The sequence below is a fragment of the Pseudomonas sp. ASL7 genome (assembly GCF_056680375.1).
Map to the genome: position 1 here is coordinate 4,700,182 of NZ_CM155279.1, position 114,938 is coordinate 4,815,119.

A 114,938-nucleotide genomic window follows, 5' to 3' on the forward strand; every position below is an offset into this window, starting at 1 on the left:
CCGCCTTCAGACAAGCAATACACCGATGCGCCTGACGCGGTGAGGCGCGGCGCCGCATCGGCATGCACCGAGATGAACATGTCGGCGTTGTGCTTGCGGGCAATCTCTACGCGCTTGCGCAGCGGGACGAAGAAGTCGTCATTGCGTACCAGTTTCACGTCGAAGCCTTTCTCGCGCTTTAGCCGTTTGGCCAACAACTGGGCGATGGACAGCACCACGTCTTTCTCACGCTCGCCTTTGGCACCAATCGCGCCAGGGTCTTTGCCGCCGTGACCAGGGTCGACCACCACAACGATGTCGCGCTTGGGATGAGCCTTGTCGATGGCCGCCTCAGGCGTCGCTGCGATGTGTAAAGGTGCAGCTGTCATCAAATCGAGTACCAACCGATGACCCTGCCCATCCTGTGGTGGCAACAGAAAACTGTTGAGCTGCACCGGGCCACTGAGGTCGAGGACGATCCGCGTATCGCCCTGACCAAAGTGCCCGGAGCGGATCGACCGAATCACGGTATCGCTCAGGGCCAACTGACTAAAGTCGCCACTGAGGCTGGCGCCGCTCAGATCAATGATCAACCGCTCGGGTGCACTCAAGGAAAAGGTTTTGTAGTGCACCGGCCCGCTCAGATCGAACACCAACCGTAGCTTGTCATCCGAGCGCCAGAGTCGCGCACTGCGAATTTGCGTGGCGCAAACGCCGAAGGGCAGTGCGAAGGCCGCACTGGCCAGAATCAGGTTGAGCAAGTGACGTCTGTGCATGGTGAAAGCTGCTCGTGAAAAAAACGTGGTTGATTTTAATGTAATAACATAACATGTTAAATCAACTCCCACGATGGACCTGCTCATGAATGCGCTGACTCTGCCGGATATCGCCGCGCAGGCCTCACGCCAAGCCCTACCACTCGAGTGGGTGGGCATGTGCGGCATTGCTCTTCCCGTTTTGTTCGATGGCCGACAATTGAACGCGAAGGCCGACGCCAGCGTGAGCCTGGACGATGGCGAAGCGCGCGGCATTCATATATCGCGTCTGTACCTGGCGCTGGAAATGCTCGAACAGGAGAACCTGTCACCCGCCCTATTGCGGCGTGTGTTGCAGCGTTTTCTCGACTCTCACAGCGGCCTGTCCAATAGCGCTCACTTAAAAATCCACACAGATTTGCTGCTCAAACGGCCGGCGCTCATCAGTCCATTGTCCGGTTGGAAAAGCTATCCAGTGAGCATCGAAGCGCGTTTGAAAAATGCGATGTTCCACGTGGAACTAAAAATCGACATACCCTATTCCTCAACCTGCCCATGTTCAGCAGCGCTATCCCGGCAGTTGATTCAGCAGCAATTTGTCGATGACTTTGCCAATCAGTCACTACAACACGCCGACGTCCTGGCTTGGCTCGGTTCCACCAAAGGCATCGTCGCGACGCCGCACAGTCAACGCAGTTATGCGCAATTGATGCTGCGTCTCGATGATTATCTGGATGACCTGCCACTGATTGCCGTGATCAACGACGCCGAAGCCGCCCTTGGTACCGCAGTACAAACCGCGGTAAAACGCGCCGATGAACAAGCCTTTGCCTTGGCTAACGGGCAAAATCTAATGTTCTGCGAAGACGCCGCTCGGCGATTGAATCTGGCCTTGAAACGCTCCCCCGGAATCAACGGCTTCCAGATACGAGTGGTCCACGCCGAAAGCCTGCACGCCCACGACGCCATCGCCGAAAGCCGATGGCATTGGGAGGCAGCATGATCCGCTGCCAGTCTTTGCGTTGGGGCGCCCCCGGACAACCGCTGACTCCGCCCGTGGATTTCCAATTGCCCAAGGGGAGTCTGACGGCAGTGGTTGGTGCCAACGGATCAGGCAAAAGCAGTCTGTTAAAAGTCATCGCCGGCCTGCAAAAACCACTGACCGGAAAAGTGATCCTTGATGTTCCACGCAAGGGTTCGCTCTCATTTCTCCCCCAACAACAACATTTGGACCGGCAATTTCCGATCAGTCTGCAAGAGGTGGTGGCCGCCGGGTTCTGGGGCAATAAGCAATCTGCAGAACTGCGCAGCGCGCGCCTCAAAGCCGTGCTGGAGGACTGGTGCCTGAGCGGCTTGGAACAGCGCCCATTAATGGCCCTATCCGGCGGCGAATTGCAGCGCGCACTGCTCGCTCGATTGAGTCTCGCTGAAGCGCCTTTGCTGTTACTCGACGAACCCCATGCCGCCCTCGATGAACTCGGTCAATTGCTGCTCTGGAAACACGTCCACGCCTGGCACGCCGAAGGCCGAACCCTGGTGGTCGTGTGTCACGATCTGGCCGCCGTTCGCCAACACATTCCCCAAACGCTGCTGATCAAAAGCAGCGGTTGCCTCCTAGGTCCGAGCACCGAGCTGATCCAACAACCACAAACGCAGGTAGCCTGATGCTCGCAGCCGCTCAACTTTGGCAACCGTTCCACGAATTCGTATTCATGCGCCGGGCGCTGCTCGGCGGACTGGTTTTGGCGTGCAGCACGGCACCCCTTGGCGTTTTTCTGATCCTGCGGCGCATGAGCCTGATAGGCGACGCGGTCGCTCACGGCATCCTGCCCGGTGCAGCGCTCGGCTTCTGGTTCGCCGGGCTGAGCCTGCCGGCATTAACCATTGGTGGCCTCGGCGCCGGCCTGAGCATGGCCGGACTTGCCGCGTGGATCACCCGCCGTACCGGCCTGCGAGAAGACGCTAGCCTCGCCGCGATCTACCCGATTTCTCTCGCCAGCGGCGTGCTGATCCTCGGCCTCGCCGGTAAACGACTGGACTTGCTTCACCTGTTGTTCGGCTCGGCGTTGGCGGTCGACGGCCCGACGTTGACCGGCATGTTGTGGGTCTCGGCATTCAGCCTGATCGCCATGGCACTGATCTACAAACCGCTGTTGCTGGATACCCTCGACCCACTTTTTTTGCAAACCGTCAGCCGCCTCGGCCCCTTGGCACATGGCGTATTTCTAACGCTGGTGGTGCTGAACCTGGTGATTGGTTTTCAAGCCATCGGTGCGCTGATGGTCGTCGGATTGATGATGTTGCCCGCCGCTGCATCGCGCTTCTGGAGTCGCCGTTTGCCAGTGCTGATGGTCGTCGCCGGGCTGCTCGGCTGCCTCTCGGTGTGGCTTGGCCTATTACTGTCGTTCTACTACTCGCTGCCCAGCGGCCCGGCAATCGTGCTGGTGGCTGGCGGTTTGTATCTTCTGTCCGTGGTGTTTGGACCGGTGCACGGCTTGCTGCGCCGCCCGCCTTTGCTCACATCCCAATGAGGTATTTCCCGATGCGCGCTTTGCTCGTACTGTTCAGTCTGATGCTGTCGATGTCGATGTCGATGTCGATGTCGATGTCGCTGTCTGCTGCGGAAAAACTTCAAGTGATCACCAGCTTCAGCATCCTCGCCGACATGACCCATCAAGTCGGCGGTGACCACATTCAAATCACCAACATGGTCGGCCCAGACGCCGATGCCCACACATACGAGCCGACCCCGGACGATGCCAAGGCGTTGCTCAAAGCCAAACTCATCATAAAAAACGGCTTGGGTTTTGAACCATGGCTGGACCGCCTGGTGACCAGCACCGAGACCAAAGCCCCGGTCATCAGCGCCAGCCACGGTGTTATCCCGCGCTCCCTCGATGAGGATGGTGAGACCGTTCCCGACCCTCACGCCTGGCACAACCTGGCGAACAGCGAGCTGTACATCAGCAACATCACCAAGGCGCTGATCGCCGCCGACCCGGCGAACAAAACCGACTACGAACGCAACAGCCAAGCCTACCTGAAACAGATCTACGCGCTGCTCGCTGATGCCAAAGCCAAGCTAGGTTCGCTACCACCGGGCAACCGCAAGATCGTGACGTCCCATGACGCGTTCGGGTATCTCGGCCAGGCTTATGCTATCGACTTCATTGCGCCTCAAGGTCTGTCCACCGAGCGCGAACCTTCCGCCGCTGAAGTCGCCGCGTTGATCACCCAGATTCGTCAGGCCAAGGTCAAAGCGGTGTTCATGGAAAACATCAAGGACGCTCGCTTGCTCAAGCAGATTGCCGATGAAAGCGGCGCGCACATTGGTGGCACGTTGTACTCCGATGCACTCGCGGCCAGCGGTCCTGCCAGCACCTTCACCGGGTTGTTCGAGTACAACCTGAATACGCTGTACGACGCGTTGAGCAAGCCATGATCCGCAAGCATCCTTCAGGTGATTTGCCGCTGATTACCGAATCAGCGTACGTGGACAAATCCGCGATCGCACCGCTCCGACGCCCTCGCCCAACACCGTTTTCGCCATAGCACTGATGTCTGGACAATCCGTCCAGCACGACAAATGTCTTAATGACAGTGCCAGTGTTTGCCACTACGGTTTATGCGTTAGCACTCGATCGAGACCACCGACATGATCCACATCAAGTTGAGCGACGGTTCATTGCGTGAATACGACCAGCCATTGTCGGTGTATGAGTTCGCAGCCAGTATTAGTCCAGAGCTTGCCAAAGCGACAGTCGCCGGCCGAGTGAACGGGGTGCTGGTGGACTGTGAGTTCATGATCGAGGCCGATGCCCGAGTCAACATCGTCACGCCTCAAGAGCCCGACGGCCTGGAGATCTTGCGTCGCTCCTGCGCATTGATGCTGGCCATGGCCGTGAAACAGCTCTATCCAAAAGCGCAATTGCAGAGCGGATCGGCGCTGGGTGATGGTTTCTATTATGAGTTTGCGTTTGAACGACCTTTAAACCTGGTCGACCTTGCGAGCATCGAAGCGCGCATGAAGACACTGACGGCGACCAATCACTCGATCCGCCGCCGCGAACCGCCCGACCGATCAAGCCTCACGCAAACGCCCTACCTTTTCGGGGAGTTCGAGTGCGTGTCGGTGGGTCCACATGTTCCCGCAACCAAAGTATTGCAGGCATTCGCGCTCGATCACATCAGCGGTACTTCGCCACAGCGCATTTACGGCACATGCTGGCCCTGCCAACGGGAGTTGGACAACTGGCGGGTGCCGCCACACGTGATCATCGTGAGCATGGATGAGTGTCAGGCGGATTATGCACAGTCTGTGACCGAGGCACTGCGCCGACACGGCGTACGCGCGCGAGCTGATCTGCGCAACGAGAAGGTTCACCACAAGATCCGCGAACACAGTCAGCGAGTGCCGTATCTGGTGGTGATCGGGGAGAAAGAAAAATCAGGCGGGTTCGTCAGCGTGCGCAGTCGCACTGGAGAAGACTTCGGCAGGATGACTGTTGATGCCGTATGTGAATGGCTGAAAAAAGCTTGCTCCCACACCAACGTGTAGGAGCAGCGTGTTCGCGATGCTTTTAAGCTCTCGGCTTAACAGTCCCGCAATCCTGACCCAACCACACAGCGCGGCTTTCAAGGCTGCCTTTCTGCTGGATGCCAGTGGCATTAAAAGTGCCGTTAACTTTGGTGGTGAACTCGCGGTCACTGAGGAATGTGGCGACACCGGCCCCCTGCGCCTTCGGACAGCTAAAGCGGAATTTCCACTGATTGCCGCTGCGATCAGTGATTTCCTGCTTGCAGCCCGATTGCGGGTCGGTGAGCGGAATATTGTCAGTCTTGACCTGCTCCGGAGTCAGGCATGCCCGGATCCCTTTACCCCCCATCGTGATGCCCTGCTTCTCCAGCTGCGCGCGCTGCTCAGGCGTCATCTGGCTCTGCAACTGGCCAAGGATCAGCTGCAAGTCCGGCAGATTCTGGTCATCGACTTTCATGTTACTGGTGGTCAATTCCCACAAACCCGGTTGCAGCATTTGTGCTTGAGCGGCCACAGGAAGTGCTATACCAAAAACCACGGCCAAACCCAGCAGACGAACGTTCATCGAGTAACTCCTGATCAATAGTGGCCGTTAGACGTCAGCCGTCAGCATCGGTTCATGGGCCAATTAAATAGCGACATTCTGCACGGAACATGGTCTGTTAAGCACTGAATCTTCAGGAGCAAGCCTGTCCCATGGATTACCTTGGACCACACATTTTCGGCTACACGATTGCACTGCTTCACTCGCTGGGCCTGATCGCTGCCATCCACGCCGTGCTCACCGTCCGCACCGCGCAGGGCTCGATCGCCTGGGCACTTTCGTTGCTGTTCATTCCCTACCTGACGCTCATTCCGTACCTGGTCTTCGGCCGCAGTACGTTTGATGGTTACATCAAGGCTCGACGGACCGCCAACGAAGAAATGCGCAAGGCCATTTCTGAGCTGAACTGGCGCCCGTGGGTAGAAGAGGCGCTGACTGCGCGCGCTTCCAACGCTTACGCGTCTTTAAGGGCCATGCCAAAGCTAGGACGCATGCCGTGTCTGGCGAACAACGAGGTGCGCCTGCTGATCAACGGCCAGGCCACCTTCGAGGCCATTTTCGAAGCGATCAGCGGCGCCAAGGAAGCCGTGCTGATTCAGTTCTTCATCGTCCACGACGACCGCCTCGGCCAACGATTACAGACCCTGCTGCTACAAAAAGCGGCCGAAGGCGTGGCCATTTACTTGCTGTACGACCGAATTGGCAGTCACACCCTGCCCCACAGCTATGTGCAAACGTTGCGAGAGGCTGGCGTCGAGGTCAAAGCCTTCGCAACGCGTAGCGGCTGGCTCAATCGGTTTCAGGTGAACTTCCGCAATCACCGCAAGATTGTGGTGGTAGACGGGATGCTGGGCTTCGTCGGCGGGCACAATGTGGGCGACGAATACATGGGCGAGAAACCGCCCCTGGCGCCGTGGCGCGATACTCATGTGCAAGTGCGTGGACCGGTGGTCGCCTGCATGCAGGAATCCTTCGCCGAAGACTGGTTCTGGGCCGCCCGCTCACTGCCGCCGTTGATCTTGCCGGACGTTTATCCGGATGACGGGGTCCTCTGCCAGTTGCTCGCCAGTGGGCCGGCAGACGCCTACGAAACCTGTTCGTTGTTCTTCGTCGAAGCCATCCACGCGGCGACAGAACGGGTATGGATCACCAGCCCTTATTTCATACCCGACGAAGCCGTATTCGCGGCCCTCAGGCTGGCAGTTCTGCGCGGTGTGGATGTGCGACTGCTGCTGCCATCTCGTCCGGATCATCGAATCGTCTACGCCGCTTCCAGCCTGTATGCCTTCGAAGCAGTACGCGCCGGTGTGCGGGTGTTCCGCTACAAGCCCGGGTTTCTGCATCAGAAGGTGGTGTTGGTCGACAGTGAAATCAGCGCCATCGGCAGTGCAAACCTGGACAACCGTTCGTTCCGCTTGAATTTCGAAGTGATGCTGCTGACGGTGGACAGTGTGTTCGCTGCCGAAGTGGAGCAGATGCTCAACGATGACTTCGCGCAGGCCCACGAAGTCGCCAAAGAAGAAGGCCGGGAAACCCATCGCCTGCAACAGGTCGGCATGCGGATCGCCCGGCTTATTTCTCCGATTCTCTAGGGGTTATAGATGTCGTCGCGCGTCCAGGGCAGCTCATGGCTACCGTCGGGGTGGGCTTTCACCGCAAGGATCTGGTGCAGATTGATCCAACCCCTGGCGAATGCATAAGCGCACCCCGCCAGGTACAACCGCCAGATCCGCAACGCCTGTTGCGGCACCTGCTTGGCGGCAGCTTCCAGATTGTCTTCCAGACGTTCACTCCAGTGGTCCAGGGTCCGCGCGTAATGCAGACGCAGACTCTCGACATCGACGATCTCCAGCCCTGCTTCGCTGATCTCGGCAGCGATCATCGACAGGTGCGGCAGCTCGCCATTGGGGAACACGTATTTCTCGATGAAATCACCGGCACCGCGCCCCACCGGACGGCCATCGATGTGCTTGGCAGTGATCCCGTGGTTCATCACCAGACCGCCCTCTTTCACCGCGCCGAACAGGGTTTTGCAGTACTCCGCCAGATTGGCGTGGCCGACGTGTTCGAACATGCCGACACTCACCACCTTGTCGAAACGTCCGTCCTGCGGCAGATCGCGGTAGTCGAGCAGTTGCAGTTCCACCAAATCGTCCAGGCCTTCCTCCGTCACCCGTTCGCGGGCCAGAGCCAGTTGCTCTTTACTGAGCGTGATCCCGAACACCTTCGCGCCGAACTCCCGAGCCGCATACCGAGCCAAACCGCCCCAACCGCAGCCGACATCCAGCAAGTACTCGCCCGGTTGCAGCCGCAACTTGCGGCACAGGTGACGGAATTTGGCCTGCTGAGCTTGCTCAAGCGTTTCGCTGCCGGTCTCGAAGTAAGCGCAGGAATACGCCATGTCGCTGTCGAGCCACAATTGATAGAAGGCGTTGGAAAGGTCGTAGTGGTAGGAAATCGCTTTTGCATCGGTTTCTTTGTCGTGCACAACACGCACCGGCTGATTGTCAGCGTCACCAAGCAGCGCCTGGCTCCATTCGTCACAGACGCGAATCACCTCGCTGATCGAGCCCTCAAGTTCAAGTTTGCCTTCGACAAACGCCGCACCTAACAAGTCGAGGCTAGGGTGGGTGAACTGGGAAACCATTTGTGGGTCCTTGACCACAATAGTGACGCTGGGCGTCGGCCCCAGATTGAATTCATGGCCGTCCCAGAGTCTCAGGCGAAGCGGTAACTGCAGATTCTGTAAGGCCGGTGGAAGGTGCGCGAGCATGGAGAGTCCCCCTTGTTTCAGACGTCTGATGTGAGGGTAGACCAACTTTGAAAAATAGCTGGCTATCGATTTAATAGCCGTTTTCTATAAGTCGCAGCGTTCAACAAAACCGCTGCGAACTCTCGAAAGTGACATGCCCTCACACTGATGACTACGAATTCAGCGCACAGTTCTGAAAAGTTGAAATCATTCAGATCTCGTCCTTCAACTTCAGCAAGGGCTCCTGAAACCGGAGTAAACGCCCGGCGTTGCCCAACACCAACAACGTGCTGAAGTTGTGCAACAACGCAGCAATCATCGCCCCTGCCGCGCCGAGCCAGCCGAACGCAGCGAAGGCGACGATTGCCAGCGTCCAACCCAGACCAATGATCACATTGACCTGCAGGGTCTGCCGGCATTGGCGGCTCAAACGCACACACGTCCCGAGCCGGCGCAAGTCACTGCCAATCAGCACGATGTCGGCCGAGGCCAATGCGATATCTGCTCCGCCCGCCCCCATCGCCACGCCGACCACACCAGCCTTAAGGGCCAGCGAATCGTTGATGCCATCGCCCACCACCATCGGCCGGAAGCCACTGCCAATTTCTTTCAGCACGCGATTGAGTTTGTCCTCGGGCAGCGCCTGGGCTTCAACATCGCTGATGCCGACATCCCGGGCCAAGGTGTGAGCGACACTTTGTCGGTCACCCGTCAGCAACAACTGACGTCCCAACCCCAGTTCGCGCAACTCGCTCAAGGCAAAGCGCGCTTCGGGTTTGACGCTGTCGGCCAGCAACAGCCACGCGAGGAATTCACCATTGAGTGCCAGCCCTGCAATCGGCCCATCGTGGTCCGGGACGCTCGACGTGGCGATACCCAACTGCGCGAACAACTCCGGTCGCCCGAGCGCCGCCTCGCCCTGTAGCGTCATTGCCACCACGCCCAAACCCTGACGCTCGTGAATGTCTGAGAGCAGCAGAAAATGTTCCTGACTCACCAACCCCGCGAGTGCGCGGCTAACCGGATGGCTGCTGGCAGAGCCGAGGCTGGCCGCCAGTTTCAGAACTTGACTACGATCCTCCAGCGGGCTGTCGATGGACTGCAATCGCAAGGTGCCGAAGGTCAGGGTTCCCGTCTTGTCGACCACCAGCGAAGTCAGGTCTGCCAACTCTTCGAGGAACGCGGAGCTACGAATCAGAATCCCGTGACGCGCCGCCACGGCCACACCGGCAATCGCCGTGGCCGGTGCCGATAACACCAGCGCACAAGGACAGGCCGCCACCAACACCGCGAGCATCGCCTGGGCATCGTTGGTGATAAACCAGGTCACCGCGGCCAGCAACAACACCAGCACCATGTAGCTGCCCGCATAGCGTTCCAACAAACGCGTGATCGGCGGCTTGGAGCGTTCGGCGCTTTGCATCAGCGCGATGACTTTACCGAGGGTCGATTCGTTACCGGTGCGTGTCACTTCAATGCGCAACAGACCGTCGAGATTGATCGCCCCGCCGAAGACTTGCAAACCGACGCTCGCCTCCATCGGCACCGATTCGCCGGTAATCGAAGCCGTGTCCAGGCTCGCCTGACCGGACAACACCCGACCATCCGCCGGCACCCGATCACCCGCGCGTACCTCAACCTGATCACCCTCCTTGAGTGTGCTGTTGTCGACTTCGACGATGGAGCCGTCTGCCTGAACCTTGCGCGCATTGCTGCGCGTCAGTATGCCCAGCGCGTGAATGGCTTCCTGGGAACCGATCACGCTGCGTTCTTCCAGTACGTGGCCGAAGATCATGATAATCGGCAACAAAGCCGCCGTGAGCAGATCGCCCGTGGCCCAAGCGCCCAGCATGGCGAGAGCGATCAACTGATCGGTGATCCCGTGCAAACTTGGAAAACGCAGGCTGTACCAGGCCGAACGCATGACCGGCACGGCCACCAACACGGAAGCAAACCCCAACAGCAATTGACTGACACCGGTCTGTTCCGGCGACAGCCAGCGCCATATCAGGCCGAGCGCGAGCAAGCCCAGTGCGAGCATCGCCAGCGTCAGTTGGCGGGCGGCGCTGCGTTGTTCAGCCGAGGACAACATGCTCGGTGAGGCGGCGGATTGGGTGGTCATTGTGCTGCTCCCTGAATGATCAGGCGGGAATCGTCTTTCGGATTGACCGTGGTTACCGAGCCGGCCTGGCCGAGGATTTTCGGCATTCGCTCGCGGTAAATGCGCAGCAGCATTTGCGGGTCAGTGCCCTGCTGTTGCGCCTTGGCCAGACTTAACACGGTGGCCGTGTCGGCCGAGGCTTTAGCCAATCGTTCACTCGCCTGTGCATGGGCGACTTGCAGCGCTCGGTCGGCTTGTTCGTTGGCGGTCTGAGTCAGCTTCTCGGCTTCCGTGCGCGCATTGGCCACGGCTTTGTCGGCTTGTTGACTGGCCGTCAGAACAGCGTTGAAAGCATTGACTGCTGGGCCTGGCAGACTCGACTGCACATCGACCCGCGCCACCTCAATGCCGAGCCCCTGCCCGGTCGCCGTCAATTCGGCCAGACGTTGATTGATGCCTTGCACCAAATCGCCACGCAGCCGTTCACGTCTTTCGGCGGCCTGGTTATCGGCACCGAGCAGCTCTGGGCGGGCAACCAAAATGGTGTCCAGGTCGCGCGCAGCGGTGAGCGCCACCGCGCTGCGGGTGACCAATCGATCCAGCGCTGGCAGTACGTGCTCGCCTTGAAGAACGAACGCATAGGGTTCAGTCACCTTGTAGAACACCCGCACATCCAGTTGCACCACACCTGCGTCGCCGGTCAGCAAGTAGCCGGAGCCGGCCAGCGCATCGCTGATCGGCGTAGCAAAACTCGACGCTCGATCGGCCTGCAACGCGGCATCCGAGCGCAGCAGATTTTCCACCCGACGCTCCATCACCCGATCCGCCGCAGGCAGCAAAATCACCTGCTCAAACGGTCGCGGCCACGCCAATAGCAACCCGGCATTCTGAATCCGATCCAGCGCGCCGAAGTGCAACACCACCGCACGATTCTGCGGGTCGATCTGCCGCACATTGGAGACCGCCCACGCCAAAGCTGCCAAAACAGTCACCGCGTACAACGCGAGAAAGGCCAAACGCCCGGCCTGAATCCAGGGGCTGCTTAACTCATTTGTTCCACGTGGAACCAAATTCATGGCCGCGACCCGGACTTACCATCGAGCGTCGGCGGACCGTCGACCAATACCCGAAACGGCGCAGCATCAGTGCGCAAAATCAGTTTTGTACCCGGCGTAACGATGGTGCCCAAGGTGTCGAGGGAGCGCAGCAAGTTGTAGAGCTGCGGCGAGCCGGCATAAGCGCGACCGTAGATCTGCGCGGCTTCGACGCGAGATTGTGCTTCGATGTCCGCCGCTTTTACCGTCGCATCGGCTTGTACGATTCGGGCGTCCCGCTCTGCGGCGGAACGGATTTGCGCCGCTTCACGCTTGCCGATGGCAGTGCGCTCGGTGGCGATTGTTTCACGCTCGGCGCGCATGCGATCGACGGTGGCCGTGAGAGTGACCGAGGGCAATGTCAGTCGCTCAATCCCCACTTGCAGCACGCGCACGCCATAAGTGGTCAACAGCTGCTGATCAATCTGCTGCCGCAACTGTGCTTCAAAATCGGCGATGTGCACCTGATTGGCATCGGTGTTCACCAGGTTGGCCAGATCAAAACTGCTGGCGGTGGTTTCCAGCGCCGAGCCTACAAAAGTGCGAATCTGCCGCGCCGCCTCGTCCGGCTGATTTTGCACCGCGCGCATGAAGCGCTGCACATTGTCCGGATCGCCCTGCACCTGCCAGGCGACATAGGCCTGAACGATGATGCGTAAACCGTCCCGCGTACCCACATCCTGCAAACCGCTGGAGGTAGTGCGCAACCTTAGATCGACGGGTATTGCCGCTTCAAACGGAGCTGGCCAGCGCCAGCCAAGACCTGGCTCCAGCAACACGCGGGATGGATTGCCGAAGCGCGTGATCACCGTGGCCTCCCCCGACCGAACTTGCACCAGGCTTGCCGCCGCGATGGCGAACGCCACCAGCAATGCCGCCCAACCCATGCGTCGCCACGGGAATGGGCCAGCCTCTTGTGGATCGCCGTGGTGATGATGGTGATGGCCGTGGTGATGCCCGCCATGGCTGTGATCGTGACCAGAGTGGTCATCGTGATCGTGAGTATGCGACTGGCTCAATTGGCAACTCCTGGCTGAGCTGTTTTACGCGCAGGCGCAGGGTCAGCCGGCAGCGTAAACGTACGGAGGTCGATGGTCGGCGCATTGCTGCTGCCGCCCAGACGATGGTCGAGAACCAGCAACCTGGCGTTGGCCAGGCCCTGGGAAAGCTGGCTGAAGTATTGCTCCAGCACAAAAGCCTGGCCGGCGCTGGCGTAGGCCTTTTGTTCGGCGCTGAAGCGCAGGTCTGCCGCTTGGGCCGTGGCGTTGATTTCCCGGGCGCTGGCCGTCGCTTGATCACGGGCGATGCTGGCTTGCAACTGCGCCTGATTGGTGGCCTCCGCCGCCGCCCCGCGCTCGCGGGAGATCAAGGCTTGGGCGCCAATCTGTGCCGCCTGCACGCCGTGATAAGCATTGGCCGCACCGGCGGGTGGGTGAATGGCCTCGACCACGGTGGCGAGAATTTCTACGCCGCTGTCGAGTTTGTTCAGGTCCGTCTGCACCGCGCGGCCGATCTCCTCAGCCAGCCCTACCCTGTCCTCGCCGAGCAAGCCGTCGAGGGTGCGCGAGGCAAAGTCGTGAACCAGAATCCGGCTGGCAGTGCTGCGAATCAGCGTTGGCACGTCGGCGCTGTTGTACGTTGCCGCCATCGCCGCCTGATCAGTCAGACCAATGCGGTAGACGAAACGCACGTCCATGTTGACGATCTGGAAGCTCTGCTTGTCGGCACGGCTACTGGCGATGACTTGGGATTTGTCGTTCACATGGCTCGCGTCCCACAAGCGATTGGCAATTTCCGGCGCCGGGCCTTCTGCCGGTTCGGCAATGGTCGGTACCGTCGCTTCGCCGACACTGGTGGCCAATTCGTGGACCACGCCATTCTCGACGCTCAGCACTCGGCCCAGCGGCCATGGCAAACCCGCGTGCAAACCGGGGCCGAACACTTCCACCGGTTTACCGAAACGCTCATAGATCCCCCGCCCTTGCAGCGGCACTTCGTGAATACCGGTGAGCGACCAGCCGACAATCGACACCACAGCCAGTACCGGCAGGAACGCTCGGCGCATGTAAGTGAAGGCCCAGATCTGCCGCAAGTCGATGCCGAAGCGATTGTGCAATTCGTGCTGCAATGCCAGAAGTGGCTGGGGCGGCCAGCGCAGCATGTCGGCGACGAAACTTCGCGCCAGCAACGTCGGCTCAAGTTGTTCTCGCCGGGGACTGAACAATGAAAGCACCGCGCGCAACAGCAATTCGACGGCGACCAAGCCTGGCAGCAAGCCGATCAACACGGCCAGACGCACCGGCCAAACCGAAGTTTCGCTACTGAACAACAGACACAAAGCGCTGAGCACCAGGCTAATGATCGCCACACGAGTCAGTTGTGACAACGGTCCTGCTTCCGGCCATTGCGCGAGGTTTTCCTGGGTCAGTTGACGCTCAAGCACCAGCAAACCGAAGGCCAGCAATAACGACAGAGCAGCACCGACACTGGCCGACACGCCCAGCGCGGCGGGCGGCAGCGTGAGGTTCCAGACCTGTTCGACGCCGAACAACGTCAACAGCGCCCAACCACCCAGCCACAACGTGGGGGCACCGATCTGACCCAGCAGGTTCAACCATCGTTGGTTGATCCCCTCCAATAGCCGTTGGTACCCACCCACGGGGACATTGGCTTCAGCAACAACGACTTCCTGCATGACGACAGGATTCATCGCCCTTGCGCGCCATTGGGTAATCCACCAGGCTGATTGCAGGCCGGCAACCAGCACCAGCAAACCGGCGCTCTGATTGACCAACAATGCCGGCCAGAGCGAATGCGGTGCAAATAGCCCGACAAAAAACGCCAGCACCCCGCCTGATACCACGAGAGCGCCCAGGCCAATGGCGAACCTGCGCAATCGCCGCCCTTGAAAAACCGCCTGCTGAAAACGCGGCAGCCCGGCTACTTGCGTCCCATCGACATCGAGATCGACTTGCATACCACCCCAGTGTTTATCGGCTTACATCACAATTCGTTACGATATAACGAAAAAAGTGAAATTTTTATACTAAAAACTTCCATTTAAATGCACTTAACCCCTCGCTTACCTGAACTTGACCGAAATGCTTCAGAATGCACTGATCATGTTCATGATTTTGGCTATGGACTGCGTTTTCCAGTCCAGATGTAGGACCCGCAGAGTCGAATCGATTGACCTATCGCCTTCGCGAGCAGGCTCGCTCCCACATTTGATCTGCGGCGTTAACAAAACCTATGTGGGAGCGAGCCTGCTCGCGAATGAGTCGACTCGGTCTAAAACGGTAAATGTTCGAGCGGCAAAGCCCCCGGCGTTTTCACCGTATGAATCGCAAAATTGCTACGGATGTCACTGACGCCCGGCAGCTTCAGCAATCGCCCGGTGAGAAATCGGTCATAGGCGCGCAAATCCGGCACCACTACTTGCAGCAAAAAATCCGACTCTCCTGACACCAGAAACGCCGAAATTACTTCGGGCAACGCCGTTACGGCCAGGCGGAAGGCTTCCGCCTGTTCATCGTTGTGGCGTTCAACCTTGACCCCGACAAACACGGTCAGACCCAGCCCGACTTCATCGCGATCCAGATTGGCCTGATAGCCGCGAATCACCCCAGCGTCTTCAAGCATCCGTACCCGGCGCAAACATGGCGAAGCCGACAGACCAATCTCCTCAGCCAATTGCACATTGCTGAGGCGACCGTCCCGTTGCAGCGCCGCGAGAATTTTGCGGTCGTAGGCGTCCAATTTCATGGTTTGGCAGATCCTGATGTTTGTGATGCAGATTTGTAGCAGATTATGCCAATCAAGGATGGTTTAGAAGCGAACTACGCAAGCACCTGCCCTGCCCATCAACCCTAGACTGACCGCACCGAATCGACAACGAATGGGGTGCGACATGGCAGGTTTCGGGCTGTTTTTCATGGCGTTGGCGGTGGTCTATCTGTTACCGGGCCCAGACATGATTCTGCTGTTGCAGACCGGTGCCCGCCAAGGCAAAGGCGCCGCGCTGGCGACTGCGGTGGGTCTGGGCATTGCGCGTGGGTGTCATGTAGCACTGGCGGCGTTGGGGCTCGCAGCGTTATTCAAAGCGGCGCCCTGGACCTTCGATGTGGTGCGTCTGGTGGGTGCCGCGTACCTGTTGTGGATCGGCATTCAATGCCTGCGAACCACGCTGCTGCCAACTCTGAACAACACCGAAGCTCCCCCCGGTAAACCGCACTGGCGCGAAGCGATCCAGCGCGGTTTGCTGACCAACCTGCTCAACCCGAAAGCGCTGCTGTTCTGCTCGGTGCTGCTGCCGCAATTCATCGATCCGCACGCGGGGCCGGTGCTCGCGCAATTCGCGACCTTGGGCGTGGTGCTGGTGGGCGTAGGATTGTTGTTCGACAGCGCGTATGCATTGGTGGGCGCCGCACTTGGCCGTTGGCTGCAACGCAGTCCCTCGGCCCAACGCTTGCAGCAGTGGTTGTTCGGTAGCCTGTTGATTGGTTTCGCGGTGCGGCTGACGTTTGTTCAACAGGCGTAAGCCTTACTGCACTTTTTTCCGGCGACGGTTGATCAGCAACAAAGCCGCTGCCGTGACTACGATCACTGCGCCGAATTGCAACGGCTGCTTGTAGGGCCGCAGTTGCGATCGCAGGGCGTCGGTGACTTGGGTCACATAGCGCTTGTCGGTGTTCCGAAAGTCCGGTTCCTGGCATTGATGACCGAAATCGCCAGCCCAGACCACGAAGGGGCCTTCCTCGACATAACGACGATAAAACGCGCTTTGTTCTTTCAGACTGGTCCCCCATGACGAAGCCTTGCACAGCACCGAGGCAAAAGCCTGACTGCTGTGGGGTAGATGATCGGCAGCCTTGCTCGCCAGGGCTGTGGCCACAAAACGGTAATGAAAACGCTCGTCAGGTTGCGCCACGGTGGCGTGCTGGCGCTGCACTTCATCCGCCGATATCAGCGGTCCGACCTGGAGTTCTGGAGTTTCAAAGCTGTAATTACCACCCAAGCTCGCGTAATCCGGCGCCATCTCATAACCCAACAGTTCCATCCCGTCGTAACGGGCTAATGTTGCGGCGTAGTAGTAAGCGAATGCTCGTTTGGTCGGCCACCATTTCGATTCGGCGTCGCGGCGCAACTCTCCGTACCACTTGGCCTTGGCCTGCAATTCGACACTATCGAAATACCCCGGCGCTTGATCGTAACGCGCTTCGCGCAGCAGACGCCGCCCGAGCAAATCGCGCAATTTCGCCGCCACCGGCAATGGCACGTAGTTATCTCGCTCCTGCTGGGTCAGCGGTGGCGGTGCCGGCACCTGGGTATCGACGTAGTGCTTGAGCTCATCGACGGTCAGCACCCGTTCGGCTACGGTGGCGGCGTCGAACCAGTAGATGCCGTTGCTGCGGTAAAGCTGATCGAACGCTTGCAGGTAATCACCGCGCTGCAGGGCGAGGATCGCGCTTTCGCCCTCGACCCGGCACTTGGGCTGCAACGTTTCGAAATCCCACTCTGGCGTCCGTCGCTCACCCCACGACTCATTCTGCGGGAAAGCCTGGGCAGCCTTGGCATACGCTGCTGCTGCGGCGATTTTATCGCCGTCGCGCATCGCCAGTTTTGCCCGTAGCCACCACGCAAGACCGCCATCGCCCGCGTGTTCAAGAAATGCTTTGGTGCTGGCGTAGTCCCCCTGTTGATAACTCACCGCCGCCAGACGATCCGCATTATCCAGGCTACCGCGTGTGCTGTTTTGCAGCTGTGTGATCAGTTTCAATTCGTTCGGTGGTTGTTCACCAAATGACCAGCCCAGTCGGCTGATCAATGACGCTGTCACAAGCTGCTGCACCGGTTTGCCCTTGAGCAACCCGGCCAGTTGATCCTCAGGCATCGCTGCCAGATCGGCCATCAATAGCTTCAGCGAGGTATAGCCCACCGCCGAACCGTGGAGGTTTTGCGTGGCGTAGAGGTCGATGGCGCTGTTCCAGTCGCCCGCGGTGCGTGCAACGCGAGCCTCTTCGCCGAGGCTGGCGACGCCCAGTTCCAAGGGGTCGCTGAAGCCTTCGATGCTCAGCTGGCGAGTCTGCTCAAAGGCTTTGCGAGACTGATCCAGCAAGTCGGGGCCAGCGTCCGCTTCAGAACTCATGGCAAACAGCGCCCGGCCCAATGAATAAGCGGCCCAAGTGCTGCGCAATGTGCGTTGATCTGCCGGCAACGCCAGCACTTTCTGGAAGTACTCGGCCGCAAGCCCATGATCACCGGCAGCAAACGCCACGGCACCCGCCAGATAAAGCTTGAGCTCCGCCGGCAGATTCGCAGCCTGAATCTCGACCTGATGGGCGTCAGTAAGGCTGCGCAGCTGTTTCACCAGCGCTTGCTGCTCAGCCGTCAAGCCGGCCTGCTCAGCGTTGCTGCGTTGTTCTGCGTAGTCGGGCGTTTCCATGCTGTAGGCGGCTGGGGTGATGTTTTTCAAGCCGGCGATGGCATGCCCGAGGCGATTGATCTCGACATTGAAGTTGCCCTCCGGCAGCTCCGCCAGTGACTGACCTCGATTGTCGAGCAGACGCATGGGGAAATCCGGCCCACAGGCCAACGCCGAACCCAGCGGCAAACTGAGGCTCAGGCAGAGCACATGACGGGGCCAGTTACGGGTGAACATTCGAACCTCCTTGATCAATATGTGCGCAGCGCGCCCAACCGATGGCGCGCTGCCCGCCGGCCGGCAGGCGTCCGTCGCGCAGGCGGGTGAAGGTAAGCAGATCCGGGGTTTGTTGCAACGCATAACCCGCCAGGGCATCGGCGCCATCACAGCTCTGGACCGCGAGGGTCAGACGCTCGGGCCATGCGGTGTCGAGATTGCCCTGGTTGCTGATGCTGATATCAAACAGTCCTTCCTTCTGCGAAAGCTTCAATGTCAGGCGACTGTCCAGCGCATCGCCCCGAGCGACCGCACGCAGCGTCGTCAGGCTCCAGGCCCGGCGATCATTGGCCAACGGTAGTCGAAACCAAATCAGGCCGGCCAGATGAGCCGGCGGATCATTGCGCAACTCGGCACCGAGCGTGCTCAATGGCTGCGGGTCAGCCATTAATTCCCGGCGCTGTCCGCCACGCTCAAGGGGCGCTTCGCTCTCCACAACAGGAGCGTCGCCGGCACCCGGTAACAGCGCCACGCCATAGGCCGGCAGCGCCAAATAAAAGGGTTTCGAAGTAATGCGGCTCCAGGCCTTCACCCACTTTCTGGCCTGATCCGCATCAAACAAGCCGCGACGCGGATCGCTCACCGCGTGCACTTGCAACACGCTGCTGTCGACTATGGATAACAGCGCCGGCAATTCGGGACTGTCGAGCCAGGCCGGCAATGCGGTAATGCTCAGCGGCAGAGATGCCGGCAGGACGGTGCGCAAATGTGTAAGAAATTGGTGGTAAGCCGGTAGCCGAGCGCTACCCGCATCGTGGTCAATTTCCACGCCTGAGAGGATGAGCCCCTGCCCTTGCCAATCATTGAGCACTTGCTGAATCTGCGCAGTGACATCGTCCTGATCCAGCGACTTGAGCTGGCCATCGAGGCGAATCACCGCAATCAGTGGTCGACCATCACGCTTGAGTAATGCCGGGTCGATCCGCGCCCGATGCCAACCGGCCTGAGGGAATGCCTGCAAGGCCAGCACTCGCAGGGTCGAAAAGTCGGCGTGGCTGTCCTTGAGTGCGGCTTCGTGAGCCGGCGTCCATTGACGTTGCCAGACGTAGAGCTGCTGATCGAGCGGCGGCGCGTCCTGTCGTTCGCATCCGTTGAGCAGTACTAACACCGCCAGCAATGCCGACAGACGAACCAAAAAACACATAAAAATCCTTAAGCCGAATCAGATCCTTGTAGCAGCTGCCGAGCCTGCGAGGCTGCGTCCGGCTGCGAAGCAGTCGTAAAAACATACGCCGCGATCTATCAGATAAACCGTGTACTAGGAGTTTACGACTGCTTCGCAGCCGGACGCAGCCTCGCAGGCTCGGCAGCTGCTACAGGTCGAGCACCAAAGGCTGCGACCCCTGTGCCGGAATCGCACAACAAATCAGGGCATATCCGTCGTCCGGCACGTCCGCTGGCGGCTGTGGATAATTCACCTGGCCGCTGATCAACCGCGTTTTGCAGGTTCCGCAGGAACCGCCGCGACAACTGAATTCCGGTCGCAATCCACGGCTTTCCGCCAACTCCAGCAAACTGCCGCCGTCGGGTTGCCAGCGAGCTTCTTTGCCCGAGCGCTCGAATACCACCGGCACTGGAATGGTAGCGGCCGGGGCTTGCTCGATGACTATCGCATCGGGATCAGGCTGGCGATGCAAGGTAGATGGACCGAAGGTTTCGGCGTGTATCCGTGAATCACGGATATCCAGTTCCCGAAGGCTGTCGTACAGCCCTTGGGTAAAACTTCCCGGGCCACAGAGGACAAAATCCAGCTGGTCGTAGTCCTCGACTTCAAGAATGGTCTTGAGCAATGCGGTGTCGATGCGTCCGGTCAGGTCGAAATCTTCGCCCTCCAGTGCCCCGGGCTCCGGCTGACTGAGTAAACGCAGCACTCTCACTGCGCCACCGGCGCCCTCGATCAGGCGATCCAGTTCAGGACGAAATACTTGATCGGCCAGCGTGCGCGAACTCTGGAAAAACCAGGTAGGCCGAATGTACCGGGTGCGCAAGCCTTGATACACCACCTCTCGCACCATCGACAGCAACGGCGTAATGCCTACACCCGCCGCCAACAATACCAACGGTCGACGTTCATGCGGTGCCACGGTGAAGTGCCCTTGAGGCGCGCGGGCTTCCAACAGATCACCCACGCGAACCTGTTGATGCAGGTGCGAAGACACAAGCCCTTCACGCTTCACACTGATACGGAAAAAATCATCCGAGGGTGCGCTCGATAAACTGTAAGTGCGGATATGCACATCGCCGCCAATGTTGAACCGCAGCGGCAAATGCTGCCCGGCCTGAAACACCGGCATCCCGGCACCGTCGGCAGGCTCCAGATAGATCGAGTGGATGTTGTGGCTTTCCGTTTCGATGCGCACGACCCGCAGCGGCCGCCATTGATCGCCCAATGCTTTAGCTTGCAGCCGAGCGTTGGCCTGTTGCCAGGTGCCGGTGAGCAAACTGGTCGGTGACATGCCGTCGAAGCGCCAACGCAAACCAAGGGCGGCGGGCCGACGCACCACGCGTTCTACCTCTAACGTCCACAAGCGCTCAGCCCCTTGAAACGCTTCGACCTGTGGGCCTTCAAGAATGACTTCGGTGCGACCGCTGAGGTGCAACAGGTCTCCCGAATTGAAATCGATAAACAGCAAACCGGCCCGAGGATTGAGCAGCAAGTTGCCTAAGGTGTTGAAGAACAGGTTGCCGGCAAAATCCGGAATGGTCAGGCGATTACCGTCTACCTGTACGAAACCGACTTGACCGCCACGGTGTGAAACGTCCACTGAACGCTGGCCATCGACGTCCACGTAGCTGGCGACAAACAAGGTGTCGGCTCCAGCGATCATCGACCGGGCGGCTTCATCCAGTTCGCTGAGGTGCTGCGCGAGGCGTGTCGCAGGGTCCGCCAGCGGCACCGAGCGAAACTGGCGTAACTGGATGTATTGCGGGCAATTGCCGAAAGACTGTTCCACCGTCACGCCGAAACCGCTTGCCGTCAGAGCGCCTATCCGCCCGTTGAGGCGGTTACGGCGGCGTGTGTGCAGCTCGATTCCCAACAGACCGATCGCCGCACCCTCCGTCAATTGCGCAGGGTCATCGGCGCCTGGCAGGATGTTGAATTGCAGCAGACCGGGTTCGGGCGATTGAGAGAAGCCTGGCGGCCCTTCAAGAATACTGGCCCATGGATTGCCGTCGGCATCCACCGCGCCGTACAGGATGAACGGCAATTGCTCATAGAACTGGCGATGCTGGTCCGGCATTTCACGGCGAATGGCCCTACGACCGAGCACCTCCATTCGCTCGGCAACACCTACGTGTGTCTGCAGTTGTTTTTCGCCAGCGTGCCAAGGTGAACGGTCCATAACGGCTTCTCCCCTGCGCCATTCGCGCAGTATGAACGGCCAGCATCAGGCAGTTGTTTGCAGGCCGGCGACGGTACGCGGCATGCCGACAAACCCTGGCAAGGCTTCGATGCGCGCCAGCCACGCCCTAATGTTGGCGTAGTCCTCAAGCGACACATTGCCTTCCGGCGCATGGGCGATGTAGCTGTAGGCCGCGACGTCGGCGATGGTCGGCTCGCTGCCGGCAAGATAAGCCGTATTGGCCAGTTCGTGATCGACCACTTTGAGCAAGGCGTGGGAATACGCAATCACTTCTTCAGCGTTGTAAGGCCCACCAAACACAGTGATCAGCCGAGCTCTGGCAGGGCCAAAGGCAATCGGACCCGCGGCGACCGACAACCAGCGTTGAACCTTGGCGGCGCCGACCGGATCGTCTGGTAGCCAGCGACCGTTGCCATACTTTTTCGCCAGATAAACCAGAATCGCGTTGGAATCCGCCAGCACTACGCCTTGATCATCAATAACCGGTACCTGACCGAAAGCATTGATTGCCAGGAAGTCCGGCTGTTTGTGCTCGCCCTTGACCAGATCGACGAAGATCAATTCGGTCGGCAGTTGCAGCAGCGACAACATAAGCTCCACACGGTGGGCATGACCGGAACGTGGGAAGTTGTAGAGTTTGATCGCTTGCATGGGGTCGACTCCGCTGGTTAGTGGCGCTGCTCAGGAGGGATCAGCGCCGATGGCAGCTATATTCCACCACGCCTGAAAACAACAGAATAACCAACAAATGCAATCCATTATTTCAGTTAGCGCAATAACCCTTCAGTGCTGCAAATCCGGATGTTCGCGCAGGGCTGTCACCGCAAAATCCACAAAACTGCGAATCCTCGCCGGCGCCTTGCGCCCACCCTGGTACACCACATGGATGGGCAATGGCGGCAGTTCAAAGTCAGCCAGGATGATCTCCAACTCGCCAGCCGCGACTTTGCTCGCCACCTGGTAAGACAGAACCCGAGTGAATCCCAGCCCGAGGCAAGCCGCAGTGATGGCCGCCTGATTCGCCGTCACCACCAAGCGCGGTTCTGGTCGAACGCTCAGTGGCTCCCCCGCCTCCAGAAATGGCCAGTTTCTCAACTGACCGATGGAAGAGGTCGCGATAACCGGAGCCTGCGCCAGATCCTGTGGATGTCGAGGCCGCCCATGAATGGCCAGAAACCCCGGTGACCCACAGACCACCCGTCGCACTTCACCGACATAAACCGCATGCTGATTGCTGTCAGGCAGCTCACCGATGCGTACCGCCACATCGATGCCCTCCTCGACCATGCTCACCACTCGGTCAACCAGCAAACCGTTGATGCTGACTTCAGGGAATTGAGTCAGGTAATTCACCATCAAGGGGGTGATAAACAGCTCACCAAACAACACAGGCGCGGTGATTGTCAGTTGCCCACGCGGATGAGCGTGGCTGCCGGCAGCCGAATCTTCTGCTTCCTGCACCTCAGCGAGAATCCGCCGACAGTCTTCGAGAAAACGCTGGCCCGCCTCGCTCAAATGCACGCTGCGGGTCGTGCGCGTCAGCAACAGTGTGCCGATGCGCTTCTCGAGCGCTGCCACTGCTCGGGTGACGCTGGCCGCCGACATGCCCAAACGCCGCGCCGCCGCCGAGAAGCCCTGCTCTTGGGCGACGGCAGCGAACACCTGCATTTCCTGGAAACGGTCCATGGGCATGCCCTCCCTTCAGATAAAAAAAATCGCAACCGTAGGCTGCGATTTTTTATGTTTCGATCACCTGTGGATAACTTATTCCACCGTCACCGACTTCGCCAGGTTCCGCGGCTGATCGACGTCGGTACCTTTCAATACGGCCACGTAGTACGAGAGCAACTGCAACGGAATGGTGTAGAGGATCGGCGACAGGATGTCGTGGATGTGCGGCATGTTCACCACGTGCGTGCCTTCGCCATTGGTCATGCCGGCCTGCTCGTCTGCGAAGACGATCAGCTCGCCGCCACGGGCGCGGACTTCCTGGAGGTTGGACTTCAACTTCTCCAGTAGCTCGTTGTTCGGCGCCACAGTCACCACGGGCATGTCGTTATCTACAAGTGCCAACGGGCCGTGTTTCAGCTCGCCGGCCGGATAGGCTTCGGCATGGATGTAGGAAATTTCCTTGAGCTTGAGTGCCCCTTCCATCGCCACCGGGAATTGCGCACCGCGACCGAGGAACAGGGTGTGGTTCTTCTCAGCGAACAGCTCGGCGATTTTCTCGACGGTGCCGTCCATCGCCAAGGCTTCACCCAGGCGGGTTGGCAGACGACGCAGTTCTTCGACCAGGGTGGCTTCGACGCCTTTGGCCAACGTACCGCGAACTTGACCCAGGGACAGGGTCAATAACAACAGGCCGACTAATTGGGTCGTGAAGGCTTTGGTCGAGGCCACGCCGATTTCGCGACCGGCCTGGGTTAACAGGGTCAGGTCGGATTCACGCACCAACGAGCTGATGCCGACGTTGCAGATTGCCAGGCTGGCGAGGAACCCCAATTCCTTGGCATTGCGCAGGGCTGCCAGGGTATCAGCGGTTTCACCGGACTGGGAAATGGTCACGAACAAGGTATCAGGTTGCACGACGACCTTGCGGTAGCGGAATTCGCTGGCGACTTCGACCTGGCAAGGAATGCCGGCCAGTTCTTCGAGCCAATAACGGGCAACCATGCCGGCGTGGTAACTGGTGCCACAGGCGACGATCTGCACGTTGCGCACCTTGGCGAACAGCTCGGCTGCCTGTGGACCGAAAGCCTGCACCAGCACGCCACTCGGACTCAGGCGACCTTCCAGGGTGCGCTGCACCACAGTAGGTTGCTCGTGGATTTCCTTGAGCATGAAGTGGCGGAATTCGCCCTTTTCCGCGGCTTCGGCACCGTCGCGGTACTGCACCGCCTCGCGCTCAACCTGTTGGCCATTGACGTCCCAGATTTTAACGCTGTCCCGGCGAATTTCGGCGATGTCACCTTCTTCAAGGTACATGAAACGGTCAGTAACCTGACGCAGGGCCAACTGGTCGGAAGCCAGGAAATTTTCCCCCAGTCCCAGACCAATCACCAGCGGGCTGCCACTGCGTGCGGCAACCAGACGATCCGGTTGCTGAGCGCTGATGACGGCCAAGCCGTAAGCACCGTGCAATTCTTTAACGGTAGCCTTGAGCGCCACGGTCAGATCACGCAGGTCCTTGAGTTTATGGTCCAGAAGGTGGGCGATGACTTCAGTGTCGGTGTCCGAGGTGAACTCGTAACCCAAGGCGGTCAATTGTTCGCGCAGGGCTTCGTGGTTCTCGATGATGCCGTTGTGTACGACCGCCAGATCACGGGAGAAATGCGGGTGCGCGTTGCGCTCTGACGGGGCGCCGTGAGTGGCCCAACGGGTATGGGCGATACCGAGGCGACCGACCAACGGCTGTGCGGCCAGCGCTTGTTCCAGCTCACTGACTTTGCCTGGGCGACGCATGCGTTCAAGCGTTGCGTCGTTGCTGAGGATCGCCACACCCGCGCTGTCATAACCTCGGTATTCGAGGCGCTTCAGACCTTCGAGCAGGATGGCGGTGATATTACGTTCTGCGACCGCGCCGACAATTCCACACATGCTAGTTCTCCTGACTGATAGCCGCGCAAATCAATGTGACACCGCGGGCCTGAATCTGATCCCGTGCCTCGAGCGGCAGGCGATCATCGGTAATAAGGGTATGGACGCTGCTCCACGGCAGCTCCAGGTTGGGAATCTTGCGGCCGATCTTGTCAGCCTCCACCATGACGATCACTTCACGGGCGACCTCCGCCATGACCCGGCTCAGCCCCAACAATTCATTGAAGGTGGTGGTACCGCGAACCAGGTCGATGCCATCGGCACCGATAAACAACTGATCAAAATCGTAAGAGCGTAATACCTGCTCGGCCACTTGCCCCTGGAACGACTCGGAATGCGGGTCCCAGGTACCGCCGGTCATCAAAAGTACGGGCTCATGTTCGAGTTCGCTCAAGGCGTTGGCGACATAGAGAGAGTTGGTCATCACCACCAGGCCCGGTTGTTGGCCGAGTTCCGGGATCATCGCTGCAGTGGTGCTGCCGCTGTCGATGATGATCCGCGCATGCTCGCGAATTCGCGTGACGGCGGCGCGAGCGATGGCCTGCTTATATTGGGAGACCGGTTGACCGAGGTCGGCTACCAATTCCTGAGGCATGGTGATTGCCCCACCGTAACGCCGCAGCAATAAGCCGTTGCTTTCCAACGCCGCAAGATCCTTGCGAATCGTAACTTCCGAGGTTTCGAAACGCTTGGCCAGCTCGTCCACACTGACTTCGCCCTGTTCATTGAGCAGGGCGAGGATATTGTGACGACGCTGAGGTGTGTTGCGTTTCGACATGATCACGTAAGTTTCGATTCGAAAGATAACGGAAGCAATCAAAACCTATTAGCGAAACTTCGTCAAGCACGAGGTGATAAAAAGAACTGTGGATAACTTTGTAGGTGTAGGAGCGAGCTCGCTCGCGATGAATTTGAACGATGACGCATTTTTCTAGACAGTACGCGTTATCGTTGAAATGTTTCGCGAGCAAGCTCGCTCCTACACGGGGCTGTGGATAACTCAGGTCTTCTTGACCTTCTCCGGTCGCTTCCAGCCGTCGATGTTCTTTTGACGTGCCCGGCCCACCGCCAACTGCGCTTTATCCACATTCTGCGTAATGGTCGAACCGGCTGCAGTGGTTGCACCACTAGAGATATCCACAGGCGCCACCAACGAGTTGTTGGAACCAATGAACACATCTTCACCCAGCACGGTTTTCCACTTGTTGGCGCCATCGTAGTTACACGTAATGGTGCCAGCACCGATGTTGGTGCGTGCGCCGATCTCGGCATCGCCCAGGTAAGACAGGTGGCCGGCTTTGGCCCCTTCGCCCAAATGAGCATTTTTCAGCTCTACGAAGTTACCCACATGGGCGCGTGCCTCCAGCACCGTACCTGGACGCAAACGAGCGAATGGACCGGCATCGCTGCCCTCGCCGAGAATAGCCCCTTCGATGTGACTGTTGGCCTTGATCACCACGCCTTTGCGCAGGGTACTGTCCTTGATCACGCAATTCGGGCCGATCACCACGTCATCTTCGATAACCACCTTGCCTTCGAGGATCACGTTGATATCGATCAGCACGTCGCGGCCGACGGTGACATCACCCCGTACATCGAAACGAGCCGGGTCGCGCAGGGTCACGCCCTGAGCCATCAAACGACGGCCGGCGCGCAGTTGATAATGACGCTCAAGCTCCGACAGTTGCCGGCGGTCGTTGGCGCCTTGCACTTCCATGGCGTCGTCGGGTTGCTCGGTCGCGACCACCAGACCATCGCTGACCGCCATGGCGATCACGTCGGTCAGGTAGTACTCGCCTTGGGCGTTGTTATTGGAGAGTCGACTCATCCAGCCGCCCAATCCTTCGAAAGGCAGCGCCAGGATGCCGGTATTGCCCTCGGTGATAGCGCGCTCGGTTTCGTTGGCGTCTTTCTGCTCAACAATAGCGGTCACCTTGCCGGAGGCATCACGGACGATGCGACCGTAGCCGGTCGGGTCGTCCAGTTCGACAGTGAGCAGTCCCAGTTGCTGTGGTGCCACTTTTTTCAGCAGACGGCGCAGCGTTTCAACTTCAATCAGTGGCACGTCACCGTAGAGAATCAGCACTGTATCGGACTTGATGAACGGTACGGCCTGAGCCACCGCATGACCGGTCCCAAGCTGTTTGTCCTGCAATACGAAATTCAGATCATCAGCCGCCAGACGCTCACGCACCGCCTCCGCACCATGACCGATCACCACGTGAATGCGCTGTGGATCAAGTTGGCGGGCACTGTGGATAACATGGCCGAGCATCGAGTTGCCGGCAATCGGATGCAGCACTTTCGGCAAGGCCGAGCGCATACGTGTGCCTTGACCGGCAGCGAGAATAACGATTTCAAGAGACATGACTGGCTACCAATCCTGGGTGGTCAACAACAGCGACCAGGTTATGAACATTGGAAAAGAAAAAAGGGTAGCCGAGGCTACCCTTTTTAATCAATCGCACAACAAGTCGATGACGGATTAACCGCCAAACTTTTTGCGGATCTGCTGGACGGTGCGCAGCTGAGCTGTCGCCTCGGCCAGACGTGCGGCAGCAGAACCGTAATCGAATTCTGCGCCACGTTCATGCAAGGCCTTCTCGGCAGCCTTAACGGCTTCCTGAGCGGAGGCTTCATCCAGGTCGGCGGCACGTTGCACAGTGTCGGCAAGAACCTTGACCATGTTCGGCTGAACCTCGAGGAAACCACCGGAGATGTAAAACACCTCGGTTTCCCCGCCCTGCTTGATCAGGCGGATAGGACCTGGCTTGAGATTAGTGATCAGCGGCGCGTGACCCAGGGCAATACCAAGATCACCCAGTGCACCGTGCGCAATCACCATCTCGACCAGGCCGGAAAAGATTTCCCCTTCCGCGCTGACGATATCGCAATGGACTGTCATAGCCATCTGATTGCCTCAACCTAAATTAGCGCCCGTTGCCGGGCGCCGGGATTACAGTTTCTTGGCTTTCTCGATCGCTTCTTCGATGCCGCCGACCATGTAGAACGCTTGTTCTGGCAGGTGGTCGTAGTCACCGTTGAGGATGCCTTTGAAGCCAGCAATGGTGTCTTTCAGGGAAACGTATTTACCCGAAGCACCGGTGAAGACTTCAGCCACGAAGAACGGTTGCGACAAGAAGCGCTGGATCTTACGAGCACGGTTTACCAACTGCTTGTCGGCTTCCGACAGCTCGTCCATACCCAGGATCGCAATGATGTCCTTCAGTTCTTTGTAACGCTGCAGAACATACTGTACGCCGCGAGCGGTGTCGTAGTGGTCCTGACCGATCACGTTCGGGTCCAGCTGGCGCGAAGTCGAGTCGAGTGGATCGACCGCTGGGTAGATACCCAGGGAGGCGATGTCACGGGACAGAACGACGGTAGCGTCCAAGTGGGCAAAGGTGGTCGCTGGCGACGGGTCAGTCAAGTCATCCGCAGGTACGTATACCGCTTGGATCGAGGTGATCGAACCGTTTTTGGTCGAAGTGATACGCTCTTGCAGAGTACCCATCTCTTCGGCCAGGGTCGGCTGATAACCTACTGCGGAAGGCATACGGCCCAGCAGTGCGGATACTTCAGTACCGGCCAGGGTGTAACGATAGATGTTGTCGACGAACAGCAGAACGTCGTTACCTTCGTCACGGAACTTCTCGGCCATGGTCAGGCCAGTCAGAGCTACGCGCAGACGGTTACCCGGCGGCTCGTTCATCTGACCGTAAACCAGTGCCACTTTGTCCAGAACGTTGGAGTCCTTCATCTCGTGGTAGAAGTCGTTACCCTCACGAGTACGCTCACCCACACCGGCGAACACGGAATAACCGCTGTGCTCGATGGCGATGTTACGGATCAGTTCCATCATGTTTACGGTTTTGCCTACACCGGCACCACCGAACAGACCGACTTTACCGCCCTTGGCGAACGGGCAAACCAGGTCGATAACCTTGATGCCGGTTTCCAGCAGGTCGTTGCCGCCCGCTTGTTCAGCGAAGGTTGGCGCAGGACGGTGAATGCCCCAGCGCTCTTCGGTGTCAATCGGGCCAGCTTCGTCGATCGGGTTACCCAGTACGTCCATGATCCGGCCCAGAGTCGCTTTACCGACCGGTACGGAGATGGCTGCGCCAGAGTCGGTGACTTCCAGACCGCGCTTCAAGCCTTCGGTGGAACCCATCGCAATGGTACGAACCACGCCGTCGCCCAGCTGCTGCTGAACTTCCAGAGTGGTTCCGGCCGCGCTTTGTACTTTCAGCGCGTTGTAGATGCTCGGTACGCTGTCGCGTGGAAATTCCACGTCGATAACGGCGCCGATGATTTGAACGATACGTCCGCTACTCATAGCTGGATCCTCTGAATATTTGAACCGTTAAACCGCGGCAGCGCCGCCGACGATTTCCGAGATCTCTTGGGTGATCGCAGCCTGACGCGCCTTGTTGTAGATCAGCTGCAAATCGCTGATCAAATCACCGGCGTTGTCGGTAGCGTTCTTCATCGCGATCATCCGCGCAGCTTGTTCGGCCGCGTTGTTCTCGACCACCGCCTGGTAGACCTGCGACTCCACGTAACGGACCATCAAGCCGTCAAGCAGCTCTTTGGCGTCCGGTTCATAGAGATAGTCCCAGTGGTGCTTGAGTTCTTGATCCGGGGTTGCCACCAGTGGAATCAATTGCTCCACAGTTGGCTGTTGCGTCATGGTGTTGATGAACTTGTTAGACACCACGGACAGGCGGTCAATACGGCCGTCCAGGTAGGCATCCAGCATCACTTTGACGCTGCCGATCAGGTCATTGATCGACGGCTCTTCACCCAGGTGGCTGATAGCTGCAACGACGTTACCGCCGAAGTTGCGGAAGAAAGCCGCACCCTTGCTACCAACAACACACAGATCGATCTCGACGCCGTTTTCACGGTTTTTCGCCATGTCCTTGACCAAGGCCTTGAACAGGTTGGTGTTCAAGCCACCACACAGACCACGGTCACTGCTCACCACAACGTAACCGACGCGCTTTATTTCACGCTCGATCATGAATGGGTGGCGATATTCCGGGTTAGCGTTGGCCAGATGGCCAATAACCTGGCGGATGCGCTCCGCATAAGGACGGCTAGCAGCCATGCGCATTTGTGCCTTGCGCATTTTACTGACCGCCACTTTTTCCATGGCGCTGGTAATCTTTTGCGTGCTTTTGATGCTCGCAATCTTACTGCGAATCTCTTTTGCGCCTGCCATGTAACACCTATCAGGTTAGCAAGCGGGAGCCTTGCGGCTCCCGCTGCGGCTTACCAGGTTTGGGTGGCCTTGAACTTCTCGATACCGGCTTTCATGCCAGCGTCGATTTCGTCATTGAAGTCACCCTTCACGTTGATCTTCGCCATCAAATCGGCGTGATCGCGGTTGAAGAAAGCAATCAGCGCTTGTTCGAAGCTGCCGATCTTGGCGATTTCAACGTCAGTCAGGAACCCACGCTCAGCGGCATACAGCGACAGCGCCATGTCAGCGATCGACATTGGTGCGTATTGCTTCTGCTTCATCAGCTCGGTAACGCGCTGACCATGCTCAAGTTGCTTACGGGTCGCTTCGTCCAGGTCAGAAGCGAACTGGGCGAATGCCGCCAGTTCACGGTACTGAGCCAGAGCGGTACGGATACCACCGGAGAGCTTCTTGATGATCTTGGTCTGAGCGGCACCACCCACACGGGATACCGAAACACCGGCGTTCACAGCAGGACGGATCCCGGAGTTGAACATGGCCGATTCCAGGAAGATCTGACCGTCGGTGATGGAAATCACGTTGGTCGGAACGAACGCGGAAACGTCGCCAGCCTGGGTTTCGATGATCGGCAATGCGGTCAGGGAACCGGTTTTGCCGGTCACTGCGCCGTTGGTGAACTTCTCTACGTACTCTTCCGAAACGCGGGATGCGCGCTCCAGCAGACGGGAGTGGAGATAGAACACGTCGCCTGGGTAAGCTTCACGGCCTGGTGGACGGCGCAGCAGCAGGGAAATCTGGCGGTAAGCCACTGCTTGCTTGGACAGATCGTCATAAACGATCAGCGCGTCTTCACCGCGGTCGCGGAAGTATTCACCCATGGTGCAACCGGAGTACGGTGCCAGGAATTGCAGTGCTGCAGATTCCGAAGCGCTCGCAGCCACGACGATGGTGTTAGCCAGTGCGCCGTTTTCTTCCAGCTTGCGAACAACGTTGGCGATGGTCGATTGTTTCTGACCGATCGCTACGTAGACGCAGAAAATGCCGCTGTCTTTCTGGTTGATGATCGCATCGATCGCCAGAGCGGTTTTACCGATCTGACGGTCACCGATGATCAGCTCACGCTGGCCACGGCCGACTGGGATCATGGCATCGACAGCCTTGTAGCCAGTCTGTACAGGCTGGTCTACCGACTTACGCCAGATCACGCCTGGAGCAACTTTCTCGACCGCATCGGTCTCGGTGTTGTTCAGCGGACCTTTGCCGTCAACCGGGTTACCCAGTGCGTCGACTACGCGACCCAGCAGTTCCTTACCAACCGGAACTTCGAGGATGCGGCCGGTGCACTTGGCGCTCATGCCTTCAGCCAGAGACTGGTAGACGCCCAATACAACGGCACCTACAGAGTCTTGCTCCAGGTTGAGAGCCATACCGAAGACGCCGCCCGGAAACTCGATCATCTCGCCGTACATGACGTCGGCCAGACCGTGAATCCGCACGATACCGTCAGATACGCTGACGACAGTGCCTTCGTTACGGGCTTGGGAGGTCACATCGAGCTTGTCGATGCGGCCCTTGATAATTTCACTTATTTCGGAAGGATTGAGTTGCTGCATTGCTCTGCTGCCCCTTCAAACTCAAGATTTCAATGCTTCGGCAAGATTCGCGAGTTTGCCGCGAATCGAACCATCGATTACCAGGTCGCCGGCGCGAATGATGACACCACCAATAAGGGCGGCATCCTCCGCAACTTGCAGGCGCACTTCCCGGTTGAGTCGTGCACTGAGAACCTTGGCGAGTTTGTCTTGCTGTTCTTGGTTCAATGCAAAAGCACTGGTGACTTCAACATCTACCGACTTCTCTTGTTCGGCCTTATACAGGTCAAACAGAGCGGCGATCTCCGGCAACAGCGGGAGACGGTCGTTTTCGGCAACGACGTTAATGAAGTTCTGTGCCTTGGCATCAAACTTGTCGCCGCACACGTCAATAAACGTGGCGGCCTTGTTTGCGCTCGTCAGTCGCGGGGCCTTGAGCACGCGCTGCATAGTGTCGTCTTGCGACACTGCTGCAGCCAGGCCGAGCATGGCTGACCAAGAGGCCAGTTGCTGGTGGGCCTGGGCGTGCTCGAAGGCTGCCTTAGCGTAAGGTCGGGCCAACGTGGTCAATTCTGCCATGATCGCCCTCGCTTAAATTTCAGCAGCCAGTTTGTTAACCAGCTCCGCGTGCGCGTTTTGATCGATTGTGGCACCCAGGATCTTCTCGGCGCCGCCAACGGCCAGAGCACCCAATTGGGCACGCAGCGCGTCTTTGACACTGTTCAGTTCCTGCTCGATCTCGGCCTGAGCCTGAACCTTCACACGGTCAGCGTCGATACGGGCTTTTTCAACAGCCTCTTCAACGATCTGGTTACCGCGTTTCTTGGCTTGCTCAATGATTTCAGCTGCCTGAGCCTTAGCTTCGCGCAGTTGTTGACCCGCTTTATCTTGGGCCAACTCCAGGTCGCGAGCTGCTCGGGCGGCAGCGTCCAGTCCATCCGCGATCTTCTTCTGACGTTCGTGCAAAGCCGCGATGACCGGAGGCCACACGAACTTCATGCAGAACAGCACAAAAATGAAGAACGCAACGGACTGGCCAATCAGGGTTGCATTAATGTTCACGCCAACACCTCGCTCGTTCGTTGTCCATCAGACTTGCTCAACTCGAAAATCCGAGTGATTAGTGAGCGAGTTGACCAACGAAAGGGTTCGCAAAGGTGAAGAACAGAGCGATACCAACGCCGATCATGGTTACGGCGTCGAGCAGACCGGCAACGATGAACATTTTAACTTGCAGCATTGGAACCATTTCTGGCTGACGCGCTGCGCCTTCCAGGAACTTGCCGCCCAACAGGCCGAAACCAATTGCGGTACCCAGTGCGCCCAGGCCGATCAACAGTGCAACAGCGATAGCGGTTAGACCAACTACAGTTTCCATCTTTCCTCCCGACTTTTACGTCGTATGGTTTAGGTTTTTTAGATTTTAAAGCGGTAAAACAAATCGTTTCATAGCCCTGTTCGGGCACCCACCCGTTTGACCGAGTGGGACATCAGACTAGTCGAGACTGGTCTTAATGGTTCTCTTCGTGCGCCATCGACAAGTAAACGATGGTCAGCATCATGAAGATAAACGCCTGCAGGGTGATGATCAGGATGTGGAACACAGCCCACGCCCACTGCAGAACTACGCCCAGGCCGCTAAGCCAGAGCAGACCGCTGCCGAACATCACAGCAATCAGAATGAAGACCAGCTCGCCGGCGTACATGTTGCCGAACAGACGCAGAGCCAGGGAGATCGGCTTGGCGATCAGTGTCACGAACTCCAGCAGGAAGTTCACCGGGATCAGCAAAGCCTGAAGGAAAATGTTCTTGCTGCCGAACGGGTGCAAGGTCAGTTCGCCGATGAAGCCGCCGATGCCCTTGATCTTGATGCTGTAGAAAATGATCAGCGCGAACACCGAGAAGGCCATGGCCAGAGTAGCGTTCGGGTCGGTGGTCGATACGGCACGGAACGGGATCTCGTGGTCACCGGAAATGGCCGCGGCCAGTTGCGGGATCCAATCGACCGGTACCAGGTCGACGGCGTTCATCATGAACACCCAGACGAAGATGGTCAGCGCCAGTGGTGCAACCACCGGGCTACGGCCATGGAAGCTGTCTTTCACGCTGCCATCGACGAATTCGACCAATACTTCAACGAAGTTCTGCAAAGCACCAGGTACGCCTGTAGTCGCTTTCTTCGCCGCCATGCGGAAAAGAAGAACGAAAATCAGACCCAACGCGACCGACCAGCCGAGGGTATCGACGTGGAAAGCCCAGAAGCCCATTGCTTTGGCCTCTGCTGCGGAGTGGGCGAAGCCCCAGCCGCCGTTAGGTAGCTGACCGAAGGTCAGGTTCATCAAGTGGTGCTGGATATAGCCCGAAGCGGTTTCTGCTGCCATGGTTGCCTCAAACGCCCTAAGGTCTCGAAAGTCTTGTTCTCATCAGCAGGGGCGCGAACCAGCTGACCAGTTGGGTCAACACGAAGACGCCGAATACAGCTAGCGGCGCCAATGGCTTCACACCTGCAAACGTCAATGCAAAGAGCACTGCCGTCAAAATCAGTTTGCCCGCCTCGCCGGCATAAAAAGACCGGACGATGGCTTGAGCTGCTCGGGCGCCGGAAAACCGAAATGCCCTATGAGCGAAATAAACATTGGGCAGCAAGGCTATCAGGCCTCCGCAAAGTCCTGAGTACCCGGCTACGACTCCATGCCATTGCCAGAGCGCCAAAGCGGCAATCAGCAACACGACAAATTGAGCCATTAACACCGGAAAAACTGCCAGGCGATGGAACGGCAAGCGGTTTGGCGTGCGGCTGTCCATCACTAATGCTCCCCAATGATCGGCTGCCATAATTCAATAACTTGGCATAATTTGTGCCGACAAAATGCGCGCAGAGTATAGGGGCGGATCTGCCCCTATTCAACTGTCAGGTAGTGATTTCCGCCTGCACGCTACATGAGGAAATGTTTCAACGAATATGTGCAAGCACACCCTGAAGCTCATCGAGGGAGTTGTACCCAATTACCAACTGCCCTTTCCCCTTCTTACCGTGGCGGATCTGCACCGCAGAGCCTAAACGCTCGGCCAGACGCTGCTCAAGTCGGGTGATATCCGGGTCCGGCTTTACCGGTTCAGCAGGTTCTTGTTTGCCACTCAACCACTGGCGAACCAGTGCTTCAGTCTGGCGCACAGTCAGCCCCCGTGCGACAACATGTCGCGCCCCTTCAACCTGTTGATTTTCCGGCAAACCAAGCAAAGCACGCGCATGACCCATTTCCAGGTCACCGTGGGACAACATGGTTTTGATGACTTCCGGTAACGCGATCAAGCGTAGCAGGTTGGCTACAGTCACGCGGGATTTGCCCACCGCTTCGGCCACTTGTTGCTGAGTCAGCTGGAATTCCTGCTGCAATCGCTGCAGTGCCACCGCTTCTTCAATCGGATTCAGGTCTTCGCGCTGGATGTTCTCGATCAGCGCCATGGCGATCGCGGTTTCATCCGGAACATCGCGAACCATTGCCGGTATGGTTTCCTGGCCAGCTTGCTGGCTGGCGCGCCAGCGACGTTCGCCAGCAATGATTTCGAAGCGACCGCTGCCGATCGGACGAACCACTATCGGCTGCATCACACCCTGAGCCTTGATCGACTGCGCCAGCTCTTCCAGCGCTTGAGGATCCATGTCCCGGCGTGGCTGGTACTTGCCGCGCTGGATCAGGTCCAGGGGCAGGTGTTGCAGTTCACGCTGATCGGCTTGTACGGCTTGTTCTTCCAGCGAGCTGACAGTCGGACCGCTCAGCAGTGCATCCAGTCCACGTCCGAGACCTCGTTTCTTGACGGCCATGGGGATTCCTTAAGTTGCCTGAGCAGCGGCGGTGCGTGAGTTTTTGCGTTGACGGCGAACCATCTCGCCGGCCAATGCCAAATAGGCAATGGCGCCCCGCGATGATTTGTCGTACGCCAGCGCTGGCATGCCATAGCTTGGCGCTTCGGCCAGGCGGATGTTGCGCGGAATCACGGTGTCGTAAAGCTGCTCGCCGAAGTGTTCCTTGAGCTGGGCCGACACATCGTTCATCAGGCTCAATCGCGGGTCGTACATCGTCCGCAACAGGCCTTCGACTTTCAGGTTCGGGTTCAGCAGTTCGGCGATGCGCTTGATGTTATCCACAAGGTCGCTCAAACCTTCGAGCGCGAAGTACTCGCACTGCATGGGGATAATCACCCCATCAGCGGCGACCAATGCGTTGAGTGTCAGCATCGACAGCGACGGCGGGCAGTCGATCAAAATGTAATCGTAGTTTTCACGGATCGGCGCCAACGCACTGCGCAGACGGCTTTCCTTCATCTGCATTTCCAGCAGAACCACTTCGGCCGCGGTCAGGTCACGGTTGGCCGGCAACAGCTGGTAACCACCGTGTTCGGAAAAGTGCATGGCCTGGGCCAGATCGCATTCGCCGATGAGCAAGTCGTAGACCGAATTTTCCAGGCCGTGTTTATCCACACCGCTACCCATGGTGGCGTTGCCCTGTGGATCGAGATCGATCAACAGCACCCGACGCTTGGTAGCGACCAGGGAAGCTGCGAGGTTGATGCAGGTGGTGGTTTTACCCACACCACCCTTTTGGTTCGCAATCGCGAATACCTTAGCCATTCTTGCTTGTGTTCCCAATCATGCCGTGCGGCGCAGTATCAGCAGATGGCGTTGGCCTTGGCAACCAGGTACGGCCAGGGCGTGTTCGCTATCGAGGTGGAAGTCTGTCGGCAATGCTACCAGCTCATCGGCGGGATGAACGCCCTTCATTGCCAGCCAGCGTGTATCGGCGTCGCCGAGGTGGCGAGTCCAGTTGCTGAAGTTCTCCATGCTGCTGAACGCCCGGGAAATAATTCCGTTGAAAGGCTGTGCAGGCTGGAAGGCTTCGACGCGGCTGTGGATAACTTGCAGGTTATCCAGTTTTAGTTCGAGTTTGACCTGGGTCAGGAAGCGGGTTTTCTTACCGTTGCTGTCCAGGCAGGTCACTTGGGATTCTGGAAACAGGATCGCCAATGGAATCCCCGGCATTCCGCCGCCACTGCCAACGTCCAGCCAACGGCCATTCTCGACGAACGACATCACGCTCAAACTATCGAGTAGATGACGGGACACCATTTCGTCTGGATCGCGCACGGCGGTGAGGTTGTAAGCCTTGTTCCATTTTATCAACAGGGCCAGATAACCCAGCAGCTGCGCGTGCTGGGCATCTGTCAGTGTGACACCCAGCTGGCGAGCACCTGTGGATAACTCTTCTGCGTGTTGCGAGGTGACCAACGAACTCAAGCGCTTTGCTCCAACTGACGGCCCGCGCCGCGTTTTTTCAAATGAATCATCAACAGCGAAATCGCTGCCGGCGTAACGCCCGGAATGCGTGACGCCTGGCCCAAAGTCTCTGGACGGGTCGCACCGAGCTTGCTCTGGATCTCTTTGGAGAGACCGGAAATGTTTGTGTAATCGATATCCACAGGCAGTTTTGTGTCTTCGCTGGCGCGCAGGCGGGCGATTTCATCCTGTTGGCGATCGATGTAACCGGCGTATTTGGTCTTGATTTCGACCTGCTCGGCGACTTGTGGATCTTCTGCGCCCCCACCGGTTACGGAGATCAGACCAGCGTAGTCGATTTCCGGACGGCTCAGCAGGTTGAGCAAGTTGTATTCGTGGGTCAGTGGCGTGCCGAATTTCTCGGAAATGGCATCGCCCTGCTCGGTGCCCGGACGAACCCAGGTACTTTTCAGGCGTTGCTCTTCCAGATCAATGCTTTCGCGTTTCTTGCAAAAGGCCGCCCAACGCGCGTCGTCGACCAGACCCAATTCGCGACCTTTTTCGGTCAAGCGCAGGTCGGCGTTGTCTTCACGCAAGATCAAACGGTACTCGGCACGGGAGGTGAACATGCGGTACGGCTCTTGTGTACCGAGTGTAATCAGGTCGTCGACCAACACACCGATATACGCTTCATCGCGGCGTGGACACCAGGCGTCTTTGCCCTGTGCACGCAGTGCCGCGTTGGCCCCGGCCAGCAAACCCTGGGCGCCAGCTTCTTCGTAACCGGTGGTGCCGTTGATTTGCCCGGCAAAAAACAGACCGCCAATCACTTTGGTTTCCAGGCTGTACTTCAGGTCACGGGGGTCGAAGTAGTCGTACTCGATGGCGTAGCCCGGCCGAACAATGTGCGCGTTTTCCATGCCGCGGATTGATTGCACGATCTGCAATTGCACGTCGAACGGCAAGGATGTGGATATCCCGTTCGGGTACAGCTCATGTGTGGTCAAGCCTTCCGGTTCGATGAAGACCTGATGGCTTTCCTTGTCGGCAAAGCGGTGGATCTTGTCTTCGATCGAAGGGCAATAACGCGGGCCGATGCCTTCGATCACGCCGGAATACATCGGCGAGCGATCAAGGTTGGAGGCAATGATCTCGTGGGTGCGGGCGTTTGTATGGGTAATCCAGCAGCTCACCTGTTTCGGATGCTGCTCTTTGGACCCCATGAACGACATTACCGGGATCGGTGTATCGCCTGCTTGCTCGGTCATCACCGAGAAATCCACAGATCGACCGTCAATACGCGGCGGTGTACCGGTTTTCAGGCGACCGACACGCAGTGGCAATTCACGCAGGCGGTGAGCCAGGGCTATGGATGGCGGATCACCGGCGCGACCACCGGAATAATTCTGCATGCCGATGTGGATAAGTCCACCGAGGAAAGTGCCAGTGGTCAACACCACGGAGTCGGCGAAGAAACGCAGGCCCATTTGGGTGACAACACCACGCACTTGTTCCTGCTCGACGATCAAGTCGTCAGCAGCCTGTTGAAATATCCACAGGTTCGGCTGGTTCTCCAACGCTTCGCGGACAGCGGCTTTGTACAAGACCCGGTCTGCCTGAGCGCGGGTTGCACGCACGGCCGGGCCTTTGCGGCTATTCAACACGCGAAATTGAATTCCGCCTTTGTCGGTAGCCATAGCCATCGCGCCACCCAGGGCGTCAATTTCCTTGACCAGGTGGCTTTTGCCGATCCCACCGATGGCGGGGTTGCAGCTCATGGCGCCGAGGGTTTCCACGTTATGCGTCAGCAACAGGGTTTTTGCCCCCATACGTGCTGACGCCAGTGCTGCCTCGGTACCGGCATGACCGCCGCCGATGACGATCACTTCAAAACGGGAAGGGAAATCCACCACGCACCTCGTGCCTGCTTAAGTAGGTAATTCAGGAATAGTTTGAGCCCGGGTTTCTGGACCTGGTCGGCAAGTATAGGGACTTCGCCCTTCCTAAAGAACCCTTTGCACAAAATTTAACCAGCTGTGGAGAAGTCGTGGTTATAGAAATTAAAAAGAGAGAAATTTATTAAATCTTTATTTTTATGTTTATTTCTACTGAGGCACATTTCTGTGGATAGATCTCTATAGGCCTTTATATTCAATATGTACAGAGATTCAAAACCCTGTGGTCATGTGCCAAGGAGGCCCTTGGATAACCGGTTTAAGCCTGTGGATGAAAGGGGTGGTTATCCACAGAGGCGGTTATCTTCAGTTTTGAGGCCCTGTTATCAACTGCCCTTAGTGGCAGTTATTCACAGGGCTTAATCCACAGAAAAGCAGTGGATGGGCAAATCCAGGGCACGAAAATTCCGCTCAAGCAGAAAGAATCTGCTCGGCACTGGTAGAAAATTTAAGAGAAAGGAAGAAACAGACAGGCTCGAACGCTGACCCTTGTAGGAGCGAGCTAGCTCGAGATGGACGTAAACGATAACGCGTGTTTGCTGGTTAAACGCGTCGCTCTCAGGTCCATCGTCGGAACGCCGCCCGGAGCAAGCTCGCTCCTACATGTGGACAACGGGAGGGTTATTTACCGATGCAGAAGCTGGAAAATATCCGTCCTAGCAGGTCATCGGAGCTGAATGCCCCGGTGATTTCACCCAAAGCGTGTTGAGCCTGACGCAAATCTTCGGCCAGCAGTTCGCCGGCACCGGCCAGTGTCAGCTGCGCACGGCCGTGCTCAAGGGAGGCACTGGCATGACGCAATGCCTCAAGGTGACGCCTGCGAGCACTGAAGCTGCTTTCCGACGTCTGTTCGTAGCCCATGCAGGCCTTGAGGTGGTCACGCAGCAGTTCCAGGCCACTGCCGGCAGATTTCGCACTGAGGCTGATGGTGACGTGGCCATCCTCGCTAACTTCCAGGGCAATCGGTTCTCCCGTCAGGTCAGCCTTGTTACGGATCAGGGTGACCTTGGCTGGATCCGGGCGAATTTCCAGAAATTCCGGCCATAACGCGAAAGGATCAAGTGCCTCCGGTGCAGTGGCATCGACCACCAACAACACTCGATCGGCCTCGCCGATGGCTTTCAACGCCCGTTCGACGCCGATTTTCTCCACATGGTCATCCGTATCCCGTAGGCCCGCAGTGTCTACTACGTGCAGTGGCATCCCATCAATGTGGATATGTTCGCGAAGAATGTCTCGGGTGGTGCCGGCAATTTCAGTCACGATTGCCGCTTCACGCCCAGCCAAGGCGTTCAGCAAGCTGGATTTACCGGCATTGGGCCGTCCGGCGATTACCACCGTCATGCCGTCACGCAACAAGGCGCCCTGCCCGGCTTCTCGAAGAACGGTGGATAACTCGTCACGCACTTTGTCGAGCATGCTCAGTACGTGGCCATCGGCAAGGAAGTCGATTTCCTCTTCGGGAAAGTCGATCGCCGCTTCGACATAGATCCGCAGGCCAATCAGTTGCTCGGTCAGGTTATGCACACGGGCAGAGAACGCTCCCTGCAAGGAACGCAGTGCATTTCGTGCAGCCTGCGCAGAACTCGCTTCAATCAGGTCGGCGATAGCTTCGGCCTGGGCCAGATCAAGCTTGTCGTTGAGGAAGGCGCGTTCGCTGAATTCCCCAGGCCGGGCCAGCCGACAGCCTAGTTCCAGACAACGTTTGAGTAGCATATCCAGAACAACCGGGCCGCCATGGCCCTGGAGTTCCAGGACATCTTCACCGGTGAACGAGTTGGGCCCTGGAAAATACAGCGCAATGCCTTGGTCCAATACCTCATCGTTTTCACTGAGGAACGGGCCGTAGTGGGCAAATCGTGGCTTGAGTTCGCGACCGCTGAAAGCCTTGGCTGCAACGCTCGCGAGGGGACCCGAAATACGGACAATGCCCACACCGCCGCGACCTTGAGCGGTGGCGACGGCAGCGATGGTTTCACGAGGAACGCTCATAAACCGGTATCCAGACAAAAGTGGCAGATAGCAAAACGCCCCACTAGGGGGCGTTTTGAGTGGTTATCCACAGTGTAAATCAAGCGGTTGCTTTAGTAGCTCGTTCGATTTTACGGGTGATGTACCACTGTTGGGTGATGGACAGGCAGTTGTTCACTACCCAGTACAGCACCAGACCAGCCGGGAACCACAGGAAGAAGAAGGTGAAGATGATCGGCATCAGCTTCATCACCTTGGCCTGCATCGGATCCGGAGGTGTCGGGTTCAACTGCTGCTGGATGAACATGGTGGCGCCCATGATGATCGGCAGAATGAAGAACGGATCCTTGATCGACAGGTCAGTAATCCACAGCATGAACGGCGCCTGGCGCATTTCAACGCTTTCCAGCAGAACCCAGTACAGCGAAAGGAAAACCGGCATCTGCACGACGATTGGCAAGCAGCCACCGAGCGGATTGATCTTCTCTTTCTTGTACAGCTCCATCATGGCTTGCGACATTTTCTGCCGGTCGTCGCCATGTTGCTCTTTCAGCGCGGCCAGTTTCGGTGCCACTGCGCGCATGCGCGCCATGGATTTGTAGCTGGCAGCCGACAGCGGGAAGAAGATCCCTTTGATCAGCATGGTCAGGAAGATGATCGACCAACCCCAGTTACCGACAATCGCGTGGATGTGTTGCAGCAACCAGAAGATTGGCTGGGCAATGAACCACAGAATGCCGTAGTCGACGGTCAGTTCCAGACCTGGGGACAACTGTTTCAGCACCGCCTGGCTTTTCGGGCCGGCGTACAGAACAGCGCTGACTTCAGCTTTTGCACCCGGCGCAACAGTCAATGCTGGCGCTGTGTAACCGATGATGTAGTTGCCTTTGCTGTCTTTACGGGTCTGGACGACGTTGTTTTCGCCCTTCGCCGGAATCCACGCGGTCACGAAGTAGTGTTGCAACCATGCAACCCAACCACCGTTTACGGTTTCTTTCAGCTGAGCCTTGTCCATGTCCTTCATCGACACTTTCTTGTACGGCTCGTTACTTGTCCACAGGGCGGCGCCCAGGTAAGTCGCGGTGCCGGTGGCAGTGCTGGAAGAAGGATCGGCGCTGGCGTCGCGCTTCAATTGCGCGAACATCGCACCGGACCAAGGCTTGGCGCTTTCGTTGTCGATCAAGTAGGAAACGGTTACGTCATACAGGCCACGTTTCAGCGTGAAACGCTTGATGTAATTGACGCCGTCCTTGCTGAACTTCAGGTCCACGACCAATTGGTCCTGACCGTCAGCCAGTTGGTAGATCTTCTTCTCCGCAGAGTAAACCGGACGACCGGTAGGACTTGCGTCCGGGCCGTCGGTGCCGATCAAGCCGCTTTGAGCCAGATAAGTCCGCTCGTTGCCGTTATCGAACAGCTGGAATGGAATTTCCGGATGGTCCTGGCGACGTGGATACAGCGGCAGCGTCAACTGGGCAACATCGCCACCTTGTGGATCGACAGCCAGGTTGAGCACATCCGTTTTGATCTGGATGAGATCTTTGCTTACAGCTACTGGTGTTTCAGCAGGTGCAGGGGCACTGGTATCGCTTGCGGCGCGTGGAATGTCGTCACTGACAGAAGCATTATTGCCAGTCGCCGTGTCCGGTAGGCCCGGTGCGGTAGTACTGGAAGCAACATTCTGAGTCGGCAAGGCAGCCTGGCCATAGTCCTGGTTCCATTTAAGAACCATAACGTAGGACACGATTGCCAGGGCGACGATCAGGATCGTGCGTTTGATATCCATGATTACTCGGCCATCGAAGAAGAACGGGAGGTAGGGATAGATGGAACCGGGTCATAACCACCGGGATTCCACGGATGACAGCGACCTAAACGACGAAAGGCCAGCCAGCCACCGCGCAGAAGGCCATGATTTTCTATGGCTTCATACGCGTAGCAGGAACAACTGGGGTAGAAACGACAGTGATTGGCCATCAGGGGACTAATGGCATAGCGATAAAACTGGATCGGAGCGAGTGCCAGTTTACGCATCGGGACTGTCTACCCCTACAGTTTCGGCTTTGACTGCTGGTACCGGCGAGCTACGTGCCAGACGCTTCCAGAGTTTGCCGAAATGCTGAATCAATTCGGGGTTTTCTACGTCACCCAAACCTTTGCGCGCGACGATAACGATGTCCCAACCGACCAGTGAATCCTGGTGCAGACGGAACGATTCGCGCATCAGACGTTTGAGGCGATTGCGCTCGACGGAGAGCTTTACGCTCTTTTTCCCGATAACCAGCCCGAGACGGGGGTGATCAAGATCGTTGTTGCGCGCAAGGAGCAGGAGATTTTTCCCCGGAACCTTGCCGGTAGGGGAGTCAAAGACTGCCTTGAAATGCCGGGGGGTAAGCAAACGCTTTTCCCGACTGAAGTCCTGACTCACCTCCAGTGCCGGATTATCAAACTGCCAGACGCGCACGACCTTTGGCGCGACGACGCGACAGGACGGCACGACCGTTCTTGGTAGCCATGCGAGCACGGAAACCGTGGGTACGAGCGCGTTTGATAGTGCTTGGTTGGAAAGTACGTTTCATTGTCGTGTTACCTGGTTCGTCCACAACGGGCCGGAATGGCCCCCGTTTTAAGAGACCGGGGATTCTAGAGAAAGCAAGCCTCTAGGTCAATTTCCAACCAACGTTTCCTTATAAATAGATCTCCAGACGTTTTGCCCGTTGGCAGGTCCTTCTCCAGATATAGAAATAAAGAAGGGAATTATTTAAAGCTTTTCTGTAAAGCTTATAAAAGCTAGGGAGGCCATCATCTGTGGATAACTGTATTGGGGCCTTATAGAACGTGATGTACAGAGAATGACAACTACGGTGGAAAACGGTGGTCAGCCTGTGCTGCGCTGTCGGATAAGCTGTGTGTGAAACAGGTAGTTATCCACAGGACAGTTATCCACTGAGTTTCCCCCCTACTTGTGCAACGACCTTAGGCCCGGTTATCCACAGAGCTTATACACAGACCATTGGTCGCCTTTTTTCTCCATAAATCGTTGATTCTTCTTAAAGGGTGACAAACCTACGTGTGGATAAGTCGGCGTCCGGTCGCTACAATGGCCGCTTGTTTTTGCCTCACCGGCTTTCAACTTAGGGGATATCCGTGTCAGTGGAACTTTGGCAGCAGTGCGTGGAGCTTTTGCGCGATGAGCTGCCTGCCCAACAATTCAACACTTGGATCCGTCCACTACAGGTCGAAGCCGAAGGCGATGAGTTGCGTGTCTACGCACCGAATCGTTTTGTTCTCGACTGGGTTAATGAAAAGTACCTGGGCCGCGTCCTGGAACTGCTGGATGAGCATGGCAATGGCATGGCGCCTGCGCTTTCCTTATTAATAGGCAGCAAACGCAGTTCGGCACCGCGCGCTGCGCCTAACGCACCATTGGCCGCTGCGGCCTCCCAGGCTCAGGCTGCTCAAGCGCCTGTCAGCTCTACGCCCGCCCCGGTAGCCACTCAGACCAAGCGTTCGACGCAAAAACTGGCCGAGGTCAGTGAAGAGCCGTCTCGCGACAGCTTCGACCCAATGGCCGGCGCCAGCTCGCAGCAAGCCCCGGTTCGTTCCGAACAACGCACCGTGCAGGTTGAAGGTGCGCTCAAGCACACCAGCTATCTGAACCGTACCTTCACCTTCGAGAACTTCGTTGAGGGTAAGTCCAACCAACTGGCCCGGGCCGCGGCCTGGCAAGTGGCGGACAACCCCAAGCACGGTTACAACCCGCTCTTCCTTTATGGCGGCGTCGGCTTGGGTAAGACCCACTTGATGCACGCTGTGGGTAACCACCTATTAAAGAAGAATCCGAATGCCAAGGTCGTGTACCTGCATTCCGAGCGTTTCGTGGCTGACATGGTCAAGGCGCTGCAACTGAACGCGATTAACGAGTTCAAGCGCTTCTACCGTTCAGTGGACGCCCTGCTGATCGATGACATTCAGTTCTTCGCCCGCAAGGAACGGTCCCAGGAAGAGTTTTTCCACACCTTCAACGCTTTGCTTGAAGGTGGCCAGCAGGTCATTCTCACGAGTGACCGCTACCCGAAAGAAATCGAAGGCCTTGAAGAGCGCCTCAAGTCCCGCTTTGGCTGGGGCCTGACAGTAGCTGTCGAGCCGCCGGAGTTGGAAACCCGTGTCGCGATCTTGATGAAGAAGGCTGATCAGGCCAAGGTCGATCTGCCCCACGACGCGGCGTTTTTCATTGCCCAACGTATTCGTTCCAACGTACGTGAGCTGGAAGGCGCGCTCAAACGCGTCATCGCTCACTCACACTTCATGGGTCGCGATATCACCATCGAGTTGATTCGCGAATCCCTGAAAGACTTGTTGGCACTGCAAGACAAACTGGTCTCTGTGGATAACATTCAGCGCACCGTCGCCGAGTACTACAAGATCAAGATCTCCGACCTGCTGTCCAAGCGTCGTTCGCGCTCGGTTGCCCGTCCGCGTCAGGTGGCCATGGCCTTGTCCAAAGAGCTGACTAACCACAGCCTGCCAGAAATCGGCGATGTGTTTGGTGGCCGCGATCACACGACTGTTTTGCACGCCTGCCGCAAGATCAACGAACTTAAGGAATCCGACGCGGACATCCGCGAGGACTACAAGAACCTGCTGCGTACACTGACCACTTGATGAACACCAGCGCAGCTTATTAAGGCAAGGGACTAGACCATGCATTTCACCATTCAACGCGAAGCCCTGTTGAAACCCCTGCAACTGGTCGCAGGCGTCGTCGAGCGCCGACAGACCTTGCCGGTGCTCTCCAACGTGCTGCTGGTTGTCGAAGGCCAGCAACTGTCGCTGACCGGTACCGACCTGGAAGTCGAGCTGGTCGGTCGTGTGCAACTCGAAGAACCGGCTGATCCAGGTTCCATCACCGTGCCTGCGCGCAAGCTGATGGACATCTGCAAGAGCTTGCCGAACGACGCGCTGATCGACATCAAGGTCGACGAGCAGAAGTTGGTTGTGAAGGCTGGCCGTAGCCGCTTCACCTTGTCGACACTGCCGGCGAACGATTTCCCGACTGTTGAAGAAGGTCCTGGTTCGCTGACCTGTAGCCTTCAGCAAAGCAAACTGCGTCGTTTGATCGAACGCACCAGCTTCGCCATGGCCCAACAGGACGTGCGTTATTACCTGAACGGTATGCTGCTGGAAGTCTCGGCGGGCATTATTCGCGCCGTGGCCACCGACGGTCACCGTTTGGCCATGTGCTCGATGCAGGCTGATATCGGTCAGCCGGATCGCCACCAGGTGATCGTGCCGCGCAAGGGTATCCTTGAGCTGGCGCGCCTGCTGACCGAACCGGACGGCCTCGTCAGCATCGTATTGGGTCAACACCACATCCGTGCGACCACCGGCGAGTTCACCTTTACGTCGAAACTGGTCGACGGCAAATTCCCTGATTACGAGCGCGTACTGCCCAAAGGTGGTGACAAGCTCGTGCTGGGGGATCGCCAGGCCCTGCGTGAAGCCTTCAGCCGTACCGCGATTCTGTCCAACGAGAAGTACCGCGGTATCCGTTTGCAACTGGCCAATGGTCAGCTGAAGATCCAGGCGAACAACCCGGAGCAGGAAGAAGCGGAAGAAGAAGTGGGCGTTGAGTACAACGGAGGCTCGCTGGAAATCGGCTTCAACGTGAGCTATTTGCTCGACGTGCTCGGCGTGATGACTACCGAGCAGGTTCGGCTGATTCTGTCCGACTCTAACAGCAGTGCGCTGGTGCAAGAGTCCGACAACGACGACTCGGCTTACGTTGTCATGCCGATGCGTCTGTAATCATGCTCAGCAGAAGCTAGATGTCCTTAAGTCGCGTCTCGGTCACCGCGGTGCGCAATCTGCACCCGGTGACCTTCTCCCCCTCCCCCCGCATCAACATTCTTTACGGCGCCAACGGCAGCGGCAAAACCAGTGTTCTGGAAGCCATTTACCTGCTGGGGCTTGCCCGTTCGTTTCGTAGCACCCGTTTGTTGCCGGTTATCCAGTATGAGCAACTTGCCTGTACGGTATTTGGTCAAGTGGAGTTGGCTGAGGGTGGGCAAAGCGCATTGGGCATTTCGCGCGACCGCCAAGGGGAATTCCAGATCCGTATCGACGGGCAGAACGCCCGCAGTGCTGCGCAGCTGGCAGAGATCCTGCCATTACAGTTGATCAACCCCGACAGTTTCCGCTTGCTGGAAGGCGCACCGAAGATTCGTCGGCAGTTTCTCGACTGGGGCGTGTTCCACGTGGAACCGCGATTCATGTCCACTTGGCAGCGCTTGCAGAAGGCCCTGCGCCAGAGAAACTCTTGGCTGCGACATGGTACACTTGACGCCGTTTCGCAAGCGGTTTGGGACAGAGAACTGTGCCAGGCCAGCGCTGAAATAGATGAATACCGCCGCGCTTATATCAAAGCCTTGAAACCAGTCTTTGAACAGACCCTGAGCGAATTGGTTGAGCTTGAGGGTTTGACGCTCAGCTATTACCGAGGCTGGGACAAGGACCGGGAATTGAGTGCAGTGCTCGCTGGGTCCGTTCAGCGGGATCAGCAAATGGGTCATACCCAGGCCGGACCACAACGCGCTGATTTGCGTCTTAGGTTGGGCGCACATAACGCCGCCGACATCTTGTCCCGCGGACAGCAGAAGTTGGTGGTCTGTGCATTGCGGATTGCCCAAGGGCATTTGGTTAGCCAGGCCCGACGCGGCCAGTGTATTTATCTGGTGGATGACCTGCCGTCCGAACTGGACGAGCAACACCGCCGCGCGCTTTGCCGCTTGCTGGAAGACTTACGCTGCCAGGTGTTTATCACCTGTGTAGATCACGAATTATTGAGGGAAGGCTGGCAGACGGAAACGCCAGTCGCTTTGTTCCACGTGGAACAGGGCCGTATCACCCAGACCCACGACCATCGGGAGTGAAGGCATTGAGCGAAGAAAATACGTACGACTCAACGAGCATTAAAGTGCTGAAAGGCCTGGATGCCGTACGCAAACGTCCCGGTATGTACATTGGTGACACCGACGATGGCAGCGGTCTGCACCACATGGTGTTCGAGGTGGTCGATAACTCGATCGACGAAGCGCTCGCCGGCCACTGTGACGACATCAGCATCATCATCCATCCGGACGAGTCCATCACCGTTCGCGACAACGGTCGTGGCATTCCGGTAGACGTGCACAAAGAAGAAGGCGTTTCGGCAGCCGAGGTCATCATGACCGTGCTGCACGCCGGCGGTAAGTTCGATGATAACTCCTACAAAGTATCCGGCGGCTTGCACGGTGTAGGTGTGTCGGTTGTGAACGCCCTGTCTGAAGAGCTGGTCCTGACCGTTCGCCGTAGCGGCAAGATCTGGGAACAGACTTATATCCACGGTGTTCCGAAAGAGCCGATGAAAATCGTCGGTGAAAGTGAATCCACCGGCACCCAGATTCATTTCAAACCGTCTGACCTGACCTTCAAGAATATCCATTTCAGCTGGGACATCCTGGCCAAGCGGATTCGTGAACTGTCCTTCCTCAACTCCGGTGTTGGCATCGTCCTCAAGGACGAGCGCAGCGGCAAGGAAGAGCTGTTCAAATACGAAGGCGGCCTGCGTGCATTCGTTGAGTACTTGAACACCAACAAGACGCCGGTCAACCAGGTATTCCACTTCAACATCCAGCGTGAAGACGGCATCGGCGTGGAAATCGCCCTGCAATGGAACGACAGCTTCAACGAGAACCTGTTGTGCTTCACCAACAACATTCCGCAGCGCGATGGCGGTACTCACCTGGTGGGTTTCCGTTCCGCTCTGACACGTAACCTGAACACCTACATCGAAGCCGAAGGTCTGGCGAAAAAGCACAAAGTCGCCACCACCGGTGACGACGCCCGTGAAGGCCTGACCGCGATCATCTCGGTGAAAGTGCCGGATCCGAAGTTCAGCTCCCAGACCAAAGACAAGCTGGTTTCTTCCGAAGTGAAGACGGCGGTCGAACAGGAAATGGGCAAGTACTTCTCCGACTTCCTGTTGGAAAACCCGAACGAAGCCAAACTGGTCGTTGGCAAGATGATCGATGCGGCGCGCGCTCGTGAAGCGGCGCGTAAAGCCCGTGAGATGACCCGTCGCAAAGGCGCGCTGGATATTGCCGGCCTGCCGGGCAAACTGGCTGACTGCCAGGAAAAAGACCCTGCCCTCTCCGAACTGTACCTCGTGGAAGGTGACTCTGCTGGCGGCTCCGCCAAGCAGGGACGTAACCGTAAGACCCAGGCCATCCTGCCCCTGAAAGGCAAGATCCTGAACGTCGAGAAGGCGCGTTTCGACAAGATGATCTCTTCGCAGGAAGTGGGCACCTTGATCACAGCGCTGGGCTGCGGCATTGGCCGTGACGAGTACAACATCGCGAAGCTGCGTTACCACAACATCATCATCATGACCGATGCTGACGTCGACGGTTCGCACATCCGTACCCTGCTGCTGACCTTCTTCTTCCGTCAGTTGCCGGAGTTGATTGAGCGCGGCTACATCTACATCGCTCAGCCACCGCTGTACAAGGTCAAGAAGGGCAAGCAAGAGCAATACATCAAAGACGACGACGCCATGGAAGAGTACATGACGCAGTCGGCCCTGGAAGATGCGAGCCTGCACCTGAACGAGGAAGCCCCGGGTATTTCCGGACCAGCCCTCGAGCGTCTGGTGAATGACTTCCGCCTGGTAATGAAGACTCTGAAGCGTCTGTCGCGCCTGTACCCACAGGAATTGACCGAGCACTTCATCTACCTGCCAGCAGTGAGCATGGAGCAACTGTCCGACCACGCAGCGATGCAGGATTGGATGGCCAAGTACGAAGTCCGTCTGCGTACCGTCGAGAAATCCGGTCTGGTCTACAAAGCCAGTCTGCGTGAAGACCGTGAACGTAACGTCTGGCTGCCAGAGGTCGAACTGATCTCCCACGGCTTGTCGAACTACATCACCTTCAACCGCGACTTCTTCGGCAGCAACGATTACAAGACTGTTGTGTCCCTGGGCGCTCAACTGAGCACCTTGCTGGACGAAGGCGCGTACATCCAGCGCGGCGAGCGCAAGAAGCCGGTCACCGAGTTCAAGGAAGCACTTGAATGGCTGATGGCTGAAAGCACCAAGCGTCACACCATCCAGCGATACAAAGGTCTGGGTGAAATGAACCCGGATCAGCTGTGGGAAACCACTATGGACCCAAGCCAGCGCCGGATGCTCAAAGTGACCATCGAAGACGCCATTGGCGCGGATCAGATCTTCAACACCCTGATGGGTGATGCGGTCGAACCTCGTCGCGACTTCATCGAAAGCAACGCCCTGGCGGTTTCTAACCTGGATTTCTGATCCAGGTGTAGGTTCACAGTATTTACACCAATAAATGAAGCCCGCCCACTCCTGTGGGTGGGCAGATATAAGGCCAGCGCTGCGCGCTGGCCTTTTTTTATGGGAAATTAATAGCTAGCTATTTGTTAATGAAAGTCTGAAGTATTCATTTGATCTTTCAGATTCTTTTGCGCTGTAGCCTATGCCTAACATCAGCTCCACAGCGAACCCGCCACGGCATCGTTCAGTGGGGCCCGATTACGCAGAGATCCAGCTAAAAATCCTCTGTGGATGCTGACCATTTGATTGCGACCGGCTTGGTACCCAGAGATTTTTGAGGATCATCGATGAAACTGGAAATTTTCCGCACGCTGTGGGGCTACACCGCCAGCAAAGCCCAAGCGCTCGAGGAGCTGCTGCAGGTGGGCTTTGATGGCATGGAAGCACGCTTGCCACTGGACGCCTGTGAACGGGCTGAGTTTGCCGCATTTCTAAAGGCCAATCGCCTGGGCTATATCAGCACAGTCTTCACCGCCTACGATGTGCTGCCGGACCAGTCGGCGACCCCCGCCGTTCACCTCAATGACCTCGACCAGAAACTCGCCTGGGCCGCCGAACTCGGCCCACGCTTCGTCAACGTACTGGCGGGCAATGATCGTTGGTCCTTGCCACAACAAGTTGAGTTTTTCGGTCAGGCACTGGAACTGGCACGCAAGCACGGCCAGGTCTGCAGTTTCGAAACTCACCGCTCGCGTTCGCTGTTCAACCCCTGGGTGACCCTGGAGTTGATCCGGCAACTGCCTGACCTGTTGTTCACCAGTGACATCAGCCATTGGGTTGTGACCTGCGAGCGCTTGTTGAATGACCCGGCCGATGACCTGAGCGCCTTCATCGAACGGGTTCACCATATCCAGGCGCGGGTTGGTTATGACCAGGGCCCACAGGTTCCGCACCCGGCGGCCCCCGAATATGCAAAAGAACTGGCCTTCCACCAGCAGCACTGGGAAAGTATCTGGCGCTCGCAGCAAGCCCGCGGCTATCAGGTCAGCACCCTGACCCCGGAGTTCGGTGCCGACGGCTACCTGCATCATTTGCCTTTCACTAATGTTCCAGTCGCCGACCTGTGGTCATTGAACGTGTGGATGGGCAAGACCGAGCGTGAACACTTCAATCGTTTCAGCCACTCGAGTAACCCTTAGGGAGCCGCTGCGTCATGCCTGACAATAAAAACAACAGCGCCAGCACTGACACACAGACAGCTAACTTCAAGAACATCCCGGTGGTAAACATCGCCGGTCTGTTCAGCTTTGAATTGGAACACCGCTTGGCCGTGGCCGAACAATTGGGTCGTGCCGCCAGTGAAGTCGGGTTCCTCTATATCACCGATCACGGTATCGACCCGCAACTGATCACCAACCTGCGTAAGGCTGCCAAGGACTTTTTCGACCAGTCCTTCGACATCAAGATGCAGCACTACATCGGCACCTCGCAAACCCACAAGGGCTTTGTACCGGAAGGCGAAGAGGTCTACTCAAAGGGCAAGCCGGATCACAAGGAAGCCTTCGACGTCGGCTTCGAAGTCCCGGCCGATGACCCGCTGGTGCTGGCCAAAACCCCATTACTGGGGCCCAACAATTGGCCGCAGCTGCCGGGATTCAAAGCGTCGGTTCAGGCCTACTATGAAGCGATCTTCGCCTTGGGCCAGCGCTTGTTTGGCGGCTTCGCCCTGGCCCTGGGCCTGGAAGAAAACTATTTTGACAGCATGGTCACTCGTCCGCCTTCCAAGTTGCGCCTGATCCACTATCCTTTTGACGGTGCAGCCCACGATGCACCGGGCATTGGCGCCCATACTGATTACGAGTGCTTCACCATCCTCCTGGCCGACAAACCTGGCCTTGAGGTGATGAACAACCTTGGCCACTGGATTGATGCATCACCGATTGCAGGTGCTTTTGTGGTCAATATCGGCGACATGCTTGAAGTGATGACGGCAGGTGCATTCGTTGCCACTACACACCGGGTACGGAGCGTGAGTGAGGAGCGTTATTCCTTTCCACTGTTTTATGCCTGTGACTACCACACCCAGATCAAGCCGCTGCCCGCGTTCGCCCAGGCCGGTAAGGACTACGAAGAAATCGCCATTGGCGAACACATGTATGGCCAAGCGCTGCAGACCTATCAGTATCTGCGCCAGCGGGTGGCCAATGGAGAAGTTCTACTGCCAGAGAAGGCACGTAAACCCGCCAGTTTCGGGCACTTGAAAAATCAGGCACAACCGTCTTGATTGACGTTTTCAGCTACACACTTACCTACACCGGAGTCAGTAAATAATGAAAAATAATAAGAACACACTTTTGTGCATGACCGTATTGGCAGCCGGTATGCTCGGTGCCTCGGTGAGCATGGCCGCAGACACGTTCAAGGTCGGCATGGAAATCACCTATCCTCCGTTCGAGTCCTATGACAAGGACAAAAACGTGGTGGGTTCGGACCCAGAGCTGGCAACGATCCTGGCCAAGCACATGAACGCCAAGGTGGAGTTTGTCGATACCAAATTCCCGAGCCTGATCCTCGGCCTGAACTCCGGTAAGTACGACGCGATTATTTCCGGCATGTACATCACACCGGAGCGCCAGACCCAGGCCCAGACCATCGCCTATGCCAATACCGGTGCAGCGGTCATGGTGCCCCAGGGCAGCCCGATCAACGCGAAAAAGCCTGAAGACCTGTGCGGTTTGAAACTGGGCCTGGAACAGGGCACCACCTGGGTCAAAGACTTCAAGAAACTCTCCGATGATTACTGCGTGCCGAACAATAAAGGCGCCATCACCGTCAGCGAGTACCCGTCTGCGCCTGAAGTGACCCAAGCCCTGTTGTCCAAGAACATCCAGGCCCAGGTTGAAATCGCTGGCGCGGCAAAAATGATCGCGGACAAGACCAACGGCCGGGTAGTGATCACCACCGACAGTCCGATCTATCAGCAAACCTTGGGTATTTTCGTCAAGAAAGGTAACGACGAAACCTTCAAGGCCGTGCAAAAAGCCTTCGAGGAAACCAAAAAGAGTGGTGAGTATGCCGCTATTCTCAAGAAATATGCCTTGGAAGAACCGACTGCTAACTAATAACGTGTCCTTGTAGTTTGGTCATCTGCCTCCCCCTCACCGGGGCGGCAGATTGAGGTGCCCTATGCAATTCGATTGGTCTTATTTTTTATCCCTATTCTCCCTGCCGGACTTCTGGAAAGCCTGCGTTACTGTGGTCCAGCTCAGTGCCCTGGCCTGGTTCCTCGGCATGCTGCTGGGCTTTGGCCTGGCCTCGGCCAAGCTGTCCCAGTCACCCTTACTGCGCATTCCCGCGGCGGTCTACATCTGGTTCTTCCGCAGCATCCCGTTGCTGGTGCTGGTGGTCTTCGTCTACAACTTGCCGCAATTGTTTCCCGGTAGCGGCCCGATTCTGTCCAACCCCTTCTACTCCGGCTTGCTGGCCCTGGTGGTCACGGAAGCGGCTTACATGGCGGAAATCCACCGTGGTGGTCTGATCTCCGTGGCCAAGGGCCAGAAGGAAGCCGGCCGCGCGCTGGGTGTTGGCCAGTTCGGCATGCAGCGCTTGATCGTGATTCCCCAGGCTTTCCGTATCTCGCTGCCTACGTTGATCAATGAATACATCACTGTGGTCAAGCTGACGTCGCTGGTCTCGGTCATCTCCCTGACCGAAATTCTCACGGTCGGCCAACGCCTCTATGCAACCAACTTTCTGGTCATGGAAACCCTGGCTGCGGTGGCGGTGTACTACGTGCTGATCGTCACTGTGTTCGGTTATTTCCTGCAGCGCCTGGAGCGCTACCTGGACCTGAATTACCGCAAGCCGCAAACACTCGACGCGGCCGCAATGGCCAAGCTCAAGGCCTGCGCCGAAGCCTTGCCCGACAATGCGCCCAAAACCGCGGGCAACAACCCGTTGCCAATCCTGCAACTGACGAACATCCAGAAGAGCTACGGCACGCACCAAGTGCTGATGGGGATTGACCTGAATGTCGAATTTGGCCAGGTGGTCTCTATCATTGGCCCATCCGGTTCCGGCAAAACTTCGCTAATCCGCACGGTCAACGGCCTGGAAAGCATTGATACAGGTGACATTCAGTTGTTCGGTGAAAAATTCATCGAGGCGACGGACAAACCCAACAGCGCCCGTCTGCGCAAAGGCGTGCGGCACATTGGCATGGTGTTCCAGAACTTCAACCTGTTCCCGCACCGCACCATTCTCGACAACGTCACGCTGGCGCCGCGCTACCATGGCCTTGCGGGTGAGCTGAGCGAACATCGTGCTTATGCGCTGCTGGACAAGGTCGGTCTGTTGGCCCATGCCCACAAGTACCCGCACCAGCTCTCTGGCGGGCAGCAACAGCGCGTCGCGATCGCTCGAGCCCTGGCGATGGAGCCGCAGATCATGCTCTTCGACGAGCCGACCTCTGCCCTCGACCCGGAACTGGTCAACGACGTGCTGAACGTCATCCGCGACCTGGCCAAGGAAGGCATGACCATGCTGATCGTGACCCACGAAATGGACTTTGCCATGTCGATTTCCGACCGGGTGATTTTCATGGAGAACGGCAATATTCAACTCGATGCCGCGCCAAGCACGATTCGCACTGCCGATTCTGCCGAACGCGTGCGCCGCTTCATGGGCATCGATACCTCAGTGGTTGAGCCGCAGCCCAATGAGCTGGGGGCCATCCTCGCGCAATAAATGATTTGACCCCACGCCCGGCCGCGATGGGGCCGCCCAAACGAAAAGGCCAACGCTCATGCGTTGGCCTTTTTTATTACCTGCCAAGTGTCGCGATTTACTCAGCCACCGCCGCCACACTTTCCAACCGATACCCATAGCCATAAATCGTCAGCAGCTGCCAGCCACGATCGGCCGTCAGCCCGAGCTTATTGCGCAAACGATAGATGTGCGTGTCCAGGGGGCGTGAGGAGTCCATCTCTTCGTGTGTCCAGAATCGCTGATAAAGGTACTCTCGGGACAGCGGTCGCCCAAGGTTGCTGAATAGACAGCGTGCCAGCCGATACTCTCGTTCCGTCAAGAGAATCGGGCTGCCGGCGCGTTTTACGGTGAGTTCGACATCGTCGAATACCAGATCACTGAAACTTAACACTTCTACCGCAGCATGCCGTTGCTGACTGTGGCGACGCAGAACAGCAGCGACACGAGCTTTCAATTCATTGGGACGGAATGGCTTGCTGACGTAATCATCGGCTCCGGCATTTAACGCCTGGACGATGTCACTCTCAGTGTCGCGACTGGTGAGCATGATGGCAGCTGGCGGCGCGTCTATATGTTCGCGAGTCCAGCTCAGCAGTGCGAGGCCGCTGAGGTCCGGCAGTTGCCAGTCGAGGATCAGCAGGTCATAGGTGTCCCGGCGCAGTTGGTGCAACAGGTCCTCTCCCCTCTCGAAACTGCTCAAGGACCAGGTTTCTTCACCCGGCTCGGCCATCTGGTGCAGGGCCTGTTCTACCCGGCGCAGTTCAGCCGGTTCATCGTCCAGTATCGCGACACGCATGGGCGGTAGTTCCTTGGGTTCAGGGAGCGGTGCGCTGTATTAAGACAATAGCCACTCGTTCGGGGGGCGTGAAAGGAAGCGGCCTGCCGTTGGTCCGCTATGATTTCAATCATCCATTCGGACCTGTGACTCATGAACGAAATTCCCTGTTCCTTCAGTGATACTCATGATGGATGAACGCCGCCTGGAAAGCCGCGAGCCGACTCAAGTGCAACGGCTGTTCCGGCAGTTGGTGCGTGAATGGTTGTGGATAAGTCTGGTGCTGCTGCCGATGACTGCGCTGCTGTCCTATCGCATTCAAGTTAACGTGCACGATGCAACTCCAACCTTGGGGGCTTTGCTCTCAGTGGCACTGGTGATGTGTGTACTGGGATTGCTGTTGTGGTTGCCGCGCCTGGCGCTTTGGTTGACCCTCGCGGGCATCGGTTCTGCATTACTGGCCAGTGCCGGTCTGGCAGAGCTACAACATTGGTGGTCACCGACCCCCAGCGTGCTGGGTATGCTGCTGGGTTATCTGATCTGGAACTGGCGGCGCCTAAGCGTGGTGTTGACCTATTTCGGATGGGAGTTGGCGCGCCTGGACAGCGAACCGAAAATCTTCCCTGAACGCCCTCGTACGCGCCTCCCCACCGGTGACCGCTTGCAAGCCCAGGTTATAGCGCTTGAGCAAGCCATGAGCCTGACCCGCGACACCCATCGCTTCATTGCGGACGGGTTGGAGTATCTGCCGGTCGCGACATTGATTAGCGACCCGAACGGGCGAGTCCTGTTGGGCAACCGTAAGTCTCGCGAATTATTTGCCAGTGATTTGGTGGGCGATGACGTGATTGATCGATTGGCACGATTGGGGTATCCGGCATTGACTCAAGGCGTGCCTGCTCTGTTATCCGAACTGCCGCTGCTGGAGTTTCGCGACGTTAAAGAGCGCAGCCTGCGCTTGGAGCGTGCGCCCTTGCTGCCGGTGGACGGGGAAACGCCGGTGGGTTGGTTATTGAGCCTGACCGACCTGAGTGTCGAGCGCGATGCAGAAGAGCAACGGGCAGTGCTATTACGATTCTTGTCCCACGACCTGCGGGCACCGCATTCGGCAATTCTGGCATTGCTTGATGTACATCGGCATCAGGTCGGCGGGGACCTGCAGCTGTTCGATCAGATCGAACTTCAGGTGCGCCGGGCCCTGGACCTGACGGACGGCTTCGTGCAATTGGCCAAGGCCGAGTCTGAGGCCTATCGGTTTCAGCCGAGCTTGTTGTCAATGCTCGTGCTGGACGTGTTCGATCAGGCGCTGAGCATCGCGCAGATGAAGCAGATTGAATTGGTCCATGATGTTGAAGAACAGGCGCAGGAAAGTTTGATCATGGCGGATCAGGCGCTGTTGACCCGGGCGTTGTTCAATTTGCTGGAAAACGCCATCAAGTACAGCGAATCCGGTACGCGTATCAGTTTGCAGGTTCGGTCCGGCGAAGGCTGGTTAACCTGTGACCTCACTGACCAGGGCAAAGGCATCGCCGCCGAAGAGCTACCTGAACTGTTTAGCCAGTATCGGCGCTTTTCTTCAGCACACGGCATTGATGGAGTGGGCTTGGGCCTGTCGATGGTGAAAGCGGTGGTGGATCGCCATGGTGGGCGAATTGAATGCCAGAGCGTCGTTGGCCAAGGTACGCGATTCAGTCTGCGCTTCCCGTTGTTCGAGGAATGAAACACATAAAAAAACCGGCTATATCAGCCGGTTTTTTTGCGCCCGAAAAAAACTTATGCACCTTTTTCGCTGTTTTATTGTTTTAAGAAATATGTATATAAATCAGTAACTTAAAAACAAAACGCGACGCTTTTCAATGAAACGGTGCACAGGTTATCCACAGAATCTCAGACAGCCACTTGATCATTGGCGGCCGGGGCTTGTGACGCCGGTGGAAGCGAACCCATTTCCCGCTGCATGTTCTCGTTCCAGGCTTGAACCCGGTCGTTCAATGCGGCAATGGCTCGAGGCCCACTGCCTTCTGGATACATGGGTTCCCCGATGATCACGGTGATCACACCCTGCTTCTTTGCCCAACCGGTTTTCGGCCAGAACTTGCCGGCATTGTGCGCAATCGGCAGCACCGGAAGCTCGGCGTTGACCGCTAAAGCGGTGCCTCCGCGAGAGAATTTTCCGACGGTGCCGTAGGGAACTCGCGTTCCTTCAGGGAAGATCAGTACCCAGACGCCATCCTTGAGCAGCTCATCGCCTTTCTTCGCCACATGCTTGAGCGCTGCCTTCGGATTGTCACGGTCGATGGCGATCGGTCGCAACATGGCCATGGCCCAGCCGAAGAACGGCACAAACAGCAACGAGCGCTTCAGTACCTGGCTCAATGGTTGGAAGTAGGCCGAGAGAAAGAACGTTTCCCAGGTGCTCTGGTGATTCGACTGAATCACGCAGGGCTGATCGGGCACATTCTCGGCGCCTTTAACTTCATAACTAATGCCCAGAAAGACCTTGCTGAGCCACAAGGCGCATCGGCACCAATACACATTGATGAAGCGATATCGCGCCTTGAAAGGCAAAAACGGTGCGATAAAAAAGCTCAGGCTGCACCAAAGCAAGGAGCTGGTGCCCAGCAACAGGTAAAAGAGGAAAGTTCTAATGGCCTGCAGTATCGACATGGCGACGTTTACCGTTGCGAGCAATGCCCGCCTATTCAAGCGCACCCCCGATCAATCCTTTGTCAGGAATCTTCAGAAGCACTCTAATTGTGGATAAGTTCTGCGGCAATCGCCGCCAGATCGTCAAAAATCAAGGTGCCCGCCGGTAGGGTCTTGCCCAGAGTCTTTTCGCCTTTCCCGGTCTTTACCAAAACTGGCTGAGAATCGACGGCTTTGGCGGCTTCCAGGTCACCGAGACTGTCGCCGACGAACCATAAATTAGTCAGTGATACGTTGTAATGCGCGGCGATGGTTTTCAACATCCCGGGTTTCGGCTTGCGGCAATCGCAGCCTTCGTCTGGCCCGTGCGGGCAATAGACGATCAGCCCGACCTCACCGCCCTGCTCCGCCACCAACGAGCGCAAGCGCTCGTGCATGGCGTCCAGGGTGGCGATGTCGTAATAGCCGCGAGCGATGCCCGACTGGTTGGTAGCAACCGCTACCGTCCAGCCGGCCTTGCTCAACTGCGCGATGGCTGCGATCGAACCCGGGAGCGGAATCCACTCATCCACCGACTTGATGTAAGCGTCGGAGTCGTAATTGATCACCCCGTCCCGATCGAGAATCAGCAGTTTCAACAGCAGCCCCTCAACCCAGCAGCGAGATGTCGGCGACGCCGAGGAACAGTCCACGCAGACGCGCGAGCAACGCATAACGGTTGGCGCGAACCTTGGCATCTTCCGCGTTGACCATCACCGCTTCGAAGAACGCATCCACCGGCTCACGCAAGGCAGCCAAGCGCGCCAGGGATTCGCTGTATTGACGCGCTGCGGCCATTGGCTGCACAGCCTGGTCCGCTTGCTGGATCGCCGAGTACAGGGAAAACTCGTTGGCGTTATCGAAGTACTTGGCCTCAACGACCGTAGGAACAGAACCTTCGACCTTGCTCAGCAAGTTCGATACGCGCTTGTTCACGGCGGCCAGCGCAGCGGCTTCCGGCAATTTGCGGAACGCCTCCACCGCTTGTACGCGCTGGTCGAAGTCCAGTGCCGAACCCGGTTTCAGGGCGCGGACCGACAAGTAAGTCCCGACGTCGACGCCTTCGTCTTCGTAACGGGCACGCAGACGGTCGAAGATGAACTCCAGCACCGAGTCGTTCAGACCGGCAGCCTTGACCTTGGCACCAAACGCATTCACGGCAAATGCCACGGCGTCGTTCAGGTCGAGGTCGAGTTTCTTGTCGATCAGGATCCGCAACACACCCAGCGCAGCGCGGCGCAGGGCATAAGGGTCTTTGCTACCGGTCGGCAGCATGCCGATGCCGAAGATGCCGACCAGCGTGTCGAGTTTGTCGGCGATGGCCACGGCCGCGCCGGTCAGGGTGGTCGGCAGTTCAGCGCCGGCACCGCGAGGCATGTACTGCTCGTTCAGCGCCAGGGCCACATCTTCCGGCTCGCCGTCGTTGAGGGCGTAGTAGTAACCGGCGACACCTTGCATCTCCGGGAACTCGCCGACCATCTCGGTCGCCAGGTCGCACTTGGACAGCAGGCCGGCACGGGAAGCCCAGGCGGCGTTGCCACCAATACGTTGAGCGATGAACGCGGCCAGTTTGGAGACGCGCTCGGCCTTGTCGTAGACGCTGCCGAGTTTTTCCTGGAACACCACGTTTTGCAGACGCTGGTTGAAGTCTTCGAGTTTCTGCTTCTTGTCTTGCTTGAAGAAGAACTCGGCGTCGGTCAGGCGTGGGCGAACCACTTTCTCGTTACCGGCGATGATCTGCTGCGGGTCTTTGCTTTCGATGTTGGCCACGGTAATGAAACGTGGCAGCAACTTGCCCTCGGCATCCAGCAGGCAGAAATACTTCTGGTTGTCCTGCATGGTGGTGATCAGCGCTTCTTGCGGCACGTCGAGGAACCGCTCCTCGAACGAGCACACCAACGGCACCGGCCATTCAACCAGCGCGGTCACTTCGTCAAGCAAGGCCGGAGGAACGATCGCCGTACCTTCCTGCATCGTTGCCAGCTCTTCGGTGCGCTTGCTGATCAGCTCGCGACGCTCGTTGGAGTCGGCCAGTACGTAAGCGGCACGCAGGTCGGCCAAGTAGTTGGCCGGCGAGGTGATGCGCACGCTTTGCGGGTGATGGAAGCGGTGACCACGGGAGTCGCGACCCGCCTTCTGGGCGAGGATCGTGCAGTCGATAACCTGATCACCGAGCAGCATCACCAGCCACTGGGTCGGGCGAACGAATTCTTCCTTGCGGGCACCCCAGCGCATGCGCTTGGGGATAGGCAGGTCGTTCAGGGAGTCTTCGACGATGGTCGGCAACAGGCTTGCGGTCGGCTTGCCGGCGATGCTTTGGCTGTAGCGCAGTTTCGCGCCGCTCTGGTCGATTTCACTCAGGTCAACGCCGCACTTCTTGGCGAAGCCCAGTGCCGCTTGCGTCGGGTTGCCTTCGGCATCGAACGCGGCCTGACGTGGCGGGCCATCGAGGTTGATGCTGCGATCCGGCTGCTGAGTCGACAGCGCGGTGATCAGCACGGCCAGACGACGCGGCGCGGCGTAGACGGTTTTGGTCTCGTAGTTCAGGCCAGCGGCTTGCAGGCCTTTGTCGATACCGGCCAGGAACGCCTCGGCCAAGGTGTTCAGGGCTTTGGGTGGCAGTTCTTCAGTGCCCAGTTCAACCAGAAAATCCAGAGCACTCATTGTGCAGCCTCCAGCTTAGCCAACACTTCATCACGCAGGTCCGGGGTCGCCATCGGGAAGCCCAGCTTGGCGCGAGCCAGCAGGTAGGCTTGCGCAACGGAACGCGCCAGGGTGCGTACTCGTAGAATGTATTGCTGACGCGCGGTCACCGAGATCGCCCGGCGCGCATCCAGCAGGTTGAAGGTGTGGGAGGCCTTCAACACCATTTCGTAGCTCGGCAACGGCAGCGGCTGGTCGAGTTCGATCAGGCGCTTGGCTTCGCTTTCGTAGAAGTCGAACAGTTCGAACAGCTTCTCGACGTTGGCGTGTTCGAAGTTGTAGGTCGACTGCTCTACTTCGTTCTGGTGGAACACGTCGCCGTAAGTGACTTTGCCGAACGGACCGTCAGCCCAGACCAGGTCGTAGACCGAGTCCACGCCTTGCAGGTACATGGCCAGTCGTTCCAGACCGTAAGTGATCTCGCCGGTCACCGGGTAGCACTCGATGCCGCCCGCTTGCTGGAAGTAAGTGAACTGTGTCACTTCCATGCCGTTGAGCCAGACTTCCCAGCCCAGACCCCAGGCGCCCAGTGTCGGCGATTCCCAGTTGTCTTCCACGAAGCGAATATCGTGGACCAACGGGTCCAGGCCGACGTGCTTGAGGGAGCCCAGGTACAGTTCCTGGAAGTTGTCCGGGTTCGGCTTCAGGACAACCTGAAACTGGTAGTAGTGCTGCAGACGGTTCGGGTTTTCGCCGTAGCGGCCGTCAGTCGGGCGACGACTGGGCTGCACATAAGCGGCGTTCCAGGTTTCCGGGCCAATGGCGCGCAGAAACGTGGCCGTGTGGAAAGTCCCGGCGCCTACTTCCATATCGTAGGGCTGAAGTACCACGCAACCTTGCTCGGCCCAGTATTGCTGGAGTGCGAGGATCAAGTCTTGGAAGGTACGCACGGCTGGCGTAGGCTGGCTCACGAAATTCACCTGTTTCTTGGGCTGCGATTTAAAGAGCGGGAGTATACCCGATTCATTGCTGCGCACGCCCCCTGGAGCCTTATGCCACGCTGCTTTTGGTGTTCCGAAGATCCGCTGTACATGGCTTATCACGATCAGGAGTGGGGCACGCCGCTACGCGATGCGCAGGGATTGTTCGAGTTGCTTTTGCTCGAAGGGTTCCAGGCCGGTCTTTCCTGGATCACTGTGCTGCGAAAACGCGAGCGTTATCGCGAGGCGCTGTTCGGCTTCGACGTACAACGCGTGGCGCAGATGAGCGACGCCGAAATCGATGAATTAATGCTCGATCCGGGCATCATCCGCAACCGCCTCAAACTCAACGCGGCCCGGCGCAATGCCCAGGCCTGGATGGCGCTGGAGGACCCGGTGGAGTTTCTCTGGTCGTTCGTTGGTGGCAAGCCTGTGATCAATCATTTCAAGGATCGCACCGAAGTCCCGGCGGTCACTCCCGTCGCCGTGGAGATGAGCAAAGGCCTGAAAAAGGCCGGTTTCACGTTCGTCGGCCCGACCATTTGCTACGCGCTGATGCAGGCCTCCGGCATGGTCATGGACCACACACAGGATTGCGATCGCTACGCGGCGTTGGCCAACGGCGGTTAGAATAGCCGCCTCGCGCACCGCATAAAATCAGGAGTGACCTGTGGATAAGTTTAAAGGCGCCTTGCTGGTAGGCGCTCTTCGGCTGTTTGCCCTGCTTCCGTGGCGGGCAGTGCAGGCCGTGGGCTCGGCCATTGGCTGGGTGATGTGGAAAACCCCTAACCGTTCCCGTGACGTGGTGCGGATCAATCTGTCCAAGTGCTTCCCGGATATGGATCCGATCGAGCGCGAGCGCCTGGTAGGCCAGAGTCTCAAAGACATCGGCAAGTCCCTGACTGAAAGCGCTTGCGCCTGGATCTGGCCGGCTCAGCGCTCTATTGATCTGGTTCGCGAAGTCGAAGGCCTCGACGTATTAAAGGACGCGCTTGCTTCCGGCAAAGGCGTGGTCGGGATCACCAGTCACCTGGGTAACTGGGAAGTGTTGAACCACTTCTATTGCAGCCAATGCAAACCGATCATTTTTTACCGCCCGCCGAAGTTGAAGGCGGTGGATGAATTGCTGCGCAAGCAACGTGTGCAACTGGGTAACAGAGTCGCCGCGTCCACCAAGGAAGGCATTCTTAGTGTGATCAAGGAAGTGCGCAAAGGTGGTGCAGTGGGCATTCCCGCTGACCCGGAACCGGCCGAGTCCGCCGGGATCTTTGTGCCGTTCTTCGCCACTCAGGCGCTGACCAGCAAGTTTGTACCGAACATGTTGGCCGGCGGCAAAGCGGTAGGGGTGTTTCTGCACGCCCTGCGTCTGCCGGACGGTTCGGGCTACAAAGTGATCCTCGAAGCTGCACCAGAAGCCATGTATAGCACTGATACTGAAACGTCCTGCGCGGCCATGAGCCGGGTCGTTGAGCGCTATGTGCGGGCGTATCCGAGTCAGTACATGTGGAGTATGAAGCGCTTCAAGAAGCGTCCGCCGGGCGAAGAGCGCTGGTATTGAATTAATTGGCATGAACTGTGGATAACTTGTAGGAGCGAGCTCGCTCGCGATGGTCTTGAGGGCGCCGCGTTTCGCCCATGCAGCATTCGTCAGCGTTCACGTTCCTCGCGAGCAAGCTCGCTCCTGCAATAAAAGGGCGCAGAAGATGTCCGAACAGCGCAAATCGTTTCGCATCAAGATCAGCCATGAAAGCATCGGCGAGTGCCTGGGCCAGACCCGCAATCTCTCGACCACGGGGGTCTATGTCAAGCATCCAGGCTTGTCATCATTACCGAAGGGCGCAGTGGTGGTGGGTCAGGTGCAGGATTTACCCACAGGCGCGCCACGGGTTCGCATGGAAGTGGTGCAGGTGGATGCTGAAGGGATTGGCTTGCGCTATCTCTAATCAGAGCGCCTGACGATCGAGCTTTTTGAGAAACACCGTCATTTCCTTCTCCGCCTGCTTGTCGCCATGGGCGCGAGCGGCTTCCAGCCCCTGTTCCCACGCCTGACGCGCGGCCGGATAGTCCGTCAGCGCTAGATGGGCCTTGCCCAACAGCTTCCAGGCGGCCGAGTACTTCGGGTCGAACTCGACGCAGCGCTGAAAATGCTCCGCCGCCTTGGCGTTTTCCCCAAGATCCAGATAACCCTTGCCCAGGCCGAAGCGCAGCAATGAGTTATCCACACCCTTGGCGAGCATTTTTTCCAGGGATTCGAGCATGGGTGGATTCCTTGTTGAGGTGGGTCAGGGGTTGATCTGTCTCAGTGAGACCGATATCGCGAGCAGGCTCGCTCCCACAGTTGATCTTCATTGAACACAGATTTCATTGTGGGAGCGAGCCTGCTCGCGAAGGGGACAGACCAGCCACCGCAGATTTAGAAGAAGCTCAACCCCACATGAAACAGCTTCTCCACATCCCGAATATGCTTTTTATCCACAAGGAACAAAATCACATGATCCCCCGCTGCGATCACCGTATCGTCATGCGCAATGATCACCTCTTCATCACGAATGATCGCGCCAATCGTGGTGCCCGGCGGCAAACCAATATGCTCGATGGCCTTGCCAATCACCTGGCTCGACTTCGCATCGCCATGGGCAATCGCCTCGATGGCTTCCGCCGCACCCCGGCGCAATGAATGCACACTGACGATATCGCCACGACGCACATGGGCCAGCAAGGTGCCGATGGTCGCCAATTGCGGGCTGATCGCGATGTCGATGTCGCCACCCTGGATCAAGTCAACGTAAGCCGGGTTGTTGATGATCGTCATCACCTTCTTGGCACCCAGGCGTTTGGCCAGCAGCGAGGACATGATGTTGGCTTCATCGTCGTTGGTCAGGGCCAGGAAGAGATCCGCATCGGCGATGTTCTCTTCCAGCAGCAAATCACGGTCCGAGGCGCTGCCCTGCAATACCACTGTGCTGTCCAGGGTGTCTGAAAGATGGCGGCAGCGCGCCGGGTTCATCTCAATGATTTTTACCTGGTAACGGCTTTCGATGGCCTCGGCCAGACGTTCACCGATCTGCCCGCCACCGGCGATGACAATGCGCTTGTAGGTTTCATCCAGGCGGCGCATTTCGCTCATCACCGCACGAATATTCTCTTTGGCCGCGATGAAAAAGACTTCGTCGTCCGCCTCGATGACTGTGTCGCCCTGAGGCAAAATCGGCCGGTCACGACGAAAAATCGCCGCGACGCGGGTTTCGACATTCGGCATGTGCTCGCGCAATTGCCGCAGTTGCTGACCGACCAGCGGCCCGCCGTAATACGCCTTCACCGCCACCAATTGCGCCTGGCCTTCGGCGAAGTCGATCACCTGCAACGCACCCGGATGCTGGATCAGGCGCTTGATGTAGTTCGTGACCACTTGTTCCGGGCTGATCAGCACGTCCACAGGTATCGCTTCGTTATCGAACAGCTCGGAACGAGTGAGGTACGCGGCTTCGCGGACCCGGGCGATTTTGGTCGGGGTGTGAAACAGCGTGTGGGCGACCTGACAGGCAACCATGTTGGTTTCGTCGCTGTTGGTCACCGCCACCAGCATGTCGGCGTCGTCCGCGCCCGCCTGACGCAGCACGGTCGGCAGCGAGCCGCGGCCCTGCACGGTGCGAATATCCAATCGATCGCCGAGGTCGCGCAGGCGTTCGCCGTCGGTGTCGACCACGGTGATGTCATTAGCTTCGCTGGCCAAATGTTCAGCCAGTGAACCGCCGACCTGCCCCGCACCGAGGATGATGATTTTCATCCAGTCACTCCATTGAAACCGTTTAACCGCGCGTGGCCGCGATCTTGATCAGCTTGGCGTAGTAGAACCCGTCGTGGCCGCCTTCTTGGGCCAGCAACTGGCGACCATGAGGCTGCTTGATGCCGGCCTGGGTGGCGAGGTCCAGTTCACGGGCGCCTGGCGTACGAGCGAGGAACGCTTCGATCACCTGCGTGTTCTCGGTCGGCAGTGTGGAGCAGGTGGCATAAAGCAGAATGCCGCCCACTTCCAGGGTTATCCACAGGGCGTCCAGCAGCTCGCCCTGAAGCACCGCCAGCGCGGCGATGTCATCGGGTTGGCGGGTCAGCTTGATGTCCGGGTGACGACGGATCACGCCGGTGGCCGAGCACGGTGCGTCCAGCAGAATGCGCTGGAACGGCTTTCCGTCCCACCAGGTCGCCGTGTCGCGGCCGTCGGCGGCGATCAGTTCGGCGCTCAGGCCCAGGCGCGCGAGGTTTTCCCGCACCCGCACCAGACGCTTGGCTTCGAGGTCCACCGCCACCACGCCGGCCAGTGCCGGTTCGGCTTCCAGGATGTGGCAGGTCTTGCCGCCCGGGGCGCAGCAGGCGTCCAGCACCCGCTGGCCCGGCGCCAGGTCGAGCAGGTCCGCGGCCAGTTGCGCCGCTTCGTCCTGCACGCTGATCCAGCCCTCGGCGAAACCCGGCAGGCTGCGCACGTCGGCAGCGGCGTCGAGGATGATGCCGTCCTGACTGTAAACACACGGCGTGGCGGCGATGCCGGCCTCGGTCAGCAACCCGAGATACGCATCGCGCGTGTGATGACGACGGTTGACCCGCAAAATCATCGGCGGATGGGCGTTGTTCGCCGCGCAAATGGCTTCCCACTGCTCAGGCCAGAACGCCTTAAGGGATTTTTGCAGCCAGCGCGGATGCGCGGTGCGCACGACCGGATCGTGCTCCAGCTCGGCCAGTAGCGCTTCGCTTTCACGCTGGGCGCGGCGCAGCACGGCGTTAAGCAACGCCTTGGCCCAGGGCTTTTTCAGCTTGTCGGCGCAACCGACGGTTTCGCCGATGGCGGCGTGGGCTGGAACCCGGGTGTAGAGCAATTGATAGAGGCCGACCAGCAGCAGCGCTTCGACATCCGCGTCCGCTGCCTTGAACGGCTTCTGTAGCAACTTGGCCGCCAGTGCCGACAGACGCGGTTGCCAACGAGCCGTGCCGAACGCCAGGTCCTGGGTGAAGCCACGATCACGGTCCTCGACCTTGTCCATTTGCGTCGGCAGAGAACTGTTGAGCGAGGCTTTTCCGTTTAGAACAGCGGCGAGTGCCTTGGCGGCGGCCAGACGTGGGTTCATTGAGCGGCCGCCGCTTGACCGAGGACGGTGCCGACGGCGAATTTCTCACGACGGCTGTTAAACAGGTCGCTGAAGTTCAGCGCTTTGCCGCCGGGCAATTGCAGGCGGGTCAGGCGCAGGGCCTGTTCGCCGCAAGCGACGATCAAACCGTCCTTGCTGGCGCTGAGGATTTCACCCGGTGCGCCCTGTCCCTCGGCGAGGCTCGCGGCCAACACCTTCAGGGCTTCGCCATTGAGCATGCTGTGGCAGATCGGCCATGGATAGAAGGCGCGAACCAGGCGCTCCAGTTCAACCGCCGGGCGATTCCAGTCGATGCGCGCTTCGTCTTTGTTCAATTTATGAGCATAGGTGGCGAGGCTGTCATCCTGCACTTCGCCTTCCAGCGTTCCCGCCGCGAGGCCGGCAATCGCTTGAATCACCGCAGGTGGGCCCATTTCGGCCAGACGGTCATGGAGGCTGCCGCCGGTGTCTTCACCGGTAATCGGCGTGGTGACTTTGAGCAACATCGGGCCGGTATCGAGGCCCAGTTCCATGCGCATCACGGTCACGCCGCTTTCGCGGTCGCCCGCTTCGACGGCACGCTGGATCGGCGCCGCACCGCGCCAGCGAGGCAGCAGCGAGGCATGGCTGTTGATGCAACCCAGGCGCGGAATATCCAGCACCACTTGTGGCAGGATCAAGCCGTAGGCGACCACCACCAGCAAGTCCGGTTTGAGCGCGGCCAGTTCAGCCTGAGCGTCTTCATTGCGCAGGGTCGGCGGCTGCAACACCGGGATATTGTTTTCCAGCGCCAACTGCTTGACCGGGCTCGGCATCAGTTTTTGCCCACGGCCTGCCGGACGGTCCGGTTGGGTGTAAACCGCGATGATCTCGTAAGGGCTGTCGAGCAGGGCCTTGAGGTGTTCAGCGGCGAATTCCGGGGTGCCGGCAAAGACGATGCGCAGTGGCTCAGTCATGGAAAACTCTCATTTACAAAGCAGTCGCAAAAGAAAAAGGCTTGCCGCAGCAAGCCTTTGAAAGGAGGGCATCAAGCGTTCTGGCGATGGAGCTTTTCCAGTTTCTTCTTGATTCGGTCGCGTTTGAGATTGGACAGGTAATCAACGAACAATTTGCCGTTGAGGTGGTCGCATTCATGCTGGATGCACACGGCGAGCAGGCCTTCGGCAATCAGCTCGTAAGATTGGCCGTCACGGTCCAGCGCCTTGATTTTGACCTTCTGAGGGCGATCGACGTTTTCGTAGAAGCCCGGCACTGAGAGGCAGCCTTCCTGATATTGCTCCATCTCGTCGGTCAGGGTTTCGAACTCGGGGTTGATGAACACCCTGGGTTCGCTGCGGTCTTCGGAGAGGTCCATCACGACGATACGTTTGTGCACGTTGACCTGGGTCGCGGCAAGACCGATGCCTGGCGCTTCATACATTGTTTCAAACATGTCATCGACCAACTGACGCACTTCGTCGTCCACTACGGCCACAGGTTTGGCGATAGTGCGCAGGCGCGAGTCGGGGAATTCGAGGATGTCTAAAATGGCCATAAGCTTATTTGCTGCACGTGTGAGGTAAAGTCGGGTCGATGGCCTGACGGGTCCGAAGAAGATGCAGGCTATCGTTGTAAAACGTAGCTCCCTTCTTTTCATAAGCAAGCCGGGAGCGAGCCACGAAGGCTCTGGCGTTTTACGCGAACGTACATAATAAAGGGATTCACCGGATGAGGAAATCACTACTCGCCTTGCTCCTTCTGGCCTCGGCCGGTTTGGCGCACGGGCAAGTGCAACTCAAGGAAGGTTTTCCACAGCAATACACCGTGGTGGCGGGGGATACACTCTGGGACATCTCGGGAAAATTCCTGCGTGAACCGTGGAAATGGCCTGAGCTCTGGCAGGCCAATCCACAGATCGAAAACCCCAATATTATCTATCCCGGCGATTCGCTGGCGCTGGTCTACGTCAACGGCCAGCCGCGTCTGACCCTCAATCGCGGCGCTTCCCGGGGGACCATCAAGCTCTCGCCACGCATCCGCAGCAGTTCGGTGGCCGACGCCATTCCCAGCATCCCGCTGCAATCGATCAACAGCTTTCTGTTGAGCAATCGCATCGTCGACAAGGTCGAGGACTTCGACAAGGCGCCTTATATCGTTGCTGGCGATGCCGAACGCGTGCTCAGCGGCCCCGGTGACCGGATTTTCGCTCGCGGCCATTTCGATCCGGACCAGCCGGTGTACGGCATCTTCCGCCAGGGCAAGGTCTACACCGATCCGCAGAGCAAGGAGTTCCTGGGCATCAATGCCGACGATATCGGTGGTGGAGAGATCGTGGCCACTGAAGGCGACGTCGCCACCCTCGCCCTGCAACGCACGACCCAGGAAGTCCGTCTCGGCGACCGCTTGTTCAGCGGCGAGGGGCGTTCGATCAACTCGACGTTCATGCCCAGCTCGCCAACAACCGAGATCAATGGAGTGATCATCGATGTGCCACGTGGGGTCACGCAGATTGGCGCGCTGGATGTCGTGACGCTGAACAAGGGCCAACGCGATGGCCTGGCCGAAGGCAATGTCCTGGTGGTGATGAAAACCGGTGAAACCGTGCGCGACCGGATCACTGGCCAGCCACTGAAAATTCCCGATGAGCGTGCCGGTTTGCTGATGGTGTTCCGCACATACGACAAACTAAGTTACGGATTGGTCCTCAATGCATCGCGCTCCTTGGCGGTGATGGACAAGGTGCGAAATCCTTAGACTGTTTCACAAGTTACCAACAGAGTTATCCACAGCTTATTCCCGTTTGAACGGGGCTCATAACGATCAAGGATGATCCATGTCGCTGCCTATTTTTACATCGGTTTCCCCTGCGGAACTGGAAGCTCGCCTGCGTTTGCATCGCCTGCCGGAACTGGGTCCTGCGCGTTTCAAAAAATTGCTGGAGGCCTTCGGCTCGGCCTCCAAAGCCATCGGCGCCCCGGCGAGTGCCTGGCGTTCGCTCGGTTTACCTTTCGCTTGCGCGCAAGCTCGACGCGCCCCTGAAGTCTGTGATGGTGCGAGCCACGCATTAGCTTGGCTAGAGCGTCCGGGCCAGCATTTACTGATGTGGGACCAGCCTGATTACCCGGCCTTGCTGGCGGAGATCAGTGATGCACCGCCGCTGTTATTCGTGGCGGGCGATCCGGGCATTCTGGAACAACCGCAGCTGGCAATGGTCGGCAGCCGCCGCGCTTCTCGGCCGGGAATGGACACCGCCGCCGCGTTTTCCCGCAGTCTGGCAGGCGCCGGTTTTGTCATTACCAGCGGTCTGGCCCTCGGCATCGACGCCGCCGCGCATCAAGCCGCTTTAGACGTGGGCGGGCGAACGGTCGGTGTACTTGGCACGGGACTTGAAAAGTTTTATCCACAGCGCAATAAACGGTTGGCGGATGCCATGATTGCGTCGGGTAGCGCGGTACTTTCGGAGTTCCCGCTGGACGCCGGTCCAACGGCCAGCAACTTCCCCCGACGCAATCGAATCATCAGCGGTTTGTCGCTCGGTGTGTTGGTGGTCGAGGCCAGTGTCGCCAGCGGGTCGTTGATCACCGCGAGGCTGGCGGCGGAGCAAGGGCGAGAGGTGTATGCGATCCCGGGCTCGATCCATCATCCCGGTGCGCGCGGTTGTCATCAGCTGATCCGTGACGGTGCGGTGCTGGTGGAAACCATCGAGCATATCCTCGAAGCGTTGCGTGGCTGGCAACGGTTGCCGATATCCGCGGAGGCGCCATCGGTGACACATCCGTTGCTCTTGCTGTTGCATGCCGCGCCCCACACCAGTGAAGCGTTGGCAATCACCAGCGGCTGGGCCTTGCCAAAAGTGCTGGTGGCGCTGACGGAGCTGGAAATGGAGGGGCGGGCGGTCTGTGAAAGCGGGCGCTGGTTTGCGCGAGTAAGCTAGGTTTTATAAGGAAGATCGGTAAACTGCGCAGAGCCTTATTCCGGAGAGTTTTTCATGGTCAACAGTTGGCGTGTGCAACAAGCCGCACGAGCCATTCGCGCAGGGGCGGTGATTGCCTATCCAACCGAAGCAGTCTGGGGCCTGGGTTGCGACCCGTGGGACGAGGAAGCGGTAGAGCGTCTGCTGCTGATTAAGGGCCGCTCTGTGGAAAAGGGCCTGATTCTGGTTGCCGACAACATTCGCCAGTTCGACTTCCTTTTCGACGATTTCCCCGAGCTTTGGATGGACCGCATGGCCAGCACCTGGCCGGGACCCAATACCTGGCTGGTGCCGCATCAGAACCAGTTGCCCCAGTGGATTACCGGCGTGCATGAAACCGTGGCGCTGCGGGTCAGCGATCACCCACAGATACGGGAACTTTGCGCATTGGTGGGACCACTGGTCTCAACGTCGGCTAATCCACAGGGCCGGCCGGCGGCGCGCACACGGATTCGTGTGGAGCAGTATTTCCGTGGGCAGGTTGATTTGGTGTTGGGCGGGAGTTTGGGTGGGCGCAAGAATCCGAGCGTGATTCGCGACCTGGCGACCGGTCACGTCATTCGCCCGGATTGAGACCGCACTGCTGCCATTCGCGAGCAGGCTCGCTCCCACAGTTATGTGTCGATCACAAATACACTGTGGGAGCGAGCCTGCTCGCGATGGCGTCCGTCAAGGCAACAAAACAGTTGAGCCGGTAGTACGACGCGCCGACAACTCGGTCTGCGCTTTCGCCGCATCAGCCAATGGATACTTGTGGCTGATGTCGACCTTCAGCTTCCCGCTGATGATCATTTCAAACAGTTCATCCGCCATGCGTTGCAGGTTTTCAGCGTTGTTGGCGTAGGTCGCCAGGGTCGGCCGGGTCACGTACAGCGATCCCTTTGCCGCCAAAATCCCCAGGTTCACCCCATCCACCGCGCCAGACGCATTGCCAAAACTCACCACCAGACCCCGCGGCGCCACGCTATCAAGCGAAGTCAGCCAAGTGTCCTTGCCAACGCCGTCGTACACCACCGGGACCTTTTTGCCGTCAGTCAATTCCAGTACGCGTTGTGCGACGTTTTCGTGGCTGTAGTCGATGGTCGCCCAAGCACCGTTGGCCTTGGCCAATGCGGCTTTCTCCGCCGAGCTGACCGTGCCGATCAACTTCACGCCCAGCGCCTTGGCCCATTGGCAGGCCAGGGAACCGACACCACCGGCAGCGGCGTGAAACAGAATGGTCTCACCACCCTTGAGTTCATACGTCTGGCGCAGCAAGTACTGCACGGTCAGGCCTTTGAGCATCACGCCGGCGGCCTGTTCGAAGCTGATCGCGTCCGGCAGGCGCACCAGATTGGCCTCTGGCAATACGTGAACTTCACTGTAGGCGCCCAATGGGCCGCTGCCGTAAGCCACGCGATCGCCGACCTTGAAGCGGGTGACGTCGCTGCCCACCGCCTCGACCACGCCCGCACCTTCCGAACCCAGGCCCGACGGCAATGCAGGCGGCGCATAGAGGCCACTGCGGTAATAGGTGTCGATGAAGTTCAGGCCAATCGCCTTGTTAGCGACGCGGACTTGCTGCGGGCCGGGCTCGGCGGGTTGGTAATCGGCATACTCGAGCACTTCGGGGCCGCCATGGGCGCGGAACTGGATACGCTTTGCCATCAGAACTCTCCTTAGATCTTAGCTTCTGGATTTGTAGCGCCAAGCGGTCTATCGGACTCCTAACCCTGATCTTCGTCAACTGCGGTGGAGCAAGGTGCAGTGTTATCCTACGCAGCAATTCGCCGCCGGCCATTGATGTGCCGCGTAGCTTCGCCCGATTCAAGGTGATGACATGACAACCCGCACCGAGGCCGTAAAAGCCTACCTGCTCGACTTGCAAGACCGGATTTGCGCTGCACTGGAAGCTGAAGACGGCGGCACGCACTTTGTCGAAGACGCCTGGGCCCGGCCTGCCGGTGGTGGCGGTCGCACGCGAGTGATCGAAAACGGCACTGTGATCGAGAAGGGCGGGGTCAACTTTTCCCACGTCTTTGGCAGCGGTCTCCCGCCGTCCGCCAGCGCTCATCGGCCGGAACTGGCCGGCCGTGGCTTCGAAGCCCTCGGCGTGTCACTGGTGATTCACCCGCACAACCCGCATGTGCCGACCTCCCACGCCAACGTGCGCTTTTTCATTGCTGAAAAAGAAGGTGAAGAACCGGTCTGGTGGTTCGGCGGTGGATTTGACCTGACACCGTATTACGGCAACATCGAGGACTGCGTGCACTGGCACCGCGTCGCGGAGCAGGCCTGCGAACCGTTCGGTCCGGACGTTTACGCTCGCTACAAAGCCTGGTGCGATAGCTACTTCCACATCAAGCATCGCCATGAACCGCGTGGCATTGGCGGTCTGTTCTTCGATGACTTGAACGAGTGGGATTTCGACACCAGCTTCGCCTTCATGCGCGCCATCGGTGACGCTTACATCGATGCGTATTTGCCGATCGTGCAGCGCCGCAAAAATGATCTGTTCACCGCCAAACAGCGGGAGTTCCAGGAATTCCGCCGTGGGCGTTACGTCGAATTCAACCTGGTCTACGACCGTGGCACGTTGTTCGGCCTGCAATCGGGCGGGCGTACCGAGTCGATTCTCATGTCCCTGCCGCCGCAAGTCCGCTGGGGCTACGACTGGAAAGCCGAGCCGGGCAGCGAAGAGGCGCGGCTGACCGAGTACTTCCTGCAAGATCGCGATTGGTTGGCCGAGGCCTGAACGAGGAATTCTGATGGACCGTTACGTTGTATTCGGTAACCCGATTGGCCACAGCAAGTCGCCGCTGATCCATCGCCTGTTCGCCGAGCAGACGGCTCAGCAACTGGACTACAGCACTTCGCTGGCGCCGCTCGATGATTTTTCCGACTTTGCCCGGGAGTTTTTCCTCGAAGGTCGCGGGGCGAACGTAACGGTGCCATTCAAGGAAGACGCCTTTCGCCTGGCCGACAGTCTGACAGAACGTGCGCAGCGGGCCGGCGCGGTGAACACCCTGAGCAAACTCGTTGACGGCACTCTACTGGGCGACAACACCGATGGCGCGGGGTTGGTTCGGGACCTGACCGTCAACGCCGGTTTCAGCCTCAAGGGCAAACGCATCCTGTTGCTCGGTGCCGGTGGTGCCGTGCGTGGTGCGCTTGAGCCACTGCTGGCCGAACAGCCGGCCTCGGTCATCATCGCCAACCGCACGGTGGAAAAAGCCGAGCTGCTGGCGGAGCTGTTCGCCGATCTGGGGCCGGTATCGGCCAGTGGTTTTGATTGGCTGCAAGAGTCGGTGGACCTGATCATCAATGCGACGTCGGCCAGCCTGACAGGCGATGTCCCGCCGATTGCCAGCAGCCTGATCGAACCGGGCAAGACGGTTTGTTACGACATGATGTACGGCAAGGAGCCGACGTCATTCTGCCGCTGGGCCACTGAACATGGCGCGGCAGTGTCGATGGATGGCTTGGGGATGCTCGCTGAGCAAGCGGCAGAAGCCTTCTTCCTGTGGCGCGGTGTGCGCCCGGACACCGCGCCGGTACTGGCCGAACTGCGCCGGCAGTTGGCCCTGTAATCAATGTGGGAGCGAGCCTGCTCGCGATAACGGCAGTACATCCAGCATTGATGTACCAGAACAACCGCTATCGCGAGCAGGCTCGCTCCCACAAGGGATCACCGCGATGGTGGATCAATCCTCGAAACGGATCGGGCATTTCTCCACCCCTTCCAGCTTCCTCAACTCCTCCACCACCGGCGACCTCGCCCCGCGCAAGGTCAGGCTGCGATTCTGCTGAAGCAGTCGCCGGGCTTCCTGATGCAACATTTCCACCCCCGAATAATCGATGAAGTTGATCTGTTGCGCCTCGATCACCACGCGCGCGCCGTGCATCCGTTGCAGGCGCACTTGCAGGTAATGGCTGGCACCGAAAAAAATCGAGCCGCCGACCCGCAGGATGTCTTCATCCCCTTCGCGCCAATGCTGTACCCGTGGTTGCGAGGTGCGCTTGAGGTAGAAGAACAACGACACCAGAACGCCAGCATAAATGGCCGTCTGCAACTCCAGCAGCAACGTTGCAACGCAGGTCAGCGCCATGACCAGGAACTCGGAGTGGCTGACCCGCCACAACGCACGAATGCCGCGATGATCCACCAACCCCCATGCAATCAACAAAATGCTGCCAGCCATGGCCGGAATCGGAATGTGGGCGATCAAGCTCGCGCCGAAGATGGCGAAAAGTCCCACCCACAACGCCGAAAAAACGCCGGCCAAAGGCGAGCAGGCACCCGCTTCGTAGCTCAGGCCCGAGCGAGTGAAGGAACCGGCGGATAGCGAGCCGGAAAAAAATGCACCGACCATGTTCGATAAACCCTGGGCGCGGACTTCCTGATTCGCGTCGAGCAACTGCTGCGAGCGGGCCGATAACGAGCGAGCAATCGACAGGCTGGTGACCAGACCGAGCATACCGACCGCCACCGCGCTGGGCAGCAGACGAAGTATCAGATCCAGGTCCAACGGCAATGGGCTGAAAGGTGGCAGGCGCCCGACAAACGTACTGACCAACTTCACGTGGCCGAACATTGATGGCCAGAGCCAGACCAGCAATCCGCTCAGTGCCAGGGTGATCAATAGCGTCGGCCAACGACGCAACAGCAGTTTCAGTATGAAGCCCACGACGACCGTCGCCAGGCCCAGCACCCATGAAGGCTTATCCACTTCACCCAGATGACTGAACAGCGTCATCAAGCTGTTCAGCGCCGTTGCCTGGCTGGGCAAGTCCAGCCCCAGCAGGTTTGGCAGTTGGCCGATGGCAATCACCACCGCCGCACCGAGGGTGAAGCCCAGCACCACCGAGTGAGAAACGAAATTGACCAAGGCGCCAAAACGCAGCAAACCCAACAGCCACTGGAAAATGCCGGCGAGAAGCGTCAGCAACAAGATCAGTGTGATGTAGTCCTGTGACGCGGGGACGGCCAGAGGACTGACGCTGGCAAACAGGACAATGGAGATTGCTGCCGTCGGACCACAGATCAAATGCCATGACGAACCCCAGAGGCAGGCGATCAACACCGGGATGATGGCGGCGTACAAGCCATATTCCGGTGGGAGGCCGGCGATCAAGGCGTAGGCAATGGATTGCGGCAACGCGAGAATCGCGCCGCTGAGGCCGACGATCAGATCACGCCCGACACTGGCGCGGGTCTGCCGGGGCAGCCAGCTAAGGAAGGGGAAGAGCGAATGGCGGCTGGGGAAGGCCATGGGTCCTCTCAGTGAGTGACTACTAACGCGTCAGGGTGGTGTGTCAGAGGTGACGGCGCAAGCTCAAAAAACATCGCGAGCAGGCTCGCTCCCACAGGGTAATACAGGCACCTGTGGGAGCGAGCCTGCTCGCGAAGGCGTCCTCGGACCTTACAACTTGGCTTTGACCGCCGGCAACGCGTCCTTGCCATCCGCAGTCTTCACGCCATCCAGCCATTTATCCAGCACCGCCGGGTTGGCCTTGATCCACGCCTTGGCAGCATCAGCATTGCTGACTTTCTTGTTCACCACCTCGGCCATGATGCTGTTCTCCATTTCCTGAGTGAAATTCAGGTTGGTGAGCAGTTTGCCAACGTTTGGACAGGCTTGCGCGTAGCCCTTACGCGTCAGGGTGTGAACGCTGCCGGTATCGCCAAAGTACTTCTCGCCACCCTTCAGGTAGTGCATTTTCAGCTGCACGTTCATGGGGTGCGGTGTCCAGCCGAGGAAGGTCACGAACTTCTGTTTCTTCACGGCGCGGGATACTTCCGCCAGCATCGCCTGCTCACTGGATTCGACGAGTTTCCACTGACCCATGTCGAAGTCGTTTTTCTTGATAATCTCTTGCAGCGAAATGTTCGCCGGAGCACCGGAGCCGATGCCGTAGATCTTTCGGTCGAACTTGTCGGCGAATTTGTTCAAGTCGGAAAAGTTATGCACACCCGCGTCCCAGACGTAGTCCGGAACAGCGAGGGTGAATTCGGTGCCGTCGAGGTTCTTCGCCAGTTGAGTGACGTCGCCCGTGGCCACGAACTTGTCGTAGAAGCCCTGTTGCGCCGGCATCCAGTTACCCAAAAACACGTCGACCTGGCCGTCCTTCAGACCGCCAAAGGTGATCGGCACCGCGAGGGTGTCGACTTTGGCCTTATAGCCCATGCCGTCCAGCAGAAACCCGGTGATGGCGTTGGTCGCGGCGATGTCGCTCCAGCCAGGGTCAGCCATTTTCACCGTCTCGCAGCTCTGATCGGCATACGCCGATGCACTGCCCAGAGCCAGGAGCCCGACCGTCAGTACTGTGGATAACTTTTGCATGGACTTCCCCTTAACATTATTGGTTTTGGCAGGGTTGTGGATAACGTGCTTTGCGCTCCAGATCGTCGAGGTCGATGTGGTTACGCATGTACTGCTGGCTGGCGTCGACCAGCGGCTGGTGATCCCAGCTCTTCAACTTGCCGATAGTTAGCGCATCGGCGACGAAACGCCGGCGCCTCTGACTGGCAAGCACTTGGTGGTGAATCGCCGGGATATCCCATTTAGCCCGAGCTTCAGCGAGAAAATCGTCGAACAGCTGCCGATATTGGGGCGATTTGCTGAGTTCTTCCTGTTCGCGCGGGTCGTTTTGCAGGTCGAAGAGCAGGCAAGGGTCGTCTTCGCTGTAGATGAATTTATAGGCGCCGCGGCGAATCATCATCAGCGGACTGATGGTGCCTTCGGCCATGTATTCGCCGAAGACCTCGTCGTGACCGCCCTGCCCTTTCAGGTGCGAAACCAGTGAGCGACCGTCCAGCGGCAGACCCGGCTCCAGCGATCCTCCGGCCAGCTCCACGAACGTAGGCAGCAAATCGGCAGTCGACACCGCTGCGCTGACCCGGCCAGCCCCGAACTGCCCCGGGGCACTGATCAACAGCGGAACGCGGGCGGCCATTTCGAACCAATGCATTTTGTACCAAAGCCCGCGTTCACCGAGCATGTCGCCGTGGTCACCGGAGAACACGATGATGGTGTCGTCGATCAGCCCTGTTTCCTCAAGCGTTTGCAGGAGTTTGCCGACGTTGCTATCGATATAGCTGCACGCGCCGAAATATGCACGGCGCGCATCGCGAATCTTATCCACAGGCAGCGGCTTGTCCCACAGGTCGTAAACCTTGAGCAAACGCTGAGAGTGCGGGTCGAGTTCAGCCTGCGTCGGCGTGTCGGGCAGCGGGATGTCGGCATCGTCGTACAGGTCCCAGAAAGCCTTGGGGATGGTGTACGGGTCGTGGGGGTGAGTCATCGAAACGGTCAGGCAGAAGGGTTGATCGCCATCCTCGCGGATGTGATCGAACAGGTATTGCTGGGCCTTGAACACCACTTCTTCGTCAAAATCCAGTTGATTGGTGCGCACGCACGGTCCGGCCTGCAATACCGACGACATGTTGTGATACCAGGTCGGACGTACGTCCGGTTCATCCCAGTTCACGGCCCAGCCGTAGTCGGCCGGGTAAATGTCACTGGTCAGGCGTTCTTCGTAACCGTGCAGCTGGTCCGGACCGCAGAAGTGCATCTTGCCCGACAAGGCTGTGCGGTAACCGAGACGACGCAGGTAGTGGGCATAGGTCGGTACATCGGCGGGGAAATCGGCCGCGTTATCGTAGGCGCCAATCTTGCTCGGCAGCTGACCGCTGACCAGGGTAAAACGCGACGGCGCGCAGAGTGGGCTATTGCAATAAGCAGCGTCGAACACCACGCCTTCGGCGGCGAGGCGGCTGAGATTCGGCAGTTTAACAGGCGAAGGGCCGTAGAACGGCAACATTGGCGCGGCCATCTGATCGGCCATGATGAAAAGAATATTCTTGCGCTTCATGTGATCGCGGCATTCCATAGTGAATATTTATGCGAGAGTGCTGCAATCGAGCATGGAGTCCATGCTCTCTCCGGTAAAGCCCATGCCAGGCAATGACTAGGATAAGCACAGCTTATGTATGACGCCCTTGGTGATTTATCTCTGGATTTGCTTCGCGCTTTTGAAGCGGCGGCTCGTCAGCGCAGCTTTACCGCTGCTGCAGTGGAGCTCGGCACCACGCAACCGGCCATCAGTCAGCAGATCAAGCGGCTCGAAGAACAGCTCGCTACGCGACTGTTCGACCGCATTTACCGCGGTATTGAATTGACCGAGACCGGGACGATTCTTTATGAGCAGGTTCAGCTCGGTTTGCAGAATATCGATGCAGGATTGAGCGCAATCAGTGCGCAACAGCAACACGAGGTGTTGCAGGTCGCCACCGATTTCGCCTTCGCCGCGTATTGGCTGATGCCACGTTTGCATCGCTTTCATGCCGCCAATCCTCAAGTCGACGTCAGCCTGGTCACCAGCGAACGCAGCCTCAACATGCTGCGCACCGATATCGATGTGGCAGTACTGTTTGGTGACGGTCGGTTTAAACAGGGCGAAAGCCATTGGCTATTCAGCGAAGAAGTGTTCCCGGTTTGCAGTCCACTGTTGCTGAAGGACCGTCCCCTGCCCTTGCCGGCCCGGTCGCTACTGGAATTTCCGCTGCTGCACCTGCGCGGTGAAAACAGCAGTAACTGGTTCGACTGGAGTGGCGTGTTTCGTGAGCTGGGGATTACTTCAGCGCCCGTGCCGGGGCAATTGCGCTTTGATAATTACACCTTGTTGATTCAAGCAGCGATCGGCGGGCAAGGCGTGGCCATCGGCTGGCGGCACCTTGTGGATAACTTGCTGGAGCAGGGTTTGTTGTGTCGACCGATTGCTGAAACGGTGATCTCCCGACTGGGCTATTACGTGGTCCTGCCCCAGCGCAAACGGCGCGGGGCTTTGATTCAACAGTTTGTGGAATGGTTGATGGCGGAGCAGGCCAGCAGTGCGCAATCGCTGAACGGTCTGCCGTTACCGTCGATTGCTGTGTGAAAGCGATCTTTTTACTACTCTGACGTCGCAACGAAATTCACATGCTCACCGACGTGCAGGTTCAGGCGCAGCTCATCGGCGACCCCCACCGCCACTCGATTCAAACGCTGAAGCGGTTCGACCAGGCCTGGCTCCAGGCTGCTGCTGACCCGGCTGAAATGTTCAATGGTCAGTCCCGGCACGCTGTGCGGTGCATTCACCAGCGTCCAATGCAGGGTGCTGCTTTGCAGGGCTTCACGGATCTCCTCGGCGGCGTGGCGTTGCAACTGATCCTCTATTTCCGGATCGTCCAGCACGTCGAAATCGCCCACCAGAAACAGCCGGGTAATGCCTGCCGCTTGCATGCCATCGATCAGTGCATCCACGGCCAGCACTTGCTCGACCGGCCCCGGCACGATGGTTTTTTCCACATGCTCACTGTCGAACGGCAACCCGGGCGCGTCTAACAGGCAAATAACCGCCGAACAGCCCGCGACACTTTGCTTTACGCGCTGGGCATTGAACAAATCGCCGGTCTTGGCCCGCAACCCCGGGCGCGGCGCGAGCACTGTCAGGTCATCGAGAATGGCGATGACTTCATGTTGGCGCCGCAGCATTTCAGCCATTAGCGCGCTGCCCAAGCTACTCATGGCACCATAAAGCACCACTTTCACCACCGGGGTTTCGGCATTTTTCATGGCGGGGCTCCATACTTTCCTACGTCTATGACGTGTGACCTGTAGGGATCGGTGAGGGTTCGATCAGGTTTTAGAGGGATTCCAGATGCAAGAGATCAAGGGGTATCACGCCCATGTCTATTTTAACGCCAGCACCCTCTCCCAGGCACGAGCCTTGTGTGAGCGGGCTGCACAACTGTTCCCGTTGAAGATGGGCCGCGTTCACGAACGTCCGGTCGGCCCGCACCCGGACTGGAGCTGCCAACTGGCATTCGGACCTGAACTGATTGGCGAAGTGCTGCCGTGGCTGGCGCTCAATCGCAAGGGGTTGGTGGTATTCCTGCACCCGGACACCGGTGACGACCTGCTCGACCACACCGAACATGCAATCTGGATGGGCGCGATTCGGCCGCTGGACCTGTCTATTTTTTGACCAGAGCCTTTCTTCGGCTCCGCCCGGAAAGTGTCCGCAATGGCAGCCGCCTGTATGAACTTCGTCCAATTTTTCCGCCTGCCCCGTCATCAGGGACTTTGAGACCGTCCGACGACCGGTTGCACTTGCGGTCAATGCTTTCACCGGCGAAAGCTGGCTGAAAGCTTGCGCGATTAGGATCGCCCCCACTTCCGGCAACAGACCGGTTGGCCAAGCGAGTGTTTGATGGCTCGCACGGCCCATTTAACAACAACAATGGTGATCCTGATGTCCTTTGCTACCCGCCGCTTCGCTGTCACTCCGCCCGTAAGCCTCGTGCTCCCCGTTTTGCGCTGACCCACCCGGTTCGCCCATTTCCCTAGCCGCGCTACGCCTGGAGTTTTCCCATGCTGACTTTCCTTGGCTTTGCCATGGTCATCACGTTCATGTTCCTGATCATGACCAAGCGCCTGTCCGCGCTGATCGCCCTGATCATCATTCCAATCATCTTCGCCCTGTTCGGCGGCTTTGCGCCGAAGATCGGACCGATGATGCTCGAAGGCATCACCAAGCTCGCACCGACCGGTGTGATGCTGATGTTCGCCATTCTGTATTTCGCCCTGATGATTGACTCCGGCCTGTTCGACCCGGCCGTGCGCAAGATCCTCAAACTGGTCAAGGGTGACCCGCTGAAAGTTTCGGTCGGCACCGCCGTACTGGCGCTCGTCGTCTCCCTCGATGGTGACGGCGCGACCACTTATATGATCTGCGTGGCCGCCATGCTGCCGCTCTACAGCCGCATCGGCATGAGCCCACGGATCATGGCCGGTCTGATCATCCTCGCCGGTGGTGTGATGAACATGACGCCCTGGGGCGGCCCGACGGCCCGTGCGGCCAGTGCGCTGCATGTGGACCCCTCAGACATCTTCGTGCCGATGATTCCTGCGATGCTGGCCGGCGTGATGGCGATCCTGGCGATTGCCTACTTTTACGGTAAACGCGAGCGTGCTCGTCTGGGTGAATTGCACCTGGCCGGCGATGAAATCGACCACAGCGAAATCAGCGTTTCGCAGTTCCCTGACGCCCGCCGTCCGAAACTGATCTGGTTCAACGGCGCGCTGACCCTGGCGCTGATGTGCACCCTGATTGCGGGGCTGTTGCCGCTGCCTGTGCTGTTCATGGTGGCGTTCAGTATCGCGATGATCGTCAACTATCCTTGCCTGCAACAGCAGAAGGATCGCGTTGCGGCCCACGCAGGCAGCGTGCTGGCGGTGGTCGGTTTGATTTTCGCGGCGGGTATCTTCACCGGCATCCTGTCGGGCACTGGCATGGTCGACGCGATGTCGAAAAGCCTGCTGGCCGTCATTCCGGATTTCCTCGGCCCATACCTGGCCGTGATCACCGCGCTGGTGAGCATGCCGTTCACGTTCTTCATGTCGAACGACGCATTTTATTACGGTGTGTTGCCGGTGCTTGCCGAAGCCGCCAGTCATTACGGTATAACCGCGGTGGAAATGGCACGTGCCTCGATCGTTGGTCAGCCCGTCCATTTGTTGAGCCCGCTGGTACCGTCGACCTATTTGTTGGTGGCCCTGGCCGGTATCGAATTCGGTGACCACCAGCGTTTTACCCTGAAATGGGCGGTGCTGGTGTGTATGTGCATACTGGTTGCCGCATTGCTGATGGGGATTTTTCCGCTGTTCAGCACGCTATAAGCCCAAGACTCACCATGGCGGGTCCAAGGCTTTGCTGTTTGAAGCCGGGGCGCTTCGTGGTTTAACACATCCTCAAAGGAATACACATGGAATGGCTGACCAACCCTGAAATCTGGGTTGCCTTCTTTACCCTGACCGCCCTGGAAATCGTTCTGGGTATCGATAACATCATCATGATTTCGATCCTGGTCAGCCGCATGCCCAAGCACATGCAGGCACGCACCCGGATTTTCGGCCTGGCACTGGCCATGGTCACACGGATTCTGTTGTTGCTGTCGATCACCTGGGTCATGCGCCTCACGGCCGATCTGTTCGTTGTATTCGGGCAGGGTATTTCCGGGCGTGACCTGATCCTGTTCTTTGGTGGCCTGTTCCTGCTCTGGAAGAGCTCGCAAGAGATGTATCACGCGCTGGAAGGTGAAGATGAAGCCGCCGACGAGCCGACCGGCAAGGGCGGCAACTTCCTCTACACCATCATTCAGATCGCGATCATCGACATCGTGTTTTCACTGGACTCGGTCATCACCGCCGTGGGCATGGTGTCGTACGTACCGGTCATGGTCGCGGCGATCATCGTTGCGGTGCTGGTGATGATGTGGGCTTCTGGCACCATCAGCGCGTTCATCGACAAGCACCCGTCGCTGAAGATGCTGGCGCTCTCGTTCCTGTTGGTCGTCGGTACCGTATTGATTGCCGAATCCTTCGACGTGCACGTGCCAAAAGGCTACGTCTACTTCGCCATGGCGTTCTCCCTGGCGGTTGAAGCGATCAACATCAAGATGCGCACAGCGATCGCGAAAAAGAAGAAACAGCAAGATCCGGTGAAACTGCGCAAGGACATTCCAGGGCAATAATCCCGGGTCTTCCTGAACACGCAAAACCTGTGGGAGCGAGCCTGCTCGCGATAGCGGTCTGTCAGTCAACATCAATGTTGAATCTGAGGGCCTCATCGCGAGCAGGCTCGCTCCCACATTTGTTTTTGCGTGGCTGACGGGCCTGTTTTCATAACGGTTTTGTTTCAATCGCTTCTTTAGCTGTGCGATGCTGGCGCGCAGACCGTTAGCCAACTACAGCTTAAGTAGCTTAAGTACAGAACGTAGAAAAAGCGCGGCACCGTAACTTGCCCCTTTGGGGCGCTACCACTACAGGGGGCCAGTATGCTCACCCTGCTCAATTTGTTATCTGCCGTGGCCTTGTTGATCTGGGGCACGCACATCGTCCGAACCGGCATCCTGCGGGTCTACGGTTCCAACCTGCGCCATGTCATTGGCCAGAATATGTCCAAGCGCTGGCTGGCGTTCATTGCGGGGATCGTCGTGACCGCGATGGTCCAGAGCAGCAACGCGACGGCCATGCTCGTGACCTCTTTTGTCGGTCAGGGCTTGATGGCGTTGACCCCGGCCCTGGCAACCATGCTGGGGGCTGACGTCGGTACAGCGTTGATGGCCAGGGTCCTGACGTTCGATTTGTCATGGTTGTCGCCGCTGTTGATCTTCCTCGGGGTGATTTTCTTCCTGTCCCGCAAGCAAACCCGACTTGGGCAGATGGGCCGGGTCAGCATCGGCCTGGGGCTGATCATTCTGGCGCTGCAACTGATCGTCGAAGCCGCCGCGCCGATCACCCACGCCCAAGGGGTCAAAGTGATCTTCGCGTCGCTGACCGGCGACATTCTGCTCGATGCCTTGGTCGGTGCGCTGTTCGCGATGATTTCCTACTCCAGCCTGGCCGCCGTTCTGCTGACCGCGACCCTGGCCGGCGCCAGTGTGATCAGCTTGCCTGTCGCCATCGGCCTGGTGATCGGCGCTAACATCGGCAGCGGTATTCTTGCGTTCATGAGTACCAGCATGCAGAACGCTGCGGGTCGACAGGTTGCATTGGGCAGCCTGCTGTACAAGCTGATTGGCCTGTTGCTGATCATTCCGGTACTCGACCTGTTGGTGCACTGGATCGATAGCCTCGATTTCAGCCCTCAGGAAATGGTCATCGGCTTCCACCTGCTCTACAACACGGCACGTTGCCTGATCCTGCTGCCCAGCGTCAGGCTGATGGCCAGGCTGTGTGCCTGGTTGCTGCCGGATCGCCCGGAAATCAATGGTATGGCCAAGCCCCGGCACCTTGATCCGACGGCGCTGGACACGCCCAGCCTGGCACTGGCCAACGCCGCGCGGGAGACCCTGCGCATGGGCGACCTGATCGACAACATGCTCGAAGCCATGCTCGACGTGCTGCGAGGTAAACAGACTGCCGTCACCCAGGAAGTGCGCCGTTTGACCGACGATGTCGAGGCTCTCTACAGCGCCATCAAACTGTACCTGGCGCAAATGCCCCGGGAAGACCTCAGCGATCAGGACAGCCGGCGCTGGGCGGAAATCATCGAACTGGCGATTAATCTCAAACTCGCCAGCGACCTGATCGAACGCATGCTGCGCAAGGTTCAGCAGCAGAAAACGTCGCAGCGCCGATCTTTTTCCGAGGTCGGTCTGGAAGAGTTGGCGGGGCTGCACAGTCAGTTGATTTCCAACCTGCGCCTGGGGTTGTCAGTGTTCCTCAGCGCCGACAAGGAAAGCGCCCGCCTGTTGCTGCGTGAAAAACGTCGCTTTCGCGCACAGGAACGCCGCCTGGCCCATGCTCACGTCAGCCGGTTGCAACGTAAGATCGTGCAAAGTATCGAGACCAGCTCGTTGCACCTGGAGTTGATCGCGGATATGAAGCGTCTTAATTCGCTGTTCTGCAGCAGCGCTTATGTGGTGCTGGAAACATCCGATACCGGCGCACTGGCTGCCGACGATTTGGCTGACATCACACATTCGCCTTGAACGTCTGGCAGAGTGGTCAGTCAGTTACAGTGGTTCAGCCTGAAGGCCTCTTCGCTAATTGTGGGAGCGAGCGTGCTCGCGAAGGCGCCAGGACTGACAACACGGATCTCCGATTGGTTGCCTGGGAACTTGTTATGCGTTGTCTGTTGTTCGTTTGTCTGCTGATCGGTTCGATCCCCTCATTTGCCCTGGATCGCTTTCAGGTTGAAGGCTATGCCTTGCCCAATGGCCTGCAATTGCTACTCAAACCGGGCACCGAGCACGGGCATGTGGCGATTCGTCTGGTGGTCGGCGTTGGCCTGGATGACTTCAATTGCGCAGACAAGGAGCTGCCGCACCTGCTCGAACACTTGCTGTTCAGCGGTATTGACGCCAGCGGTGAAGGCGGTCTGGAAGAACGCATGCAGGCCTTGGGCGGTGAGTGGAACGCGTACACCAGTAACGCCGACACGACGTTCGTCATCGAGGCCCCGGCGAAAAACCAGCGCAAGGTCCTCGATCTGCTGCTGGCACTGCTGACCCAGACCCGAATCGATGACAACGCAATCAACGCCGCCAAGCAAGTGGTCGAGCGCGAAGACGGCGGCCATTACTCACACCTGCAACGCTGGCTGGATCGCCAGGACCTGGGGCACACAGCGAGTAATCAACTGGCGGTGGAACTGGGCCTCAAATGCCCCGAACGGGCAGAAGTCGATCACCTGACCCGCGAGCAATTGGAGAAGGTGCGCAAGGACTGGTACGCACCCAACAACATGACGCTGATCGTGGTGGGTGATCTCGAGCGGTTGCTGCCGGCCTACCTGGAACGGGCCTATGGCGCACTGGTAGCGATCGACCCCACCGATCATTTGCCGCTACCGGAGATCAAGGCTAGTGCGGCTCACGAGCGAAATCTGATTCACGGCTTGGTCGGTGGCGGCGCCACGTTGCACTGGCTGGTGCCGGAACCAGTGCAGGAAGATCAACACGATGAAACGTTCGACTTGCTCAAAGACTATCTGGACTGGGCGCTGTATCGCCAGTTGCGTCTGGCTCACGGTTTGTCCTACGGCCCATGGGCGGAGCGAGAAATGTTCGGCGGTGTAGGCTTCATGAGCCTGAACGCCGACCTTGAGCGCGACGATGTGCCTGAGGCCGAACAAGTGTTGGACGAGTTAAAGGCCGAACTGCTCAAAAACGGCCTGAATGCCGACACGTTCAATCGCCTCAAACAGGCCGCCATCGCCCGCCAGGCGTGGGCCGTACAAGGCAACAGCGCGCTGGCCGATTACTATTGGAGCGCCCTCGGGGACTACGAGGACGGCCGCTTCAACGACCCCGCCAAAGAACTGCAAGGCGTGACGCTGGACGAGGCGAACAAGGCCGTGCGTGAGTTGCTCCTGCAACCGGGGTATCTGCGGATCGAAAGGCCGCTGATGAGCTATGACCAGTTGATGTGGGCGATCGCCGGGGCCCTTGGCCTGACGGTGCTCGGCTTCCTGGCTTGGCGAATTCATCGCCGAACAGCGCGAACCCCGTAGCAGCTGGCGTTCGGCTCCCTGTAGGAGCGAGCTTGCTCGCGAAAAACTCACGGGCGCCGCTGGGCATCTGAGTTTACGCATTATCGTTCACGACCTTCGCGAGCAGGCTCGCTCCTACAGGGAGCCGAACGCAAGCTGCGCCAGCTGCTACAAGGGTTCTGAACAGGATCGCGGCCCTCGCCACGCTGCCGCGCGGACGGTACGCTGTCGGGGATTTTTCCTATGACTATTGCGAATCGCCGAATGCCGACCCTGACCCTTTTCGTACAGCGCATCCTGGAACTGATGAAGCGCTATCCCGGGGTCATTGCGCTCGGTGGTTTTATCTCCGGGGTCGGCAGCTTCATTCTGGTGGACCGCCAACAGGGCCTGGCGACCTGGATCACTATCATCATGGTGCTCAGCTGGATCTGGCTGATGCTGGAAAACAGCCTCACCAAGCTGTTCGCCAAGACCTTCAAGCGCGAAATTCCCCAGCCGCTGTTGCGTTACGCCACACAAATGATCCATCAGGAAAGCCTGTTCTTCGTCCTGCCGTTTTTTTTCATCACCACCACCTGGAACAGCGGCCAGTTGCTTTTTACCGGGCTGCTGGGGATTGCGGCGCTGATTTCCATCACCGACCCGCTCTACTACAAATGGCTGGCGCCTCGGCGCTGGGCGTTCCTCGCGTTGCATACACTGACGCTGTTCGCGGCACTGCTGACCGCCCTGCCCGTCATCCTGCACCTGACCACCTCCCAGAGTTTCAAACTCGCCTTGGGCACGGCCGTCGTGCTGTCGTTCCCGAGCCTGGCGTCGATCTTCCCGATTCGCACCGTGCGCAACGCGCTGGCGATTCTAAGCATCACGGTGGGCATCGGTGGCGTTGGCTGGGTGCTGCGTTCGTGGGTGCCACCGGCGACGCTGTGGATGACTGACGTGGCGATCAGCACGCAAATGCAGGACCGTAGCCCCGGCGACAGCCTCGATGAAGTCAGTGCCGATCAGATCCGTGGCGGCGGTCTTTACGCCTACACCGCCATCAATGCCCCACGCGGTCTGGACGAGCGGATTTATCATGTGTGGCAGTTCAACGGTAAAGAAGTCGATCGCATCCCGCTGGACATCCATGGCGGGCGCAAGGAAGGCTACCGGGCCTGGACCCACAAGGAGAATTTCCCGGGTAATCCGGCCGGCGACTGGCAGGTCCGGGTGTTGACCGAAGATGATCAGGTGATCGGGGTTCTGCGTTTCAAGATCATCGACAATACACCGACCAAAGAAAAGTAATGCGGTTCGTGCTATTACGTAGTTCTGCCTGACAGCCGAATATGCACGGAGCTTATGACCAGCAGCACAGCGGCCGGCAATGCCCAACTGGACACCTCTCACTCCCCCGCGCAGTTGCGGGTAACGGGTGACTGGACGCTTGCCCATTACGCCGATCTCAAGCAGCTGAGCGAAAATCTTCACGGCCAATACGACGACAACACTCACATCGACCTCAATGGCCTCGGTGCGCTCGACACGGCCGGGGCATCGCTGCTGGTGGAATTGCTGGGCTCCGAGCGTTTGGGCCGATCCGCCGAACATCCCGATTGCACACTGTCCACTGCTGACCGCGCCTTGTTGCAGACGGTCTACCGGTCGCTGACTGACTTCTGCATACCGATCAAGCAACCGGAAATCAGTGTCGGCGTTCAACTGTTGACCCGTATCGGCCGCGCTGTCGACGCGGTCTGGCAGGACTCCCTTCAATTGCTCGGGTTCATCGGCCTGATTCTGGAAACCGTCGCCCGTGAAATGTTTCGCCCCAAACGCTGGCGTATCACGTCGATGGTGGCGCACATCGAACAGACCGGCCTCGACGCCGCGCCCATCGTAGCCCTGCTGACTTTTTTGGTGGGCGCCGTGGTGGCGTTTCTTGGCGCAACTGTGCTGGCGAGATTCGGCGCGAGTATTTTTACTGTGGACCTCGTTGGGTTCTCTTTCCTGCGCGAATTCGGTGTGTTGCTGACCGCGATCCTGATGGCTGGCCGCACCGCGAGTGCGTTCACCGCGCAGATCGGCTCGATGAAGGCCAACGAAGAAATCGACGCCATCCGCACCTTGGGTCTCGACCCGATAGAATTGCTGGTGGTGCCACGTGTGTTGGCCCTGCTGGTCTCGCTGCCGATGCTGACCTTTTTGGCGATGCTCTCGGGCATCGTTGGCGGCGGCGTGGTGTGCGCGGTATCGCTGGATATCTCGCCGGCGATGTTCCTGTCGCTGCTACAAAGCAACATCGGTGTTCAGCACTTTCTGGTGGGGATCATCAAAGCGCCAATCTTCGCGTTCCTGATCGCCGCTATCGGCTGCCTTGAAGGCTTCAAGGTCAGCGGCAGCGCCGAGTCTGTCGGCGCTCACACGACATCGAGTGTGGTGCAGTCGATTTTCGTGGTGATCGTGATCGACGCCGTAGCCGCGTTGTTTTTCATGGAGATGGGCTGGTGAGTCGTCTACCTCGAGCGCCCTGCGAGGCGGTAATCGAAGTCCGTGGCCTGTGTAATCGCTTCGGCAACCAGAGCGTGCACGAGAATCTCGACCTGGATTTGTACAAAGGCGAAATCCTCGCCGTGGTCGGCGGTTCCGGCAGCGGAAAATCGGTGCTGTTGCGCAGCATTGTCGGTTTGCGTCAGCCCAGCGAAGGTCTGGTGAAGGTCTTTGGTAAAAACCTGCCGACGCTCTCCGGGCACGAGCGCTCCATGGTCGAACGCCGCTTCGGTGTGCTGTTCCAGAAAGGTGCCCTGTTCTCTTCAATGACCGTGACCGAGAACGTTGCCCTGCCCCTGATCGAACACGCCGGCCTGAGCCGTGCCGACGCCGAGCACTTGGCGGCGGTGAAGCTGGCCTTGGCCGGGTTACCGTTATCGGCGGCCGACAAGTACCCCGCTTCGCTGTCTGGCGGCATGATCAAGCGCGCGGCGCTGGCGCGTGCGTTGGCACTGGATCCGGACATCCTGTTTCTCGACGAACCCACCGCCGGCCTTGACCCGATTGGTGCCGCAGCCTTCGATCAACTGATCCTGACCCTGCGCGATGCCTTGGGCCTGAGTGTGTTTCTGGTCACCCACGACCTCGATACGCTTTACACCATCACCGACCGGGTGGCGGTGCTGGCGCAGAAGAAAGTGCTGGTGGCGGACTCCATCGACAAAGTCTCGGAAACCAACGACGCGTGGATTCACCAATACTTCCATGGCCCTCGCGGCCGCGCGGCGCTGACGGCCGCTCAACAGTTGAACGAGGTCTGACATGGAAACCCGTGCCCATCATGTATTGATTGGCCTGTTCACCGTCATGGTGGTGGCAGGCGCCCTGCTCTTCGGCTTGTGGCTGGCCAAGTCCAGCGTCGATACCGAGTTCAAGGATTACGAAATCGTCTTCAACGAGGCGGTCAGTGGATTGTCCAAGGGCAGCGCCGTGCAGTACAGCGGGATCAAGGTCGGTGACGTGGTGACGTTGCGTCTGGACCCGAAAGACCCGCGTCGGGTACTGGCCCGGATTCGTCTGGGCGGCGACACCCCGATCAAGGAAGACACCCGGGCCAAACTGGCGCTGACCGGGATCACCGGGACTTCGATCATCCAGCTCAGCGGTGGTACTCCGCAAAGTCCGAAGTTAAGAGGCAAGGATGGAAATCTGCCGGAGATTGTCGCATCGCCCTCGCCCATCGCCCGATTGCTCAACGACAGCAACGACCTGATGGCCGGCGTGAACACGCTGATGCAAAACGCCAACCTGATGTTTTCCACAGAGAACGTCGAGCGCATCAGCAAAACCCTTGAGCACCTTGAGCAAACCACCGGGACCCTCGCCGATCAGCGTGGCGATATCCGCCAGGCGATGCAGCAACTGGCGTCGGTCGGCAAGCAAGCCGGCGCCATGCTGGAACAGACGTCGGCGCTGATGCGCAACGCCAATGGCTTGCTCAATGATCAGGGCAAGCAGGTGTTCGGCAGCGCCGAGCAGGCGATGAAGTCGCTGGAGCAGAGCAGCGCGACCATCAACAAGCTGCTCACGACCAATCAGGACTCTCTCAACAGCGGCATGCAAGGCCTCAATGGCCTGGCCCCGGCCGTGCGCGAACTGCGCGATACCCTGACATCGTTGCGCGCCATTTCCCAGCGCCTGGAAGCCAACCCCAGCGGTTACTTGCTGGGCAATGACAAGAACAAGGAGTTCACGCCATGAAGCTGACGTATCTCGCCTTGGCCTCGAGCATTGCACTGACGAGCGCCTGCTCGATTCTGCCCAAGGCCGAGCCGTCTGACGTTTATCGATTGCCGTCGGCACAGAGCAGCGCATCGGCCGGTCATGGCACCCCGCAACACTGGTCGCTGCGTCTGGCCAAGCCTCAGGCCAGCGAGGCGTTGAACAGTCCGAAAATCGCCGTGATCCCGCAAGGCAACCTGATCACCAGCTACAAAGCTTCACGCTGGAGCGACCCGGCGCCGGTGTTGCTGCGCAATCGACTGCTGGACGGATTCCAGCGCGATGGCCGGGTGCCGTTGCTGAGTACCGACGACAGCAATTTCCAGGCGGATTTGGAGCTGGGCGGCAGTCTGCTGGCCTTTCAGACCGAGTACCAAGGCACGGCGGCAAGTGTCGTTGTGCGACTGGATGCGTTGCTGGTGCGCGGTTATGACCAGCGAATCCTCGCCAGCCGCCGTTTTGAGGTGCACCAGCCGTTGAGTGATGTGCAGGTGCCATCGGTGGTGGCGGGGTTTGGTCTGGCGAGTGATCAGCTGACGGCGCAGGTAGTGAGTTGGGCGGTTGAGCAAGGGCAGAAAGTCGCGCCTCCACCAAGACCTTGAGTCCGACACAATCCCTTGTAGGAGCGAGCTTGCTCGCGATGGGGGATCAGTCGAAACCAATGTGACTGACACACCCTCGCGAGCAAGCTCGCTCCTACAAGGGGTTCTCGGTTAGCCGAAGAACCAGTAGCAAACGCCGATCGCACCAAGAACGCCGGCAAGCTCCGCCAACAATGCACACCCCACCGCATGCCGCGCCCGCTGGATCCCCACTGCGCCAAAGTAAACCGCCAACACATAGAAGGTCGTTTCAGTACTGCCCTGGATCGTCGCCGCCACCAACGCCGGGAAGCTGTCTACCCCCGACGTTTTCATGGTTTCAATCAACATCGCCCGAGCAGCGCTACCGGAAAACGGTTTGACCATCGCCGTCGGCAAAGCATCAACGAAGCGCGTGTCCAAACCGGCCCAGGCCACCAGATGCCGAATCCCCTCCAGACCAAAATCCAGCGCGCCAGACGCCCGTAACACACCCACTGCGCAGAGCATGGCCACCAGATAGGGCAGCAGGTTTTTCGCCACGTCGAAGCCTTCTTTCGCGCCTTCGATAAACGCTTCGTAGACTTTCACTTTGCGTAACGCGCCGATCACCAGAAACAGCATGATCAGGCTGAACATCGTCAGGTTACCGAGGATCGATGACAGCCCGGCCAGCGCGGCCGACGAGAGTGTCGCCAGTAGCGCTATGAAACCACCAAGGACAAGGGCACCGGGAATCAGATAGGCGAGCACCACTGGGTCCCACAGGCGCAGCCGTTGCATGAACGCCACGGACAACAGCCCGACCATTGTCGAGCAACTGGTGGCCAGCAGGATCGGCAGGAAAACCAGGGTTGGATCGGGTGCGCCTTGTTGGGCGCGGTACATGAAGATCGTCACTGGCAGCAGGGTCAGGGAGGAGGCGTTGAGTACCAGAAACAGGATCTGCGCGTTGCTCGCTACGGTCGCGCTGGGATTGAGCTCCTGCAACGCCTTCATGGCCTTGAGGCCGATGGGTGTGGCGGCGTTGTCCAGGCCGAGGGCATTGGCGGCCAAGTTCAGCGTGATCAGGCCGATGGCCGGGTGATCGGGCGGGACTTCCGGCATCAAGCGCAGGAACAGCGGTCCCAGCGCCTTGGCCAGCCAGTCGACGATCCCGGCCTTTTCGGCGATCCGCAGAAAGCCCAGCCAGAGGGTGAGGGTGCCGAAGAGCAGAACCATCACTTCGACTGACAACTTGGCCATGGCGAAGATGCTTTCCACCATCGCCGCAAAGATCCCGGCGTTACCGCCGATCAGCCACTGCGCCAGCGCCGATACGGCCGCCACGATGAAGAAGCCAAGCCATAGGCCATTAAGCATCAGTCAAATCCCCCGAAGAATGTGGCGAATGATAGCGGGGTAGCCAGAAACGACAAACCCCGGATTTCTCCGGGGTTTGGTTGGTACTGCTCAGTTAACCCATTTCCATGGGCTGGCCTCGATCTCCTGTAGGAGCGAGCTTGCTCGCGATGGTGGGTCAGCCACATTGATTTCGCCTGATACACCATCGCGAGCAAGCTCGCTCCTACAGGGGTTGTGTATCAGTTATTGGAAATCTCGCCAGCAGGCAGTTTTTCCTTGCTGCGCCAGTGCGGCAGGGAGTTCCAGTAGGCCTGGCCCTTGGCGTCGTCGTACATGCCTTCCCAACGGGAGACGACCAAAACAGCCAGGGCGTTACCAATGACGTTCAACGCGGTACGGGCCATGTCCATGACGCGGTCGACACCGGCGATGAACGCCAGGCCTTCCAATGGAATACCCACGCTGCCCAGAGTGGCCAGCAGCACCACGAAGGACACGCCCGGTACGCCGGCGATGCCTTTGGAGGTGACCATCAGGGTCAGTACCAGCAGCAATTGCTGGCTGATGGACAAGTCGATGCCGTAGAGCTGGGCGATGAAGATGGCCGCGATGCTTTGGTACAGCGTCGAACCGTCGAGGTTGAACGAGTAGCCGGTCGGCACCACGAAGCTGCAAATGGCTTTCGGTGCACCGTAGGCTTCCATCTTCTCGATGACGCGTGGCAGCACGGTCTCGGAGCTGGCGGTGGAGTAGGCCAGCACCAGCTCATCCTTGAAGATGCGCATCAGCTTGATGACCGAGAAGCCGAACAGGCGAGCGATCAGGCCCAGAACCACGAAGGCAAAGAAAGCGATGGCGAAGTAAACCAGGATCACCAGTTTGGCCAGCGGGAGGAGGGAGGCAAAACCGAAGTTGGCGACTGTCACCGCGATCAGTGCGAACACGCCGATCGGGGCGTAGTTCATGATCATGTGGGTGACTTTGAACATGCTTTCCGACACGCCCTGGAACATCTTCACCAACGGCTCGCGCAGGTCCGCTTGCAGGCTCGACAGACCGAGGCCGAACAATACGGAGAAGAAGATGATCGGCAGCATCTCGCCACGGGCCATGGCCGCGAAGATGTTAGACGGGATCAGGTTGAGGATGGTTTCGACGAACGCGTGTTCATGCTGAACTTCAGCGGCCGTGGCCTGGTACTTGGAAATATCCACCGTACCCAGGGTGCTCATGTCGATGCCAGTGCCCGGATGTAACACGTTAGCCAGCACCAGACCGACCACGATGGCGATGGTAGTGACAATCTCGAAGTAAAGGATTGTCTTCAAGCCGATGCGACCGAGTTTTTTCGCGTCGCCGACACCAGCGATTCCGACGACCAGGGAGGAGATGACGATCGGGATCACGATCATCTTGATCAGACGGATAAAGATATCGCCTGCTGGTTGCAGGACGTTGCTGACCCACCAGGCCTTTTCGGCGCTGAAATGGTTGAGCAGCGCACCAATTGCAATCCCCAATACCAGACCGATGAGGATCTGCCAGGCGAGGCTAAGCTTTGCCTTCTTCATATCTTTACCCTTACTTGCGTTTGACTCAGGCAGATGCAAGAACTGGAACGCTTGTGGCGAAAAAGTCTTGTGCACCTGCCCCCGTATAAGGTGCCCCGGAACGCGTGATTTCGGCTCTCTGGCAGGCGAAAAAAGGCGCAACTATTCCGATGCAAGGAGGCAACGTCTAATGCCGTAAACGCCTACCCTATGCCGAATCGGCATGAGCTTTTTTTACTGAAACTCCCGTCCCAACCGGTTCGAATACGACAAATCGGCGGTCATAAGTGCCGTGTACTGGCCATTACAGAGCAGATTGAGCGCTTTTTGATCAGGTTGGAGCGGGGTGTTTTTCAGGAAAATCTCACGCGACATGGAGAAAATAGGCGGCAAAACGTCGACGATTTTTCTCGATGTACGGTCGCCGCCACACACCGAGAAAAGGTATTTCTCAAGGAAATCAACTGAGATTGAAAGGTGAAGAAGCGAAACCGAGTGGTCCGCTCTATTTCAGAGCATTGCGCGTATAAGCTCTTCGCAAGTCCGTCGAGCCATGAAGGATCGGCGAACTTGCGTCGCAGCTTTCCTGACCCGGCCCTTGCGCAGGCACTCCCTGTACCCGTAGGTCACTCCGCCCCTGAAACAGGCAGAACGTCCCGACCCCTTGGTCATGCGTCTACCGTCCTCGGGTAGCGCACTGGAAAGAAGCAATGCTGCCTCTTTCGTATGACGAATTCAGTACCAGTGTGGACGTTGTTCCCTCAACAGGCCCTGCATGGGCCGCTATTGCCTTGGCACTACCGCCCGGAAGCGGGCGGCTGCCAGTGACTTTAACCAAATGCTCATATTCAGCCTCGACCGCGTCGGCCAAAGAAGAAAGAAGCGATAAACATCACCAGGAATACGATAAAGAGAATCTTGGCGATACCCGTGGCGGTGCCCGCGATACCACCGAAGCCTAGAACGGCAGCGACGATGGCAATGATCAAGAATGTGATTGCCCAACTCAACATGGTGATTCTCCTTTCGCTTCTATTTAAAGGTATTGCTTGTGGTGCTTTTCCGGGCGCAGCGAACGCGCCAAGTTTTTTTAGAACACCCAACGTTCCTGACGAGGCATCTCATTCACAGGCTGGGCCTGGTCGACGTCCATCATTCGCATCGGGGGGCTGTCAGCGTGATTGGCGCTGGCGGCGCTAAAATGGGTTTGAGTCGGGTGCTGAATTGACACTCGCACCGCGTCTTGCTGTTGGCTCTGCTCCCAGCGTTGAAATTGCTGGCCGCCGATCAAGGTGATCAGTAGCGCTAGAACAGCAAACACACCTTGCTGGATAGGCAGTGGCGAGATACGCATCTGGGCGGCACGTTGGCGACTCATCCTGAAGCTCCTCCCACACGGGGGTGATCTGGTTTAGGGCGTTTGTTGATGCCCTGGTTACCCAGACCGTTGCAGCCTGCATGCCAGTTAGTTATTGGAGAAAAACCGTTACAAATCAAATATATAAATGGTCATCTAAAATCGTTTCGGACGCATCCTGCACGATGCTCCTTCTAAAGTCGTGCGTAATGCACGATAGATTCGTAGGAACTTTGAATATTTTTGAATTGAGAGAAGGACGTAGATGTCACACAGGGACGTAGGCAATTGCCTGGAAACTGGCTTGGCGATGAAAAGCCAACAAAATCAGGTCATTAGCCGGAAGGTAAAGAGATAGTTACCTGTGATGACTGGAATCGACCAGAATCAACCATGCAACTTGCCCGATTTTTCCGGGACTAACCCAAGATTATTCTTAAAGGAGCGTAGGAAGATGGAATCTGCCACTGAGCATCAAGGCCGCATTCTGCTGGTGGATGATGAATCCGCCATTCTGCGTACCTTCCGCTATTGCCTCGAAGACGAAGGCTACAGCGTCGCTACCGCCAGCAGCGCGGCGCAGGCTGATGCATTGTTGCAGCGCCAGGTTTTCGACCTGTGTTTTCTCGATTTGCGTCTAGGCGAAGACAATGGACTCGATGTTCTGGCACAGATGCGCATTCAGGCACCCTGGATGCGGGTGGTGATCGTCACCGCTCATTCGGCCGTGGATACCGCCGTCGATGCGATTCAGGCAGGTGCCGCCGACTACCTGGTCAAGCCTTGCAGCCCCGATCAATTGCGCCTCGCCACCGCCAAGCAATTGGAAGTGAGGCAGCTGTCGGCGCGACTGGAAGCGCTGGAAGGCGAAGTACGCAAACCCAAGGATGGTCTGGATTCCCACAGCCCGGCGATGAAAGTCGTACTCGAAACCGCGCGCCAGGTCGCCGGTACGGATGCCAACATTTTGATTCTCGGCGAGTCCGGCACGGGTAAAGGTGAGCTGTCCCAGGCCATTCACGGCTGGAGCAAGCGCGCGAAAAAATCCTGCGTCACCATCAACTGCCCGTCCCTGAGCACCGAACTCACGGAAAGCGAGCTCTTCGGCCACAGTCGTGGCGCCTTTACAGGGGCCAGCGAAAGCACCCTTGGGCGTGTCAATCAGGCCGACGGCGGAACCCTGTTTCTTGACGAAATCGGCGATTTTCCGCTGGCGTTACAGCCCAAGTTGCTCCGTTTCATCCAGGACAAAGAATATGAGCGTGTTGGCGATCCGGTGACCCGCCGAGCCGATGTGCGAATCCTCGCCGCCACCAACCTCAACCTGGAAGACATGGTGCGCGACGGCCGTTTCCGTGAAGACCTGCTCTATCGCCTTAATGTCATCACCTTGCACCTGCCGCCGCTGCGGGAGCGCCGGGAAGATATTTTGAACCTGGCTGACCGTTTCCTCGCCCGTTTCGTCAAGGAATACGCGCGCCCGGCACGGGGTTTCAGTGATGAAGCACGTGAAGCGCTGCTCGGTTATCGCTGGCCGGGGAACATTCGCGAGCTGCGCAACGTGGTGGAGCGGGCGAGTATTATTTGTCCACAGGAGCGGGTCGAGATCAACCACCTCGGCATGGCCGAAACCCCGATCAACAACGCGCCACGTATCGGCGCGGCGCTAAGCCTGGATGAACTGGAGAAAGCCCACATCGGCGCAGTCCTCGCCACCGCCGAAACCCTGGACCAGGCGGCCAAGACCCTGGGGATCGACGCTTCTACGTTGTATCGCAAACGCAAGCAGTACAACTTGTGAGCCCGCCTCGATGAAACTGGCGATGAAGTTGCGTACCCGGCTTTTTCTGAGTATTTCCGCACTGATCACCGTCGCGTTGCTCGGGCTCTTGCTTGGGCTGGTCAGCGTGATGCAGATGGCCGGGAGCCAGGAAGCACTGCTGCGCAATAACTTTGTCACGCTGGACCTGGGGCTCAAGCTGCGTCAAACGTTGGGTGATCAGTTAATCCTGCTGCTCAACGAAAAGCCCGACGCCGCGGCTTTTGAAGCGTCCAAACAACATTATCTCCAGCTGCTCGATGAAGGCATCGCCCATGAACAGAGGACTGAAGATAACCAGTATGGGTTCATACAGGCCAAGGATGATTACCTGAGTTTCTTGCAGGCGTTGGATCTCTCGCCGGATTCGACCCATGTGCTCAGTGGCAATAAAGAACTGACAGAGAGATTCAACGCACTGCGCAGCGGGCTGATTATCGAGCACAAGCGAACGCTGGATAACATCAACGAAACGCAACGCCAGTCGCAAGATCGAGCGCTGCTGATTGCAGGGTTGATCGGGTTAGTCGGGTTGGCGGTACTGATTATCGGTTTTGTCACCGCCCACGCCATTGCTCGGCGGTTTGGCGCACCGATCGAGGCCTTGGCGCAGGCCGCGGACAACATTGGTAAAGGCAATTTTGAAGTGACCTTACCGATTTCCTCAGCGGTGGAGATGAACCAGTTAACCAAGCGTTTTGGCATCATGGCCGAGGCGCTACGCCAACATCAGGCCACTAATATTGATGAGCTGCTGGCCGGCCAGCAGCGTTTGCAGGCCGTACTCGACAGCATCGACGATGGTTTGTTGATGATCGACCGCGAGGGCCATCTGGAGCACCTCAACCCGGTGGCCCAGCGTCAGTTAGGCTGGGAAACTGATCGTCTGGGCCAGGGGTTGGGCGCCGCACTTGAGCGGCCCGAGCTCGATGAACAATTGCGACTGGTGCTGCGAGGCGCAACCCTTGAGCGCGCACCGGAGGACCTGAGTGTCGAGGTCGATGGTGAGTCGCGTTTGTTGACCTACAGCCTGACGCCGGTCAGCCATACGCAGGGTCACATTCTTGGCGCCGTGATGGTCTTGCATGACGTCACTGAACAACGGGCATTCGAACGGGTACGCAGCGAATTCGTGCTGCGCGCCTCCCATGAATTGCGAACGCCGGTCACCGGTATGCACATGGCGTTCGGCCTGTTCCGCGAGCGCACGCACTTTGCCGCGGATTCGCGTGAAGCCGACCTGCTGGACACCGTGAATGAGGAAATGCAGCGCTTGATGCAGTTGATCAACGACTTGCTGAATTTCTCGCGCTATCAGAACGGGCTGCAGAAACTCTCGCTGGCGCCATGTTCCATCGAGGAATTGCTGGAACAGGCCCGGTTGCGTTTTGCCGACCCTGCGGCGCAGAAGGGCATCGATCTGTTGATTGAAGTGCAGGGGCCATTACCCTGGTTGCAGGCTGATAAAGCCCAATTGGACAGGGTGCTGGATAACTTGATTGATAACGCGTTGCGCCATACTGCCCCCGAAGGGCATATACGCTTGCAGGCCCGGCGCCACGGGGAACGGGTAATCATCAGCGTCGAGGACAACGGCGAAGGTATTGCCTATGGCCAGCAGGGCCGGATCTTCGAGCCCTTTGTTCAGGTCGGTCGCAAGAAGGGCGGCGCCGGACTTGGCCTGGCATTGTGCAAGGAAATCGTGCAGTTGCACGGCGGGCGGATGGGTGTTTATTCGCGACCGGGGCAGGGCACTCAGTTCTATATGGCGCTGGCGGTATAAAACGTTTTCATGCCTCGTCATCCAGTCGTCGCCCAGCCAACCGGCGACCACGGGTAATCAGTTCAATGAATTGCACCGCGCTCAGCGCGTGGGCGAACAACCAACCCTGACCGTACTTCACGCCTTCGCTGCTGAGAAACTCCGCCTGGGACTCAAGTTCGATGCCCTCTGCAATCACCTTGAGTTGCAGGGCGTGAGCCATATGAATGATGTGCGGGGCGACACCGCTGCTCGCGGCGTCATGGCCTAGAGCGTCGATAAAGGCCTTGTCGATTTTCAAACAATCCACCGGCAGGGTTTGCAAGTAGGCGAGGCTGCAATAGCCGGTGCCGAAGTCATCGATCAGCACCTGATGCCCGACATCGCGCAAGGCTTGCAGGTTTTCCCGGGCGACCACCACATCAATCAATCCCCGCTCGGTGACCTCAAAGGCAATTTGCTTGGCTGCGACCCTGTGCAAGGTCAACAGGCGCGCCATCACCTGACCGATGCGCGGCACCATGACGTCGCAAGCGGCCAGGTTGACCGAGATGTACAGCTGCGGATTGGCTCTGAGCAGGTGCCCGAGCTGCTCAAGCAGACGCTGTAAGACAAAATCGGTCATCTGGCGGATTTGACCGGTGTTCTCCGCCATCGGAATGAACAGATCCGGGCTGGTAAGCGTGCCGTCCGGCCTTCGCCAGCGTAGCAAGGCTTCTGCCCCGACACAGTTGCGACTGTCGAGATCGAAGATCGGTTGATACAACACCTGCAACTCGCCTCGTCGTATCGCGCCAGTGAGCTCGGCGTCCAGTGACTGACGCTGACGCACCAGCAAAAAGACGAGAAAACCCACACACACGCCCAACGCCAGGCTGGCTGGCAGCAACCACCACCAAACTGCGGGTATGTGCATGACGGTGCGCGGGCTGATCAGCACCAGTTGATATTCCGGATTGTTAGTCGGCATGCGGTAGATCAAGCGCGTTTGCGTGACTTGCAGCGCATCAACGCTTTTCGGGGGCCAGGGCTCGGTCGGTGGCCAGACTTGCGAAGAGCCGAGGATTGGAATCGCTCGTGCGCCGTGATCGAGTACCAGAAGCAGGCTGCTTCCCGGTGACAAGTCGACCATGTCGGTCAAATGCCCGCGAGAGGTTGCGACACGGAAATTGCCGCGCCCGAGCATCAACGCGGCCCGGTTTTCATCGGGCTCGGTCGTGGTGTTCAACCAGTAGCTGTAGGTGGGGCCTTTGATGTCCGGCTGTCGTGTCAACGAAAGCCCTTCCTGACGGGGGCGGTTGGAACAGATCCGTGAGGCGTCCATATAAGCCGCCTCGTAAACAAAGCGGTAATTGAAACTGACCTGTTGCAATATCGCGATCATTTCGTCGTCGCAGCCCCTTAGCGGTTGCGCTTCCAGATCGTCGAGACTTTCGCGCAGTTGCCCGAAAAGCTGTTCCAGGCGAGCGAGAAAGCGCTCTCCTTGGGCGTTCATTTCCTCACTCTCGTTTTGCTCGACCTGGTGCATTGCCACGAAAAGGCTGCCGGCCATCAGCAGCGTTGCGCTTAACACAGCAGCCAGCATCGCCAAAAACCAGGGGCGATAGAACCACCTACGCAACGTCTCTCGTGCAGCAGTCATATGGAATATCCGAAGGATTACCAATGAGTTATAGCTGCTGATTGAGAAATAGCCTTGACCGTCGGGCGGGCGTCATTATTTTGTCTGATTTAATACCTGAAGGATCGCCGCGCTTTGCGCGTCAGGGGTGCCGTCGAAGCGTGAAGGCCGGAAATGCATCTGAAAAGCGGCAATCACATGACGTGTCGCTACATCCAGTTCACCGGTTTGCGGCGTGGTGTACCCCAAATGCGCCAATTGTGACTGGAACCAGCTGATGCTTGGCAGTTGAGCCTCGAACTGTGCTTGTTGGCGCGCTACAACTTGCTCGTCCGGCCAGATCCCCAAGCCTTCGGCCGCCAGACGTTTCCAGGGGAACAGCGGGCCGGGGTCTAGCTTGCGCAGCGGCGCGATGTCGCTATGGCCGATGATGTTGATCGGGCTGATGGCATAACGTTTGGTGATGTCCTTGAGCAGAACGATCAAGGACTGGACCTGGGCTTCGCTGTAGGGATACCACAGGCGCCCGGTCGGCGTTTCTTTGAAGCCCGGATTGACAATTTCGATGCCGATGGAGCTGGAGTTCAACCAGGTCCGGCCTTGCCATTCGCTTTCGCCGGCGTGCCAGGCCCGGAGGTTTTCATCGACCAGCTTGTAGATAGTTGCGTTCTTGTCGTCGCCGATGAGGTAATGGCTGCTGACGTCGCCATGGGTCAGCAGTTGCAGTGAACGCTCCATTGACGCATTGGTGTAATGCATGACCACGAACTGGATACGACTGTCGTGATTGACGGAAGGATGACTGGTGTCGAAGCGGGGGCCGCTGGCGCAACCGGCGAGCAGAATCAGCGACACGATGAAGGCAAGGAATTTCATGGCAATGGCAATACACACAAGACAGTAATGCAACAGTGTAACGTACTGCCTTGCTTGCGGAGGGCAAAGGTGATGTTTTACACAAAATGGAACATTTGACCGTTAGCCCAATTCCACCCGGTTACGGCCAGCATTTTTCGCACGGTATAACGCCTGATCGGCTCTTTTAAGCACCAGATCGCTATGTTCGCCGGGCTTGAATGCGGTCAGGCCCATGGAAATAGTGATGGTGACGGGCTCTCCCTTGAAATGGAAAGGGCACGCCTCGATCGCCGCCCGCAGGTTCTCCAGAAGTTTCGCGCCGGCCGCCGGGGCCGTTCCGGGCATCAGCAGGACAAACTCTTCGCCACCAAACCGAGCAATGAAATCTGTCCCGCGCAAGCGCTTGCGCAGCACACTGGCGATAATTTTCAGCACTTTGTCACCCGCCAGGTGACCGTAGTTATCGTTGATGCGTTTGAAGTGATCGAGGTCGAGCATGGCCAGCAACAGAGTACTGCCGTGTTTCTGCCACTCGCTGATTTCGTGTTCCAGCCGTTCGCTCCAGGCCGCCCGGTTGGGTAGGCCGGTCAGCGGGTCGATCAAGGCTTTCTGGCGCTGCTCTTCGAGGTGCTCGCGATAGATCAGGGCTTCCTGCTCCATGTGAGCCACCCGCTCGGCCAGACTGTGCAGGCGAGTGGCGACTTCGTGCTCGCGCTCGTCCCGTTGTTTCTGGTAATGGTCCATCGTGCCGAGCAGGCCTTCGAGATGGTTTTCCAGGACATGCTTGAGATCGTCCAGATCCGCCGCATCCTGCATGCTGTTCTGTAAACCATCGACCTGCTCGCGAATTTGCGTATCCATCTCGCGCGCGGCAGAACGGTTATCGGCGTATCCGTCGCTGGCGGCTTGCAGATTGCTTTGGAAGGATTCGAGGCGTTCGTTGAGCTGTTGCAGATAGGCTTCGAACTCGTGCTGGCCGCTGTCATTGATTGCCAACATCAAGGTTGCAAGATCGTCGAGGATCGGCAGTAATTCGTACCAGTTAAGCCCGTTCTGCAGGCGATTGCGCATTGACTCGGCTTGCGGACGATGACGCTCGGGCAGCGTCAGGTCGTCGAGTAGCCCCAATAGGGTGTCTTCGATGTGCTTTGCCACCGAGCTGTAGGACGGCTCGGGCGAGTCCGGAAGGGCGTAAAGCGTATCGGCCTCGGGGTGTTCCGGATCGACGGCGACCCATGGTCCGGACATGGCGGTGGGCAAAGGCAGGCTGTCGAGAGCAGTCGTCGGACTCAGTTCATCCGGGTTGTTGGCGAGTGGAGGTTGTGGCGCTGGTTCTATGACAGTGGGAACCGGCTCTTCTGGCTTTTCTATGTCTGCCTGGGGCGGCGTTTCGGAATCGTGAGTGCGGGCCTGCTCTGGCTTAAGTACTTGCGGGACAAATGCCACGACTGCCGGGGACGGCGTCGTTGCGGGGGGGATCTCGTTTGTCGGTGGCTCTGACTCGGCAACGTGGGCGGTGGGCCGCATGGGTAGCGGCTTATCAAGGGCGGGCGCGAGGTCGAGCGTTGCCAGCGATGGCGTTGTAGTAGGCGTGGACGCGGCTTCGACAGGTTGTGCAGTGGACGACTCCACCGCGAGGGTGGCGACCGGTGGAGCCGCGTTATCGGCGTCATGGTGACCGAACAGCCGTTGCAGGAAACCTGGGCGGCCGGGTTCTACCGGATGCTCTAGCTGGCTCAGTGCCTTGCCTTGCAGGCCGCTCAGCTCGCTGAGCAGCAACGGCATCTCGCGCGCCTGGCTAACCCGTGCGTCCAGGGTTTTGGCGAAATTCTTGAGTGGTCGGCTCACTTCCCGGGGCAGCGGCAAGGTTTGCAGCTGGGCGACCAGCGCAGTCAGTGCGGCGCTGGTCTGGTTGACCCGGGTTTCCCGACGCTGTTCCGAGTCGAGCACGGCTTTTTCCAGCCGCGGAATCAGGGCCGCCAGGCCGGCGTCCATTTCATCGGTGCGCACGACCTCGCGCATTTCCTTCATGCATTGGTCAACGGCGCGGTCGGTGCCTTCCGCCGCCAGCGTACTGCGTACCAACCCTCGGCGCAGCAGGTCGAGCCGGGCATCCCATCGACGCTCGAGCTTTTCCTGTTGTTCGATGCTTTTAAGGTACTTCTCTTTCCAGCGCTGTGTTTCGTCGCTCATTCATGGGATCCGCGAGGGGCAGGACTCAACGCGGGCAATGCATCAGCCGTGAGCGAACCCGGCAGACGAATCTCTACCGCGACCGGCAGGTGATCGGAAATGGGCTGGGCCAGTACTTCGACCTTTTCAAGGGTCAGGGTCGGACTCAGCAGAATATGGTCCAGGCAGCGCTGCGGGCGCCAGCTGGGGAAGGTCGCTTCCAGTTGCGGTGCCAACAGGCCGAGGTCACGCAACGGGGAGTTTTGCAGCAGGTCACCGGCATGGGTGTTCATGTCGCCCATCAGTACCTGGTGTTTGTAACCGCCAATCAGGTCGCGGATATAGGCCAGTTGCAAACTGCGGGCGCGAGCGCCCAGCGCCAGATGCATCATGACCACCACCAGCGCCTCGGGCCCTTCGCCAAAGCGTACCAGGATCGCCCCACGCCCCTTGGGCCCTGGCAGCGGGTGGTCTTCAATTGCCCATGGACGGAGGCGGCTGAGCACGCCATTGCTGTGCTGGCCGAGGCGACCGAGATTGCGATTGAGTTGTTGATACCAGTAGGGGAAGGCACCGAGCTGGGCCAGGTGTTCGACTTGATTGACGTAACCTGATCGCAGGCTGCCGCCATCGGCTTCTTGAAGGGCGACCAGATCGAAGTCGCCCAACAGATTGCCGATCTTTTGCAGATTCTCGGCGCGCCCGGTGTGCGGCAGCAAGTGCTGCCAGCCTCGGGTCAGGTAGTGCCGATACCGCTCGGTACTGATGCCCACCTGGATATTGAAACTGAGCAAACGCAAACGACTGTCTGCGGGCAAGCCCGATGACTTCAGGTGAAGTTCGTTGACCTGCGGGTCATGCAAGCCAACGACACGTTCAGTTCCCCAGCGGCGCATGGCAGTTGCTGCGCTTAGTTGGCGGCGGCCTTGTTAGCCGCTCGCTCTTTGTCGACCAGTTTATCGGCCAGTTGCAGTGCTTGCTCGGCACCGCCAGCGGAGCCCACGTCGAAGCGATACTTACCGTTGACGATCATGGTTGGAACGCCGGAGATTTCATATTTCTTGGCCAGTTCGCGGGCCTGAACGATCTTGCCCTTGATGGCGAAGGAGTCGAAGGTGGCCAGGAACTTGTCTTTGTCTACGCCCTGGGTTGCCAGGAAGTCAGCCATTTCATTCTTGTCGACCAGTTTCTTGTGTTCTTTCTGGATGGCATTGAACACCGCCGCGTGAACCTTGTGCTCAACGCCCATGGCTTCCAGGGTCAGGAACATTTGACCGTGAGCGTCCCAAGGGCCGCCGAACATGGCTGGAATACGGACGAAGTTCACGTCGGAAGGCAGTTTCTCAACCCACGGATTGATCACCGGCTCGAACGCGTAGCAGTGCGGGCAGCCGTACCAGAACAGCTCCACGACTTCGATCTTGCCCGGCACGGCGACCGGAACCGGATTGCTCAGTTCGACGTAGTGTGCGGCGGGTGCCTCAGCGGCTTGGGCAGTCATGCCGAACAGGCTGGCAGCGACCAGTGCGGCGCTGATGATCAGATTACGCATGCTTTACTCCTGGACAATTTTGGTCGCCTCGCGCGACCTGTTTTCAGACAGGTCATGGCGGGCTTGAGTTCTGTAGTGTAACGGCAGCGGCCACAAAAAAGGGCGGCCTAAGCCACCCTTTTTATACTTGCCGCGACGGATTAATAGAGCGTTAACGTTGCAGGAGATGTGCACCTCTGGCAACGCTCGATCCGTGCAGGCCTTAGTGCAGGCCTTGAATATAGCTGGAGACGGCTGCGATATCTTCGTCGCTCAGCCTTTTGGAGATGGTCTGCATGGGTTTGGTATCGCCATCGTTGTTGCGGCCGCCTTCTTCCTTGCGGAATTCGGTCAGTTGCTTGGCGACGTACTGAGCGTGCTGCCCACCCAGGTGCGGGAAGCCGGCAGCCGCGTTGCCTGCGCCATTTGGCGAGTGGCATCCGGTGCAGGCAGGCAGGCCCTTGGCCAGATCGCCACCGCGGAACAAGGCCTCACCGCGAGCCACGACTTTCGGGTCGGCGGCGCCAACACTACCTTTCTGGCTGGAGAAGTAAGCGGCGATATCGGCCAGGTCCTGATCGCTCAGGTTGGTCAGCAGGCCAGTCATTTCCAGTACCGTGCGTTTGCCGGACTTGATGTCGTGCAGCTGCTTGTTCAGATAACGCTCGCCCTGACCTGCCAGTTTCGGAAAGTTAGGCGCCATGCTGTTGCCATCCGGGCCATGACAGGCGCCACATACTGCGGCTTTCGCCTGACCAGCAGTCGCATCACCTGCAGCATGGGCAATGCCGGAGATCCCCACGGTCAACAGCAGACTCACGATCAATTTGTTCATCAGCTAATCCAACTACGGCTAAGGGTTAAAGAGTTATGGACCGGAATCACTCGCTCATCCAGTGGATGATTGCCTGGTAATCCTCGGCACTGCAGTCCATGCACAAACCACGCGGCGGCATCGCCTTGAAACCCTGGGTCACGTGTTGCACCAGCGTCTCCATACCTTTCGCCAACCTCGGCGTCCAAGCTTCCTGATCGCCCTTTTGAGGCGCCATGGGTAGTTGGCCGGAATGACAGGCACCACAAACACGGTTGTACACAGCTTCCGGATCCTGTGTAGCCTGAGCGCTGTAAAGCGGCATCAAGACACCGGCAGCTAGCAGCCATTTCGTCATAAAACGACCTTTTCAGGGTTGAGAGCGTGCTGCGTTCTAGTGCGCAATCAAGGTCTATCGCTCTCGTGAACTTCATCCTACGCTGGGACAAAGCGCACACAAAATCTGCGGCATTATATACTGGCGTCACTGAAACGGAAACGACACCGCTTGCCGCGTCCATTCCCGGCGCCGCCCACATCGGAAATCTCATGCAACTCAAGAATCCCATCCTCGGTCTGTGCCAACAGTCCACCTTCATGCTCAGCGCCGCCAAAGTCGACCAATGTCCCGACGATGAAGGCTTTGAAGTGGCCTTCGCCGGGCGTTCCAACGCCGGCAAGTCCAGTGCGCTGAACACCCTGACGCACGCCAGCCTGGCGCGAACCTCGAAAACGCCGGGGCGCACGCAGTTGTTGAACTTCTTCAAGCTAGACGATGATCGTCGTCTGGTCGACCTTCCGGGGTACGGTTACGCAAAAGTACCTATCCCGTTGAAGCTGCACTGGCAGCGTCACCTGGAAGCCTACCTGGGCGGACGCGAGAGTTTGAAAGGTCTGATTTTGATGATGGATATCCGTCATCCAATGACCGACTTCGACCTGTTGATGCTGGATTGGGCTGTCGCCAGCGGCATGCCGATGCACATTCTGCTGACCAAAGCAGACAAGCTGACCTACGGCGCGGCGAAAAACGTCCTGCTCAAGGTTCAGTCGGACATTCGTAAGGGCTGGGGCGATGCCATTAGCATCCAGCTGTTCTCGGCGCCAAAACGACTGGGCCTGGAAGACGCCTATACTGTGTTAGCGGGCTGGATGGAGCTGGCGGACAAGGGGACTGAGGTGGCTCAGCCTGACGCTTGATGGTTAAAAGCCGGGCAAAAAAAACCCCGGACTTCTTATGGGGAGGAGGAAGTTCCGGGGTTCAAGTTCTAGACCGCTAGGGCGAGGTCCAGATATCTGCCAACACTTAACACAACATTAGGAGCATCGAAGGGCTTCACCACCCATTCAGTAAATCTGAGTGGTGGTGCGCAAGATTAGTTCAGATTTTTTTCTAATGCCTTTGGAATAGCCCTAATCGCCTTCCGAACTAAGCGCCCTTCGCTGGCTCTGCCACGGCAAATTCGTGCTGTAGGAGCGAGCTTGTTCCGGGCGGCGTTCCGACGATGGACGTTAACGATTACGCGGGCCGCCTTGTTGAACGCGGCGCCTTTTCGTTCTTCGCGAGCAAGCTCGCTCCTACAAAGGCGGCTCAGTGAGCCTCGTCCCAGTTATTTCCTACACCAACTTCCACCAGAAGCGGTACATCCAGCGTTACGGCATCGCTCATGTGCACGCGAACTTCGTCTCGAACCTGGTCGACTAAATCTTCACGCACCTCAAGCACCAATTCATCGTGCACTTGCAGGATGACTTTGGCGTCCAGCCCCGAGGTTGTCAGCCAACTATCCACTGCCACCATGGCTTTCTTGATGATGTCCGCTGCAGTTCCTTGCATCGGGGCATTGATTGCGGTGCGTTCGGCTCCTTTGCGCAAGGCCGGGTTTTTTGCGTTGATTTCCGGTAGATACAGGCGACGACCGAAGATGGTTTCGACGAACCCTTGCTCGGCGGCCTGGGCACGAGTGCGCTCCATGTAGGCCAGAACGCCTGGGTATCGGGCGAAATAACGGTCGATATAGGCCTGGGATTGCTTGCGATCAACGCCGATCTGCTTGGCCAGGCCAAACGCGCTCATGCCATAGATCAAACCGAAGTTGATTGCCTTGGCGCTGCGTCGCTGGTCGGTGCTGACATCCGCCAGTTCCACTCCGAAGACTTCGGCGGCAGTGGCCTTGTGCACGTCCAGATCATTACGGAAGGCGTGCAGCAAGCCTTCGTCCTTGGCCAGGTGAGCCATGATTCGCAATTCAATCTGCGAGTAGTCCGCGGCCAGCAGTTTGTAACCTTTTGGCGCAACGAACGCCTGACGAATCCGACGACCTTCGGCGGTACGGATAGGAATGTTCTGCAGGTTCGGATCGCTGGACGACAACCGCCCGGTCGCCGCAACGGCCTGATGATAAGACGTGTGGATTCGCCCGGTGCGCGGGTTGATCTGCTCCGGCAGGCGATCGGTATAGGTACTTTTCAACTTGCTCATCGAACGGTACTGCATCAGCACCTTGGGCAGCGGGAAATCCTGTTCGGCCAGTTCTGCCAGTACCGCTTCGGCGGTTGAAGCCTGGCCCTTGGCAGTTTTGCTGAGGATCGGCAGGCCGAGTTTTTCGTAGAGAATCACACCCAGTTGCTTCGGCGAGCCCAGGTTGAACTCTTCCCCGGCGATGGCAAAGGCCTCACGTTCAAGGGCGACCATTTTTTCGCCCAGTTCAACGCTCTGGATGCCCAGCAGGTTGGCGTCGACCAGTGCGCCCTGGCGTTCGATCCGCGCCAGCACCGGCACCAGCGGCATTTCGATTTCGCTCAACACCTTGCTCAGGCTCGGAATGGCATTGAGTTTTTCTTGCAGGGTTTGATGCAGGCGTAGCGTCACATCAGCGTCTTCGGCGGCGTATGGCCCGGCCAGCTCCAGAGAAATCTGGTCAAACGTCAGCTGCTTGGCGCCTTTGCCCGCAATATCCTGGAAGCTGGTCGTGGTGTGGTTCAGGTATTTGAGCGCCAGGCTGTCCATGTCGTGGCGGGTCGCGGTGGAGTCCAGCACGTAGGATTCGAGCATGGTGTCGAAAGCGATGCCTTGCACCGTGATCCCACACTGTTGATCGCCACCGATGGCGCAGTTGGCCAGGATATTCATGTCGAACTTGGCGTGCTGGCCGACCTTGAGTTTGTTCGGGTCTTCCAGAATCGGTTTCAGTGCCCGCAGCACAGTGTCGCGATCCAGTTGATCCGGCACGCCCATGTAGGAATGAGTCAGCGGAATGTAGGCCGCTTCGTTGGCTTGCACAGCAAAAGACAGGCCCACCAGTTGAGCCTGCTGCGCATCGATGCCAGTGGTTTCGGTGTCGAAGGCAATCAGCTTGGCGTCGTTGAGTTTCTTCAGCCAGAGATCAAAATCGGCCTGGGTGAGGATTGTGGTGTACTTGAGTTCGGTGTCGGCGACGGCTTCTTCTAGCACCGGTGCGGTGACTTCCTGGCCCGATCGCTTGGCGTCACGTTGGTTCTCATCGAACCAGCTCTTGAATTCGAGCAAGGTGTAAAGCTCGGCGAGTTTATCGTGATCCGGCTTACCCATTTGCAGGTCGTCGAGACCGATGTCCAGCGGCACGTCGATCTTGATGGTCGCCAGCTGATAAGAGAGGAAAGCCATTTCCTTGTGCTCTTCGAGCTTGGCCGGCAGGGTCTTGGCGCCGCGGATCGGCAGGGTCGGAACGATATCGAGCTGCGCGTAGAGCTCGGTCAGCCCGCCGTTTACGCCCACCAACAGGCCGGAAGCAGTCTTCGGACCGATACCCGGGACACCCGGGATGTTGTCGGAAGAATCGCCCATGAGTGCCAGATAATCGATTATCTGCTCGGGAGCGACGCCGAATTTCTCCTTCACGCCCTCCACGTCCATGCTGCTACCGGTCATGGTGTTGACCAAGGTAATGTGGCCGTCGACCAGCTGCGCCATGTCCTTGTCGCCGGTAGAAATGATGACCGGACGATCAGCGGCGGCGCTACTGCGGGCGAGCGTGCCGATCACGTCATCGGCTTCGACGCCTTCGACACACAGCAACGGGAAGCCCAGAGCGACTACGCTTTGGTGCAGTGGCTCGATCTGCACGCGCATGTCGTCAGGCATGCTCGGACGGTTGGCCTTGTATTCGGCGTACATGTCATCGCGAAAAGTCCCACCCTTGGCGTCGAACACCACGGCGAACGGACTGTCCGGATACTGCTTGCGCAGACTCTTGAGCATGTTCAGCACGCCTTTGACTGCGCCGGTCGGCAGACCTTTGGACGTGGTCAGTGGCGGCAGGGCGTGAAAGGCGCGGTACAGATAAGAAGAACCGTCCACCAGGACGAGGGGGGCTTGGCTCATGAGCAGGATCAACCTTTTCGGCGGGTCCGGCGCTAGAATAGCGGGACCGTTGACGACAAAGGGACAAGGTTATCATGTGCACACTAAATCGCCTGTTGCTGGCTGGCTTGTTTGCAATCACCCCATTGGCCGTCATGGCGGCAGACAATGCGCCAACCCCGGAGCCGGAAGTTAAGATCTACACGGAAGGCGACAAGCTCATTCAGGAGTACCGTCAAAACGGTTTCCTGTACGCGATCAAGGTCACGCCCAAGGTTGGACCTCCGTATTTTCTGGTGCGCGCGGACGGGACCGATGCAAACTACATCCGCTCGGATCAACCGGATATGCTGATTCCGGCGTGGAAAATTTTTGAGTGGAAGTAGCTTCTTAATTTCAATCGGCGCTTGCTGACAGGTCGGCGCCCGTACTGGCAGTTTAAACATGTCTGTGTTCACCCCCCTGGCTCGGCCCGAGCTGGAAACCTTTCTCGCCCCTTACGGACTCGGCCGCCTGCTCGATTTCCAGGGAATTGCCGCCGGTAGTGAAAACACCAATTTCTTTATCAGCATGGAGCAGGGCGAATTTGTCCTGACCCTGGTCGAGCGCGGACCGGTTCAGGAGATGCCGTTCTTCATCGAGTTGCTCGACGTCCTGCATGAGGCCGACCTTCCAGTGCCGTATGCGCTGCGCACCACTGATGGAATCGCCCTGCGCGAACTGGCAGGCAAGCCGGCGCTGTTGCAGCCGCGCCTGGCGGGCAAACACATCAAGGAAACCAACGCACAGCATTGCGCTCAGGTGGGCGAATTGCTCGGCCATCTGCATCTGGCGACCCAGGCCAACATGATCAAGCGCAAGACGGATCGCGGGCTGGACTGGATGCTGGAAGAGGGCACGCAGTTCCTGTCGCACCTGAATGCCGAGCAGAGCGATTTACTGCAGCGGGCGCTGGACGAAATCACACAGCAGAAAACGAAAATTCTGGCATTGCCGCGTGCCAACATCCACGCGGACCTATTCCGCGACAATGCGATGTTCGAAGGTACCCACCTGACCGGGCTGATCGATTTCTACAACGCTTGCTCGGGGCCGATGCTGTACGACGTAGCGATTGCCTTGAATGACTGGTGCTCGGACGAGGACGGGGTAATCGACGGCGCGCGGGCGCGGGCATTGCTCGGGGCCTATGCCGCTCTGCGACCGTTCACGGCTGCCGAAGCCGAGTTGTGGCCCACCCTGCTGCGGGTGGCGTGCGTGCGGTTCTGGCTGTCGCGCTTGATTGCGGCGGAATCTTTCGCCGGTCAGGACGTGTTGATTCACGATCCGATGGAGTTTCAACAGCGCTTGGCGCAACGACAGAAGATCAGCACGCCGTTGCCTTTCGCCCTTTAAAAGCTCCGCGAGCAGGCTCGCTCCCACAGTGGATCTCCTGTGTGCACAAATTCTGTGACCAGCCGAGATCTAATGTGGGAGCGAGCCTGCTCGCGAATGGGGCGACACAAATGTCTGGGTCACAACGACTCCAGGCACCCCGCCAAGTCATTCCCCAGCTTCTCCAGCACCTGCTCATACCCCTGAGCGGTCGCCGGCGTGTATCCGCCAAGCGCATCCAGCTCCGCCAGTTTCACCGGCAGGCCAGCCACCAGCGTTTCCGCCAGGCGCGGCCGCAATGGCGGTTCGCTGAACACACAAGTTTTGCCGACTTCCTGCAAGCGCGCACGCATTGCAGCGACGTGTTGGGCGCCAGGCTGGACTTCGGCAGCAACACTGAACACACCGGTATGCTTGAGGCCGTAGGCATCTTCGAAGTAGTCGAACGCTTCGTGGAACACGAAGTAAGGTTTGCCGGCGACGTCAGCCATACGTGATTTAAGGCGCAGGTCCAGCGCGTCCAGGCGCTCATCAAATGCCTTCAGGTTGCTCTGATAACGTGCGGCGTTCGCCGGATCGGCGGCGCTCAGGTCCGCGGCCATTTTGGTGGCAATCACACGAGCGTTGACCGGCGACAGCCACAAATGCGCATCCAGGCTCCCGGGACGGTGATCGTGGTCATGCTCGTCTGCCTCTTCGGCGTGGGAGTGGCTGTCTTCGGTGAAGCGGCGCAATTTCAAGCCAGGCAAATCCTGTACGGCGACGCTCGGCAGCGTACGACCTTTCAGCACGCGGGGCAGGAAACCTTCCATGTCCGGGCCGATCCAGTACACCAGATCCACCGACTGCACCTTGCGCACGTCGGAAGGGCGCAACGCGTAGTTATGGGGCGATGCGCCGGGCGGCAGCAACACTTCCGGAATCGCCACGCCGTCTTGCACCGCAGCGGCGATCAACTGCAGAGGCTTGATGCTGGTGAGTACTTTGACTTCGGCTTGAGCCGAGCCAATCAGCAGAAAACTTGCGATAAATGCGACATAGATAGAAAAAAGTCGGGACACGATGACCACTCGAAGAGGCGAGAACGGGTAACATAATAACGTCTCTCACAAAACTCGTCGCCGCTCATGCCTAAAACACCGATTGCCAGCCGTCCCCACGACCACTCTCATTGCGTCCATAGCGCTCTGTCAGAGGCCGATGCCCTGTGCGCACGTCAAGGCCTGCGCCTGACCGCCTTGCGCCGCAGGGTGCTGGAACTGGTGTGGCAAAGCCACAAGCCGCTGGGTGCTTACGACATACTGGCGGTCCTCAGCGAGCAGGACGGTCGCCGCGCCGCGCCGCCGACTGTATACCGCGCGCTGGATTTCCTGCTGGAAAACGGCCTCGTGCACCGTATCTCCTCGCTGAACGCTTTCGTCGGCTGCAATCACCCGGAACACGCCCATCAAGGCCAATTCCTGATCTGCCGCAAATGTCACGCCGCCATTGAGCTGGAACAACAATCAATCAGCGACGCCATCATCGATAGCGCCGGGGAGGTCGGGTTTGTCGTCGAGGGCCAGACCGTTGAAGTGGTCGGGCTCTGCGCCGGTTGCCAGGGGGCTTGATGAGCAACGCGCTGATCCGCCTCAAGCAGGTTGCTGTCACCTTTGCCGGGCAAAACGTGCTGGATAACATCGAGCTGAGCGTGGAGCCGGGACAGATCGTCACCTTGATCGGCCCCAACGGCGCCGGCAAGACGACGCTGGTGCGCGCCGTGCTCGGTCTGTTGAAGCCGGACAGCGGCAGTGTCTGGCGCAAGCCGAAACTGCGGGTCGGGTACATGCCGCAAAAACTTCACGTCGATCCGACCCT

The 114,938-nt window shown here is 58.4% G+C and carries 104 protein-coding genes and 1 pseudogene (2 of these 105 only partly in view); 43 read left to right on the plus strand and 62 right to left on the minus strand.

Features of this window, described 5'->3' with window-relative positions; translation table 11 throughout:
• Positions 1–755, minus strand: partial view of an N-acetylmuramoyl-L-alanine amidase gene (locus AC1MDT_RS21800; protein ID WP_480418895.1) — the 5' portion only. It extends 442 nt beyond the left edge of the window; the window shows 755 of its 1,197 coding nt (coding positions 1–755); its start codon is at positions 753–755; its stop codon lies beyond the left edge, outside the window.
• Positions 756–840: 85 nt separating this feature from the next.
• On the opposite strand from AC1MDT_RS21800, the gene folE2 reads away from it, so the two are divergent.
• The 6 genes and pseudogenes from folE2 to AC1MDT_RS21830 all read left to right on the plus strand — a co-directional run bounded on the left by folE2 (position 841) and on the right by AC1MDT_RS21830 (position 5,292).
• Positions 841–1,737, plus strand: coding sequence for a GTP cyclohydrolase FolE2 (gene folE2, locus AC1MDT_RS21805; protein ID WP_480418896.1), 897 nt, complete (start codon positions 841–843; stop codon positions 1,735–1,737).
• Complete coding sequence (locus AC1MDT_RS21810) at positions 1,734–2,399, plus strand: metal ABC transporter ATP-binding protein (protein ID WP_480418897.1); 666 nt, start codon at positions 1,734–1,736, stop codon at positions 2,397–2,399. The genes folE2 and AC1MDT_RS21810 overlap by 4 nt, the downstream gene beginning before the upstream one ends.
• The gene (locus AC1MDT_RS21815; protein ID WP_480418898.1) at positions 2,399–3,265 is read left to right on the plus strand and encodes a metal ABC transporter permease; all 867 of its coding nucleotides are present in this window, start codon (positions 2,399–2,401) and stop codon (positions 3,263–3,265) included. The genes AC1MDT_RS21810 and AC1MDT_RS21815 overlap by 1 nt, the downstream gene beginning before the upstream one ends.
• An 11-nt stretch (positions 3,266–3,276) precedes the next feature.
• Positions 3,277–4,176, plus strand: a complete 900-nt coding sequence (locus tag AC1MDT_RS21820; protein WP_480418899.1) for a metal ABC transporter substrate-binding protein — start codon at positions 3,277–3,279, stop codon at positions 4,174–4,176.
• Positions 4,173–4,244, plus strand: a pseudogene (locus AC1MDT_RS21825) (carbonate dehydratase); the annotation flags it as partial. The gene AC1MDT_RS21820 and the pseudogene AC1MDT_RS21825, both read left to right, overlap by 4 nt.
• Positions 4,245–4,389: 145 nt before the next feature.
• Complete coding sequence (locus AC1MDT_RS21830) at positions 4,390–5,292, plus strand: His/Gly/Thr/Pro-type tRNA ligase C-terminal domain-containing protein (protein ID WP_480418900.1); 903 nt, start codon at positions 4,390–4,392, stop codon at positions 5,290–5,292.
• A gap of 22 nt (positions 5,293–5,314) precedes the next feature.
• Here the strand turns inward: AC1MDT_RS21830 and AC1MDT_RS21835 are convergent, their stop codons facing one another.
• On the minus strand, positions 5,315–5,836 hold the full coding sequence (locus AC1MDT_RS21835; RefSeq protein WP_480418901.1) for a DUF3617 domain-containing protein: 522 nt from the start codon (positions 5,834–5,836) through the stop codon (positions 5,315–5,317).
• Between the two features lie 131 nt (positions 5,837–5,967).
• Between AC1MDT_RS21835 and cls the strand changes: the two genes are divergently transcribed.
• Complete coding sequence (cls, locus tag AC1MDT_RS21840; protein WP_480418902.1) at positions 5,968–7,407, plus strand: cardiolipin synthase; 1,440 nt, start codon at positions 5,968–5,970, stop codon at positions 7,405–7,407.
• Here the strand turns inward: cls and cfaB are convergent.
• From cfaB to AC1MDT_RS21870, 6 genes are all read right to left on the minus strand, one after another.
• Complete coding sequence (cfaB, locus tag AC1MDT_RS21845; protein WP_480418903.1) at positions 7,404–8,588, minus strand: C17 cyclopropane fatty acid synthase CfaB; 1,185 nt, start codon at positions 8,586–8,588, stop codon at positions 7,404–7,406. The two genes, cls and cfaB, sit on opposite strands and share 4 nt — an antisense overlap.
• Before the next feature lie 190 nt (positions 8,589–8,778).
• A complete protein-coding gene (locus tag AC1MDT_RS21850) occupies positions 8,779–10,689 on the minus strand; it encodes a heavy metal translocating P-type ATPase (RefSeq protein WP_480418904.1) in 1,911 nt (636 codons plus the stop codon).
• Entirely contained in the window at positions 10,686–11,744 is a 1,059-nt protein-coding gene (hflK, locus tag AC1MDT_RS21855) for a protease modulator HflK (protein WP_480418905.1), read from the minus strand. Before hflK (AC1MDT_RS21855) ends, AC1MDT_RS21850 begins: the two co-directional genes overlap by 4 nt.
• Complete coding sequence (hflC, locus tag AC1MDT_RS21860; protein ID WP_480418906.1) at positions 11,741–12,781, minus strand: protease modulator HflC; 1,041 nt, start codon at positions 12,779–12,781, stop codon at positions 11,741–11,743. Before hflC ends, hflK (AC1MDT_RS21855) begins: the two co-directional genes overlap by 4 nt.
• Entirely contained in the window at positions 12,778–14,739 is a 1,962-nt protein-coding gene (hflK, locus tag AC1MDT_RS21865; RefSeq protein ID WP_480418907.1) for a protease modulator HflK, read from the minus strand. Before hflK (AC1MDT_RS21865) ends, hflC begins: the two co-directional genes overlap by 4 nt.
• Before the next feature lie 314 nt (positions 14,740–15,053).
• Positions 15,054–15,527 carry an Lrp/AsnC family transcriptional regulator gene (locus AC1MDT_RS21870; protein ID WP_480418908.1) on the minus strand — a complete coding sequence of 158 codons (474 nt, stop codon included), beginning with the start codon at positions 15,525–15,527 and terminating at the stop codon, positions 15,054–15,056.
• Positions 15,528–15,672: 145 nt separating this feature from the next.
• On the opposite strand from AC1MDT_RS21870, the gene AC1MDT_RS21875 reads away from it, so the two are divergent.
• Entirely contained in the window at positions 15,673–16,302 is a 630-nt protein-coding gene (locus AC1MDT_RS21875; protein WP_480418909.1) for a LysE family translocator, read from the plus strand.
• Positions 16,303–16,305: 3 nt separating this feature from the next.
• On the opposite strand, the gene AC1MDT_RS21880 is transcribed toward AC1MDT_RS21875, so the two are convergent.
• From AC1MDT_RS21880 to rpmH, 26 genes are all read right to left on the minus strand, one after another.
• On the minus strand, positions 16,306–18,423 hold the full coding sequence (locus AC1MDT_RS21880; RefSeq protein WP_480418910.1) for a hypothetical protein: 2,118 nt from the start codon (positions 18,421–18,423) through the stop codon (positions 16,306–16,308).
• The gene (locus tag AC1MDT_RS21885; protein ID WP_480418911.1) at positions 18,410–19,606 is read right to left on the minus strand and encodes a DUF3142 domain-containing protein; all 1,197 of its coding nucleotides are present in this window, start codon (positions 19,604–19,606) and stop codon (positions 18,410–18,412) included. Before AC1MDT_RS21885 ends, AC1MDT_RS21880 begins: the two co-directional genes overlap by 14 nt.
• A 169-nt stretch (positions 19,607–19,775) precedes the next feature.
• Positions 19,776–21,806: a 2Fe-2S iron-sulfur cluster-binding protein gene (locus AC1MDT_RS21890; protein ID WP_480418912.1), complete on the minus strand. Its 2,031-nt coding sequence runs from the start codon at positions 21,804–21,806 to the stop codon at positions 19,776–19,778.
• A gap of 45 nt (positions 21,807–21,851) precedes the next feature.
• Positions 21,852–22,478: a glutathione S-transferase family protein gene (locus tag AC1MDT_RS21895; RefSeq protein ID WP_480418913.1), complete on the minus strand. Its 627-nt coding sequence runs from the start codon at positions 22,476–22,478 to the stop codon at positions 21,852–21,854.
• A 132-nt stretch (positions 22,479–22,610) separates the two neighbouring features.
• The gene (locus AC1MDT_RS21900; RefSeq protein WP_480418914.1) at positions 22,611–23,513 is read right to left on the minus strand and encodes a LysR family transcriptional regulator; all 903 of its coding nucleotides are present in this window, start codon (positions 23,511–23,513) and stop codon (positions 22,611–22,613) included.
• 78 nt (positions 23,514–23,591) lie between these two features.
• Positions 23,592–25,424, minus strand: coding sequence for a glutamine--fructose-6-phosphate transaminase (isomerizing) (gene glmS / locus AC1MDT_RS21905; RefSeq protein WP_480418915.1), 1,833 nt, complete (start codon positions 25,422–25,424; stop codon positions 23,592–23,594).
• 1 nt (position 25,425) lies between these two features.
• Positions 25,426–26,205, minus strand: a complete 780-nt coding sequence (locus AC1MDT_RS21910) for a DeoR/GlpR family DNA-binding transcription regulator (protein ID WP_480422846.1) — start codon at positions 26,203–26,205, stop codon at positions 25,426–25,428.
• Between the two features lie 219 nt (positions 26,206–26,424).
• Entirely contained in the window at positions 26,425–27,792 is a 1,368-nt protein-coding gene (glmU, locus tag AC1MDT_RS21915; protein ID WP_480418916.1) for a bifunctional UDP-N-acetylglucosamine diphosphorylase/glucosamine-1-phosphate N-acetyltransferase GlmU, read from the minus strand.
• A gap of 117 nt (positions 27,793–27,909) precedes the next feature.
• The gene (locus AC1MDT_RS21920; RefSeq protein ID WP_201115593.1) at positions 27,910–28,335 is read right to left on the minus strand and encodes a F0F1 ATP synthase subunit epsilon; all 426 of its coding nucleotides are present in this window, start codon (positions 28,333–28,335) and stop codon (positions 27,910–27,912) included.
• 45 nt (positions 28,336–28,380) lie between these two features.
• On the minus strand, positions 28,381–29,760 hold the full coding sequence (gene atpD / locus AC1MDT_RS21925; protein ID WP_480418917.1) for a F0F1 ATP synthase subunit beta: 1,380 nt from the start codon (positions 29,758–29,760) through the stop codon (positions 28,381–28,383).
• 27 nt (positions 29,761–29,787) lie between these two features.
• Positions 29,788–30,648 (minus strand): F0F1 ATP synthase subunit gamma, encoded by an 861-nt coding sequence (gene atpG, locus AC1MDT_RS21930; RefSeq protein ID WP_201115592.1) that lies wholly within the window; start codon positions 30,646–30,648, stop codon positions 29,788–29,790.
• A gap of 50 nt (positions 30,649–30,698) precedes the next feature.
• Positions 30,699–32,243: a F0F1 ATP synthase subunit alpha gene (gene atpA / locus AC1MDT_RS21935; protein ID WP_157714414.1), complete on the minus strand. Its 1,545-nt coding sequence runs from the start codon at positions 32,241–32,243 to the stop codon at positions 30,699–30,701.
• Between the two features lie 21 nt (positions 32,244–32,264).
• Complete coding sequence (locus AC1MDT_RS21940) at positions 32,265–32,801, minus strand: F0F1 ATP synthase subunit delta (protein ID WP_027926211.1); 537 nt, start codon at positions 32,799–32,801, stop codon at positions 32,265–32,267.
• Positions 32,802–32,813: 12 nt separating this feature from the next.
• Complete coding sequence (locus AC1MDT_RS21945; RefSeq protein ID WP_008027535.1) at positions 32,814–33,284, minus strand: F0F1 ATP synthase subunit B; 471 nt, start codon at positions 33,282–33,284, stop codon at positions 32,814–32,816.
• A gap of 58 nt (positions 33,285–33,342) precedes the next feature.
• Positions 33,343–33,600 carry a F0F1 ATP synthase subunit C gene (gene atpE, locus AC1MDT_RS21950; RefSeq protein ID WP_019694395.1) on the minus strand — a complete coding sequence of 86 codons (258 nt, stop codon included), beginning with the start codon at positions 33,598–33,600 and terminating at the stop codon, positions 33,343–33,345.
• 133 nt (positions 33,601–33,733) lie between these two features.
• Positions 33,734–34,603, minus strand: coding sequence for a F0F1 ATP synthase subunit A (gene atpB / locus AC1MDT_RS21955; RefSeq protein ID WP_480418918.1), 870 nt, complete (start codon positions 34,601–34,603; stop codon positions 33,734–33,736).
• A 16-nt stretch (positions 34,604–34,619) separates the two neighbouring features.
• Positions 34,620–35,027 carry a F0F1 ATP synthase subunit I gene (locus tag AC1MDT_RS21960; protein WP_480418919.1) on the minus strand — a complete coding sequence of 136 codons (408 nt, stop codon included), beginning with the start codon at positions 35,025–35,027 and terminating at the stop codon, positions 34,620–34,622.
• 148 nt (positions 35,028–35,175) lie between these two features.
• Positions 35,176–36,048, minus strand: a complete 873-nt coding sequence (locus tag AC1MDT_RS21965) for a ParB/RepB/Spo0J family partition protein (RefSeq protein ID WP_480418920.1) — start codon at positions 36,046–36,048, stop codon at positions 35,176–35,178.
• 9 nt (positions 36,049–36,057) lie between these two features.
• Entirely contained in the window at positions 36,058–36,855 is a 798-nt protein-coding gene (locus AC1MDT_RS21970; protein WP_007948095.1) for a ParA family protein, read from the minus strand.
• 18 nt (positions 36,856–36,873) lie between these two features.
• Positions 36,874–37,518, minus strand: coding sequence for a 16S rRNA (guanine(527)-N(7))-methyltransferase RsmG (gene rsmG, locus AC1MDT_RS21975; protein WP_414909831.1), 645 nt, complete (start codon positions 37,516–37,518; stop codon positions 36,874–36,876).
• Positions 37,515–39,407 (minus strand): tRNA uridine-5-carboxymethylaminomethyl(34) synthesis enzyme MnmG, encoded by a 1,893-nt coding sequence (mnmG, locus tag AC1MDT_RS21980; protein ID WP_480418921.1) that lies wholly within the window; start codon positions 39,405–39,407, stop codon positions 37,515–37,517. The genes rsmG and mnmG overlap by 4 nt, the downstream gene beginning before the upstream one ends.
• 666 nt (positions 39,408–40,073) lie before the next feature.
• Positions 40,074–41,444: a tRNA uridine-5-carboxymethylaminomethyl(34) synthesis GTPase MnmE gene (gene mnmE, locus AC1MDT_RS21985; protein ID WP_480418922.1), complete on the minus strand. Its 1,371-nt coding sequence runs from the start codon at positions 41,442–41,444 to the stop codon at positions 40,074–40,076.
• Between the two features lie 79 nt (positions 41,445–41,523).
• Positions 41,524–43,209, minus strand: coding sequence for a membrane protein insertase YidC (gene yidC / locus AC1MDT_RS21990; protein WP_480418923.1), 1,686 nt, complete (start codon positions 43,207–43,209; stop codon positions 41,524–41,526).
• A 2-nt stretch (positions 43,210–43,211) separates the two neighbouring features.
• A complete protein-coding gene (yidD, locus tag AC1MDT_RS21995; protein ID WP_414909827.1) occupies positions 43,212–43,457 on the minus strand; it encodes a membrane protein insertion efficiency factor YidD in 246 nt (81 codons plus the stop codon).
• On the minus strand, positions 43,450–43,851 hold the full coding sequence (rnpA, locus tag AC1MDT_RS22000; RefSeq protein WP_480422847.1) for a ribonuclease P protein component: 402 nt from the start codon (positions 43,849–43,851) through the stop codon (positions 43,450–43,452). Before rnpA ends, yidD begins: the two co-directional genes overlap by 8 nt.
• Before the next feature lie 16 nt (positions 43,852–43,867).
• A complete protein-coding gene (rpmH, locus tag AC1MDT_RS22005; protein WP_003213577.1) occupies positions 43,868–44,002 on the minus strand; it encodes a 50S ribosomal protein L34 in 135 nt (44 codons plus the stop codon).
• 568 nt (positions 44,003–44,570) lie between these two features.
• Here rpmH and dnaA point away from each other — a divergent pair.
• From dnaA to AC1MDT_RS22045, 8 genes are all read left to right on the plus strand, one after another.
• A complete protein-coding gene (gene dnaA / locus AC1MDT_RS22010) occupies positions 44,571–46,088 on the plus strand; it encodes a chromosomal replication initiator protein DnaA (protein WP_480418924.1) in 1,518 nt (505 codons plus the stop codon).
• 39 nt (positions 46,089–46,127) lie between these two features.
• Positions 46,128–47,231, plus strand: a complete 1,104-nt coding sequence (dnaN, locus tag AC1MDT_RS22015) for a DNA polymerase III subunit beta (protein WP_414909825.1) — start codon at positions 46,128–46,130, stop codon at positions 47,229–47,231.
• A gap of 20 nt (positions 47,232–47,251) precedes the next feature.
• Complete coding sequence (recF, locus tag AC1MDT_RS22020; protein ID WP_480418925.1) at positions 47,252–48,355, plus strand: DNA replication/repair protein RecF; 1,104 nt, start codon at positions 47,252–47,254, stop codon at positions 48,353–48,355.
• Positions 48,356–48,360: 5 nt separating this feature from the next.
• Positions 48,361–50,778 carry a DNA topoisomerase (ATP-hydrolyzing) subunit B gene (gene gyrB, locus AC1MDT_RS22025; protein WP_414909823.1) on the plus strand — a complete coding sequence of 806 codons (2,418 nt, stop codon included), beginning with the start codon at positions 48,361–48,363 and terminating at the stop codon, positions 50,776–50,778.
• Between the two features lie 326 nt (positions 50,779–51,104).
• Positions 51,105–51,956, plus strand: a complete 852-nt coding sequence (locus AC1MDT_RS22030) for a sugar phosphate isomerase/epimerase family protein (RefSeq protein WP_480418926.1) — start codon at positions 51,105–51,107, stop codon at positions 51,954–51,956.
• 14 nt (positions 51,957–51,970) lie between these two features.
• Positions 51,971–53,041 carry an isopenicillin N synthase family dioxygenase gene (locus AC1MDT_RS22035; RefSeq protein WP_480418927.1) on the plus strand — a complete coding sequence of 357 codons (1,071 nt, stop codon included), beginning with the start codon at positions 51,971–51,973 and terminating at the stop codon, positions 53,039–53,041.
• 46 nt (positions 53,042–53,087) lie between these two features.
• On the plus strand, positions 53,088–53,879 hold the full coding sequence (locus AC1MDT_RS22040) for an ABC transporter substrate-binding protein (RefSeq protein ID WP_480418928.1): 792 nt from the start codon (positions 53,088–53,090) through the stop codon (positions 53,877–53,879).
• Positions 53,880–53,943: 64 nt separating this feature from the next.
• Positions 53,944–55,503 (plus strand): amino acid ABC transporter permease/ATP-binding protein, encoded by a 1,560-nt coding sequence (locus AC1MDT_RS22045; RefSeq protein WP_480418929.1) that lies wholly within the window; start codon positions 53,944–53,946, stop codon positions 55,501–55,503.
• A 97-nt stretch (positions 55,504–55,600) separates the two neighbouring features.
• Here AC1MDT_RS22045 and AC1MDT_RS22050 read toward each other — a convergent pair whose 3' ends face one another.
• Positions 55,601–56,320: a response regulator transcription factor gene (locus AC1MDT_RS22050; protein ID WP_480418930.1), complete on the minus strand. Its 720-nt coding sequence runs from the start codon at positions 56,318–56,320 to the stop codon at positions 55,601–55,603.
• A gap of 166 nt (positions 56,321–56,486) precedes the next feature.
• Between AC1MDT_RS22050 and AC1MDT_RS22055 the strand changes: the two genes are divergently transcribed.
• Entirely contained in the window at positions 56,487–58,019 is a 1,533-nt protein-coding gene (locus tag AC1MDT_RS22055; protein ID WP_480418931.1) for a sensor histidine kinase, read from the plus strand.
• A gap of 167 nt (positions 58,020–58,186) precedes the next feature.
• Here the strand turns inward: AC1MDT_RS22055 and AC1MDT_RS22060 are convergent, their stop codons facing one another.
• The 4 genes from AC1MDT_RS22060 to glyQ all read right to left on the minus strand — a co-directional run bounded on the left by AC1MDT_RS22060 (position 58,187) and on the right by glyQ (position 62,598).
• Positions 58,187–58,966 (minus strand): lysophospholipid acyltransferase family protein, encoded by a 780-nt coding sequence (locus tag AC1MDT_RS22060; RefSeq protein WP_414909810.1) that lies wholly within the window; start codon positions 58,964–58,966, stop codon positions 58,187–58,189.
• An 83-nt stretch (positions 58,967–59,049) separates the two neighbouring features.
• On the minus strand, positions 59,050–59,589 hold the full coding sequence (gmhB, locus tag AC1MDT_RS22065) for a D-glycero-beta-D-manno-heptose 1,7-bisphosphate 7-phosphatase (RefSeq protein ID WP_414909977.1): 540 nt from the start codon (positions 59,587–59,589) through the stop codon (positions 59,050–59,052).
• Positions 59,590–59,593: 4 nt separating this feature from the next.
• Complete coding sequence (glyS, locus tag AC1MDT_RS22070) at positions 59,594–61,648, minus strand: glycine--tRNA ligase subunit beta (protein WP_480418932.1); 2,055 nt, start codon at positions 61,646–61,648, stop codon at positions 59,594–59,596.
• Positions 61,645–62,598 (minus strand): glycine--tRNA ligase subunit alpha, encoded by a 954-nt coding sequence (glyQ, locus tag AC1MDT_RS22075; protein ID WP_003213601.1) that lies wholly within the window; start codon positions 62,596–62,598, stop codon positions 61,645–61,647. Before glyQ ends, glyS begins: the two co-directional genes overlap by 4 nt.
• An 81-nt stretch (positions 62,599–62,679) precedes the next feature.
• Here glyQ and tag point away from each other — a divergent pair, with 81 nt between their 5' ends.
• The 3 genes from tag (at position 62,680) to AC1MDT_RS22090 (ending at position 64,550) form a co-directional block, all read left to right on the plus strand.
• The gene (gene tag, locus AC1MDT_RS22080) at positions 62,680–63,237 is read left to right on the plus strand and encodes a DNA-3-methyladenine glycosylase I (protein ID WP_480418933.1); all 558 of its coding nucleotides are present in this window, start codon (positions 62,680–62,682) and stop codon (positions 63,235–63,237) included.
• A gap of 40 nt (positions 63,238–63,277) precedes the next feature.
• Complete coding sequence (locus tag AC1MDT_RS22085) at positions 63,278–64,165, plus strand: lysophospholipid acyltransferase (RefSeq protein WP_480418934.1); 888 nt, start codon at positions 63,278–63,280, stop codon at positions 64,163–64,165.
• Positions 64,166–64,310: 145 nt separating this feature from the next.
• Positions 64,311–64,550, plus strand: a complete 240-nt coding sequence (locus AC1MDT_RS22090; protein ID WP_480418935.1) for a PilZ domain-containing protein — start codon at positions 64,311–64,313, stop codon at positions 64,548–64,550.
• On the opposite strand, the gene AC1MDT_RS22095 is transcribed toward AC1MDT_RS22090, so the two are convergent.
• The 5 genes from AC1MDT_RS22095 to def form a co-directional block, all read right to left on the minus strand.
• Positions 64,551–64,865 carry a tetratricopeptide repeat protein gene (locus AC1MDT_RS22095; RefSeq protein ID WP_480418936.1) on the minus strand — a complete coding sequence of 105 codons (315 nt, stop codon included), beginning with the start codon at positions 64,863–64,865 and terminating at the stop codon, positions 64,551–64,553.
• 155 nt (positions 64,866–65,020) lie between these two features.
• Positions 65,021–66,394: a Trk system potassium transporter TrkA gene (gene trkA, locus AC1MDT_RS22100; protein ID WP_480418937.1), complete on the minus strand. Its 1,374-nt coding sequence runs from the start codon at positions 66,392–66,394 to the stop codon at positions 65,021–65,023.
• Between the two features lie 22 nt (positions 66,395–66,416).
• A complete protein-coding gene (gene rsmB, locus AC1MDT_RS22105; RefSeq protein WP_480418938.1) occupies positions 66,417–67,727 on the minus strand; it encodes a 16S rRNA (cytosine(967)-C(5))-methyltransferase RsmB in 1,311 nt (436 codons plus the stop codon).
• A complete protein-coding gene (fmt, locus tag AC1MDT_RS22110; protein WP_480418939.1) occupies positions 67,724–68,683 on the minus strand; it encodes a methionyl-tRNA formyltransferase in 960 nt (319 codons plus the stop codon). Before fmt ends, rsmB begins: the two co-directional genes overlap by 4 nt.
• A 71-nt stretch (positions 68,684–68,754) precedes the next feature.
• Positions 68,755–69,261 (minus strand): peptide deformylase, encoded by a 507-nt coding sequence (gene def, locus AC1MDT_RS22115; RefSeq protein WP_480418940.1) that lies wholly within the window; start codon positions 69,259–69,261, stop codon positions 68,755–68,757.
• Between the two features lie 173 nt (positions 69,262–69,434).
• Here def and AC1MDT_RS22120 point away from each other — a divergent pair, with 173 nt between their 5' ends.
• The 3 genes from AC1MDT_RS22120 (at position 69,435) to tsaC (ending at position 72,252) form a co-directional block, all read left to right on the plus strand.
• Positions 69,435–70,460, plus strand: coding sequence for a LysM peptidoglycan-binding domain-containing protein (locus AC1MDT_RS22120; protein WP_480418941.1), 1,026 nt, complete (start codon positions 69,435–69,437; stop codon positions 70,458–70,460).
• Between the two features lie 79 nt (positions 70,461–70,539).
• On the plus strand, positions 70,540–71,640 hold the full coding sequence (dprA, locus tag AC1MDT_RS22125; RefSeq protein ID WP_480418942.1) for a DNA-processing protein DprA: 1,101 nt from the start codon (positions 70,540–70,542) through the stop codon (positions 71,638–71,640).
• A gap of 54 nt (positions 71,641–71,694) precedes the next feature.
• Complete coding sequence (tsaC, locus tag AC1MDT_RS22130) at positions 71,695–72,252, plus strand: L-threonylcarbamoyladenylate synthase type 1 TsaC (RefSeq protein ID WP_480418944.1); 558 nt, start codon at positions 71,695–71,697, stop codon at positions 72,250–72,252.
• A 96-nt stretch (positions 72,253–72,348) separates the two neighbouring features.
• Here tsaC and AC1MDT_RS22135 read toward each other — a convergent pair whose 3' ends face one another.
• The gene (locus AC1MDT_RS22135) at positions 72,349–73,326 is read right to left on the minus strand and encodes an NADPH:quinone reductase (protein WP_480418945.1); all 978 of its coding nucleotides are present in this window, start codon (positions 73,324–73,326) and stop codon (positions 72,349–72,351) included.
• 172 nt (positions 73,327–73,498) lie between these two features.
• Between AC1MDT_RS22135 and hemF the strand changes: the two genes are divergently transcribed.
• Both hemF and aroE read left to right on the plus strand, forming a co-directional pair.
• Complete coding sequence (gene hemF, locus AC1MDT_RS22140) at positions 73,499–74,413, plus strand: oxygen-dependent coproporphyrinogen oxidase (RefSeq protein WP_480418946.1); 915 nt, start codon at positions 73,499–73,501, stop codon at positions 74,411–74,413.
• 13 nt (positions 74,414–74,426) lie between these two features.
• A complete protein-coding gene (gene aroE / locus AC1MDT_RS22145; RefSeq protein WP_480418947.1) occupies positions 74,427–75,248 on the plus strand; it encodes a shikimate dehydrogenase in 822 nt (273 codons plus the stop codon).
• A gap of 114 nt (positions 75,249–75,362) precedes the next feature.
• Here the strand turns inward: aroE and AC1MDT_RS22150 are convergent, their stop codons facing one another.
• From AC1MDT_RS22150 to betC, 3 genes are all read right to left on the minus strand, one after another.
• On the minus strand, positions 75,363–76,931 hold the full coding sequence (locus AC1MDT_RS22150) for a SulP family inorganic anion transporter (RefSeq protein WP_480418948.1): 1,569 nt from the start codon (positions 76,929–76,931) through the stop codon (positions 75,363–75,365).
• A 150-nt stretch (positions 76,932–77,081) separates the two neighbouring features.
• Positions 77,082–78,002 (minus strand): choline ABC transporter substrate-binding protein, encoded by a 921-nt coding sequence (gene choX / locus AC1MDT_RS22155; protein WP_480418949.1) that lies wholly within the window; start codon positions 78,000–78,002, stop codon positions 77,082–77,084.
• 16 nt (positions 78,003–78,018) lie between these two features.
• Complete coding sequence (betC, locus tag AC1MDT_RS22160; RefSeq protein ID WP_480418950.1) at positions 78,019–79,533, minus strand: choline-sulfatase; 1,515 nt, start codon at positions 79,531–79,533, stop codon at positions 78,019–78,021.
• 114 nt (positions 79,534–79,647) lie between these two features.
• On the opposite strand from betC, the gene AC1MDT_RS22165 reads away from it, so the two are divergent.
• Positions 79,648–80,598: a choline sulfate utilization transcriptional regulator gene (locus AC1MDT_RS22165; RefSeq protein WP_480418951.1), complete on the plus strand. Its 951-nt coding sequence runs from the start codon at positions 79,648–79,650 to the stop codon at positions 80,596–80,598.
• A gap of 14 nt (positions 80,599–80,612) precedes the next feature.
• Here the strand turns inward: AC1MDT_RS22165 and AC1MDT_RS22170 are convergent, their stop codons facing one another.
• Positions 80,613–81,275 carry an NAD(P)-dependent oxidoreductase gene (locus tag AC1MDT_RS22170; protein ID WP_480418952.1) on the minus strand — a complete coding sequence of 221 codons (663 nt, stop codon included), beginning with the start codon at positions 81,273–81,275 and terminating at the stop codon, positions 80,613–80,615.
• Between the two features lie 85 nt (positions 81,276–81,360).
• Between AC1MDT_RS22170 and AC1MDT_RS22175 the strand changes: the two genes are divergently transcribed.
• The 10 genes from AC1MDT_RS22175 (at position 81,361) to AC1MDT_RS22220 (ending at position 92,558) form a co-directional block, all read left to right on the plus strand.
• Positions 81,361–81,687: a DOPA 4,5-dioxygenase family protein gene (locus AC1MDT_RS22175; protein WP_414909790.1), complete on the plus strand. Its 327-nt coding sequence runs from the start codon at positions 81,361–81,363 to the stop codon at positions 81,685–81,687.
• A gap of 386 nt (positions 81,688–82,073) precedes the next feature.
• Positions 82,074–83,381 carry a CitMHS family transporter gene (locus tag AC1MDT_RS22180; RefSeq protein WP_480418953.1) on the plus strand — a complete coding sequence of 436 codons (1,308 nt, stop codon included), beginning with the start codon at positions 82,074–82,076 and terminating at the stop codon, positions 83,379–83,381.
• An 86-nt stretch (positions 83,382–83,467) separates the two neighbouring features.
• Positions 83,468–84,235: a TerC family protein gene (locus AC1MDT_RS22185; protein ID WP_480418954.1), complete on the plus strand. Its 768-nt coding sequence runs from the start codon at positions 83,468–83,470 to the stop codon at positions 84,233–84,235.
• Between the two features lie 303 nt (positions 84,236–84,538).
• The gene (locus AC1MDT_RS22190) at positions 84,539–86,197 is read left to right on the plus strand and encodes a Na/Pi cotransporter family protein (protein ID WP_480418955.1); all 1,659 of its coding nucleotides are present in this window, start codon (positions 84,539–84,541) and stop codon (positions 86,195–86,197) included.
• A 134-nt stretch (positions 86,198–86,331) separates the two neighbouring features.
• On the plus strand, positions 86,332–87,720 hold the full coding sequence (locus AC1MDT_RS22195) for a M16 family metallopeptidase (protein ID WP_480418956.1): 1,389 nt from the start codon (positions 86,332–86,334) through the stop codon (positions 87,718–87,720).
• A gap of 243 nt (positions 87,721–87,963) precedes the next feature.
• On the plus strand, positions 87,964–88,992 hold the full coding sequence (locus AC1MDT_RS22200; RefSeq protein ID WP_480422849.1) for a DUF5924 family protein: 1,029 nt from the start codon (positions 87,964–87,966) through the stop codon (positions 88,990–88,992).
• A 54-nt stretch (positions 88,993–89,046) separates the two neighbouring features.
• A complete protein-coding gene (locus tag AC1MDT_RS22205) occupies positions 89,047–90,195 on the plus strand; it encodes an ABC transporter permease (RefSeq protein ID WP_480418957.1) in 1,149 nt (382 codons plus the stop codon).
• Positions 90,192–90,995 (plus strand): ABC transporter ATP-binding protein, encoded by an 804-nt coding sequence (locus AC1MDT_RS22210; protein ID WP_480418958.1) that lies wholly within the window; start codon positions 90,192–90,194, stop codon positions 90,993–90,995. The genes AC1MDT_RS22205 and AC1MDT_RS22210 overlap by 4 nt, the downstream gene beginning before the upstream one ends.
• Before the next feature lies 1 nt (position 90,996).
• The gene (locus tag AC1MDT_RS22215) at positions 90,997–91,935 is read left to right on the plus strand and encodes an MlaD family protein (protein ID WP_480418959.1); all 939 of its coding nucleotides are present in this window, start codon (positions 90,997–90,999) and stop codon (positions 91,933–91,935) included.
• Positions 91,932–92,558 (plus strand): ABC-type transport auxiliary lipoprotein family protein, encoded by a 627-nt coding sequence (locus AC1MDT_RS22220; RefSeq protein WP_480418960.1) that lies wholly within the window; start codon positions 91,932–91,934, stop codon positions 92,556–92,558. The genes AC1MDT_RS22215 and AC1MDT_RS22220 overlap by 4 nt, the downstream gene beginning before the upstream one ends.
• A 111-nt stretch (positions 92,559–92,669) precedes the next feature.
• On the opposite strand, the gene AC1MDT_RS22225 is transcribed toward AC1MDT_RS22220, so the two are convergent.
• The 4 genes from AC1MDT_RS22225 to AC1MDT_RS22240 form a co-directional block, all read right to left on the minus strand.
• Positions 92,670–93,899, minus strand: coding sequence for a nucleoside recognition domain-containing protein (locus AC1MDT_RS22225; protein WP_480418961.1), 1,230 nt, complete (start codon positions 93,897–93,899; stop codon positions 92,670–92,672).
• Between the two features lie 221 nt (positions 93,900–94,120).
• The gene (gene gltP, locus AC1MDT_RS22230; protein WP_480418962.1) at positions 94,121–95,452 is read right to left on the minus strand and encodes a glutamate/aspartate:proton symporter GltP; all 1,332 of its coding nucleotides are present in this window, start codon (positions 95,450–95,452) and stop codon (positions 94,121–94,123) included.
• An 827-nt stretch (positions 95,453–96,279) separates the two neighbouring features.
• Positions 96,280–96,444, minus strand: a complete 165-nt coding sequence (locus tag AC1MDT_RS22235) for a DUF1328 domain-containing protein (protein WP_414909778.1) — start codon at positions 96,442–96,444, stop codon at positions 96,280–96,282.
• 77 nt (positions 96,445–96,521) lie between these two features.
• A complete protein-coding gene (locus tag AC1MDT_RS22240) occupies positions 96,522–96,809 on the minus strand; it encodes a hypothetical protein (protein WP_480418963.1) in 288 nt (95 codons plus the stop codon).
• 433 nt (positions 96,810–97,242) lie between these two features.
• Between AC1MDT_RS22240 and algB the strand changes: the two genes are divergently transcribed.
• Positions 97,243–98,589 (plus strand): sigma-54-dependent response regulator transcription factor AlgB, encoded by a 1,347-nt coding sequence (algB, locus tag AC1MDT_RS22245; RefSeq protein WP_480418964.1) that lies wholly within the window; start codon positions 97,243–97,245, stop codon positions 98,587–98,589.
• Between the two features lie 10 nt (positions 98,590–98,599).
• The gene (locus AC1MDT_RS22250) at positions 98,600–100,390 is read left to right on the plus strand and encodes an ATP-binding protein (protein ID WP_480418965.1); all 1,791 of its coding nucleotides are present in this window, start codon (positions 98,600–98,602) and stop codon (positions 100,388–100,390) included.
• 7 nt (positions 100,391–100,397) lie between these two features.
• On the opposite strand, the gene AC1MDT_RS22255 is transcribed toward AC1MDT_RS22250, so the two are convergent.
• The 7 genes from AC1MDT_RS22255 to AC1MDT_RS22285 form a co-directional block, all read right to left on the minus strand.
• A complete protein-coding gene (locus AC1MDT_RS22255) occupies positions 100,398–102,011 on the minus strand; it encodes an EAL domain-containing protein (protein WP_480418966.1) in 1,614 nt (537 codons plus the stop codon).
• A 75-nt stretch (positions 102,012–102,086) separates the two neighbouring features.
• Positions 102,087–102,866 carry an N-acetylmuramoyl-L-alanine amidase gene (locus AC1MDT_RS22260; RefSeq protein WP_480418967.1) on the minus strand — a complete coding sequence of 260 codons (780 nt, stop codon included), beginning with the start codon at positions 102,864–102,866 and terminating at the stop codon, positions 102,087–102,089.
• Between the two features lie 102 nt (positions 102,867–102,968).
• Complete coding sequence (locus AC1MDT_RS22265) at positions 102,969–105,041, minus strand: GGDEF domain-containing protein (RefSeq protein ID WP_480418968.1); 2,073 nt, start codon at positions 105,039–105,041, stop codon at positions 102,969–102,971.
• The gene (locus tag AC1MDT_RS22270) at positions 105,038–105,916 is read right to left on the minus strand and encodes an endonuclease/exonuclease/phosphatase family protein (protein ID WP_480418969.1); all 879 of its coding nucleotides are present in this window, start codon (positions 105,914–105,916) and stop codon (positions 105,038–105,040) included. The genes AC1MDT_RS22265 and AC1MDT_RS22270 overlap by 4 nt, the downstream gene beginning before the upstream one ends.
• A gap of 14 nt (positions 105,917–105,930) precedes the next feature.
• Complete coding sequence (dsbA, locus tag AC1MDT_RS22275; RefSeq protein WP_480418970.1) at positions 105,931–106,572, minus strand: thiol:disulfide interchange protein DsbA; 642 nt, start codon at positions 106,570–106,572, stop codon at positions 105,931–105,933.
• Positions 106,573–106,774: 202 nt separating this feature from the next.
• On the minus strand, positions 106,775–107,386 hold the full coding sequence (locus tag AC1MDT_RS22280) for a c-type cytochrome (protein WP_414909769.1): 612 nt from the start codon (positions 107,384–107,386) through the stop codon (positions 106,775–106,777).
• Positions 107,387–107,432: 46 nt separating this feature from the next.
• On the minus strand, positions 107,433–107,723 hold the full coding sequence (locus AC1MDT_RS22285) for a c-type cytochrome (protein WP_054048012.1): 291 nt from the start codon (positions 107,721–107,723) through the stop codon (positions 107,433–107,435).
• A gap of 191 nt (positions 107,724–107,914) precedes the next feature.
• On the opposite strand from AC1MDT_RS22285, the gene yihA reads away from it, so the two are divergent.
• The gene (gene yihA, locus AC1MDT_RS22290) at positions 107,915–108,565 is read left to right on the plus strand and encodes a ribosome biogenesis GTP-binding protein YihA/YsxC (protein ID WP_480418971.1); all 651 of its coding nucleotides are present in this window, start codon (positions 107,915–107,917) and stop codon (positions 108,563–108,565) included.
• 391 nt (positions 108,566–108,956) lie between these two features.
• On the opposite strand, the gene polA is transcribed toward yihA, so the two are convergent.
• Positions 108,957–111,728: a DNA polymerase I gene (gene polA / locus AC1MDT_RS22295; RefSeq protein ID WP_480418972.1), complete on the minus strand. Its 2,772-nt coding sequence runs from the start codon at positions 111,726–111,728 to the stop codon at positions 108,957–108,959.
• 74 nt (positions 111,729–111,802) lie between these two features.
• Between polA and AC1MDT_RS22300 the strand changes: the two genes are divergently transcribed.
• Together AC1MDT_RS22300 and AC1MDT_RS22305 are read left to right on the plus strand one after the other, a co-directional pair.
• A complete protein-coding gene (locus AC1MDT_RS22300) occupies positions 111,803–112,093 on the plus strand; it encodes a DUF2782 domain-containing protein (protein WP_480418973.1) in 291 nt (96 codons plus the stop codon).
• 58 nt (positions 112,094–112,151) lie between these two features.
• Complete coding sequence (locus AC1MDT_RS22305; protein ID WP_480418974.1) at positions 112,152–113,102, plus strand: homoserine kinase; 951 nt, start codon at positions 112,152–112,154, stop codon at positions 113,100–113,102.
• Between the two features lie 119 nt (positions 113,103–113,221).
• On the opposite strand, the gene AC1MDT_RS22310 is transcribed toward AC1MDT_RS22305, so the two are convergent.
• Positions 113,222–114,142, minus strand: coding sequence for a zinc ABC transporter substrate-binding protein (locus tag AC1MDT_RS22310; RefSeq protein ID WP_480418975.1), 921 nt, complete (start codon positions 114,140–114,142; stop codon positions 113,222–113,224).
• A gap of 66 nt (positions 114,143–114,208) precedes the next feature.
• Between AC1MDT_RS22310 and zur the strand changes: the two genes are divergently transcribed.
• Complete coding sequence (zur, locus tag AC1MDT_RS22315; protein WP_480418976.1) at positions 114,209–114,691, plus strand: zinc uptake transcriptional repressor Zur; 483 nt, start codon at positions 114,209–114,211, stop codon at positions 114,689–114,691.
• Positions 114,691–114,938: the start of a zinc ABC transporter ATP-binding protein ZnuC gene (gene znuC / locus AC1MDT_RS22320; RefSeq protein WP_480418977.1), read on the plus strand. 538 nt of this gene lie beyond the right edge of the window; 248 of the gene's 786 nt are visible here — the first part of the coding sequence; it begins with the start codon at positions 114,691–114,693; the stop codon falls past the right edge of the window. The genes zur and znuC overlap by 1 nt, the downstream gene beginning before the upstream one ends.

Bases quoted from the DNA above. Each gene is read 5' to 3' on its own strand.
- tsaC (WP_480418944.1), top strand. From the start codon at position 71,695: ATGGTCAACAGTTGGCGTGTGCAACAAGCCGCACGAGCCATTCGCGCA.
- AC1MDT_RS22180 (WP_480418953.1), top strand. From the start codon at position 82,074: ATGCTGACTTTCCTTGGCTTTGCCATGGTCATCACGTTCATGTTCCTG.
- AC1MDT_RS22205 (WP_480418957.1), top strand. From the start codon at position 89,047: ATGACCAGCAGCACAGCGGCCGGCAATGCCCAACTGGACACCTCTCAC.
- glmU (WP_480418916.1), bottom strand. From the start codon at position 27,792: ATGTCTCTTGAAATCGTTATTCTCGCTGCCGGTCAAGGCACACGTATG.
- dnaN (WP_414909825.1), top strand. From the start codon at position 46,128: ATGCATTTCACCATTCAACGCGAAGCCCTGTTGAAACCCCTGCAACTG.
- AC1MDT_RS22095 (WP_480418936.1), bottom strand. From the start codon at position 64,865: ATGCTCGAATCCCTGGAAAAAATGCTCGCCAAGGGTGTGGATAACTCA.
- rpmH (WP_003213577.1), bottom strand. From the start codon at position 44,002: ATGAAACGTACTTTCCAACCAAGCACTATCAAACGCGCTCGTACCCAC.
- atpB (WP_480418918.1), bottom strand. From the start codon at position 34,603: ATGGCAGCAGAAACCGCTTCGGGCTATATCCAGCACCACTTGATGAAC.
- AC1MDT_RS22050 (WP_480418930.1), bottom strand. From the start codon at position 56,320: ATGCGTGTCGCGATACTGGACGATGAACCGGCTGAACTGCGCCGGGTA.
- AC1MDT_RS22300 (WP_480418973.1), top strand. From the start codon at position 111,803: ATGTGCACACTAAATCGCCTGTTGCTGGCTGGCTTGTTTGCAATCACC.
- atpE (WP_019694395.1), bottom strand. From the start codon at position 33,600: ATGGAAACTGTAGTTGGTCTAACCGCTATCGCTGTTGCACTGTTGATC.
- AC1MDT_RS22165 (WP_480418951.1), top strand. From the start codon at position 79,648: ATGTATGACGCCCTTGGTGATTTATCTCTGGATTTGCTTCGCGCTTTT.
- AC1MDT_RS21965 (WP_480418920.1), bottom strand. From the start codon at position 36,048: ATGGCCGTCAAGAAACGAGGTCTCGGACGTGGACTGGATGCACTGCTG.
- folE2 (WP_480418896.1), top strand. From the start codon at position 841: ATGAATGCGCTGACTCTGCCGGATATCGCCGCGCAGGCCTCACGCCAA.
- fmt (WP_480418939.1), bottom strand. From the start codon at position 68,683: ATGACTGAGCCACTGCGCATCGTCTTTGCCGGCACCCCGGAATTCGCC.
- AC1MDT_RS22260 (WP_480418967.1), bottom strand. From the start codon at position 102,866: ATGAAATTCCTTGCCTTCATCGTGTCGCTGATTCTGCTCGCCGGTTGC.
- atpG (WP_201115592.1), bottom strand. From the start codon at position 30,648: ATGGCAGGCGCAAAAGAGATTCGCAGTAAGATTGCGAGCATCAAAAGC.
- AC1MDT_RS22305 (WP_480418974.1), top strand. From the start codon at position 112,152: ATGTCTGTGTTCACCCCCCTGGCTCGGCCCGAGCTGGAAACCTTTCTC.
- AC1MDT_RS22195 (WP_480418956.1), top strand. From the start codon at position 86,332: ATGCGTTGTCTGTTGTTCGTTTGTCTGCTGATCGGTTCGATCCCCTCA.
- AC1MDT_RS21885 (WP_480418911.1), bottom strand. From the start codon at position 19,606: ATGTGTTTTTTGGTTCGTCTGTCGGCATTGCTGGCGGTGTTAGTACTG.
- AC1MDT_RS21880 (WP_480418910.1), bottom strand. From the start codon at position 18,423: ATGTTCACCCGTAACTGGCCCCGTCATGTGCTCTGCCTGAGCCTCAGT.
- recF (WP_480418925.1), top strand. From the start codon at position 47,252: ATGTCCTTAAGTCGCGTCTCGGTCACCGCGGTGCGCAATCTGCACCCG.
- AC1MDT_RS22250 (WP_480418965.1), top strand. From the start codon at position 98,600: ATGAAACTGGCGATGAAGTTGCGTACCCGGCTTTTTCTGAGTATTTCC.
- AC1MDT_RS21850 (WP_480418904.1), bottom strand. From the start codon at position 10,689: ATGACCACCCAATCCGCCGCCTCACCGAGCATGTTGTCCTCGGCTGAA.
- AC1MDT_RS22225 (WP_480418961.1), bottom strand. From the start codon at position 93,899: ATGCTTAATGGCCTATGGCTTGGCTTCTTCATCGTGGCGGCCGTATCG.
- AC1MDT_RS22280 (WP_414909769.1), bottom strand. From the start codon at position 107,386: ATGAACAAATTGATCGTGAGTCTGCTGTTGACCGTGGGGATCTCCGGC.
- AC1MDT_RS21870 (WP_480418908.1), bottom strand. From the start codon at position 15,527: ATGAAATTGGACGCCTACGACCGCAAAATTCTCGCGGCGCTGCAACGG.
- yihA (WP_480418971.1), top strand. From the start codon at position 107,915: ATGCAACTCAAGAATCCCATCCTCGGTCTGTGCCAACAGTCCACCTTC.
- hflK (WP_480418907.1), bottom strand. From the start codon at position 14,739: ATGCAAGTCGATCTCGATGTCGATGGGACGCAAGTAGCCGGGCTGCCG.
- AC1MDT_RS22045 (WP_480418929.1), top strand. From the start codon at position 53,944: ATGCAATTCGATTGGTCTTATTTTTTATCCCTATTCTCCCTGCCGGAC.
- AC1MDT_RS21890 (WP_480418912.1), bottom strand. From the start codon at position 21,806: ATGGACCGTTCACCTTGGCACGCTGGCGAAAAACAACTGCAGACACAC.
- zur (WP_480418976.1), top strand. From the start codon at position 114,209: ATGCCTAAAACACCGATTGCCAGCCGTCCCCACGACCACTCTCATTGC.
- AC1MDT_RS21835 (WP_480418901.1), bottom strand. From the start codon at position 5,836: ATGAACGTTCGTCTGCTGGGTTTGGCCGTGGTTTTTGGTATAGCACTT.
- betC (WP_480418950.1), bottom strand. From the start codon at position 79,533: ATGAAGCGCAAGAATATTCTTTTCATCATGGCCGATCAGATGGCCGCG.
- AC1MDT_RS21970 (WP_007948095.1), bottom strand. From the start codon at position 36,855: ATGGCTAAGGTATTCGCGATTGCGAACCAAAAGGGTGGTGTGGGTAAA.
- AC1MDT_RS21920 (WP_201115593.1), bottom strand. From the start codon at position 28,335: ATGGCTATGACAGTCCATTGCGATATCGTCAGCGCGGAAGGGGAAATC.
- glyS (WP_480418932.1), bottom strand. From the start codon at position 61,648: ATGAGTGCTCTGGATTTTCTGGTTGAACTGGGCACTGAAGAACTGCCA.
- cls (WP_480418902.1), top strand. From the start codon at position 5,968: ATGGATTACCTTGGACCACACATTTTCGGCTACACGATTGCACTGCTT.
- AC1MDT_RS21875 (WP_480418909.1), top strand. From the start codon at position 15,673: ATGGCAGGTTTCGGGCTGTTTTTCATGGCGTTGGCGGTGGTCTATCTG.
- AC1MDT_RS22055 (WP_480418931.1), top strand. From the start codon at position 56,487: ATGATGGATGAACGCCGCCTGGAAAGCCGCGAGCCGACTCAAGTGCAA.
- AC1MDT_RS22090 (WP_480418935.1), top strand. From the start codon at position 64,311: ATGTCCGAACAGCGCAAATCGTTTCGCATCAAGATCAGCCATGAAAGC.
- choX (WP_480418949.1), bottom strand. From the start codon at position 78,002: ATGCAAAAGTTATCCACAGTACTGACGGTCGGGCTCCTGGCTCTGGGC.
- mnmE (WP_480418922.1), bottom strand. From the start codon at position 41,444: ATGAGCGTTCCTCGTGAAACCATCGCTGCCGTCGCCACCGCTCAAGGT.
- yidC (WP_480418923.1), bottom strand. From the start codon at position 43,209: ATGGATATCAAACGCACGATCCTGATCGTCGCCCTGGCAATCGTGTCC.
- cfaB (WP_480418903.1), bottom strand. From the start codon at position 8,588: ATGCTCGCGCACCTTCCACCGGCCTTACAGAATCTGCAGTTACCGCTT.
- AC1MDT_RS22060 (WP_414909810.1), bottom strand. From the start codon at position 58,966: ATGTCGATACTGCAGGCCATTAGAACTTTCCTCTTTTACCTGTTGCTG.
- AC1MDT_RS21895 (WP_480418913.1), bottom strand. From the start codon at position 22,478: ATGCAAGCGATCAAACTCTACAACTTCCCACGTTCCGGTCATGCCCAC.
- yidD (WP_414909827.1), bottom strand. From the start codon at position 43,457: ATGCGTAAACTGGCACTCGCTCCGATCCAGTTTTATCGCTATGCCATT.
- AC1MDT_RS21900 (WP_480418914.1), bottom strand. From the start codon at position 23,513: ATGGACCGTTTCCAGGAAATGCAGGTGTTCGCTGCCGTCGCCCAAGAG.
- AC1MDT_RS21940 (WP_027926211.1), bottom strand. From the start codon at position 32,801: ATGGCAGAATTGACCACGTTGGCCCGACCTTACGCTAAGGCAGCCTTC.
- AC1MDT_RS21820 (WP_480418899.1), top strand. From the start codon at position 3,277: ATGCGCGCTTTGCTCGTACTGTTCAGTCTGATGCTGTCGATGTCGATG.
- AC1MDT_RS22035 (WP_480418927.1), top strand. From the start codon at position 51,971: ATGCCTGACAATAAAAACAACAGCGCCAGCACTGACACACAGACAGCT.
- AC1MDT_RS22240 (WP_480418963.1), bottom strand. From the start codon at position 96,809: ATGAGTCGCCAACGTGCCGCCCAGATGCGTATCTCGCCACTGCCTATC.
- glmS (WP_480418915.1), bottom strand. From the start codon at position 25,424: ATGTGTGGAATTGTCGGCGCGGTCGCAGAACGTAATATCACCGCCATC.
- dprA (WP_480418942.1), top strand. From the start codon at position 70,540: ATGTCGCTGCCTATTTTTACATCGGTTTCCCCTGCGGAACTGGAAGCT.
- AC1MDT_RS22175 (WP_414909790.1), top strand. From the start codon at position 81,361: ATGCAAGAGATCAAGGGGTATCACGCCCATGTCTATTTTAACGCCAGC.
- AC1MDT_RS21810 (WP_480418897.1), top strand. From the start codon at position 1,734: ATGATCCGCTGCCAGTCTTTGCGTTGGGGCGCCCCCGGACAACCGCTG.
- atpD (WP_480418917.1), bottom strand. From the start codon at position 29,760: ATGAGTAGCGGACGTATCGTTCAAATCATCGGCGCCGTTATCGACGTG.
- polA (WP_480418972.1), bottom strand. From the start codon at position 111,728: ATGAGCCAAGCCCCCCTCGTCCTGGTGGACGGTTCTTCTTATCTGTAC.
- aroE (WP_480418947.1), top strand. From the start codon at position 74,427: ATGGACCGTTACGTTGTATTCGGTAACCCGATTGGCCACAGCAAGTCG.
- AC1MDT_RS21830 (WP_480418900.1), top strand. From the start codon at position 4,390: ATGATCCACATCAAGTTGAGCGACGGTTCATTGCGTGAATACGACCAG.
- AC1MDT_RS22190 (WP_480418955.1), top strand. From the start codon at position 84,539: ATGCTCACCCTGCTCAATTTGTTATCTGCCGTGGCCTTGTTGATCTGG.
- trkA (WP_480418937.1), bottom strand. From the start codon at position 66,394: ATGAAAATCATCATCCTCGGTGCGGGGCAGGTCGGCGGTTCACTGGCT.
- AC1MDT_RS22200 (WP_480422849.1), top strand. From the start codon at position 87,964: ATGCCGACCCTGACCCTTTTCGTACAGCGCATCCTGGAACTGATGAAG.
- AC1MDT_RS22255 (WP_480418966.1), bottom strand. From the start codon at position 102,011: ATGACTGCTGCACGAGAGACGTTGCGTAGGTGGTTCTATCGCCCCTGG.
- AC1MDT_RS22220 (WP_480418960.1), top strand. From the start codon at position 91,932: ATGAAGCTGACGTATCTCGCCTTGGCCTCGAGCATTGCACTGACGAGC.
- hemF (WP_480418946.1), top strand. From the start codon at position 73,499: ATGACAACCCGCACCGAGGCCGTAAAAGCCTACCTGCTCGACTTGCAA.
- AC1MDT_RS22150 (WP_480418948.1), bottom strand. From the start codon at position 76,931: ATGGCCTTCCCCAGCCGCCATTCGCTCTTCCCCTTCCTTAGCTGGCTG.
- tag (WP_480418933.1), top strand. From the start codon at position 62,680: ATGCCACGCTGCTTTTGGTGTTCCGAAGATCCGCTGTACATGGCTTAT.
- AC1MDT_RS22120 (WP_480418941.1), top strand. From the start codon at position 69,435: ATGAGGAAATCACTACTCGCCTTGCTCCTTCTGGCCTCGGCCGGTTTG.
- AC1MDT_RS22270 (WP_480418969.1), bottom strand. From the start codon at position 105,916: ATGCGCCGCTGGGGAACTGAACGTGTCGTTGGCTTGCATGACCCGCAG.
- def (WP_480418940.1), bottom strand. From the start codon at position 69,261: ATGGCCATTTTAGACATCCTCGAATTCCCCGACTCGCGCCTGCGCACT.
- AC1MDT_RS22265 (WP_480418968.1), bottom strand. From the start codon at position 105,041: ATGAGCGACGAAACACAGCGCTGGAAAGAGAAGTACCTTAAAAGCATC.
- gltP (WP_480418962.1), bottom strand. From the start codon at position 95,452: ATGAAGAAGGCAAAGCTTAGCCTCGCCTGGCAGATCCTCATCGGTCTG.
- AC1MDT_RS21815 (WP_480418898.1), top strand. From the start codon at position 2,399: ATGCTCGCAGCCGCTCAACTTTGGCAACCGTTCCACGAATTCGTATTC.
- AC1MDT_RS22135 (WP_480418945.1), bottom strand. From the start codon at position 73,326: ATGGCAAAGCGTATCCAGTTCCGCGCCCATGGCGGCCCCGAAGTGCTC.
- AC1MDT_RS22170 (WP_480418952.1), bottom strand. From the start codon at position 81,275: ATGAAAAATGCCGAAACCCCGGTGGTGAAAGTGGTGCTTTATGGTGCC.
- algB (WP_480418964.1), top strand. From the start codon at position 97,243: ATGGAATCTGCCACTGAGCATCAAGGCCGCATTCTGCTGGTGGATGAT.
- AC1MDT_RS22185 (WP_480418954.1), top strand. From the start codon at position 83,468: ATGGAATGGCTGACCAACCCTGAAATCTGGGTTGCCTTCTTTACCCTG.
- dsbA (WP_480418970.1), bottom strand. From the start codon at position 106,572: ATGCGTAATCTGATCATCAGCGCCGCACTGGTCGCTGCCAGCCTGTTC.
- AC1MDT_RS22030 (WP_480418926.1), top strand. From the start codon at position 51,105: ATGAAACTGGAAATTTTCCGCACGCTGTGGGGCTACACCGCCAGCAAA.
- AC1MDT_RS22215 (WP_480418959.1), top strand. From the start codon at position 90,997: ATGGAAACCCGTGCCCATCATGTATTGATTGGCCTGTTCACCGTCATG.
- AC1MDT_RS22235 (WP_414909778.1), bottom strand. From the start codon at position 96,444: ATGTTGAGTTGGGCAATCACATTCTTGATCATTGCCATCGTCGCTGCC.
- hflK (WP_480418905.1), bottom strand. From the start codon at position 11,744: ATGAATTTGGTTCCACGTGGAACAAATGAGTTAAGCAGCCCCTGGATT.
- atpA (WP_157714414.1), bottom strand. From the start codon at position 32,243: ATGCAGCAACTCAATCCTTCCGAAATAAGTGAAATTATCAAGGGCCGC.
- AC1MDT_RS21960 (WP_480418919.1), bottom strand. From the start codon at position 35,027: ATGGACAGCCGCACGCCAAACCGCTTGCCGTTCCATCGCCTGGCAGTT.
- rsmB (WP_480418938.1), bottom strand. From the start codon at position 67,727: ATGAACCCACGTCTGGCCGCCGCCAAGGCACTCGCCGCTGTTCTAAAC.
- AC1MDT_RS22040 (WP_480418928.1), top strand. From the start codon at position 53,088: ATGAAAAATAATAAGAACACACTTTTGTGCATGACCGTATTGGCAGCC.
- AC1MDT_RS22285 (WP_054048012.1), bottom strand. From the start codon at position 107,723: ATGACGAAATGGCTGCTAGCTGCCGGTGTCTTGATGCCGCTTTACAGC.